Annotated in this window: 96 protein-coding genes (1 of these 96 running past the window's edge); 51 read left to right on the plus strand and 45 right to left on the minus strand. The window is 59.1% G+C overall.

Translation table 11 applies throughout. The annotated features are described in order from the left end of the window. The first annotated feature begins 162 nt into the window (after nucleotides 1-162). The 3 genes from AC13QY_RS27765 (at nucleotide 163) to AC13QY_RS27775 (ending at nucleotide 3,018) form a co-directional block, all read left to right on the plus strand. A complete protein-coding gene (locus AC13QY_RS27765) occupies nucleotides 163-525 on the plus strand; it encodes a PsiF family protein (protein ID WP_113352487.1) in 363 nt (120 codons plus the stop codon). Nucleotides 526-694: 169 nt separating this feature from the next. Then, nucleotides 695-1,603, plus strand: a complete 909-nt coding sequence (locus AC13QY_RS27770; protein WP_113352397.1) for a TIGR03571 family LLM class oxidoreductase — start codon at nucleotides 695-697, stop codon at nucleotides 1,601-1,603. A 110-nt stretch (nucleotides 1,604-1,713) separates the two neighbouring features. Continuing rightward, nucleotides 1,714-3,018 (plus strand): hemolysin family protein, encoded by a 1,305-nt coding sequence (locus tag AC13QY_RS27775; RefSeq protein WP_113352398.1) that lies wholly within the window; start codon nucleotides 1,714-1,716, stop codon nucleotides 3,016-3,018. A 96-nt stretch (nucleotides 3,019-3,114) separates the two neighbouring features. On the opposite strand, the gene AC13QY_RS27780 is transcribed toward AC13QY_RS27775, so the two are convergent. Then, on the minus strand, nucleotides 3,115-3,831 hold the full coding sequence (locus AC13QY_RS27780; protein WP_113352399.1) for a hypothetical protein: 717 nt from the start codon (nucleotides 3,829-3,831) through the stop codon (nucleotides 3,115-3,117). Nucleotides 3,832-4,192: 361 nt separating this feature from the next. Then, nucleotides 4,193-5,107 (minus strand): DMT family transporter, encoded by a 915-nt coding sequence (locus AC13QY_RS27785; protein WP_113352400.1) that lies wholly within the window; start codon nucleotides 5,105-5,107, stop codon nucleotides 4,193-4,195. A 299-nt stretch (nucleotides 5,108-5,406) separates the two neighbouring features. On the opposite strand from AC13QY_RS27785, the gene AC13QY_RS27790 reads away from it, so the two are divergent. After that, nucleotides 5,407-7,503 carry a putative bifunctional diguanylate cyclase/phosphodiesterase gene (locus tag AC13QY_RS27790; RefSeq protein ID WP_488494341.1) on the plus strand — a complete coding sequence of 699 codons (2,097 nt, stop codon included), beginning with the start codon at nucleotides 5,407-5,409 and terminating at the stop codon, nucleotides 7,501-7,503. Nucleotides 7,504-7,549: 46 nt separating this feature from the next. Here AC13QY_RS27790 and AC13QY_RS27795 read toward each other — a convergent pair whose 3' ends face one another. The 3 genes from AC13QY_RS27795 to AC13QY_RS27805 form a co-directional block, all read right to left on the minus strand. Then, on the minus strand, nucleotides 7,550-8,647 hold the full coding sequence (locus AC13QY_RS27795) for a lactonase family protein (protein ID WP_488494342.1): 1,098 nt from the start codon (nucleotides 8,645-8,647) through the stop codon (nucleotides 7,550-7,552). A 108-nt stretch (nucleotides 8,648-8,755) separates the two neighbouring features. Next, entirely contained in the window at nucleotides 8,756-9,472 is a 717-nt protein-coding gene (locus AC13QY_RS27800) for a FadR/GntR family transcriptional regulator (RefSeq protein WP_145323736.1), read from the minus strand. A 116-nt stretch (nucleotides 9,473-9,588) separates the two neighbouring features. After that, nucleotides 9,589-10,173 carry an NADPH-dependent FMN reductase gene (locus AC13QY_RS27805; RefSeq protein ID WP_488494343.1) on the minus strand — a complete coding sequence of 195 codons (585 nt, stop codon included), beginning with the start codon at nucleotides 10,171-10,173 and terminating at the stop codon, nucleotides 9,589-9,591. Nucleotides 10,174-10,572: 399 nt separating this feature from the next. Here AC13QY_RS27805 and AC13QY_RS27810 point away from each other — a divergent pair, with 399 nt between their 5' ends. The 8 genes from AC13QY_RS27810 to dhaL (AC13QY_RS27845) all read left to right on the plus strand — a co-directional run bounded on the left by AC13QY_RS27810 (nucleotide 10,573) and on the right by dhaL (AC13QY_RS27845) (nucleotide 19,646). Further along, nucleotides 10,573-12,051 (plus strand): sugar ABC transporter ATP-binding protein, encoded by a 1,479-nt coding sequence (locus tag AC13QY_RS27810; protein WP_488494344.1) that lies wholly within the window; start codon nucleotides 10,573-10,575, stop codon nucleotides 12,049-12,051. A 55-nt stretch (nucleotides 12,052-12,106) separates the two neighbouring features. Then, nucleotides 12,107-13,111: an ABC transporter permease gene (locus tag AC13QY_RS27815; RefSeq protein ID WP_488494345.1), complete on the plus strand. Its 1,005-nt coding sequence runs from the start codon at nucleotides 12,107-12,109 to the stop codon at nucleotides 13,109-13,111. 86 nt (nucleotides 13,112-13,197) lie between these two features. Next, on the plus strand, nucleotides 13,198-14,187 hold the full coding sequence (locus AC13QY_RS27820) for a substrate-binding domain-containing protein (protein WP_113332773.1): 990 nt from the start codon (nucleotides 13,198-13,200) through the stop codon (nucleotides 14,185-14,187). Nucleotides 14,188-14,248: 61 nt separating this feature from the next. After that, nucleotides 14,249-15,022 (plus strand): SDR family oxidoreductase, encoded by a 774-nt coding sequence (locus AC13QY_RS27825; protein WP_488494346.1) that lies wholly within the window; start codon nucleotides 14,249-14,251, stop codon nucleotides 15,020-15,022. 34 nt (nucleotides 15,023-15,056) lie between these two features. After that, nucleotides 15,057-16,049, plus strand: coding sequence for a dihydroxyacetone kinase subunit DhaK (locus tag AC13QY_RS27830; protein ID WP_488494347.1), 993 nt, complete (start codon nucleotides 15,057-15,059; stop codon nucleotides 16,047-16,049). A gap of 13 nt (nucleotides 16,050-16,062) precedes the next feature. Continuing rightward, a complete protein-coding gene (gene dhaL, locus AC13QY_RS27835; RefSeq protein WP_488494348.1) occupies nucleotides 16,063-16,704 on the plus strand; it encodes a dihydroxyacetone kinase subunit DhaL in 642 nt (213 codons plus the stop codon). Between the two features lie 133 nt (nucleotides 16,705-16,837). Next, a complete protein-coding gene (locus AC13QY_RS27840) occupies nucleotides 16,838-18,934 on the plus strand; it encodes a bifunctional sugar-binding transcriptional regulator/dihydroxyacetone kinase subunit DhaK (RefSeq protein WP_113352408.1) in 2,097 nt (698 codons plus the stop codon). Between the two features lie 55 nt (nucleotides 18,935-18,989). Next, nucleotides 18,990-19,646: a dihydroxyacetone kinase subunit DhaL gene (gene dhaL, locus AC13QY_RS27845; RefSeq protein WP_113352409.1), complete on the plus strand. Its 657-nt coding sequence runs from the start codon at nucleotides 18,990-18,992 to the stop codon at nucleotides 19,644-19,646. Between the two features lie 213 nt (nucleotides 19,647-19,859). Here the strand turns inward: dhaL (AC13QY_RS27845) and AC13QY_RS27850 are convergent, their stop codons facing one another. Continuing rightward, entirely contained in the window at nucleotides 19,860-20,846 is a 987-nt protein-coding gene (locus tag AC13QY_RS27850) for an AraC family transcriptional regulator (protein ID WP_162749434.1), read from the minus strand. A 386-nt stretch (nucleotides 20,847-21,232) separates the two neighbouring features. Between AC13QY_RS27850 and AC13QY_RS27855 the strand changes: the two genes are divergently transcribed. Genes AC13QY_RS27855 through AC13QY_RS27865 form a run of 3 tightly spaced genes read left to right on the plus strand, consistent with a single transcriptional unit; the run spans nucleotide 21,233 to nucleotide 24,951 of the window. After that, nucleotides 21,233-22,729 (plus strand): sugar ABC transporter ATP-binding protein, encoded by a 1,497-nt coding sequence (locus tag AC13QY_RS27855; protein ID WP_113352410.1) that lies wholly within the window; start codon nucleotides 21,233-21,235, stop codon nucleotides 22,727-22,729. A gap of 16 nt (nucleotides 22,730-22,745) precedes the next feature. Then, a complete protein-coding gene (locus AC13QY_RS27860; protein WP_069615586.1) occupies nucleotides 22,746-23,816 on the plus strand; it encodes an ABC transporter permease in 1,071 nt (356 codons plus the stop codon). Between the two features lie 40 nt (nucleotides 23,817-23,856). Continuing rightward, the gene (locus tag AC13QY_RS27865) at nucleotides 23,857-24,951 is read left to right on the plus strand and encodes an ABC transporter substrate-binding protein (protein WP_113352411.1); all 1,095 of its coding nucleotides are present in this window, start codon (nucleotides 23,857-23,859) and stop codon (nucleotides 24,949-24,951) included. 58 nt (nucleotides 24,952-25,009) lie between these two features. Here the strand turns inward: AC13QY_RS27865 and AC13QY_RS27870 are convergent, their stop codons facing one another. The 5 genes from AC13QY_RS27870 to AC13QY_RS27890 all read right to left on the minus strand — a co-directional run bounded on the left by AC13QY_RS27870 (nucleotide 25,010) and on the right by AC13QY_RS27890 (nucleotide 28,646). Beyond that, nucleotides 25,010-26,029 carry a LacI family DNA-binding transcriptional regulator gene (locus AC13QY_RS27870; RefSeq protein ID WP_113332780.1) on the minus strand — a complete coding sequence of 340 codons (1,020 nt, stop codon included), beginning with the start codon at nucleotides 26,027-26,029 and terminating at the stop codon, nucleotides 25,010-25,012. A 134-nt stretch (nucleotides 26,030-26,163) separates the two neighbouring features. Further along, nucleotides 26,164-26,496, minus strand: coding sequence for a hypothetical protein (locus AC13QY_RS27875; RefSeq protein ID WP_095436432.1), 333 nt, complete (start codon nucleotides 26,494-26,496; stop codon nucleotides 26,164-26,166). Continuing rightward, nucleotides 26,493-27,380, minus strand: coding sequence for an NAD(P)-dependent oxidoreductase (locus tag AC13QY_RS27880; RefSeq protein WP_113352412.1), 888 nt, complete (start codon nucleotides 27,378-27,380; stop codon nucleotides 26,493-26,495). Before AC13QY_RS27880 ends, AC13QY_RS27875 begins: the two co-directional genes overlap by 4 nt. Next, entirely contained in the window at nucleotides 27,377-27,919 is a 543-nt protein-coding gene (locus AC13QY_RS27885; protein ID WP_113352413.1) for a gluconokinase, read from the minus strand. The genes AC13QY_RS27880 and AC13QY_RS27885 overlap by 4 nt, the downstream gene beginning before the upstream one ends. Then, nucleotides 27,888-28,646 (minus strand): SDR family oxidoreductase, encoded by a 759-nt coding sequence (locus tag AC13QY_RS27890; protein ID WP_113352414.1) that lies wholly within the window; start codon nucleotides 28,644-28,646, stop codon nucleotides 27,888-27,890. The genes AC13QY_RS27885 and AC13QY_RS27890 overlap by 32 nt, the downstream gene beginning before the upstream one ends. An 86-nt stretch (nucleotides 28,647-28,732) precedes the next feature. Between AC13QY_RS27890 and AC13QY_RS27895 the strand changes: the two genes are divergently transcribed. Both AC13QY_RS27895 and AC13QY_RS27900 read left to right on the plus strand, forming a co-directional pair. Beyond that, nucleotides 28,733-29,680: a 2-hydroxyacid dehydrogenase gene (locus AC13QY_RS27895; protein ID WP_113352415.1), complete on the plus strand. Its 948-nt coding sequence runs from the start codon at nucleotides 28,733-28,735 to the stop codon at nucleotides 29,678-29,680. A gap of 11 nt (nucleotides 29,681-29,691) precedes the next feature. Next, on the plus strand, nucleotides 29,692-30,723 hold the full coding sequence (locus tag AC13QY_RS27900; RefSeq protein ID WP_488494349.1) for an L-idonate 5-dehydrogenase: 1,032 nt from the start codon (nucleotides 29,692-29,694) through the stop codon (nucleotides 30,721-30,723). Nucleotides 30,724-30,784: 61 nt separating this feature from the next. Here the strand turns inward: AC13QY_RS27900 and AC13QY_RS27905 are convergent, their stop codons facing one another. Continuing rightward, the gene (locus tag AC13QY_RS27905; protein ID WP_113352417.1) at nucleotides 30,785-31,204 is read right to left on the minus strand and encodes a GlcG/HbpS family heme-binding protein; all 420 of its coding nucleotides are present in this window, start codon (nucleotides 31,202-31,204) and stop codon (nucleotides 30,785-30,787) included. A 90-nt stretch (nucleotides 31,205-31,294) separates the two neighbouring features. Here AC13QY_RS27905 and AC13QY_RS27910 point away from each other — a divergent pair, with 90 nt between their 5' ends. Continuing rightward, nucleotides 31,295-32,185, plus strand: a complete 891-nt coding sequence (locus tag AC13QY_RS27910) for an SMP-30/gluconolactonase/LRE family protein (RefSeq protein WP_113352418.1) — start codon at nucleotides 31,295-31,297, stop codon at nucleotides 32,183-32,185. A 189-nt stretch (nucleotides 32,186-32,374) separates the two neighbouring features. Here AC13QY_RS27910 and AC13QY_RS27915 read toward each other — a convergent pair whose 3' ends face one another. Further along, nucleotides 32,375-32,578 carry a hypothetical protein gene (locus AC13QY_RS27915; protein ID WP_113352419.1) on the minus strand — a complete coding sequence of 68 codons (204 nt, stop codon included), beginning with the start codon at nucleotides 32,576-32,578 and terminating at the stop codon, nucleotides 32,375-32,377. Nucleotides 32,579-32,905: 327 nt separating this feature from the next. Between AC13QY_RS27915 and nrcR the strand changes: the two genes are divergently transcribed. Then, nucleotides 32,906-33,262 carry a transcriptional regulator NrcR gene (gene nrcR / locus AC13QY_RS27920; RefSeq protein ID WP_113332789.1) on the plus strand — a complete coding sequence of 119 codons (357 nt, stop codon included), beginning with the start codon at nucleotides 32,906-32,908 and terminating at the stop codon, nucleotides 33,260-33,262. Between the two features lie 95 nt (nucleotides 33,263-33,357). Here nrcR and queE read toward each other — a convergent pair whose 3' ends face one another. From queE to AC13QY_RS27940, 4 genes are all read right to left on the minus strand, one after another. Further along, nucleotides 33,358-34,086, minus strand: coding sequence for a 7-carboxy-7-deazaguanine synthase QueE (queE, locus tag AC13QY_RS27925; protein ID WP_113352420.1), 729 nt, complete (start codon nucleotides 34,084-34,086; stop codon nucleotides 33,358-33,360). Next, a complete protein-coding gene (gene queD, locus AC13QY_RS27930; RefSeq protein ID WP_113332791.1) occupies nucleotides 34,083-34,439 on the minus strand; it encodes a 6-carboxytetrahydropterin synthase QueD in 357 nt (118 codons plus the stop codon). The genes queE and queD overlap by 4 nt, the downstream gene beginning before the upstream one ends. Beyond that, a complete protein-coding gene (gene queC, locus AC13QY_RS27935; RefSeq protein WP_113352421.1) occupies nucleotides 34,439-35,149 on the minus strand; it encodes a 7-cyano-7-deazaguanine synthase QueC in 711 nt (236 codons plus the stop codon). The genes queD and queC overlap by 1 nt, the downstream gene beginning before the upstream one ends. A 167-nt stretch (nucleotides 35,150-35,316) precedes the next feature. Beyond that, a complete protein-coding gene (locus tag AC13QY_RS27940; RefSeq protein ID WP_113352422.1) occupies nucleotides 35,317-36,423 on the minus strand; it encodes an aldo/keto reductase in 1,107 nt (368 codons plus the stop codon). A gap of 133 nt (nucleotides 36,424-36,556) precedes the next feature. Between AC13QY_RS27940 and AC13QY_RS27945 the strand changes: the two genes are divergently transcribed. Both AC13QY_RS27945 and AC13QY_RS27950 read left to right on the plus strand, forming a co-directional pair. After that, nucleotides 36,557-37,453: a LysR family transcriptional regulator gene (locus AC13QY_RS27945; RefSeq protein WP_113352423.1), complete on the plus strand. Its 897-nt coding sequence runs from the start codon at nucleotides 36,557-36,559 to the stop codon at nucleotides 37,451-37,453. A gap of 260 nt (nucleotides 37,454-37,713) precedes the next feature. Then, nucleotides 37,714-38,121, plus strand: a complete 408-nt coding sequence (locus AC13QY_RS27950; RefSeq protein ID WP_113352489.1) for a helix-turn-helix domain-containing protein — start codon at nucleotides 37,714-37,716, stop codon at nucleotides 38,119-38,121. 132 nt (nucleotides 38,122-38,253) lie between these two features. Here the strand turns inward: AC13QY_RS27950 and AC13QY_RS27955 are convergent, their stop codons facing one another. Further along, nucleotides 38,254-39,528, minus strand: coding sequence for a TadE/TadG family type IV pilus assembly protein (locus AC13QY_RS27955; RefSeq protein WP_113352424.1), 1,275 nt, complete (start codon nucleotides 39,526-39,528; stop codon nucleotides 38,254-38,256). A 519-nt stretch (nucleotides 39,529-40,047) separates the two neighbouring features. Here AC13QY_RS27955 and AC13QY_RS27960 point away from each other — a divergent pair. Beyond that, nucleotides 40,048-42,126, plus strand: a complete 2,079-nt coding sequence (locus AC13QY_RS27960; RefSeq protein WP_145634159.1) for a putative bifunctional diguanylate cyclase/phosphodiesterase — start codon at nucleotides 40,048-40,050, stop codon at nucleotides 42,124-42,126. A 102-nt stretch (nucleotides 42,127-42,228) separates the two neighbouring features. On the opposite strand, the gene AC13QY_RS27965 is transcribed toward AC13QY_RS27960, so the two are convergent. After that, complete coding sequence (locus AC13QY_RS27965) at nucleotides 42,229-44,700, minus strand: glycoside hydrolase family 3 C-terminal domain-containing protein (protein WP_145634161.1); 2,472 nt, start codon at nucleotides 44,698-44,700, stop codon at nucleotides 42,229-42,231. 328 nt (nucleotides 44,701-45,028) lie between these two features. Here AC13QY_RS27965 and AC13QY_RS27970 point away from each other — a divergent pair, with 328 nt between their 5' ends. Continuing rightward, a complete protein-coding gene (locus AC13QY_RS27970; RefSeq protein ID WP_233788663.1) occupies nucleotides 45,029-45,640 on the plus strand; it encodes a transglutaminase-like cysteine peptidase in 612 nt (203 codons plus the stop codon). 50 nt (nucleotides 45,641-45,690) lie between these two features. On the opposite strand, the gene AC13QY_RS27975 is transcribed toward AC13QY_RS27970, so the two are convergent. Further along, nucleotides 45,691-46,026, minus strand: a complete 336-nt coding sequence (locus AC13QY_RS27975) for a hypothetical protein (protein ID WP_113352490.1) — start codon at nucleotides 46,024-46,026, stop codon at nucleotides 45,691-45,693. A 202-nt stretch (nucleotides 46,027-46,228) separates the two neighbouring features. On the opposite strand from AC13QY_RS27975, the gene AC13QY_RS27980 reads away from it, so the two are divergent. Beyond that, nucleotides 46,229-47,206, plus strand: a complete 978-nt coding sequence (locus AC13QY_RS27980; protein WP_113352428.1) for a DUF1402 family protein — start codon at nucleotides 46,229-46,231, stop codon at nucleotides 47,204-47,206. A gap of 37 nt (nucleotides 47,207-47,243) precedes the next feature. On the opposite strand, the gene AC13QY_RS27985 is transcribed toward AC13QY_RS27980, so the two are convergent. After that, nucleotides 47,244-47,861 (minus strand): glycosyltransferase family 29 protein, encoded by a 618-nt coding sequence (locus tag AC13QY_RS27985; RefSeq protein WP_113390115.1) that lies wholly within the window; start codon nucleotides 47,859-47,861, stop codon nucleotides 47,244-47,246. 175 nt (nucleotides 47,862-48,036) lie between these two features. Beyond that, nucleotides 48,037-48,654: an FMN-dependent NADH-azoreductase gene (locus AC13QY_RS27990; protein WP_113332801.1), complete on the minus strand. Its 618-nt coding sequence runs from the start codon at nucleotides 48,652-48,654 to the stop codon at nucleotides 48,037-48,039. Nucleotides 48,655-48,738: 84 nt separating this feature from the next. Here AC13QY_RS27990 and AC13QY_RS27995 point away from each other — a divergent pair, with 84 nt between their 5' ends. Then, nucleotides 48,739-49,113 (plus strand): winged helix-turn-helix transcriptional regulator, encoded by a 375-nt coding sequence (locus tag AC13QY_RS27995; RefSeq protein WP_113332802.1) that lies wholly within the window; start codon nucleotides 48,739-48,741, stop codon nucleotides 49,111-49,113. 35 nt (nucleotides 49,114-49,148) lie between these two features. Here AC13QY_RS27995 and AC13QY_RS28000 read toward each other — a convergent pair whose 3' ends face one another. Beyond that, nucleotides 49,149-50,276: an ROK family transcriptional regulator gene (locus AC13QY_RS28000; protein WP_113332803.1), complete on the minus strand. Its 1,128-nt coding sequence runs from the start codon at nucleotides 50,274-50,276 to the stop codon at nucleotides 49,149-49,151. Between the two features lie 235 nt (nucleotides 50,277-50,511). Between AC13QY_RS28000 and AC13QY_RS28005 the strand changes: the two genes are divergently transcribed. The 3 genes from AC13QY_RS28005 to AC13QY_RS28015 all read left to right on the plus strand — a co-directional run bounded on the left by AC13QY_RS28005 (nucleotide 50,512) and on the right by AC13QY_RS28015 (nucleotide 54,350). Further along, nucleotides 50,512-51,384 (plus strand): glycerophosphodiester phosphodiesterase family protein, encoded by an 873-nt coding sequence (locus AC13QY_RS28005; protein ID WP_113332804.1) that lies wholly within the window; start codon nucleotides 50,512-50,514, stop codon nucleotides 51,382-51,384. A gap of 411 nt (nucleotides 51,385-51,795) precedes the next feature. Further along, nucleotides 51,796-53,280 (plus strand): lipopolysaccharide biosynthesis protein, encoded by a 1,485-nt coding sequence (locus AC13QY_RS28010; protein WP_113332805.1) that lies wholly within the window; start codon nucleotides 51,796-51,798, stop codon nucleotides 53,278-53,280. Nucleotides 53,281-53,339: 59 nt separating this feature from the next. Beyond that, nucleotides 53,340-54,350 (plus strand): polysaccharide pyruvyl transferase family protein, encoded by a 1,011-nt coding sequence (locus tag AC13QY_RS28015; RefSeq protein WP_069615611.1) that lies wholly within the window; start codon nucleotides 53,340-53,342, stop codon nucleotides 54,348-54,350. Nucleotides 54,351-54,481: 131 nt separating this feature from the next. Here AC13QY_RS28015 and AC13QY_RS28020 read toward each other — a convergent pair whose 3' ends face one another. Further along, nucleotides 54,482-55,297, minus strand: coding sequence for a DUF4946 domain-containing protein (locus AC13QY_RS28020; RefSeq protein WP_113352431.1), 816 nt, complete (start codon nucleotides 55,295-55,297; stop codon nucleotides 54,482-54,484). A gap of 212 nt (nucleotides 55,298-55,509) precedes the next feature. Between AC13QY_RS28020 and AC13QY_RS28025 the strand changes: the two genes are divergently transcribed. Further along, the gene (locus AC13QY_RS28025; RefSeq protein ID WP_145634164.1) at nucleotides 55,510-56,211 is read left to right on the plus strand and encodes a cell envelope integrity TolA family protein; all 702 of its coding nucleotides are present in this window, start codon (nucleotides 55,510-55,512) and stop codon (nucleotides 56,209-56,211) included. A 382-nt stretch (nucleotides 56,212-56,593) separates the two neighbouring features. Here the strand turns inward: AC13QY_RS28025 and derI are convergent, their stop codons facing one another. The 7 genes from derI to AC13QY_RS28060 all read right to left on the minus strand — a co-directional run bounded on the left by derI (nucleotide 56,594) and on the right by AC13QY_RS28060 (nucleotide 63,887). Continuing rightward, nucleotides 56,594-57,049 carry a D-erythrulose-4-phosphate isomerase gene (gene derI / locus AC13QY_RS28030; RefSeq protein ID WP_069615612.1) on the minus strand — a complete coding sequence of 152 codons (456 nt, stop codon included), beginning with the start codon at nucleotides 57,047-57,049 and terminating at the stop codon, nucleotides 56,594-56,596. Nucleotides 57,050-57,059: 10 nt separating this feature from the next. Then, complete coding sequence (locus AC13QY_RS28035) at nucleotides 57,060-57,830, minus strand: triose-phosphate isomerase (protein ID WP_113352433.1); 771 nt, start codon at nucleotides 57,828-57,830, stop codon at nucleotides 57,060-57,062. After that, a complete protein-coding gene (locus AC13QY_RS28040; RefSeq protein ID WP_113352434.1) occupies nucleotides 57,827-58,603 on the minus strand; it encodes a DeoR/GlpR family DNA-binding transcription regulator in 777 nt (258 codons plus the stop codon). The genes AC13QY_RS28035 and AC13QY_RS28040 overlap by 4 nt, the downstream gene beginning before the upstream one ends. Before the next feature lie 119 nt (nucleotides 58,604-58,722). Next, a complete protein-coding gene (locus AC13QY_RS28045) occupies nucleotides 58,723-59,661 on the minus strand; it encodes a sugar-binding transcriptional regulator (RefSeq protein ID WP_113352435.1) in 939 nt (312 codons plus the stop codon). A 125-nt stretch (nucleotides 59,662-59,786) separates the two neighbouring features. Further along, nucleotides 59,787-60,719: a sugar phosphate isomerase/epimerase family protein gene (locus tag AC13QY_RS28050; protein WP_113352436.1), complete on the minus strand. Its 933-nt coding sequence runs from the start codon at nucleotides 60,717-60,719 to the stop codon at nucleotides 59,787-59,789. Between the two features lie 28 nt (nucleotides 60,720-60,747). After that, a complete protein-coding gene (locus AC13QY_RS28055; RefSeq protein WP_113332812.1) occupies nucleotides 60,748-62,259 on the minus strand; it encodes a glycerol-3-phosphate dehydrogenase in 1,512 nt (503 codons plus the stop codon). A gap of 77 nt (nucleotides 62,260-62,336) precedes the next feature. After that, entirely contained in the window at nucleotides 62,337-63,887 is a 1,551-nt protein-coding gene (locus AC13QY_RS28060) for an FGGY-family carbohydrate kinase (RefSeq protein WP_113352491.1), read from the minus strand. A 904-nt stretch (nucleotides 63,888-64,791) separates the two neighbouring features. Here AC13QY_RS28060 and AC13QY_RS28065 point away from each other — a divergent pair. The 7 genes from AC13QY_RS28065 to AC13QY_RS28095 all read left to right on the plus strand — a co-directional run bounded on the left by AC13QY_RS28065 (nucleotide 64,792) and on the right by AC13QY_RS28095 (nucleotide 73,521). Further along, entirely contained in the window at nucleotides 64,792-65,448 is a 657-nt protein-coding gene (locus tag AC13QY_RS28065; RefSeq protein ID WP_113352437.1) for a DUF2291 domain-containing protein, read from the plus strand. Continuing rightward, nucleotides 65,445-66,989, plus strand: coding sequence for a sugar ABC transporter ATP-binding protein (locus AC13QY_RS28070; protein ID WP_488494350.1), 1,545 nt, complete (start codon nucleotides 65,445-65,447; stop codon nucleotides 66,987-66,989). Before AC13QY_RS28065 ends, AC13QY_RS28070 begins: the two co-directional genes overlap by 4 nt. 22 nt (nucleotides 66,990-67,011) lie before the next feature. Continuing rightward, complete coding sequence (locus AC13QY_RS28075; RefSeq protein ID WP_069615620.1) at nucleotides 67,012-68,064, plus strand: ABC transporter permease; 1,053 nt, start codon at nucleotides 67,012-67,014, stop codon at nucleotides 68,062-68,064. 99 nt (nucleotides 68,065-68,163) lie between these two features. Continuing rightward, nucleotides 68,164-69,111: a D-ribose ABC transporter substrate-binding protein gene (locus AC13QY_RS28080; RefSeq protein ID WP_069615621.1), complete on the plus strand. Its 948-nt coding sequence runs from the start codon at nucleotides 68,164-68,166 to the stop codon at nucleotides 69,109-69,111. 269 nt (nucleotides 69,112-69,380) lie between these two features. Then, nucleotides 69,381-70,136, plus strand: coding sequence for a DeoR/GlpR family DNA-binding transcription regulator (locus AC13QY_RS28085; RefSeq protein WP_350223831.1), 756 nt, complete (start codon nucleotides 69,381-69,383; stop codon nucleotides 70,134-70,136). 53 nt (nucleotides 70,137-70,189) lie between these two features. Next, nucleotides 70,190-71,719 (plus strand): FGGY-family carbohydrate kinase, encoded by a 1,530-nt coding sequence (locus AC13QY_RS28090; RefSeq protein WP_488494351.1) that lies wholly within the window; start codon nucleotides 70,190-70,192, stop codon nucleotides 71,717-71,719. Nucleotides 71,720-71,778: 59 nt separating this feature from the next. Beyond that, the gene (locus AC13QY_RS28095) at nucleotides 71,779-73,521 is read left to right on the plus strand and encodes a glycerol-3-phosphate dehydrogenase/oxidase (protein ID WP_488494352.1); all 1,743 of its coding nucleotides are present in this window, start codon (nucleotides 71,779-71,781) and stop codon (nucleotides 73,519-73,521) included. Between the two features lie 9 nt (nucleotides 73,522-73,530). On the opposite strand, the gene fba is transcribed toward AC13QY_RS28095, so the two are convergent. Beyond that, the gene (fba, locus tag AC13QY_RS28100; protein ID WP_488494353.1) at nucleotides 73,531-74,595 is read right to left on the minus strand and encodes a class II fructose-bisphosphate aldolase; all 1,065 of its coding nucleotides are present in this window, start codon (nucleotides 74,593-74,595) and stop codon (nucleotides 73,531-73,533) included. A 546-nt stretch (nucleotides 74,596-75,141) separates the two neighbouring features. Between fba and AC13QY_RS28105 the strand changes: the two genes are divergently transcribed. Further along, nucleotides 75,142-76,260 (plus strand): mannitol dehydrogenase family protein, encoded by a 1,119-nt coding sequence (locus AC13QY_RS28105; protein WP_488494354.1) that lies wholly within the window; start codon nucleotides 75,142-75,144, stop codon nucleotides 76,258-76,260. Between the two features lie 246 nt (nucleotides 76,261-76,506). Here the strand turns inward: AC13QY_RS28105 and AC13QY_RS28110 are convergent, their stop codons facing one another. From AC13QY_RS28110 to AC13QY_RS28135, 6 genes are all read right to left on the minus strand, one after another. After that, complete coding sequence (locus AC13QY_RS28110; protein WP_233788662.1) at nucleotides 76,507-77,406, minus strand: lysophospholipid acyltransferase family protein; 900 nt, start codon at nucleotides 77,404-77,406, stop codon at nucleotides 76,507-76,509. An 86-nt stretch (nucleotides 77,407-77,492) separates the two neighbouring features. Continuing rightward, on the minus strand, nucleotides 77,493-78,974 hold the full coding sequence (locus AC13QY_RS28115) for a cytochrome P450 (RefSeq protein WP_246661200.1): 1,482 nt from the start codon (nucleotides 78,972-78,974) through the stop codon (nucleotides 77,493-77,495). A gap of 98 nt (nucleotides 78,975-79,072) precedes the next feature. Next, a complete protein-coding gene (lysA, locus tag AC13QY_RS28120) occupies nucleotides 79,073-80,317 on the minus strand; it encodes a diaminopimelate decarboxylase (RefSeq protein ID WP_113333892.1) in 1,245 nt (414 codons plus the stop codon). A gap of 107 nt (nucleotides 80,318-80,424) precedes the next feature. Next, nucleotides 80,425-81,606: a PLP-dependent transferase gene (locus AC13QY_RS28125; protein WP_113333893.1), complete on the minus strand. Its 1,182-nt coding sequence runs from the start codon at nucleotides 81,604-81,606 to the stop codon at nucleotides 80,425-80,427. Between the two features lie 15 nt (nucleotides 81,607-81,621). Next, entirely contained in the window at nucleotides 81,622-82,992 is a 1,371-nt protein-coding gene (locus AC13QY_RS28130) for an MATE family efflux transporter (RefSeq protein WP_113352445.1), read from the minus strand. Then, nucleotides 82,992-84,143: a GNAT family N-acetyltransferase gene (locus tag AC13QY_RS28135; RefSeq protein WP_145635611.1), complete on the minus strand. Its 1,152-nt coding sequence runs from the start codon at nucleotides 84,141-84,143 to the stop codon at nucleotides 82,992-82,994. Before AC13QY_RS28135 ends, AC13QY_RS28130 begins: the two co-directional genes overlap by 1 nt. 325 nt (nucleotides 84,144-84,468) lie before the next feature. Between AC13QY_RS28135 and AC13QY_RS28140 the strand changes: the two genes are divergently transcribed. The 8 genes from AC13QY_RS28140 to fhuB all read left to right on the plus strand — a co-directional run bounded on the left by AC13QY_RS28140 (nucleotide 84,469) and on the right by fhuB (nucleotide 95,568). After that, nucleotides 84,469-88,446: a non-ribosomal peptide synthetase gene (locus AC13QY_RS28140; RefSeq protein ID WP_186450354.1), complete on the plus strand. Its 3,978-nt coding sequence runs from the start codon at nucleotides 84,469-84,471 to the stop codon at nucleotides 88,444-88,446. 32 nt (nucleotides 88,447-88,478) lie between these two features. Further along, entirely contained in the window at nucleotides 88,479-89,798 is a 1,320-nt protein-coding gene (locus AC13QY_RS28145) for a lysine N(6)-hydroxylase/L-ornithine N(5)-oxygenase family protein (RefSeq protein WP_145635607.1), read from the plus strand. Further along, on the plus strand, nucleotides 89,799-90,518 hold the full coding sequence (locus AC13QY_RS28150) for a 4'-phosphopantetheinyl transferase family protein (RefSeq protein WP_145635605.1): 720 nt from the start codon (nucleotides 89,799-89,801) through the stop codon (nucleotides 90,516-90,518). It begins immediately after the preceding gene. 164 nt (nucleotides 90,519-90,682) lie between these two features. Next, nucleotides 90,683-91,273 carry a sigma-70 family RNA polymerase sigma factor gene (locus AC13QY_RS28155; RefSeq protein WP_145635602.1) on the plus strand — a complete coding sequence of 197 codons (591 nt, stop codon included), beginning with the start codon at nucleotides 90,683-90,685 and terminating at the stop codon, nucleotides 91,271-91,273. A 59-nt stretch (nucleotides 91,274-91,332) separates the two neighbouring features. Beyond that, nucleotides 91,333-91,806 (plus strand): GNAT family N-acetyltransferase, encoded by a 474-nt coding sequence (locus AC13QY_RS28160; RefSeq protein ID WP_113352450.1) that lies wholly within the window; start codon nucleotides 91,333-91,335, stop codon nucleotides 91,804-91,806. A 66-nt stretch (nucleotides 91,807-91,872) separates the two neighbouring features. Next, the gene (locus AC13QY_RS28165) at nucleotides 91,873-92,685 is read left to right on the plus strand and encodes an ATP-binding cassette domain-containing protein (protein ID WP_186449575.1); all 813 of its coding nucleotides are present in this window, start codon (nucleotides 91,873-91,875) and stop codon (nucleotides 92,683-92,685) included. Between the two features lie 19 nt (nucleotides 92,686-92,704). After that, nucleotides 92,705-93,580: an iron-siderophore ABC transporter substrate-binding protein gene (locus AC13QY_RS28170; protein ID WP_186450356.1), complete on the plus strand. Its 876-nt coding sequence runs from the start codon at nucleotides 92,705-92,707 to the stop codon at nucleotides 93,578-93,580. Beyond that, nucleotides 93,577-95,568, plus strand: a complete 1,992-nt coding sequence (fhuB, locus tag AC13QY_RS28175; RefSeq protein WP_269245638.1) for a Fe(3+)-hydroxamate ABC transporter permease FhuB — start codon at nucleotides 93,577-93,579, stop codon at nucleotides 95,566-95,568. Before AC13QY_RS28170 ends, fhuB begins: the two co-directional genes overlap by 4 nt. A gap of 97 nt (nucleotides 95,569-95,665) precedes the next feature. On the opposite strand, the gene AC13QY_RS28180 is transcribed toward fhuB, so the two are convergent. Both AC13QY_RS28180 and AC13QY_RS28185 read right to left on the minus strand, forming a co-directional pair. Then, nucleotides 95,666-96,247, minus strand: a complete 582-nt coding sequence (locus tag AC13QY_RS28180) for a dienelactone hydrolase family protein (RefSeq protein ID WP_113352451.1) — start codon at nucleotides 96,245-96,247, stop codon at nucleotides 95,666-95,668. 198 nt (nucleotides 96,248-96,445) lie between these two features. Further along, the gene (locus AC13QY_RS28185; protein WP_113352452.1) at nucleotides 96,446-98,635 is read right to left on the minus strand and encodes a TonB-dependent siderophore receptor; all 2,190 of its coding nucleotides are present in this window, start codon (nucleotides 98,633-98,635) and stop codon (nucleotides 96,446-96,448) included. Nucleotides 98,636-98,933: 298 nt separating this feature from the next. On the opposite strand from AC13QY_RS28185, the gene AC13QY_RS28190 reads away from it, so the two are divergent. From AC13QY_RS28190 to AC13QY_RS28215, 6 genes are all read left to right on the plus strand, one after another. Next, a complete protein-coding gene (locus AC13QY_RS28190; RefSeq protein WP_113352453.1) occupies nucleotides 98,934-99,842 on the plus strand; it encodes an alpha/beta hydrolase in 909 nt (302 codons plus the stop codon). 276 nt (nucleotides 99,843-100,118) lie between these two features. After that, nucleotides 100,119-101,075 (plus strand): cellulose biosynthesis protein BcsN, encoded by a 957-nt coding sequence (bcsN, locus tag AC13QY_RS28195; protein WP_246661199.1) that lies wholly within the window; start codon nucleotides 100,119-100,121, stop codon nucleotides 101,073-101,075. A gap of 60 nt (nucleotides 101,076-101,135) precedes the next feature. After that, the gene (gene bcsA / locus AC13QY_RS28200) at nucleotides 101,136-103,325 is read left to right on the plus strand and encodes a UDP-forming cellulose synthase catalytic subunit (protein WP_113352455.1); all 2,190 of its coding nucleotides are present in this window, start codon (nucleotides 101,136-101,138) and stop codon (nucleotides 103,323-103,325) included. After that, nucleotides 103,325-105,835 (plus strand): cellulose biosynthesis cyclic di-GMP-binding regulatory protein BcsB, encoded by a 2,511-nt coding sequence (locus AC13QY_RS28205; RefSeq protein WP_113352456.1) that lies wholly within the window; start codon nucleotides 103,325-103,327, stop codon nucleotides 105,833-105,835. Before bcsA ends, AC13QY_RS28205 begins: the two co-directional genes overlap by 1 nt. Then, nucleotides 105,832-106,881, plus strand: coding sequence for a family 8 glycosyl hydrolase (locus AC13QY_RS28210; RefSeq protein ID WP_145635596.1), 1,050 nt, complete (start codon nucleotides 105,832-105,834; stop codon nucleotides 106,879-106,881). The genes AC13QY_RS28205 and AC13QY_RS28210 overlap by 4 nt, the downstream gene beginning before the upstream one ends. After that, a complete protein-coding gene (locus AC13QY_RS28215; RefSeq protein WP_442966513.1) occupies nucleotides 106,872-109,274 on the plus strand; it encodes a cellulose synthase in 2,403 nt (800 codons plus the stop codon). Before AC13QY_RS28210 ends, AC13QY_RS28215 begins: the two co-directional genes overlap by 10 nt. Before the next feature lie 10 nt (nucleotides 109,275-109,284). Here the strand turns inward: AC13QY_RS28215 and AC13QY_RS28220 are convergent, their stop codons facing one another. The 5 genes from AC13QY_RS28220 to AC13QY_RS28240 all read right to left on the minus strand — a co-directional run. Further along, nucleotides 109,285-111,162: a hypothetical protein gene (locus tag AC13QY_RS28220; protein ID WP_488494355.1), complete on the minus strand. Its 1,878-nt coding sequence runs from the start codon at nucleotides 111,160-111,162 to the stop codon at nucleotides 109,285-109,287. A 354-nt stretch (nucleotides 111,163-111,516) separates the two neighbouring features. Then, a complete protein-coding gene (locus AC13QY_RS28225; protein ID WP_113333612.1) occupies nucleotides 111,517-112,437 on the minus strand; it encodes an SMP-30/gluconolactonase/LRE family protein in 921 nt (306 codons plus the stop codon). 32 nt (nucleotides 112,438-112,469) lie between these two features. Next, nucleotides 112,470-113,420 (minus strand): ABC transporter permease, encoded by a 951-nt coding sequence (locus tag AC13QY_RS28230; protein ID WP_069615646.1) that lies wholly within the window; start codon nucleotides 113,418-113,420, stop codon nucleotides 112,470-112,472. Next, complete coding sequence (locus AC13QY_RS28235; RefSeq protein WP_145635592.1) at nucleotides 113,417-114,361, minus strand: ABC transporter permease; 945 nt, start codon at nucleotides 114,359-114,361, stop codon at nucleotides 113,417-113,419. Before AC13QY_RS28235 ends, AC13QY_RS28230 begins: the two co-directional genes overlap by 4 nt. Further along, nucleotides 114,358-115,343, minus strand: partial view of an ATP-binding cassette domain-containing protein gene (locus AC13QY_RS28240; protein ID WP_145635590.1) — the 3' portion only. Its footprint extends 505 nt past the window's final position; only the last 986 of its 1,491 coding nucleotides appear in the window; the start codon falls outside the window, past its right edge; it ends in the stop codon at nucleotides 114,358-114,360. Before AC13QY_RS28240 ends, AC13QY_RS28235 begins: the two co-directional genes overlap by 4 nt.

Below are 115,343 nucleotides of genomic sequence, written 5' to 3' on the forward strand. Positions count from 1 at the left end.
TCGTAGCGTCGTGCTGTATTGAGGCTGCAAGCGACCTCGCTGGAAGTTTTTTGGCAGTCCGAACGACGGATAAGCCGATGACCACCGTTCAAGAAGGACGCCGGCCTCGTGATGGGGTCGGCGGCTTGAACACGAATGGCCTTCAGGCAAAAGGATATGCCCATGACCAGCAAGCTGCTCAGTGCGACCGCCGCTGCTCTTTTCGCCCTATCTTCCGCAACCATCGTCTTCGCTCAAACGACGACACCCGCAACGCCAGCTCCCGCCACGACCTCTTCCACCTCGACGCCGTCTTCGGCCATGCCGTCGAAGGATGAGATCAAGACGGCGCGGCAAGCCTGCCGGCAGGATGCAACGGGGCAGGGCCTCAAGGGCGACGCACGCAAGGACGCAGTCAAAAGCTGCCTGCAGCAGAAGTATCCGGTCCTGGCGAAACGCAAGACCTGTCATGACGAAGGCACCGCCAAAGGTCTGGAAAAGAAAGCATTGCGCGATTACGTCAAGCAGTGCATCACCGCGAGCTGAGCATCGGCCCGCGATCATGGATCCGAACCGGACCCATCACACAACGACAGTCCGCTCCACGGGGCGGACTACGTGCCTTGCACAATCGCCGTACGTCTTGCGCGGCCCCTTTTCCTCAAGCGCAAGCCTCCTTATCTCCTTGGCAAGGATATAAATTTCAGGGTGCGGCGTGCTTTTCCATCCAGACAGGCTTTCATTCGGCATAGTCCTGCCGGCGCAAACCAGAACTGCCGCCGACATAGAGTTCGATGCTCAGCTCGGCATTGCGGGCCAAGCCGATAAATTGGGCTTCGATGCGCTGTGGGTGAGGGATGTTCCCCTTAACAGCGACAGCTATCCTGATCCGATCGGACATGCCGATCCCTGGGTCTTCCTCGGAGCTCTAGCCGCTTCCACATCCAGGATCACCCTGGCGACGGGCGCAATCGTGCTGCCTTTGCGGCATCCGCTCCATATCGCCAAGGCAGTGCTGTCCATCGCCTCTCTGTCGAAAGGCCGGTTCGTCCTCGGTCTCGGCTCGGGAGACCGGCCGAGCGAATATGATGTTTTCGGAGAGGATATTGGAAACCGTAAAGCGCTCTTTCAATCGCATTGGGAGCGCCTCGCCGTTGCGCTTGGCCCGGATCAGAAGGTCGTCGATGAAGGCGGTCGCGTGCGGAAAGAGTTCGCCATAAGACCTGTGCTGCAACAACCGTCCATTCCCATGGTGGCTGTGGGTTCATCGTCGCAATCGCTCGAATGGATCGCCCGCCGCGCGTCAGCCTGGATGACCTACTACCGACCGCTATCCATTCAGAAAGACCGGTTGGCGCTTTGGCACAATGCCCGGGCTAAGATCACCGCCGATTTTCGCGGCTTTGGTCAGTCCATGGTCCTGGATCTGCTCGATAACCCTCAGGCCTCTTATGAGGAAATCAATCTCGGCGGCAGAACCGGCAGGCGAGGGTTGATCGAAGCCTTGTCGGCGATGCGTGAAGCGGGCATTCATCATGTCGCCTTCAATCTGATCGCGCAGGGACGGCCGCTAGGGGAAACCATGGAAGAGATCGCCGCGGATATTCTGCCGGCCATGCGATAGCTTCAACAAATTGCCCTCGGTGACAGCACCGCGGAAATCATATTCCGCGGAACCCTGGCTTTTGCAGCCTTTGCTACCTATCTTTCCGCTGCAACCAAAAAGGGCTGATTTTGCTTCTCGAAATTTCTATCGTCATTGTCCTCACCCTCCTGAACGGCGTGCTTGCCATGTCGGAATTGGCAATCGTCTCATCCCGTCCTGCCCGCCTGAAAGTGCTTTCCGACCAAGGCAGCAGAGGCGCGACTATGGCGATGAGGCTCGCGGAAGAACCGGGCCGCTTCCTTTCAACAGTGCAGATCGGCATCACGCTCGTCGGCGTCCTGTCCGGCGCGTTCTCAGGCGCCACACTCGGCGCTCGGCTGTCGGGCTGGCTTGCCGAGCAGGGTCTTTCTGTTGCAGCCGCCGACGCCATCGGCGTCGGTTCCGTCGTGGTCGCCATTACCTATCTGTCACTGATCATCGGTGAACTCGTGCCGAAGCAGGTCGCTCTGCGGGCGCCGGAAGCGGTCGCCAGCAAGGTTGCGCCGGCCATGGTGTTTCTTTCCCGGGCCGCAGCGCCGCTCGTCTGGTTGCTCGACATCTCAGGAAGGCTGGTTCTGAGTGCGCTCGGCCAATCCGGTAAGGCCGCGGATGGTGTCAGCGATGAGGAAATCAAGACGGTTCTGGCGGAAGCCCAAAGCGCCGGCGTCATTGCGACGGAAGAGCAGGCGATGATCTCGGGCGTCATGCGATTGGCCGACCGCACCGCAAGAGCATTGATGACACCGCGTCGCGACGTGGAGGTCATCGATATCGAGGACGGTTTCGACGAGGTCCGCGAACAGCTTCGCCGCACCGAAAAGGCACGGCTGCCGCTGCGCAAGGACAGCTCCGATGAAATCGTCGGCGTGCTGACAACCAGGGACTTCTTCGATGCCCTGGTTTCCGGCGGGCAAGCCGACATTCTCAAGCTTGCCAAACAGGTCCCGATCGTTTCGGACCTTTCCAGCGCCCTTGACGTGGTCAAGGCGCTGCGTCGCTCTTCCTCGCATATGGTGCTCGTCTACGACGAATACGGCCACTTCGAAGGTGTCATCACATCGGGCGATATCCTCGAAGCCATCCTCGGAGCCGTTCAGGAGGAAACCGATGTCGGCGGCGAGCAGGCTCTCGTCCGCCGTCACGATGGCAGCTATCTCGTATCCGGCTGGATGCCCATCGACGAGTTTGCCGATTTCATGAACCTGCAGATCGAGGATGATCGTGACTACCAAACAGTTGCAGGTTTCGTGCTGCAGGAGCTGCGCCATCTTCCGGATGTGGGCGAAAGCTTCTCGAAGGGCGGCTGGCGCTTCGAGGTCGTGGATCTTGACGGCCGCAGGATCGACAAGCTGCTGGTAAGCGCGGACGCCGCCGCTCGCGAAGCCGATCACTGAAACTCATCTGAAAGACGGCCCATCGTTTCGTAGCGGATATGCCGGCATCGGATCGGTTTCAAAATTGCCCGCACTCAAGTGTTGAAGCAGCCTTGGTTAGCAGTAACCGAGTATGGCAAGGATCGACTTGGGAGACGCTACCGTGAAGTGTGCGGTATCGCGGCAGTGACGGCAGAGCGCATGTGAATCCGTGCCATAGACTTGCTTTGCGAGCTTTCCGCTCTGCCGCTCCATGGCGTCGGTAACTTGGACCGCCGCTTCGGCATATGTCAAAGGATCCTTCTCCAGACGCTGGTCCTGCCAAGCCGTTTCAACGAGGTTCATATCGACTGCTTGCCTCGCACGGATATGGTCGTCAGCGCATTTGGGCGGGACTGTATCACCTCTGCTAAAGCCCATCATTTCCGAAGCAATGCGACAGGCAAGGTCCTCGACAGCGACCAGCTTGGTCGTCAGGTCGCCGATCAGCGCAGGTCTGGTCCGCGCTAGCGTATCACCGCACGCGGTAAACACGTCGACGCGCACACGCTGGTTTGGCTCCACAAGCTGGATGGCCAGCTTGCCTGTTGGACGATCTGGGTGCGCATGGCTAATCATGAATGCTGAGGCGAGGGTCGACGGCAATGCCTCGAACGCCGACACGACAATATCGATATCGTTGAAAGCGCGCCGACGGCCGAGGCCAGAGCCAAGACTTGGCTCCAATGCTATTCCTCCGGTGATGGCGTAATCCAGACCGCAGGTGTTCAATTTCTGGAGCACAGCAATGACCCGTTGGGCATCAGCCGCCTCCAAGAACTGATCAAGTTGCATTGTCATTTCCGAATCACTTCGCGGCGCAACACGCCATTCGCTGAGGGCGGAATGCGAGGCTCCCATATCTCGAAGCAAACGCAATGGGCAAAAGCTACGCTTTATCCCGAAGAACCGCAGTTTGATGAAATACCTTTCGCCCCAGCAGACAGGTCACATGGCTTATGTTCCATAATATAGATTATCTGATACTTGCATGTAGCCGGGCAGATTCCATTTTCAAATGCAACGAAGACAATAATGGCCATGATTTGAGGAGGATGGAATGGCCCGCTCTTTTGTGCAGTTGAGTATTCGTCGAGCGCAAGGTTCAGATCAAGGAGTCCGCCAGTCCGCACGTCGCGGCGGCCGCTATACTGCCTCAATGTCCATCCCGAGCAACGTCGTCTTTGGGGACCGTATCCACCAAGTTCTTTCGATGGAAGATGAAGAGCCCGGCAACGACGATAATCGCAGAACCGATAACAATCTGCGTGTCGGGAATATCGCCGAAGAAAACGAAGCCCAGCACGATTGCCCAGACCAGCAGGCTGTATTGGAGCGGAGCAAGCAGCGAAGCTGGAGCAAGCTTCAGGGATCGGGTTATCAGCATATGGGCGCTGCCGGCGACGATGCCGAGGGCAAGCATGGCGCCGAAATCGAGCGCGGATGCGGGACGCCAGTCGCCAATGCTGAGCACCAATCCCGCAATGAGCGCACCGACCGTCTGCCATGCGACGAGGGTCGCATCCCGCGTCTGCCGCAGCCGTCGCCCGAGCACGAGCGTCAAAGCGAATGCGAGGCTGCCGCCAAGGCCGAAAAGCGATGGCCAGGAAAACATTGCCGCAGAAGGTCGCAGCGCGATCAACACGCCGATAAAGCCGACGAAAACCGCCAGCCAGCGCCGCCAGCCGATCTTTTCATTGAGAAAGAAATGCGAGATCGCCGCCACATAAATGGGGCCAGCCATATAGAAGGTCATGACATCGGCCAGCGGCAGATAGGCGACAGCGGCGTAAAAGAGAGCAACATCGAGCGTTGTCATGCCGACACGCAGAAGCTGCAGCGGCGGCCGTTCGAGGCGAAAAAGCGCGTCGCTGCCCTGCCGCGCGATCATCGGCGCCAGAATAATGAACGAACCGAACGAGCGGATCACCAGAATCTGGCCGACGGAGAAGCTCGCAACCAGCCACTTGCCCATGGCATCGTTCAGCGAAAACAGGAAGTCGCCGAGAAGCATCATCAGCATGCCGGCAAGCACAAGATTGCCGCTTGTTACGGCTTTGCCCACGCGCATACTATTTTATCCTTGCGAATCCAGCGTTTCCACCACCTGCGCTTTAGCCGGTTTTGCCCCCTACCCGCAATGGCATTCATCGCCGACGGATCACCCCGCAAAATCCAGCACCTGAGCACTCATTGGGGCGCGCTCTTCCTGTAAAACTTGAGCGGATGTTTATAAATTCGGTTATATGATAACGTTTACGTGAACAGGTGAACCAAACTCGCCAGCGAGGACGGTCGATATGCCTATATGCTTTTATTCTTGCAGAATTACCTGCCGATATAGTCCGCTTGCCGGGTGAGAGAACATACATGATGCAGCCGCCCGATGGATCGTCAGAGCCTACGCACCGAGATCAAGACGTTGAGGATGGGCAGGTCCGCGAGCCGTTTGAATTGCTTCAGGCTCAATATCTGTCGCTCGCCGAGCGTTACGAATGGCTCGAGGCGATGATCAACTACGTGCCGGACTATATCTATGCCAAGGACAGGAACGGCCGGTTCCTTTTTGCCAACATGGCGATCGTCCTCAACAACGGCTTCACGCATGTCGACGAACTGATCGGCCTTACCGACGCCGAAATTCACCCGATGGCCGATGCCCACAAGATCGAAGAAGTCGAACAGCAGGTGATGGAGAGCGGCAAGGCCGATCTCGGCGTCGAAGAGCGGCGCCTCAAGGGCGAAGGCTGGCTCATGATGTCGCGGGTGCCGCTGCGCGATAGAAACGGCAATATCATCGGCGTCGTCGGAGCATCCCGCGATATTTCCGCCCGAAAACGGGCGGAAAAATTGATGAGCGCTCAGACGAAACTTCTGCAGGATGTGGCGCGCGGCGTTGATCTTGATGTGTTTCTCGATGATGCCCGGACCCTTCTTGAGGGCTTGCTGAATGGCAGACAGGTCCGTTTCGTTCTCGACGGCGAGCAGACCAAGCCTCTTGCCGGCGACACCCTGGAGTTTCCTATTTTCTCTCGGGATGGTGGCCGGCATGGAGCCCTGGTGACGGTGCAAACCGATGGCGACGAGGCTGGACTTATGGAATTCTTCGCCGGCATAGCGCAGACCGTTGGAATAGCCATCGATCGCCATCGGGACATCGCTCACATCGCCTATCTGGCCGAACATGATGCGCTCACCGGCCTGCCCAACCGCATGTTGCTCGACCGCAAGCTCAGCGCCCTGCTGGAAACGGCGTCACGAAAAAGAAAGTCTCTGGCCGTTGCCTTTGTCGACCTGGACAATTTCAAGCTGGTGAACGACACCCTCGGCCACGCCGCCGGCGACGAATTGCTGACGGTGGTTGCGCAGCGCATATCGACCCATGTCGGCGCCCGCGGCATCGTTTCTCGGATTGGTGGCGATGAATTCATCATCGTTCTCGAAGAGAACTCTGAACCGATATGCGAGAGGCTTGCGGCGGTTCTGGCAGACATATCCAAGCCGATGACCGTACAAGGGGTCGAAATCCGCGTGGGCTGCAGCATTGGCGTGGCTTGCGCCGTGGAGCATGGCAAGACGGCTTCGGAACTCTTCGCGAATGCCGATATGGCGCTTTATCGTGCCAAGGAAGCGGGGCGCAATGCCATTCGCCTGTTCACGCCAGCGATGGCGGAGGAGGCCTGCAACAAGCTGACCCGTATCGAAGAATTGCGGCGCGCCGTGGAGCGGGACGAATTCGTGCTCCACTATCAGCCGCAAAAGGAAGTACGCAGCGGCAAGATCATTGGCGTCGAGGCCCTCGTCCGGTGGCAGCACCCTGCCGAAGGCTTGCTGCTTCCAGGCGCCTTCATTCCGCTCGCCGAGGAGACGGGACTTATCGTCGCGCTCGGCGAAATCGTTCTGCGCAGAGCCTGTCAGCAAGCGCGGCTGTGGCAGGATCGCGGCCTGCCCGCATTGCGTATGGGCGTCAACGTGTCAGCCCGGCAATTCCTGGAAAGTTCGCTGACGAACCAGGTCGCATCGGCATTGCAATCAGCTGATCTCGACCCGCAATGGCTCGAGCTCGAACTGACGGAAAGCTTGATCATGCGTGACATCGAAGGCGCCATCGAGCGGATGGAAGAACTAAAGAAGCTGGGAGTCAGCCTCGCGATGGACGATTTCGGCACAGGATATTCAAGCCTGAGCACCCTCAGGCGCTTTCCACTTTCCCGCTTGAAGATCGATAGATCGTTCATCGCCGATATTCCGGAAAAGCCCGGCGATATGGCCATTACCTCCGCCATCGTATCGCTTGGCAGAACACTCGATCTGGAAGTCGTAGCGGAAGGCGTCGAGACCGAGGAGCAGGCCCGTTTTCTGGAAGGCGCCGGATGCGAACTGCTTCAGGGTTATCTGTTCGCCCGGCCCCTTCCCTCCTCCGAAATCGAAAGCCTGATTGCCGGAACCGCTGCGAAAGCAGTGTAGATATTCGCCCGAGAAGGGCTTGATGCTTGCCGCATGCGGACGCGTCTCAAGGAAATGTCACGATCTCTATCCAGTTCGCACCGGCATCGACCGGATATCGCCCCACCAGGCCGAGACCGCCATCGGCCTGGTCGATAGCATAGACCGACAGCCTGTCGGACTTCTCGCCGGATGCGACAAGAAACCGGCCCGATGGATCGATGCGGATACCGCGCGGCTGCTGCTCGGTCGGATAGTTTGTGATGTAGGTCAGTCTTCCATTGCCTGCGTCGACGCGGAAGAGGGCAATCCGGCTGGTGGTTCTCTCCGTCGTATAAAGAAATTTGCCGTTCGGTGTGATGCCGATATCTGCGGCCCATACCTTCGGCTTGCCGTTGTCGGCGAAAGCCACGGCCGGCGCAGGCGCACCGGATATCGCCGGACCAGGCGGCGCGATGCCCGGTGACAGTCCGGCAATCTCAGGAACGGAAGCAACACTTTCGATCTCGCTCAAGGTGCCGGTATCGGTATCGAGCGCATAGTGGATGACATGACCGGTCAGTTCGGTCAGGACGTACACCGCCGTGTTATCGGGGGAGATAGCGATGTGCCGCGGACCAAAGCCAGCGCCAGTCTCAACCTGCATCGGATCGTTCGGCTTCAGTATCCCGGTCTCGGCGTCGAGAGTGAATTGCTGCACAGCATCGGAGCCGAGATTGGTGACAAAGACATATTTGCCTGTCCGGTCACTGACGATCGAATGGGCATTGCGCCCGGTTGCGATCACTTGCTGTGCCTGCGCAGTGACCAGCCCGTTCTTGTCAATCAGCAGCACGGCGATTTTGCTGCCGCCATAGGAAGCAGCGAATAGAAGTCCACCTGTCGGATCGAGGGAGATGTAGGCCATGCTGTCGGGCAGAGCGGCGACGGCCTCCTGCCTTAGCCTGCCGCTTTCGGGGTCAATCGTCAGCGTCAGTACCCGGTAAGGCTGCTCGCGAATGACGGCATAGAGATGCCGCCGGTCCGGGCTGACGGCCATCGGCATGGCCATCGGGCCGACATCAATGCCGGATATTGGGGTGAGCGTGCCCGTCGCCCCATCCATCCTGTACGCATCGATCGTTCCGGCAACTGCCGCCGAGACATAGACGAATGTGCGAGACACACTGGAAGACGTCTGAACCACTAATCACCTCGCCCGAGCATCGAGCGTAACCGCCGATGATCGCTTAATATCATATGACATAATATGACCATGGCAATGCGTCGAGCATTATTGCGCCTGCAGTTCGGCCAAAAGGCGATAGCGCCGCTGGCTCGCCAGCATGTGTGCTCGCATCGCCTGACGCGCTCGCTCCGGGTCTTGATCGGCAATCGCCGTCAGGATTTCCGCATGCTCGGCATGGACCTTCTCCAAATAGGCACGATCATTCGCTTCAGGCAATGTCGGAAACTGTCCGCGCGGAATGGTTCGGGCGCCGAAATGCCGAAGCACATCGACATAGAAGCGGTTGTTCGTGGCAGCCGCTATCGCCATGTGGAATTCATAATCCGCTTCGACGGTCGATAGCCCCTGCTCCATCAGCAGTGCCATCTTGCGGTTGGCGGCTGCAATTGCTGCCTCCTGTTCGGCCGTTCTGCGATAGGCGGCGATTGCCGCCGCCTCGCCTTCCGCAGCCATGCGGAATTCCAGCAGTTCCAGCGTCTCGGGGATGCTTTTGACCTCGACAGGCGTCAGTAGCAGGCCGGATCGCGCCGACGTTTCGGAAACGAATACCCCCTTGCCCTGAACGGGCTTGACGAGGCCTGCGGCACGAAGATCGGCAATCGCCTCACGCACCACGGTACGGCTGACATCGAAGGCCGCTTCCAGCTGCGGTTCCGTCGGAAGCTGGTCGCCTGCCTGAAGCTTGCCGGACTCGATCTGCGTGCGCAATTCATCGATGACCCTTTGGGCCAGCCTTTGCCTTGCCCGGGCATTTGTCGTCATTCCCGATCCCCGATTCCGGCTGCTCATCCGCAGTCGCTTCATATAATCAGCGTTAGGTCATAATACGAATAGTCTTAACATGAGACGCATCGAATGCAATCGGGGCAGGCAGGCAACTAGATTTCCCAGTCGGAGGTATATGCTCTGGCTCTCAAGCCCGATGACAACTCCAGCTTGACCTCGATCGTTTTCTTCAGCCGCGCCGCAAGCGCATCGGAAAGGGTGGCGCCATCGATCCAATCCCTCTCCGTGGCATAGACGACATAGGGATTGATCACGCATTTGAAATCGAGCATCAGCGACATGGCGAGACTGCCATATGCCATATAGCTATGCGGGAGCCCACCGGAACAGACGAAGGTGACGATTTGGTCGAACCAGGCCGATTTTCGTCCACCCTCGCCCGTCGCACCGGTAAGCTCGATCAGGCTCTTGGCAGCGCTGCCGACCGACCAATTGTAAATGGGCACAGCAAGCAGCACACCATCTGCATCGCGAATTGCACGATACAGCCTGTCGTAGGAAGGATGCTGATAGCAGTTCAAGTTGTCGAATACGGGCAGCTCGAGATCCTGAAGATCGATAAATTCAACCTCGGCCCCTCTCTTCCGCAATAGATTTTCTGCCTCACGGCCCATGCGGCGGCTCCGGCTTTCTGGATCCATGCTGCAGGAGAGAATGGTGATTTTCGATGAAGGCATCTCTGTCTTGCTCCGTCGCCGGCGGCACCGGATGAAACCGCACTACACCTTAGGATTAGGCGGATTCTCCCCGTCCACAACGAACTTTTTCTGCGCAATCACGGCATTCCATCGATGCCATCTACGCCGCGTCCTGCCAAAACGGCATTCTCCAAGCCGGCTATTTGCCGCCTCCGCGCCGAATAAATTCCTTTTATCAGCAATAATTACAAATGCTTATCGATGCATCCTCAAACGAATTCTCTCCGTGATGGCAACGCGCCATGCCGCAATCACATGATTTCTACACAAGCATATTGACATTTGTCGAAAGCGCTTCGAATATTGTCAAATTGGTGCTGGGCAATGATCGGCGGTGTCGTCGGGAGTAGCTCCAGCATCCGGAGTGCGGAGGGGAAAGTGGAATTCCTGCTTGAAGTAGAGGGGCTGAAAAAGTCCTTTGGCGGCGTTGCTGCATTGCGCGACGGGCGCTTTCAGCTGCGCTCCGGTTCCGTTCATGCCTTGTGCGGTGGCAACGGTGCGGGCAAATCGACGTTCCTCAAGATCCTGATGGGCATTCACAAGCGCGATGCTGGCTCTATTCGTCGCCGCGGCAAGGATGTGGATTATGCAAGCCCCGCCGAGGCGCTCGCAGCCGGCATTGCCATCATCGAGCAGGAGCTCAGCCCCATCCCGCATATGACCGTGGCGGAAAACATCTATCTCGGTCGCGAGCCATCTGCCCGCTTCGGCGGCATCGATTTCAAGACGATGAACCGCAATGCGCAGGCGCTGCTTGACCGGCTGCAGTTCAACATCCGCGCCACGCAATTCATGATGAACCTTTCGGTCGCGCAGGTTCAGCTGGTCGAGATCGCCAAGGCGCTGAGCCACGATGCCGAAGTGATTTTCATGGACGAGCCCACCTCGGCGATCGGCGAGAAGGAAGCGCAGCAGCTGTTTGCGACCATCGAGCGACTGAAGGCGGAGGGCAAGGGCGTCGTCTATGTCTCGCATCGCCTGTCCGAAATCTTCCAGATCGCCGATTCCTACACGGCCTTTCGCGATGGATCCTATGTCGGCAGCGGCGCGCTTGCCGATATCGACCGGCCGGGCCTCATCCGCCTGATCGTCGGCCGCGAACTTGGCGAGGAATACATCAAGACCAATGTGCCGACGGCAACGCCGGGGCTGGAAGTCGCCGGCCTCACCGCGGAAGGCAAGGTCAGCGACATCTCGTTTACCGCTCGCAAGGGGGAGATTTTCGGCATTTATGGCCTTATGGGATCCGGCCGTACCGAGATCTTCAACTGCATCTTCGGCGTCGATGCCGTCAGCAGCGGCCAGATCAAGCTTGCTGGCGAGCCGATAACCGTGCGCAAACCGGCCGAAGCCATGCAGCATGGCATCGCCTTCGTCACCGAAGATCGCAAGCTGACCGGCCTCAACCTGATCGATAGCGTTCGCAACAACATCTGTCTTGCGAGCCTGCCCGAAATGAGCCCCAATTTTTCGATGGATCACCGGGCCGAGGCCAGCGCCAGCCGGGACATGATCCAGCGCTTCGGCATCAAGGCTGCACGCGACAGCATGCCGGTCTCCGGCCTTTCGGGCGGCAATCAGCAGAAGGTCGTTCTCGGCAAATGGTTCCTGCGCAGGCCGAAAGTGCTGCTGCTCGACGAGCCGACGCGCGGTGTCGATGTCGGCGCCAAGCGTGAGATCTATCGCATCATCTGCGATTTCGCCGCCGAAGGCGGTACGGTGATCATGATCTCATCCGAAATAGACGAGGTTCTCGGCATGTCGGACCGCATCCTGGTGATGCGCCAGGGGCGCTCCGCCGGAATTCTCAAGAGGGAGGAGGCCGACGCGCAATCGCTCGTGCATCTGTCGACCTGAATGCGGCAGACCACGAAGCGCAAAAGAACGCGTCCGGCAACAAGAGGTATTTGCAATGTCCGCCACTGACAACAATCCGTCCAATTCCTGGTTCGGCTCGGACCGGCGCCGATTGATCATTCAGGAATACGGGATCTTTCTCGCTTTCCTGCTGCTCGCTGCTGTCCTCTCATTCTCGAATGAGTATTTTCTGACGGCCGGCAATATTTCCAACGTGCTGCTGCAGACTTCGATCAACGGCGTGCTGGCGATCGGCATGACATTTGTCATCCTGACCCGCGGTATCGATCTCTCCGTCGGCTCCGTGGTTGCACTGACCGGCATCGTCAGCGCGAGCTTCGCAACGACGTCGGCGACGGCCGGCATCGTCGGCGCACCTTATCCGCCCTATGTCGCGCTCGCCGTCGGCCTGCTCGTCGGTGTCGCCTGCGGCGCCGTGGTCGGCATCATCGTCTCGCGCTTTGCCGTTCCCGCTTTCGTCGCGACGCTCGGCATGCTCTCTGCCGCGCGCGGCCTGACGCTGATCTATGGCGGCGGCAAGCCGGTTCCGGCTCTCACCCCTGATTTTCGCTGGATCGGTACCGGCAGCGTGCTCTCCGTCCCGATGCCGGTTATCCTGCTTGCCATTGTCTTCATCATCGCGTGGTGGGTCCTGAACCGTACCCGCTTCGGCCGCTATATCTATGCTGTCGGCGGCAATCCGCATGCCGCCGTTACCTCCGGTATCAACGTCAGCAAACTGCGCTTCCTCGTTTACGTCATTTCCGGCGGCCTCTCCGGTCTGGCAGGCATGATCCTTGCCGCCCGCACCGGCTCCGCCCTGCCACAGGCCGGCATCGCCTACGAGTTGGACGCGATTGCAGCCGTCGTCATTGGCGGCACTAGCCTTTCCGGCGGCGTCGGCCGCATCACGGGCACACTGATCGGCGCGCTGATCATCGGCGTTATGAACAACGGCCTCGATCTCATGGGCATCCAGTCCTACTACCAGCAGGTCCTCAAGGGCGCGCTCATCGTCGGCGCCGTGATGCTCGACCAAAAGAGAAACCTGGGCGGCTGAGCCCGAAGAACATTCCAGTGTTCGCACTCGGAAAACCAAACGGCGCGTCAGGGCGACGGCCGGACTTTCAACGGAGGAGACTTATAATGAAGAAATTATTGATTGCTCTTGTTGCAGCGACGGCAATTCTGGCGTCACCTGCCCTCGCCCAGGACAAGAAGCTGAAAATCGGCGCGGCGCCCTACGGCCTGAATGCCGAATTCATGCAGATCTGGTCGGCGGCGCTGAAGGAACACCCTGCCGTCAAGAATGGCGATGTCGATCTGACCATCTTCGACGGCCGCTATGACGCGCTCGTGCAGCAGGAGCAGGTCAACACGATGATCACGCAGAAGTTCGACGCGATCATCTTCGTGCCGATCGATATCGAAGCTGCAGCAACCGCCGTACAGGCCGCCCATGACGCCGGCATCCCCGTCGTCGGCTCGAACACCCGCGTCAATTCCGACCTGCTGACCGCCTACGTCGGTTCCGACGACACGATCTCCGGCTACATGGAAGCCAAGACCGTCCTCGACAAGATCGGCTGCAAGGGCAACGTCGTCATCCTCGAAGGCCCGATCGGTCAGTCCGCTCAGATCTCGCGCCTCGAAGGCAACAAGAAGGCGCTTGCCGAGTGCCCGAATGTGAAGGTGCTGGAAGACCAGACCGCTAACTGGTCGCGTGCCGAAGCTCAGACCCTGATGGAAAACTGGCTGACGTCTCATCCCGGCCAGATCAACGGCGTCATCGGCCAGAACGACGAGATGGCGCTCGGCGCGATCGAGGCGATCAAGGCTGCCAAACTTAACGTCAAGGACTTCGCCATTGCCGGCATTGACGGCATCACCGATGCGCTCCATGCCGTCAAGGCCGGGACGATGACCTCGATCCTGCAGGACGCCAGCGCGCAGGCCCAGGGCGCCCTCGATCTCGCAATCTTTGCCGCCAAGAAGGGCAACTACAAACCGGAATCCAAGATCTGGGAACAGTATCCGGCCATGCCGTTCAACGATGGCAAGGACAAGAACTACAATGTTCCGTGGACCCCGGTAACGGCTGAGAACGTCGACAAGCTGCTCGAAACCCGCAAGTAAGACCAATGTGGCGGGGCGAACCGTCGCCTCGCCGCACCCCGAAAACAGAGGCTTGAAAAAGATGACCGAGACATCCCCAGACATTGATTTGAACTTCCCGCTTTCAGGCAAGACGGCGCTTGTCACAGGCGGTGGCTCCGGCATCGGGGCTGCGGTCGCTGCTGCATTCGCCGCCAAGGGCGCGAAAGTCGCGGTTCTCGATATCAATGTCGACATGGCGAAGGCAAAGGCATCGGAAATCGGCGGCGGCGCTGAAGCATTCGTCTGTGACGTGTCCGATCCGGCCTCGGTCAACAAGGCCATCAGCGATGTCGTATCGCATTTCGGCAGCATCGATATCGCCGTCAACAGTGCCGGCGTCGTCTTCCTTGCTCCCGCCGAGGATCTGCCGCTCGATTATTGGGACAAGACGATCAACATCAATCTCAAGGGCACCTTCCTGGTCACACAGGCTGTCGGTCGCGCGATGATCGCCGCCGGCAAGGGCGGCAAGATCGTCAACCTCGCCTCGCAGGCCGGCACGGTCGCCATTGAAGAGCATGTCGCATACTGCGCCTCCAAGTTCGGCGTGATCGGCATGTCCAAGACCTTTGCCGCCGAATGGGGCAAACACGGCATCAACGTCAACACCATCTCGCCCACCATCGTGCTGACCGAGCTCGGCAAGAAGGCCTGGGCCGGCGAGAAAGGCGAGGCCGCCAAGAAGCGCATCCCGACGGGTCGTTTCGCCTTCCCGCAGGAGATTGCAGCCGCGGCTGTTTTCCTCTCCTCGTCCGGCGCGGACATGATCAACGGCGCCGATCTGCTGATCGACGGCGGCTACACCATTCTTTGAGCGCAAGCGCTCGACAATTTCGACAGGAGAGACCATGCAGCGGTTCATCAACAATCCCGATGAAGTCGTTGAAGATACTGTAAAAGGCTTCATCAAGGCGCATTCGGACATCGTCCGTCTGGCAGACAATCCGCGCGTCGTCGTCGCCAAGGATGCCCCGCATGCCGGAAAGGTCGGCGTGGTCACCGGCGGTGGCTCCGGCCATGAGCCGGCCTTCATCGGCTATACCGGCAAGAACATGCTGGATGCGGTCGCAGTCGGCGAGCTCTTTTCGTCGCCGACTGCCAAGAGCTTCCACGACGCCATCCGCGAGGCCGATGGCGGCCGTGGTGTTATCTGCCTCTACGGCAACTATGCCGGCGACAACATGAACGTGAAGATGGCAACGAAGCTTGCCGCCAAGGACGGCATCGAAGTCGCGACCGTCGTCGCCAACGACGATGTCTGCTCGGCACCACCGGAGGAGCGCGAGAAGCGCCGTGGTGTGGCCGGCGAAATCTTCATGTGGAAGATCGGTGGTGCCAAGGCTTCCAAGGGTGCAAGCCTTGAGGAAGTCCGTATGACCGCGCAAAGGGCGATCGACAATTGCCGCTCCGTCGGTATCGGTCTCGGTCCCTGCACCCTGCCCGCCGTCGGTCACCCGAATTTCCGGATCGAGCCCGGCACGATGGAAGTCGGCATTGGCCATCACGGCGAACCCGGCGTTCGCGTCGAGCCGCTGAAGACGGCAGCAGAGATAGCCGAGGATATGTGCCAGATCGTGCTCGACGATCATAATCTGGCGGCTGGAACGGAGGTGGCCGTCCTCGTGTCAGGCCTCGGTGCGACACCGGTCAACGAGCTCTACATCCTCAACGACACGATCGAGACGAAGATCTCCGAACGGGGATTGAAGATCTACAAGACCTATATCGGCAACTACTTCACGTCGCTCGAAATGGTCGGCGCGACGCTGACCGTGATGGCACTCGACGAGGAGCTGAAAGAGCTTCTGGACGTCGAGGTCGAGTGCACGACGCTACTCTGAGGGGGACATACGCATGCAGACATTCAACAATGCAACATCGGGCGATATCGTCTTGGCGCTGGCTGACCGCGTCGTCGAGAACCGCGCCTATCTCAGCGAGATCGACGGCAAGATCGGCGACGGCGACCATGGCGTCAACATGGCCAAGGGCTTCGGCATGGCCGCGGAACGCCTGAAGGGCAAGAGCCAGTCGCTGTCAGCCTCGCTCGATACGCTGGGCACGGTGCTGATGACCGAGATCGGCGGCTCCATGGGCCCGCTCTACGGCGTCATGTTCACCGAGATTGCCGAAAAGCTCGACGGGATCGATGCGATCGATAGCGCAGCCTATGGCAAAGCACTGCATGCCGGGCTCGAAGGTATCCAGTCGATCGGCTCGGCCAAGGTCGGCGACAAGACGCTTCTGGACACGCTGGTTCCGGCGATCGAGGCCTTCGATGCTGCGAACGTAGCTGGCAAGTCCTTTGCCGAGGCGCTCGAGGCATTGGTCGCCGCCGCCGAGGCTGGCCGAGATTCGACGCTCAATCTTGTGGCCAAGATCGGCCGCGCTAGCCGGCTGGGCGAGCGCTCGCTCGGCGTTCTCGACGCTGGTGCGACCTCCTGCGCCATCATCCTGAAGGAACTTTCCCTCGGCGCTCGCGCACGACTGCAATAACAGGGCTCTCCCAAGGCTGCGCGATCCCGTGCTCCACCACGGGGTCGCACGCCGCCCCTCCTCAAGAAGAAGCATTTGCAAACATGCGTCATTGCTTTCATCTTCAGGCGAAAACGGGAAACAGTGAATCATCATGACAGGCAAGGCATCTTCGGTCGGCAAGAATAGTGCAAGCAAGGCGGGCGTGCCGGATGCGACCGATAGCATGCCCTTGCGCTATGGTGACGACCCCTATGTCTGGGCCTGCTGGCTCTATTATGAAGATGGCAAGACCCAAGGCGACATCGCCGAGATCATGGGCATTTCGCGGGCGACCGTGAATAGCTATCTCGCCGATGCCCGCAGCCGCGGCATCGTCAATATCTCGCTCGAGCCATCCCGCCTGAGCTCGCTCTCAATCGCACAGGAACTCAAGCGCCATTTCGGCCTGCACGACTGTCTCGTGGTGCCCAGCGACGATGGTTCGCGGCCGCTGATCGACCGCCTTGGGACCGCTGGCGCGCAGGCCATCGCCCGCTTGCTGAAATCCGGCGACACGCTTGCCGTCGCCTGGGGCCGAACGGTTCTCGCGGTCGCGGAGCAGGCCAATGTGCCGAACCTGCAGGATGTTACCATCGTCCAGGCAACCGGTGGCACCCGTGCACTCTTTGCCTACACGCCGGAACTCTGTGCCAGTGCCTTTGCCGATGTGACAGGCGGCAGGTTGATCAACATCACGGCCCCTGCGATCGTTTCGGCGCCTGAGGTTCGGGAGATCTTGTTGCGCGAACCATTGGTCGAGGATCAGTTTGCCACGCTTTCTAAAGCCAACAAGGCCATCTTCGGCGTGGCGTCGCTGCGACCGAACTCGACGGTTCACAGCAGCGGTTTCTTCGAGTCCGTCTCCCTCCAGGATTATCTGGCCAAGAATGCCGTCGGTGTTCTTGCCGGCCGTTTCATCGACGCCAAGGGGCTGCCGGTTGCAGGGCCGCTCGACGAGCGCACCATCGGCATATCCCTCGACATGCTGAAATCCATCGGGCTACGCATCGCCGTCGCCGGCGGCTTCGACAAGGTGCCCGCAATTCTCGCCGCCCTGCGCGGCGGCTATATCAACGTGCTGATTACCGATGCAGCCACCGGGCGCGGCATTCTGAATGCCGATGGCGTCACCGAATTCGATCAGAAAGCCCAGCAGCGTCCGAGAACGGACAACAGCATTGCCCTGCCCAGCAGCTATCGAACGCATATCAAGAAATTCCTCAACAATCCCGACGATGTCGTCGACGAGATGCTCGAAGGCATCGTCAAGGCACATGCCTCGCATATCGTGCCGATCAAGGGATCGAACCGCGCGCTGATGGCGCGAACCGGCCCGAGGCCGGGCAAGGTCGGCCTGGTGATCGGCGGCGGCACCGGCCACGAGCCTTGCTTTCTTGGCTATGTCGGCAAGGGGCTTGCCGATGCCGTCGCCATCGGCAACATCTTTTCCTCGCCTCCGCCAACCCCGATCCTCGAATGCGCCAAGGCCTCCTCCGGCGGCGAAGGCGTGCTCTTTGTCTATGGCAATTATGCCGGCGACGTCATGAACTTCGAGATGGCCGCCGAAATGGCGCAGGAGCACCAGATCGACGTTCGCACGGTGCTGACCACAGACGATATCTCCTCCTCTCCGATCGAGGATCGCGAGGGACGACGCGGCGTTGCCGGCAATTTCTTCATCTTCAAGATCGCAGGCGCTGCCTGCGACAAGGGCCTGTCACTCGATGCTTGCGAATCAGTGACACGCAAGGCCAATGACCGGACGTTCACCATGGGCGTTGCGCTCGAGCCCTGTTCCCTGCCGCAAACCCGACGCCATAACTTCGAAATCGGGCCTGACGATATCGAATTCGGCATGGGCATTCACGGCGAACGCGGCGTGACCCGCGAGAAGATGATGAGCGCCGACGAGATCACCGACCGGGTGATGGACCGGATATTCTCCGAAATGAAGCCGGTTGCAGGCGATCGGGTGGCCGTGCTCATCAACTCCTTCGGCGCGACGCCGCTGATGGAACTCTACATCCTGTTCCGCCGCGTCGAACAGAGGCTGAGCGCCAAGGACATCAAGATCGAGGCAAACTGGGTGGGACATTATTGCACGTCGCTGGACATGGTCGGTGCATCCATATCCATCCTGCATCTCGATCAGGAATTGACCGAAATGCTGAACCATCCGTGCGACACCTTCGCGCTGAAGGTCGGATAAAGCTATAAAAATGTGCCCGGCGACAACAGACATGGCCGGGATCGGGAGGAAGACGATGCCGGAAAAAGCCGCCCGCTGCCTGGGCACCATGTTTCAGCGCATATCGATCGCGATCAATGCCGAAAAAGACCGCCTCTCCGAGTTGGATGGCGCAATCGGCGACGCCGATCACGGCATCACCATGTCTCTCGGCTTCATGGCCGTGAATGCGGAGCTCGCAAAGCTCGATCTTGCGCAAGCATCGCCCTCGGAGATCTTCTCCACCGCAGCCTCCGCCTTCCTGGATGCCGTCGGCGCCTCGACCGGCCCGCTCTATGCCACCGCCTTCCGGCGGGCCTCGCAAGCGCTGAAGGCGGATGAATCCCTCTCTCCGGCCTGCCAGGCCATGATCATCGACGAGATGCGGGCCGGCATCCAGCAGCGTGGCAAGGGCCAGCGCGGCGACAAGACCATGCTCGACGCATGGATCCCCGCCGCCGAAGCCGCCATCGATGCAAAGGCAGCTTCACGCGATGTTGCCGCCATGTGGAGCGCCGTAATCGACGCTGCCGAAGCTGGAGCGAATTCCACAAGCTCCATGGTGGCCGCCCGCGGCCGCGCGGCGCGGCTGGGGGAAAGGTCGCTCGGGCATATCGACCCGGGGGCGGCTTCGGCGGTGATTATTCTGCGGGCGATGCGGGATACGTTTGTGGAGGATAAGGCCGGCGGTTAAGCGATTAGGAGCCTACTAACATGTGATGTTGCTAAATTGTTCTCACCAATGCCCGCTCGATATTGGTTAGCCAGCTCTCGTCGTTCCGATTTTCAAGCTTGTCGATGCAATAACTACATGTCCGGATGCTCAATCCGCTCCATTCGTTGTAACGCAGTCGGCGAATAGATCCGCTCCGGCAAAGCAACTTCCTCGCGCAAGCAGATCGCAGCACTATTCATTCCCGCGCCGCGGTTGCCTGACGGTCTCGGACGGCATCTCGCCGAAGGATTGATAGTAAAGTGCAGCGAAGCGGCCCATATGAGAAAATCCCCAATCGCGCGCAATGTCGGCAACCAACCGTGAATGGCCCGAATCCATAAGGGTTTTGCGCGCACCCTGCAGTCGTATGTTCCGCAAGTAGCCAAGAGGCGTTGTGTTCTTGAACTGCTGAAACGCCGCCTGCAAGGACCGCACGCTCGTTCCGGCTTCCCGGGCAATATCGGCCATCCTGATGTCTGCACCGGCATTGGCGTGCATATATTCCATCGCGCGTTTCAACTGCCTCGGGATGGCCGGTGACGCCGGTCGCAGCAATTGCACCGAGTAGTTGTGCGGGACGGTTTCAAGCAAAGCGATCATCATCGCCTGCAGGAGCCTTTCGATGAATGCGGCCGAAGATCGTTCTGCGCCGCCTGTCGCGAGATCCTGCCACAGGAGATTTGCAAGCGTTGCGACCTGCATGCCTCGCCCCGACATCAGATCGACCGGACCGGTAAATTTCAGATCATCTCGAACCGGTGCGTCCAGCAACTCGCTCAGCTGCCGGACCATAGCCGGCTTCTCGAACGCCATACCCATATGACCGCGCTGTTCGAACAATGTCAGATGTTCAAAACATGACATATCGGCCAGCAGACCCCTGCCCGGCAGCGACTCCAGCTGCCGCCCTTCCGTCTCGATCAGCATCCTGCCAGCGGTCGGCAGATAAAGGCCGTAGGCATCGGGACCGCCGGACAATTTGACGCTCATGCCGGAATGACATTTGCCGCGCCAGATGCTGCAGGAACCGATCGTGTAGTGACGATCCACCACCGAAATCGTGCCGCGGCCATTGAGAGGCTCGACAATGGCGGGAAACAGGGTTCTCGCATAATGCGCCGTCATCTCCTCGGCATCGGCCTTATCGACTTTGAACACCGAGAGCGTCGCGTAGGTCAAATAATCCTCTCTTGTGCCGCATCGGCGGATTATCTTTCAGGCTTCAATTATATCCCTGAAAGTAAATCCTCACTCACATCTCCATTTGAGATAAATCTAGATGATAAACAAAATCAATTCGATAAACAATAAATATTACAATTGCAACCATATGGATATATCAGCATCTCCTCACTGCATGCATTTTGATTATACTTATATTATTTCATAATATGATCCGACCTTCAGGAATATATTTTATACCTAAACCAAAACCTCGGCTAATACGCCGACTTCCGTGTGCGCCGACGCTAAGTGCCTGAGTATTCCTCGGATGCCTTTGAGCCACTTGACGGAATGTTATCGATAACATAGCCTCCTCCCATCGAAGCTTTGGGAGGAGCAGGATGGACAACGGAAAGCTGCTCGAATTTTCCGATATCACCAAGGAATTTGGCGGAACGCGCGCGCTGTCGAACGTATCTCTCGACCTGCAGCGGGGCGAAATTCTCGCGCTTCTCGGAGAGAATGGCGCGGGCAAATCGACGCTCATCAAGACCTTGGCAGGCATCTACAAGCCGGATGGCGGGCAGATCCTGTTTGGCGGCAAGCCCTATCATCATCGCCCGCCGCAACCCAATCAGCGCCAGCCGGTCGCCTTTATCCATCAAGATCTCGGACTGATCGAATGGATGACGGTGGGCGAGAATGTCGGGCTCGCCCAGGGCTATTCCCTGCGCGGACGGCTGATTGATTGGCGGGCGACGGAGCGGCGCACCGCGGAAGCGCTAAAACTCGTCGGCTGCGATTTCGATCCGTCGACCCGCGTTCAGGAGCTGACCCGTACGGAAAAGTCGCTCGTGGCAATCGCCCGCGCACTCGCTGTCGAAGCCGACGTGCTTGTGCTTGACGAGCCCACAGCCAGCCTGCCCGCCGATGAGGTCGAAAAGCTCTTTGCTGCCATCCGCCCGCTGAAAGAGCGCGGCGTGGCCATGATCTACGTCTCGCACCGGCTCGACGAAATCTTCCGTATCGCCGACCGCGTCGCCGTGCTGCGCGATGGTCAGCTGGTGGGCCAAAAGCCAGTCTCCGAGACGACGCCGGATGAGCTCATCCGCATGATCGTCGGGCGCAAGGCGGACCAGCTCTTCGTTAAGGCGGAAAGAAGCGCCGGGCCTGCCATCGTTTCCGTAAAAGAGCTCACCTGCCGCGGCGCAGGACCTGTGTCCTTCGATATCCGACAGGGCGAATTGCTCGGTCTCGTCGGCCTGCGCGGCGCCGGTCAGGAATTGATCGGACGGGCGCTGTTCGGTTGCGAGCCATCGCAGGGCAGCGTTCGCTTGAATGGGGCCGCACCCGACCTTTCCAGCACCGTCGCCGCGATGGCTTCGGGCATCGGCCTGATCGCCAGGGATCGGACGGAAGAATCCGTCGCCATGTCGCTCAGCCTGCGTGAAAATACCTTCCTCAATCCCGGCGCCTCCGGACGAAGCCTGTTTTCGTTCCTGTCTCCACGCCGCGAAGCAGAAGCTGCCTATTCACTTGGAAGCCGTGTCGGCCTTAGGCCTAACGATCAGAGCCTTGCCATCGAAGCCCTATCCGGCGGCAATCAGCAGAAGGTCGTCGTGGGACGATGGCTGGCGACGGGACGCAAATTGCTGATCGCCGAGGATCCGACCGCCGGCGTCGATGTCGGCGCCAAGGCAGACATCTATCGGCTGATTGCCGAGGCGGTCGAGGCTGGCCTTGCCGTTCTCGTCGTCTCCACCGATTTCGAGGAAATCGCTCACATCTGCCATCGTGCCCTGGTGTTTTCGCGCGGGAGGATCGTGCGCGAACTCAGCGATGCCGACCTTACAACACCGGCGGTCATCGCTGCCGCGTCTGCATCCGAAGCGGCCTGAACCGGAGGAGAACACCATGCAATCGATCGAATCCAACGCGCTTGAGCCGACCCGCGCCGAGCTCTCAGCCATGAGCCTCGGCCAGAAGATCCAGCGCTTGCTGCCCGTCTATGGCCTCGTCATCCTGACGGTCTTCCTGATCCTGCTTTTCTCGATTCTGCTACCGCAGACATTCCCGACGATGCTCAATCTGCGTTCGATCATTTCGGACAAAACGATCATCGCCATCCTGTCGCTGGCCGCGATGATCCCGATGGCGGCGGGGCGCATCGATCTGACCATCGGCTACGGCATCGTGCTCTGGCATGTGCTGGCGATCAGCCTTCAGACGATGTTCGGCCTGCCCTGGCCGGTTGCGGTCCTGATCGTCATCGCGCTTGGCGCACTGACCGGCTTTCTGAACGGCCTGCTGGTGGAGATTGCCAAGATCGATAGCTTCATCGCAACGCTCGGCACGGGCACTGTTCTTTATGCAATCGCACTCTGGCATACCGGCGGCCGGCAGGTCGTGGGCATGCTGCCGCAAGGATTTTATGCGCTGAACGGCACGATGGTCTTCGGCCTGCCGATCACCGGCATCTATGTCCTGGCGCTTGCCTTCGTCATGTGGATCGTCCTCGAATATCTGCCGATCGGCCGCTATATCTACGCGATCGGCGCCAATCCAAAGGCTGCCGCGCTCAACGGCATTCCCGTCCGCCGCTTCGTCATCGGCGCCTTCGTTACCTCGGGAACACTTGCCGCCATTGCCGGCGTCCTCCTTGCCTCCAAGCTGCGCATTGGCCAGGCAAGCGTCGGGCTCGAATATCTTCTGCCTGCATTGGTCGGCGCATTCCTCGGATCGACCACCATCAAGCCCGGTCGCGTCAACGTCTGGGGCACGATGATCGGCGTCATCATTCTGGCAGTTGGTATTGCCGGCATCCAGCAGTTCGGCGGCTCCTTCTATGTCGAGCCTCTATTCAATGGCGTCACCCTGCTCGTCGCGATCGGTATTGCCGGTTACGCCCAGCGCCGCCGCAGCCATGCAGGACGCATGGCCCCCGCCCAGGCGCCGCAACTTTCCGCCAAGCCGGCGGAGAAATGAAGATCATCTGAAGTTCGAATGTTCAAAGGGAGGAGAAGACATGAACCGTAGAAAATTCCTGCAGGCCACGACAGCGATCCTGGTGCTATGCGCCGGCCAGGCCTATGCCGATCCGTTGGCGGATGCGAAGGCCGTCGTCGATAAATACGCAACCCCGGTCACCAAATGGGACGGCCCGACGACAGGTCCGAAAGCGCAGACCGGCAAGACCATCGTCGTGCTCGCGGGCGATCTCAAGAATGGCGGCATTCTCGGCGTGAGCAACGGTGTCGAGGAAGCGGCGAAGGCGATCGGCTGGGAGGTGAAGGTTCTCGATGGCGCGGGCTCCATCGGCGGCCGTACAGCGGCCTTCGGTCAGGCGATAGCGCTGCAGCCCGCCGGCATCATCATCGACGGCTTCGATGCCGTCGAACAGGCCCCTGCGCTGGAACAGGCGAAGGCCGCCAAAATCCCTCTGGTCGCCTGGCATGCCGGCCCGGTGATCGGCCCCGACGACAAGAACGGCCTCTTCGCCAATGTCAGCACCGACGCTATGGAAGTCTCGAAAGCAGCCGCCGACTGGGCATTCGTCGATGCCAAGGGCAAGCCGGGCGTCATCATCTTCACCGACTCCACCTATGCGATCGCTATCGCCAAGGCCGACAAAATGAAGCAGGAGATCGAGCGTCTGGGCGGCAAGGTTCTCGAATATGTCGATACGCCGATTGCCGAGACATCGCAGCGCATGCCGCAGCTCACGACATCCCTCCTTCAGAAATACGGTGACAGCTGGACGCATTCGCTTGCGATCAACGACCTTTATTTCGATTTCATGGGTCCATCGCTCGCCTCCGCCGGCAAGAGCGGCACCGATGCGCCGATCAATGTCGCTGCCGGCGATGGCTCGCAATCGGCCTATGAACGCATCCGCGCTGGTCAATTCCAGAAGGTTACGGTTGCCGAACCCCTTAATCTCCAGGGCTGGCAATTGGTCGATGAACTCAATCGTGCCTTCGCCGGTGAAAAATGGTCCGGCTATCTCTCACCGCTACACGTCGTGACGGCAGACAATATCCAATCCGATGGCGGCCCGAAGAACACCTTCGATCCGGACAACGGTTACAAGGACGAGTATAAGAAGATCTGGGGTAAATGATCCCAGGGACGGGACGTGGCCTGGCTTAATGGCCGGGCCACATCATTCGACAACAACACTAAGCTTGGCGGCTGCTATCGCGTGCAATCAGTTGCGGCAAGATCCTGACATCAGGAATCGACTGCGTGCCATCGAGAATATCCAGGATCAATTGTGCAGTCCGCTCGCCGATCTCACGCGCGAAGGCATTGATCGTCGTCAAAGTCGGCACGCAGACCTCGCCGATTTCATAATTGCCGAAACCACCGATGGAAAAGCGTTCCGGCACCGGAATCCCGAGCCGCCGACATTCGGTAAGTGCACCGTAGGCGGCAAGATCCGAGACGCAGACGACGGCTTCCGTATCGGGATAGAGCTCGATCAGTTTAGCCATGGCATTGGCACCCTCCCGCATCGAGATCGGCGGCGATCCGGCTGCAATCAGCCTGGAAGCATCGAGACCATACGCCTGCATCGCGGCGATGAAGCCAAGCCGGCGTTCGCTACCGCGTGAATCGCGCTGGACATCACCACCGATGAAGGCGATGCGGCGACAGCCGAGTGCGACGAAATGATCGACCATATCGCGCATGACGGCTCGGTTGGAAAAGCCGACATAATGGCCGATCGGATCGGTCGGGATATCCCAAGTCTCGATCACGGGGATTGCAACTGTCTGCAGAAGTTTACGCGCTCGCTGCGTATGCGTGCCGCCGGTCACGACGATCGCCTGCGGTCTGCGGCGGAGCAGCTGCTCAATCAGCCGCTCCTCCTCTTCGACATCGTAGTTCGTATAGCCAAGTAGGATCTGCATGTCCCGCTTGGATAAGGTGTCCGAGAGGCCGCCGACCGTATCCGCGAAGTTGGCATTGTTGATGGATGGAATGGTAACGGCGACAAAGCCGGACTTTTGCGAACGCAGGTTGGATGCTGTGCTGTCGAAGACATAGCCCAGCTCTTCCGCCGTTCGCAGGATCGCCTCGCGCGTCTCCGGACTGACCAGGCTATCGGCCTTGAAGGCACGCGACACGGTCATGGGAGAAACTCCCATGACGCGGGCTATGTCTGCCATAGTCGGCGTTTTGCGATCGTTACTCATCAATGGCCTATGTTATCGTTACCATCAGAGTAGTATGCCTCTTCCTAGAATAGCAAGAGGCGCTCTCAGCTATGCCGCCATGCGCGCAAGACAGTATGGGCGCCGTGCATCGGAAAGCGCCCGCGGATGGCGGTCTAGAGCTCAAACTCATGGGCGAGCGTCACATGATGATGGATGCGCCCCTCGAAAAAGCGCGAGAGAACCGCTTCCGTCGCAGCACGTGCCTCCGTGCGCACCGGACTTGCAAGCGCCTTCTCCACGGCGGCCATATCCGGATAGTTCACGGCCAAAATCATCGGGAACTCCGGGGCACCTTCATCTCGGGCCTCGGCAAAGGTAACCCGCACGTCGAGGGCACCCGGAAACTGCTTCCACTTCGGCAGAATGGTTTCCATGACAGCCGTTCGAAACGCCTCTGCCTCTCCGTCTTTGACCTTGCCTTCGAATAATGCGTATCGGGTAATCATCCGGCGATCTCCTTGTTCGGCCCTTTGAAGAATTCCATCAGCGCGGCCTGATCCTCACCGCCAAGCCCGGAAGCCGTCAGCATGCGGTGTATCTCGGCACAGACCGCCGTCAGCGGCATGGCGGTATTGGTCCTGCGAGCGAGATCCTGAGCGCCGTTCAGATCCTTGACCATGTTGTCGATGCGGCCGGTGCGGCGATAATCCTTGCTGACGTAGCGCGGCATATATTCCTGCAGGATGGCGCTGTCGGCCCGTCCGCCCTTCAGCGCCTGCGGGATTTTCGCAGCATCGACGCCGGCATCGAGCGCCAGTTGCGTTGCTTCGGCGACGGCGAGGAAATTCAATGCGCAAAGAACCTGATTGATGAGCTTCGTGGTCTGGCCCGCACCGACGGGACCCATATGCGTGTAGTTCGAGGCCACATGGCGCAGAACCTTATGTGCATCGGTGACATCCTGCTCGCTGCCGCCGGCCATCAGCGTCAATTGTCCGATCAGGGCCTTTGGCGCCCCACCGGATAGCGGGCTATCCACCCAGCGCAGCCTCTTTTCCGCAGCCTCTGCGGCTAGGGCCTTTGTCGCATCGGGGTCGATCGACGACATATCGATGATCAGCGTGCCCGGTTTAGCACCTGCGGCAACACCTTCAGGTCCGAAAACGGCGGCATGGACGATCTTCGGCGAATTGAGGCTGAGGATGACGAAATCGGAAACGGCAGCAGCGGTCGCCGCACTGGCGGCAGCCGTGGCGCCTTTTGCAGTCAGTGCCGCGACCTTCTCCTTGTCGAGATCGAAGACAGTGAGTTGGTTGCCCGTCTCCACCAGGCGAGCGCCGATCGCTCCGCCCATTGCACCGGCGCCGATCAGCGCCACCTTGCTGCTCATGATTGCGTCTCCTCCAAGGCAATTAAGATGGCCGCCACAACTTGATCCAGCGGCTGATCGATATCGACGGTGATCGCCTGCTCGTCGGCCCCCGGCGGCTCGAGCGCGGCAAATTGACTGGCGAGCAAAGCCGGCGGCATGAAGTGATCGCGCCTTGCCTGCATGCGTTTCAGAATGGTTTCCCTCGTACCGGCGAGATGAATGAAGGAGACCGGCGCGCCGACGACCTCGCGGATCCGGTCACGATAAATGCGCTTCAGCGCCGAACACCCAATCAGCGCGATCTCATTCGCCAAAGTCAGGCGCTGACCGATCTTGTCGAGCCAGGGCCATCGATCGGCATCCGTCAGAGGAATGCCGGCGCTCATCTTGGCGATGTTGGCCACGGGATGAAGATCATCACCATCGACATAAATGCCGCCAACGCGCGCTGCGAGTGCCGAGCCAACGGACGACTTGCCGCAGCCGCTGACGCCCATGATGACGAAGTGGCGCGGCAAAACGCCATCAGAGCGAAGCCGTGATGCCGCCGTCGACATAGAGCACATGACCGTTGACGAAAGAGGAGGCATCGGAAGCAAGGAAGATACAGGCGCCAACCAATTCTTCGACGCGACCCCACCGGCCGGCCGGCGTGCGCTTTTCGAGCCACGCGGAGAAATCGGCATCTGCAACGAGAGCTGCGTTCAACGGCGTATCGAAATAACCGGGCGCGATGGCGTTGCATTGCAGCCCATGCTTCGCCCAATCCGTCGCCATACCCTTCGTCAGATTGCCGACGGCGCCCTTGGTTGCCGTGTATGGCGCAATCGAGGGCCGCGCCAGCGCCGTCTGCACGCTTGCGATGTTGATGATCTTTCCGGCGCCGCGCTTGATCATATGACGGGCGACCGCCTGGCCAACATTGAAAACGCTCGAGATGTTCGTCCGCAGAAGCCGCTCGAAGGCGTCGGCGGGAAAATCCTCCAGCGGCGTGCGAAACTGCATGCCGGCATTGTTGACGAGAATATCGATCGCCCCCGTCTCGGCTTCGAACGCATCCACGGCTCGACGCGCGGCCTCGTGATCGGTGGCATCGAATGGCAGCACATGCACCTTGCCTGCAAAGTCTTCAGCCGCCTTGGCAAGCTTTTCCTTGTCGCGGCCGTTGAGCACCGGGTCGGCGCCAGCAGCCGCCAGGCCCTTGGCGAGCGCAAGCCCGATACCTTGGGAAGAACCCGTCACCAGGGCACGACGCCCTTTCAGATCGAAAAGACCAAGAGACATCGTTTCCTCCGTTTTTTATCTCGACATTGGTCGCCTCCCTTGTTTATGTTATCGATAACATTTGATGTCAAGGGAGGATGCGTGAGATGAACAAACCACCGATCCTGCAGATTGGCCCCTACCCGCAATGGGATCAAGAGCCGCTCGACGCAGCGTTCCAGGTTCATCGCTATTTCGAGGCTGCCGACAAGGACAAGTTGCTCGCCGAGGTCGGACCGTCGATCAGGGGTATTGCGACACGCGGCGAACTCGGTGCCAACCGCGCCATGATCGAGGCCTGTCCCAAACTGGAAGTCATTTCGGTCTATGGCGTTGGCTTCGATGCCGTCGACCTGCAGGCCTGCCGCGAGCGTGGCATTCGCGTCACCAACACCCCCGACGTCCTGACCAACGATGTCGCGGATTTGGGAATTGCGATGATGCTCTGCCTGTCGCGCGGCATGATCGGTGCGGAGACATGGGTGCGTGACGGCAGCTGGGCACAAAAGGGGCTTTATCCCCTCAAGCGCCGCGTCTGGGGGCGGCGTGCCGGCGTGCTCGGTCTTGGCCGCATCGGCTTCGAAGTCGCCAAACGCCTGAAGGGCTTCGACATGCAGATTGCCTATTCGGACGTCGAGGCGAAATCCTACGCCTCCGACATGACCTTCGTGGCCGATCCCGTCGAGCTCGCGACACAATCGGATTTCCTGTTCGTCACGCTCGCCGCTTCAGCGGCGACGCGGCATATTGTCGGTCATAAGGTGATCGAGGCGCTCGGCCCGGAAGGGATGTTGATCAACATCTCCCGCGCGTCCAATATAGACGAAGAGGCACTCCTTGACGCACTGGAGGCCGGCAAGCTCGGATCGGCAGCGCTCGACGTCTTCGAAGGCGAGCCGAAACTCAATCCGCGCTTCCTGGCGCTGAACAATGTGCTGCTGCAGCCTCACCATGCCTCCGGCACGGTCGAGACGCGCAAGGCCATGGGTAAGCTCGTGCGCGACAATCTCGCCGCTCATTTCGCCGGCCAGGCGCTGCCGACACCCGTTCTTTGAGGGAGAAAGACATGAAGGCCATCATCGCCCACGCCGCCAAGGATGTGCGTATCGAGGATTATCCGGAGGAAGAACCGGGTGCGGGAGAGGTCAAGCTGAAGCTCGCAACCGGCGGCGTCTGCGGCAGCGACCTGCACTACTACCATCACGGCGGCTTCGGCACCGTGCGCCTGAAGGAGCCGATGATCCTTGGGCACGAGGTCAGCGCGACCGTCACCGCGCTCGGCCCGGGCGTGCAAGGGCTCGAGATCGGTCAGCTCGTTGCCGTCTCCCCATCGCGCCCATGCCGGACTTGCCGCTACTGTCTGCAGGGATTGCCCAATCAATGCCTCAACATGCGCTTTTATGGCAGCGCCATGCCCTTCCCGCACATCCAGGGTGCGTTCCGCGAGACGCTGGTGGCCGATGCCATCCAATGCGTGCCGGCCGATGGTCTGACAGCGGGTGAAGCGGCCATGGCGGAACCTTTGGCCGTGACCTTGCATGCCACGCGGCGAGCGGGCGAGATGCTCGGCAAGCGCGTCCTCGTGACCGGCTGCGGTCCGATCGGCGTTCTCTCGATCCTGGCCGTACGCCGTGCCGGTGCCGTCGAGATCGTCGCAACCGATCTTTCGGATTTCACCTTGTCGCTTGCTAGGCAAGCGGGTGCCGACAGGGTCATCAATACAAAGAACGAGCCCGAAGCGCTTGCCGCCTATTCCGCGGACAAGGGCACTTTCGACGTGCTCTACGAATGCTCGGGCGCTGCCGCTGCCCTTGCCGGCGGCATTACCGCATTGAGGCCGCGGGGGATTATCGTACAGCTTGGTATCGGCGGCGACATGAGCTTGCCGATGCTGGCGATCACGGCCAAGGAACTGGAACTACGCGGCTCTTTCCGCTTTCATGAGGAGTTTGCCATTGGCGTCGATCTGATGCGCAAGCGTCTCATCGATGTGCGGCCGCTCATCACCCATACGGTACCGCTTGCCGACGCGATCAGCGCCTTCGAGATCGCTTCGGATCGAAGCCAAGCGATGAAGGCACAGATCGCCTTTACCTGAACCGAAACGGCGCGAAATCCACCGATCGAAAGCGAAAATGGATTTCGCGCTCACGTCCGGCCTAGTCGAGATCGGCGCCGATCGCTTTGAGCGCAGCGCGCGCAACCTGCTCGTCCTGCTCGCCTGACCCGGAACCAACGCCGATACCGCCGACAAGCGTGCCGCCGACACGGATGGGTAAGCCCCCGCGCAAACCCGTCATGCCGCCATGGGTCGCGATCGCCAGCGGCACTCGCGCATGCTCCGGCAGCGAATGGCTCGGCCCGCCGATGGAAGCAGCCGTCTGTGCCTTGGCAGTGGCGCTTTTCAGCGACTGAAAACGTGAACCGTGCATGCGGAAGGACCCCAGCGTCACGCCGGATTGATCGACGATGACGATGCATTGCGGCTGCCCCATCTGCGAAGCAGCCGAGATCGCAGCGGTCAACAACGTCATCACTCCTTCGTCGCTCAAGACACTCGACGTCAGAACATGGCTCATGCACTATCCTCCCGACTTGCGGACTCTATTGAATATGTTATCGATAACACATCGATCTCTCGATGTAACCTTATGGGAGGTATTGTTACAATGTCGTTCTTCGAGATCATGGACCCGGCCTTCGGGAAATTTGTTCTTGGCAATGCTCCCGTCAAGCAGATCGCCACCGGTTTCGACTGGGTGGAAGGGCCTGTCTGGTTCGGAGATCTGAACTGCCTGCTCTTCTCGGATATCCCGAATAACCGCATCATGCGCTGGATACCGGGGCTGGGCACCAGCATCTTTCGCGAACCCTCGAATTTTTCGAACGGCCATACGCGTGACCGGCAGGGCCGGCTCGTCAGCTGCGAGCATGGCGGCAGGCGTGTCACGCGAACGGAATATGACGGCTCCATCACGGTCATCGCCGATCGGTTCCAGGGCAAGCGCCTGAATTCACCCAACGATGTCATCGTCGCCTCTGACGGCGCCATCTGGTTCACCGATCCACACTACGGCATTGCGACGGACTACGAAGGATATAGGAGCGAGCAGGAGCTGCCCTGCAATGTTTATCGCGTCGATCCCGATGGCTCCATGCAGGCCGTCTTGACGGATTTCAACTGCCCGAACGGCCTCGCCTTCAGCCCTGACGAGAAGAAGCTTTATGTCGCCGATACCGGTCGTATGCATGGCAGCGATCCGCAGCATATCCGGGTCTTCAATGTCGGTGAAAACTGGCGGCTATCCGGCGGCGAAGTATTTCATGCGATTTCACCGGGCTGCGCCGACGGCATGCGCCTCGACAGCGATGGCAATCTCTGGTCGTCGGCCGCCGACGGTGTGCATTGCATCGCCCCCGACGGCCATCTCATGGGCAAGATCCTGGTGCCGGAAACGGTCTCCAACCTCTGCTTCGGCGGCCGCGGCAAGCACAAGCTGTTCATCACAGCGACGACCAGCGTTTATTCGATCTCGCTCAACCGAAGCGGCGCACTTTAACACCAGGGCTGGGACCGCATTACGAAACGATCCGTAAAGCGGCGCAGCAACAAGGACAGCCCTATCGAGGCTTCGGAAAAGCCAGCGATCCTGGATTGCTTGGAGACCGGTAGAGACGTTCAATACGGAAATGCTGCAGCGACAATCGCCGGGATCATCTGGCGATCGTCGCTGTCGGATGACGGAATATCAGCGCAGGTCGGCTTGCGATACGGAACGTATCGCCGCATGCGCAATCGACGCGAGATTGGCGGACAAGGCGCGTTCTTGCCTGCGTGCAGCATCCTGTAGCAAATCCGCCATCCGGGTTACGGATATGCGATCTGCGCGCATGACCTGGCGGATCAGCGGATCTTTAAGAACTTCGGCGATCGTCAAGTCCCTTTGGGTCATGGTTACCTCCTGTTCGTTAGCGCAGAAGATAGACCGCTTAATTAGCACTGCGATGTCAAAAGCCGGACAAAAACAAGGCAGTTCGTTCAATTTTGTTACAGATTAATCGCAAATCGAATGAAGGGACATATTCCCAAAATACAATAGGACCCTAGTTGTCGGCTAAGGAAGGGGTGATCAATTGCGATCAGCCTTAAGTGGGAGGGCCGTTTGCTCCGCGAACGCGCAACGTTTTTGCAATAAATTAGACCATAATTTTGCAACTTTTGCGTTTATAATCTCGCGGTGCTGCGGCTCTGTAGTGTAACACCAACGATCGGCCACGCGATGTACTCAGATCAGTCCACAGAAGACGAGCGTCTCATCTATCATGCAGATCTTCTCAGCCAGCTCTCCAATCCCAAGCGCCTGGAGGTCTGTATTCATCTTTCCGGCCATGAGGAAGATGTGAACAGCCTGGCCAAGAAGCTGGGAATATCGCAATCGGCGCTCAGCCAGCACCTGACCCGCCTGCATCATTCCGGTATCGTGAAAGTGCGCCGCCAGGCGCAGTTCAGATATTATACCTGCGATCATCCAGGCGTCCTGCAGATCCTGAAGACGCTTGCCGGGATTTTCGACGCCGAACTCAAACCGGCGAGACCGAAGACCGGCGACAATGACGATCACGACAAAAAACCATGACAAAGAGCCGATGCGGCTTTGCCGCCATCGGCCACCGAATGCAAATTTCGGATGCCGATGGATCGCGCAGGCATGCTATGGCCAATCGCAATTGCTCACACGCCGCGCCTGTTTCCCCAGATAATCACATGCAATTGCGGCAGCACCCTCGCTTCGAACCATCGGTCATCGCCGACCTTTTCCACGAGCCAGCGCATCCTTTCGACGATGCCGTCGATATCGACAAGCGCATCTTCTGCATCGGCTGGCGGCGGCGTGTGATTGCCGGGTTGCAGATAGACGGACAATTGGGGATAGCGAGCGGCCGCGTCCCGCGCATATTCATAGTCGAGATCGTCGAATATGACGATCTTCAAAGCGATTTGCGGTCCGTCGCCTGCCATGCGCAGACAGTCGTCGAAGGCGATCCAGTCCGTCGTCATGCCACTCGAAGGTGGCTTCGGGCTGAGCACCAGCACATCGAGTTCGGCAAACCACTCCTTGGCCAGGCTCCCTTGAGTCTCCAGCGCGAAGCGATATCCCTCCGCATGACCGCGTGCAATCAGCGGGCCGAGCGGCTGGATCGCGGGATTGCCGCCGGAAAGCGAGATCGTCAGCGGCTTGCCGCCGGAAAGCCTCTTCACCTCTTGCCAGATCTCATCGACCGGCATCGGCCGCCATTGGTCGCGATAGTCGCTGTCGACGGCATGCAGCGTATCGCACCAGGAGCAGCGATAATCGCAGCCACCGGTGCGCACGAAAATCGTCGGAAGACCGATCAGGATCCCCTCGCCCTGAATCGTCGGCCCGAAGATCTCGCTGACGCGGATGAGCGCGCCGCTCATGGCCGGTATTCCGCCCAGGTCTTCGGCGTCTCGCTGACCCGCACAGCGGATGCTTCCGGCAATCGTTCCTTGCACCAGTCGTAGAAATGCTTGGCGAGATATTCGGACGTGACGCGATCGTGTCCGAAGACATCGTTCAGATGACGATGATCGAAGGTTTCATCGATATAGCGCTTTAACGGCTGTAGCTCATGATAGTCTCGCACGAAGCCGTTCTGATCGAGTTCTGTTGCCGAAAGCTCCACCACGACGATGTAATTGTGCCCGTGCATGCGCGCGCACTGGTGATCATCGGGCAGATGCGAAAGCTGATGCGAGGCGGAGAAGTGGAATTCCTTGGTGATGCGGTACATCACTTCACCTCTTCGGCCGAAAAGCCCGATGTCGCAGCAATCCAGAAATCGGCATCCTCATATTCGGTCGGATCCTCAATGCCGGCGAGATGAAAGGCCTCGCGCCGCTCAACGCAGGTGCCGCAGCGGCCGCAATGACGTTTCCCGCCTTTGTAGCAGGACCAGGTTTCGGCAAAGGGGGTCTTGTGCCGGGCACCGTCGGCAACGATATCCGCCTTGGAAATCGTCACATAGGGCGCATAGAGCGAAACGCTGGCATAGCCGTCGAGCGCATGGTGCTGCATCTGCTGGAAGGCGTCTATGAAACCCGGGCGACAGTCGGGATAGATGAAATGATCGCCGCCATGAACCGCGACGGCAACAGCGTCCGCTTTTTGTGCAGCCGCAAGCCCGAAGGCGATCGCCAGCATGATCGCATTGCGGTTCGGCACGACCGTCGCCTTCATGGTTTCCTCGGCATAGTGCCCATCCGGCACCGCGACATCATCTGTCAGAGCCGATCCGGTCAAATGCTTGCCGATGGCGGTGATGTCGATGATCTCATGCGGCACGCCGAGACGCTTGGCGCAGGCTCTTGCGAATTCCAGCTCCTTGCGGTGCCTTTGACCGTAATCGAAGGAGACGAGGCCGATAAGCTGATATTCGGCTGCGACCTTATGGGCGAGCGAAACGGAGTCCAATCCGCCGGAGCAGATCACGATAGTCTTCATAATTCAGGATCCCTTGTTTTGACCGGGTGGGCTGCGACCGGATTTCATGGGCTCTTCAAAGCCACGGCCGGCTCACTAGCAGCAGAACCGGGAGGAAACAAGGCATTCCGCAACATTTCATGGCAACGCGCCGGCACCTGCCGGCGCGTCGAGGTTTTGTAAGGCCGTCAGCTGACCCCAGCAAACTTCCCGGAAATATTCAGATCTGGATAGTAACCCGCCGGCTTGCCACCGACCGTTTGGCCGCCCGTCAAGCTGCCCTGGATCTCCGATCCGAAGAAGGAATAGGGGAAAGTCGCCTGCAGGGCGCTGACCTCATCCAGGCGCCGCCGCAGTTCGTTCGGTATCGTAAACTCAAGGGCGCCGAGATTGTCCCTCAGTTGTTCCAGTTTCGTGGCACCGATGATGATCGAGGCGAGGCCAGGCTGGGTCATCGCCCAATTGACGGCCACCTGCGCCATGCTGCGGCCGAGCTCGGTCGCCACCTTCTCCAGCTCGGCAACAACAGCCCAGTTGCGCTCGTTGAATTTCTGGAAGCCTGGATTGGTCGTACCATGCACGGTTTCCAGCCGGCCGGCGGTCTGCCTCTCGCTGCTCGGCCGATATTTGCCGCTCAGCAGACCGCTCGCAAGCGGGCTCCAGGCCATGATACCGGCGCCGTAACGCGTTCCGAACGGCACAAATTCATTTTCGATGTTGCGTTCGACCAGCGAATATTCGAGCTGAAGTGCGGAGATCGGCTCGTAGCCGCGATGTTCGGCGACCGCCTGGGCTCTGCTGGCGTACCATGCCGGAACATCGGACAAACCAACATGCCGCACCTTGCCGGAGCGGACCAGGTCATCGAAGGTGCGCATCACCTCCTCTGGCGGCGTCAGGCGATCCCAGCAATGCATGAGATAGAGATCGATATAATCCGCGTTGAGCCGTTTCAACGACCCTTCGACGGCCCGCAGGATATTCTTGCGGCCATTGCCGGCCGCATTCGGCGTTTGTGCGGTAAGGTTCATGGTGAACTTGGTTGCGATGACGGCGTCGTCGCGCAAGCCGCGCTCGGCGATGAATTCACCGAGCCAAGCCTCAGACGTACCGCCCGTATAGGCATCGGCAGTGTCGAAGAAATTGCCGCCGGCGTCGACATAAGTATTGAAGATCGCCCGTGCCGTTTCCTTGTCTGCTCCCCAACCCCATTCCGTGCCGAAGGTCATGGTGCCAAGGGCGAGCCGTGTTACCTTCAAGCCGCTATTGCCCAGCGTATAAAATTCCATGCTCATCGCTCTGCTCCTCTTTGGCTAACCGGGCGTATCCACGACCGACCCGGCGATGCGTGATGCACCTAGAGTCGCTGTTTTCGAGCTATTCGATAAGATCATTTAATTTGCATGCATTATGCGATATCGTGCAGCAATGGATCGCGATCTGCTGCCACATCTGCCCATCGTCGCCGCCGTGGCCCGCCGCGGAGGGTTTGCCGCCGCCGCCAGCGAACTGGGCATGAGCGCATCGGCCGTTAGCCATGCCGTTCGGCTCGTGGAAGAACGGCTCGGCCAGCCCCTCTTTGCCCGCACGACGCGGAGTGTGGCGCTGACCGAGGCCGGCAAGAGCCTGATCGCCACCATCACCCCGGCGCTGCAGGACATTCACGACCGCATCGAGCGTATCAGGGCCGTCAAGGGCAGGCCAAGCGGACTGTTACGCATCAATGCATCCCGCATCAGCCTGCCGCTGGCAGTCACACGCGTGATCGCAGCGATGGCCGAACGCTATCCCGAAGTCGAAGTGGAAATCTTCTCCGATGAAAGGCTGACCGATATCGTCTCCGAGGGTTTCGACGCCGGCATCCGCGTCGGCGAAATGATCGCGCAGGACATGGTCGCCGTTCGCCTCACCCCTCCTTTCCGATCCATCGTCGTCGCTTCGCCTGGATATATCGGGCGTTTCGGGCGTCCAAACACGCTTGCGGAGCTCTCCAACCATAATTGTATCGGTTACCGCCTGATCCGCTCCGGCGGCCTTTATCAATGGGAATTCGTCGAGGATGGGCGGGATGTCGCGGTGACGGTGAATGGCCAGGCGATCGTCACCGAAGCACATTCGGCCATAGAGCTGGCCGTTGCAGGCGTGGGATTGGCCTATGTCTTCGAACCGCTGGTCAAGGCGGAGATCACATCCGGCAGGCTTGTCCACCTTCTAGGTGACTATGCGGTGACGGAAGCAGGCCTTTTTCTCTACTTTCCGCGTCGTGCCGAGCTGGCCCCGAAACTTAGGGCTTTCATCGACACGGTACGACAGATCAATCGTTGAGTCGCTCCTCGGCGGGCAAAAAGCGCCATTTGCTTCCCATCGACATGCTAACGAATGGTCAAATCGCGCAGCCATTGTACGAAATACGCACGAAATGCAGCGCTGGATCGCGATCCAGCTGAATCGCGATTGCCGTCTCTCACGGCACTCGGCAGTCATAGTTGGAAAGCTCCGCCAATGAGGGCATGCATGGGTTCGGGGCATTCGCCCTCGCCTCCTGTCGGTCGGATTGGCAGCCTCCCGGTCTGAAAGAGGAACTCGTGCAAGATATTTCGAAGAGAAAGCCGCCCAGCCCGATCGATATCGAAGTCGGCAAACGCATCCGCGCGCAACGGCGCCTGCTGGGTATGAGCCAATCGGCGCTTGCCGAAAAACTGGGCCTGACCTTTCAGCAGGTTCAGAAATACGAAAAAGGCGCCAACCGTGTCGGCGCAAGTCGCCTGCAACATGTTGCCGACTGTCTTGGCGTCCCGATCTCGCACTTCTTCGATAACGCAGCCTTCGACAACCCTGTTTCGACCGAGGAAGCAAGAGTGATCCGCAACGACCTCGTCGGTTTCATTTCGTCCGAAGAAGGTATTGAGCTCAACCGAGCCTTTGCAAAGATCAAGGATGTGAGGACCCGACAGAAGATCGTCGGCCTGCTCAAGTCGCTGGCGTTGACTTAAAGCAATTCCGGAATAAGTGCGCGGCGGCTTTCCGTCCGAATTTACGAAACAAAGTGATGGAGCGGTTTGATGATTCCGTGAAGCCCCAAACCGCTTCAGCCTTCATTGCCCCGACAATTCAATGCTTCGCCGTCAGCTTGTGATACGTGGCGTACGAATGACCTTCAGGAACAGGGCGTTCATAGCGTCCGAGATGCCTTGCGTCGGACTCACCTCGAAATAGAGGCCGGGTGAGGCGCAAGTCTGCAAATTGGTGCCGATCTGCGATTGAAAGGGTGCGATCCACTGGTTGTACCAAGGGTTTGTCGGCAGGGGAAAATAGGTCGTATAGAGGATAGCGATCTTGATGTTCTGGTTCTTCAAGGGCTGACAGAAGGTGGTGTCGAGCGGCTCCTGGCAACGCCCGCCCGTCGTCGGCTTGGTGCAGGTGTTTGGCTTCTTGCTGTCACCGACGCCGTCAGTGACAAGGAAGAGGACCTTCTGACGATCGGAAGTGGTTTTTCCGCTGCCGCCTGTTCCGATGATCGGCGCGAGCTGCGTCAGCATCGTATCGAAGCTCGTATCCTGGTCGTTGTTGTCGCCCTGTCCGTGAACGGTCATCAGGTCCACGTTCTTGCTGATGGTATCGCTGACCTGCTTCATATCGGATGACAGCGCCGATACGTTGGTCAAGCCAATTGTTGTAGTGTCAGCACCGAATGTATAGACCGCCATTCTGTACTGATCGGGTGTTACCCGGTTCGTCTTAGCAGTATCCGTAAGCGACTGTGTCGCCTGCCCGACAACAGCAATGCGGGTCTGGACGCCAAGGCTCTTTGCAAGATTGTAGTAATTGTTTGTATCGTTCTTGTCGTGGCACGCAAACGCGCAACTATCTCGCGTATGCGCCACCATCGTGTTGATATCGTTCAGCGTAGCACCGATCCCCATGGATGGCGTGTTGTCCAGCAACATGTAGAAATCCATGAAGTTCGCCGTCTGATACTGTGCGGATGCCGAACCGCTGACGGGAATGGATGTCTTGCCGATGACCTGACTGAGCGTCGTCGGTACGTTCGCCGAAAAATTGACCGTGGAAGAGACGATATTGCCGGTGCGGGTTACCCCGGCGCTGACACTGACCGGTATATTCTGAAGATCGCTGGACGCCTGGCCGTAGAAGAGCTTGTTGGCGTCGCCTTGACCGATCGTGACGGTGCCGTCGCTTGTCATCGCCATGGCAGCCGCAACCGCAGGAGATGAATCCGCGATTGCACCCACAGCAGCGGCGTCGGCGGCATTTTGCAATTCCGTTCTGACGAGCATCGCATTGGTAACATCGAGCGCCAGACCACCCACCGCGATCAACGGAACGGCAACCAGCGCCGTCGTGATTGCGAAATTCCCCGAACAGTCCGCAAACAGCATCCCTGATAGTTTGCGCAATGCGACAAACGATTGTGGATAGATCCTGAATCTCTTCACGAGCAAGCTCTCTGTAGCATAAGTTGTATTTTCAAAACATTCGCGAATCGAAAGTATTATTACTTTCAAATATACTTATTTATATTATCGAACGAAAATATTTAGATTCTCATAAGAGCAAACTTCTTATTTATACTGCAAAAATTGAGAGGAAATTTACCAAGAATACAGGATATAGTCGTCGATCCCGTGGTCGAATTGAATGAAGTTCGATACGGTACTCACACTCCGACGGCCTTAAATCGGGCATAAACCGAACATTTCATGAAGAAAGACGCATGATCCGCAATATATACGCGAGACAGGCACCATAAAAATAACGCAAAAATTGCAAATCTACCCGAAGTGTCTTTACCCGATTTTTAGTGTTTACCCGCGAAAGCAATCGCCATCGATTTCAGGTGCGGCAGCCGTCGTTGCAACTGTCTTCTTCGCCCTGATGGCTATGGTTGGGATCTTTACGTGCGCGTTCTTTCCTGCATCTTCACGGAACACAATCTGTGGCTCGTTCTTCTCGCCGCGTTCGTCTGCGTCAGTGGCGGCTGGATCACGCTCAATTTGCTCAAGCGAGCCGAAAGGACGCTCGAACTTCAGCGTGGCGGCTGGATCTTTCTGACGGCCGTGGCGGCTGGATCTTCGATCTGGTGCACGCATTTCATTGCCATGCTGGCCTACGAGGTCGGTGCGCCGGTCACCTTCGATCCGATCCTGACGATGGCCTCCTTTCTTTTGGCTGCCATCGGCTGTGCCGGCGGTTTTGCGATCGCCTTGTCGCGCGTGCCGCGCGTTGCACCGGAATTCGGCGGAGCCGTCGTCGGCCTTGCCATCACCACCATGCACTATACAGGCATGCTGGCCTATCACGTCGACGGGATCGTTGAGTGGAACCAGGGCTATGTTGTCGCCTCGGTCGCACTTTCGGTGATTTTTGCGGCGCTTGCGCTCAATCAGGCGGTGCGCCGGCCTTGGCAGCTCTCCCCGATCGCCGGCCTCGCTCTTTTCGTCATCGCCGTGGTTTCGCTTCACTTTACGGCAATGACCGCCGTATCGGTCACCCCGCTTGTAACCGGCGCAGCCATCGCTGACGCCTACGCACTGAAGGCCATGGCCGTTGCCGTGGCGGGCGGTGGGTTGCTTATCATCGGCACCGGCGTGGCAAGCTATATGATCGACGAGCGAGCCTCGCGCGAATCCATCGAAAAACTTCAGCATATGGCCCTCAACGACCTGCTGACGGGCCTGCCCAATCGCAGCAGCTTTGCCGACCATCTTCAACGCGAGATGGGACATGCCAGCGAAGACGGCGTGAAGCTTGCAGTCATCGGCATTGACCTCGATCGCTTCAAGGAAATCAACGACCTGCGGGGACACAAGGCTGGCGATCAGGCACTTAAGGCGATTGGACGCCGGCTGCTCCGCCTCGTCAGGGACGGCGAGTTCGTCGCACGCGTCGGTGGTGACGAGTTTGCCGCGGCCAAGCGCTTCCGGGAGCAGAGCGAACTGCTGGATTTCGTTGCCCGACTGGAGAAGGTCCTGTTCGAGCCCATCCGGATCGACGATTTCGAGACGGCGACAGGGGCCAGCATCGGCGTTGCCGTCTATCCGGACGATGGCGTCGACCAGGAGCGCCTCGTCAGCAATGCCGATCTCGCAATGTATCGCGCCAAGGCCGATATCGGCCGCGCAGTCTGCTTTTATGAATCCAAGATGGATGAAGCTGCCCGCGCCCGTCATACGCTGGCCCAGGACCTGCGCCGTGCTGTCGAACTGGATCAGCTCGATCTGCACTATCAGGTGCAGACCTCGGTTCGCACAGGGCAGATCTGCGGCTACGAGGTCCTCGTCCGCTGGCATCATCCCGAGCATGGTGCTGTGCCGCCTTCGGAATTCATTCCGATCGCCGAAGAAAGCGGCACGATCCTTATCATCGGCGAATGGGTTTTGCGCACGGCCTGCAAGGAGGCAGCGTCATGGGAGCAGCCCTACAAGATCGCCGTCAACCTATCACCCGTACAATTTGCTCATGCCGATCTCGCAAAACTCGTTCATGCGATCCTTATCGAAACCGGCCTTGCTCCGTCGCGGCTGGAGCTTGAGATTACCGAATCCACAATCATTGCCGACAAAACTCGTACTTTACATGTCCTGCGACAGATCCGGGCTCTTGGCGTGACCGTTGCCATCGACGATTTCGGAACAGGATATTCGTCGCTCGATACGCTTCGCTCCTTCCCCTTCGACAAAATCAAGCTCGATCGCTCCTTCATGAACGAAGTGGATCACAGCATTCAGGCAAAAGCGATCGTCCGCGCCGTGCTCACGCTCGGCAAGAGCCTGGATATCCCTGTTCTCGCGGAAGGCGTCGAGACCAACCATCAGCTTGAAATCCTCCGTGTCGAGGGTTGCGACGAGGCGCAAGGCTTCTTCCTCGGACGGCCGAAGCCCGTCGGGCAAATCTTTCAAGAGGAGACGTCCGTGGAGGACGATGAAGCATTGGCATTTTCCGGCCGGTTGCCGCCCTATCGCATGCGGCGTCGCTAGGACGTTCCTCACGCGTCAATGCAATATCTGCAGCAATTGCAGGGCGCAAACCGGTGCCCTCCTTTCATTCTTCGATTTTGTCAGCCGCATCCGTTCGCGATATCAGATCGAGCGATCCGAAACCTCGCCGATCCATTCGCTCGCGAGCTCGATTGCAACTGTGGAGCGGATATCGAGAGCATTGGCGCCCACGAGAAGCTCATAGCGACCGGCGATAGCTCGAAATGTTCCGGTCTGCTCGTCGAAATAGCTCAGATCGCGTGGGCGCACGACAAGCGAAGCCGTCCCCTGTTCACCGGGCTCAAGCCGAAGCTTGGCAAAGGCACGTAACTCCTTGTCCGGCCGCTCGACTGCCGAAGCAGGCGCGCGCACATAAAGCTGCACGAGTTCGGAACCGGTTCTGTCGCCGATATTGGTGACATCGACCATGATGGTGATGCCCTCCGCGCCCATCGTCGTTGCCGAAGCTTGCGCCTCGCCCCAGGAAAATCGCGTATAGCCAAGACCGAAGCCGAAGGGGAACAGGGGCTCGATATCGCGCGTATCGTGATGACGATATCCGACGAAAACGCCCTCAGCATAGCGCACATGCCCATCCTTGCCAGGATAGATCGACGCATCACCAACCATGGCGGAGTTATCCGACAAGCGCTTCGGGAAGGTCTGTGGCAGGCGCCCGCCGGGCTCGACATCGCCGAAGAGCACATCGGCAACGGCGTGGCCGAGTTCCTGGCCGGGATACCACATCTGCAACACGGCCCGAACCTTGTCGAGCCACGGCATCTCGATGGGGCCACCGGTCTGCAGCACGACAATCGTATTGGCATTAGCGGCCGCCACGCGGTCGATCAATTCCTCTTGCCGGCCCGGCAGATGCATGTCAGGCAGATCGAGTCCTTCCGTATCCCATTCGCCGTCGCGGCCGACAAAGAGCAGAACGACATCCGCATTCCTTGCCTTCTCAACGGCATCCAGCATGGCCTCTTCACCGAGCGGCTTCTCCACACCGAAGCGTACCGCCGTCAGATTGATCCCCTCCTCGGTCGTCGCGGAAGAGCAATACTCCACCGCCACCTTGTAGCTCTGTCCGGCTTCCAGATGGATGCCTTGCCGCTGCTCGACATTGGCCGTGCCGAAATAATTGTCGCCTCGGGCCCAGCCGTCATAGCCATTCACGACGAGCTTGTCGTCGACAAAGAGCCTGGCAAGGCCTGCATTCGTCATGCCGAATACATGCTCGCCGCTATCCGTCGGCACATAGGAGGCCGTCATGCGGGCGGAGAACTCATTGGGATCGAGTTCCGAGGACGGCAGGTCGAACCAGAAGAATTCGCCCTTGCTTGCCGTTTCGGTGGCGATCACCGGTCCTGCAAGATCGCGGCCCTTAAAATACTCTACCCGCATCTCACCGGAGAAGACATTGATAAGGCGATTGTTGCGGCAGCCGGGGGCATGGTGAATGCTGTTGGCATTCGATAGTGCCTGCCGGATGCCTTCCAATGGGCTGACCCTGTAGTGGGCGGCAATCTGGGCGCTGCCGCCGCCCATGACACGCGCTTCGGCAGCATTCGGCCCGATAACCGCCACATGCCCAAGCCCTGCCTTCTGCAGCGGCAGAATGCCGTCGTTCTTCAAGAGCACGGCACCCTCGGCTCCGAGCTCGCGGATCAACGCGCGGTCCCCAGGCAGATCGAGCGCGTGTTCGCTCAAATCGGGCACCTTCTCGAAGGCGCCGACACGCTCCAGCAACGTCAGAATGCGGCGGGCGGCTTCGCGCACCGTCTTCGGCTCAACCTCGCCATTGCGGACCGTCGCCACCAGCTTTTCGCCACGGTCGCGCGTCGGACCGGGCATTTCGAGATCGAGCCCGGCATTGATGGTCGCCGCCGTCGAATGCGAACCGAACCAGTCCGACATGACGATGCCGTCGAAACCCCACTCCTGTCGCAAAACTTTGGTCAGCAGCCAGGGATGCTCGCTCGTATAGGTGCCGTTCAGCCGGTTGTAGGAGGACATGACGGCCATGACGCCAGCCTTCTTCACAGCCTGCTCGAACGGCGGCAGATAGATTTCGCGAAGAGCGCGCTCGTCGATATCCGACGACATCGTCTGGCGCTCGATCTCGGATTCGTTGCCGGCGAAATGCTTGATCGTGGCCGCAATGCCCTGGCTTTGTACGCCCTGGATATAGGCGATGGCAAGCGCGGCCGTCAGCATCGGATCTTCAGAATAGCATTCGAAATTGCGGCCGTTGAGACCGGAGCGGTGAATATTGACCGTCGGCGCCAACAGCACCGAGGCGCCCTTGCTCTTGGCCTGACCGGCAAGTGCCACACCCATGCGCTCGACAAGAGCCGGATTCCATGTCGCGCCAAGGGCGATGGCGACGGGAAAGCAGGCGGCATTGACGCCCGCAACCAGCGAGCCGGCACCGCGGGCTCCGTTCGGCCCATCCGTAACCTTGATCTTCGGAACACCAAGGCGCTCGACCGGCACCGTGGTCCAGAAATCGGCGCCGGACAGCAGCGAAACCTGCTCTTCAAGCGTCATCCGGTCGAGAATATCGTCGATCATAAAGGCCTCCCGAGCAATTCGCTGGCTGTTCCATCGTCCATCCGCGATGGAGATTCGCATTTAAGACCAACAAATCATAAACACGCCAGATGTTCTTCCGATAGTGCGATATGTGAATGAAATTCCATATCTTTTTTTGCCGACATTCAGGTCGCAGCCGCTACGGAGCACGCTTCGCAACCGATCGGAAATCATAAGTTCGGCACAGGAATGGACGTCCCTGATTGCCGTACCGGTCAAAAGCGCCGGTTCGATAAAATGCGAATAATCTTTTTCCGAATAAATTTGACCGCGTCGGATTTCATGAGCCCAACTCATGGAGCCGAGTATGCGTTCACTTCTAGTCGCTGCAAGCTTTCTCTTCGTCGCCGGCCTGCTGTTTTCGACAGCGACAACGGCAAAACCCGTGGCCAATACCGCCGCGGCACACGCACATCAGTTTGCGCGTGAGGTGACGGAAGCGAGCGTGCCCGTCGGCTGGACGAGCTTCTGCAAAGCGCAGCCAGCCGAATGCGTGGCTGGCCAAAAAAGCGTGGAGTTCGCCGATCTCGATCATGATCGCTGGGAGCAGCTGCAGCAGATCAACAGCCTCGTCAATCATGAGATCGAGGGTGTCGGCGACAACGATCATTACGGCATCTACAAGCTCGGCATCATCAACTGGTGGACCTATCCCGACGATGGTGCCGGCAACTGCAATGACTATGTTCTCTTAAAGAAGAAATTGCTCGTGGAAGCAGGCTGGCCGCGATCTGCTCTGCTGCTGACGGTCGTCCTCGATACCCATAACGAAGGACATCTTGTCTTGATGGCGCGCACCAATAATGGCGATCTCATCCTCGACAATCTCACCGATACGGTGAAAAACTGGAGCGGAACGGGCTACACTTTCATCAAGCGCCAGACGGCCGACAATCCGAACAATTGGGTTCGGCTGTAATCCGGTCGCACACCCGAAGAGCTTGCCATGATCAGCAAGGCACTGGCGTCTCACTCGCAGTGATTGGCGGCCCAATAGCTGTCGACCAGGCCTTTCCCATCCTGGTCCAGAATGGCAAAATTGCCGGGGATGACGACGAAGAAGCGTTCTGCACCTTCCGCACCGGCGCCGTCATTTGTAGTTCCCGTATCGACACGACCGCAAACGACGAAGCCCGGCATTCGTTCGCTCGGCTTGGCTTCCAGAATATGGATAGCTGAGGGCGGCACCTCTATTCGCCGCGCGACCGCCGCCTTGGCCAGCGCCGGAACATCCGCCATCGTCGGCAAAGCTTCGCCGGGGGCGGCTGCAAGCAAGATGCTCCCTGCGATCACGAGATGTTGCATCGACATCCTTTCGAAAGCCCGGACCACGGGAACGCAACCCTGGACGGCCATATCCCCTATGCCTGTGCAGCCGAGAGCTGCTTTGATCGAAGTTTATTGTGATTCGTGAGACGGAAGAAGCTTACGCTCTTGCCTTCGGATAGCGATCGCGTATCAAGATCGTCCCCGCGCCGGGGAATATTTTTGGAAAGCCACTTTGCGAATGCGAACACGCCTGTCGATACTCCCGGCACTCGGTCTTCTTTTTATCCTTGCATTCACGAACGCGGTTTCTGCGCGTGAGCTCGTGCGCGTGCCGCCAGGCAATCGCAACAGCGTTCAGCCGCCCATCCCCAATACTTCGGTACTGCGGGCCAAGGCCTTCAACACCACCTACGACGAAAAATACCAGAAGATCATCGGCGTGCTTCGCGACGACAAGGAGCTGATGGCCTCGATCAGGAAGGCCGGGCAGGCCTATGGGATCGACCCCATCCACATTGTTGGCGCCCTGGTCGGCGAACACACCTACAACATCACGATCGTCAACAGGGTGAAGTCCTACTACGTCAAGGCGCTCGCCTATTCGCAGTCCGATTTCAAATTCGCCTATAAGGACGTGACGGTCCAAACCTTCCTGAAGAAGCCGGAATTCGCCCATTGCAACGCCTTCACCGGCAGCGCCGAACTTTGGGAATGCCGCGACGAGACCTGGGACAAGAGTTTTCGAGGCAAGGTCATCGATGGTGTCACTTATGAAAACATGACGTTCCAGCGCGCGTTCTTTCAGCCCTTCTTTGCGGGCCAGACCTTCGGTCTTGGCCAGATCAGCCCTTTGACCGCCCTTGAAGTCACCGATCTCGTCCACGCGACAAGCGGCCTGCCGAAGCTATCGGTCGATGATCCGCAGGCGATCTACCGCGACATCATGGATCCCGATCGCAGCGTGATCTATATTGCCGCCATCGTAAAGGATGCCATTGACGCCTATCGCGCGGAGGGTTTCGACATCACCGACAATCCCGGCCTGACGGCAACGCTTTACAATGTCGGCCAGCCGCGCCGCCGTGCGGCTGCCCTGCGGCAGGCGGCGGATGCTTCGGGCGGGAAGAAATTGCCGGAAGAAAATTATTATGGCTGGCTGGTGAACGACAAACTGCCGGAGCTTCGTGGGTTGCTCGGCAGCGACAATAGCCAGTAAGCCGCCAGAACTTTATCCATGAAGAACACCGGTTTGATCAGGCGATCAGGCTGACGCGATCATTGGCAATCTTGTTTTCGACCCAGGCTCTTTCATTCTGCCAATCATGCCGCTTCCATCCCTCCCAGCCAAAGCCGCACAGCTTGATGTCCCATTCCGAGGCGGGAAACCTTGAAAGCGCATAACAGATGCCGAGGAAGCCTGTGCTAGGAAAGACCTTGTGCATGCGACGCCCGGAAATACCGAGCTCGCCGCAGCCGTCAATGTAGGTCTGAGGCGGCATGATGCGGATCTCCTTGCCGGCCCTGCCCAGCAACTCGATTGCCTGCATCGTCCAGTCAGCCTTTCGACCCTGCAGACGCTGGAAGATGTTCGGTCGGGGGTGATATTTGCGAATGATATCGGGGTGATAGGCCAGCATGAAGACCTTTGCGGCCTTGAGCGCGGCATTATCCATGAAGCTCGGATCGAGAAGCCGCCGATACAAGATCTTGCTTGATGCGGCCAGCATGATCATGTCGGTGCGCTCGCCGCTCATGCCTTCGGAAAGGACCGGTTCGTTGAAACGCATGACGAATTGCGCCTCGTCTACGATACCGGCGATATCGCGTTCCAGCTTTCCATTGCCGACAATGATTGCAGTCTTACGCGCCAATGCGGTCGTCCAGAAAATACGGGCCGTGCATTAACAAGCCGTTCTGACAAAGCGCTGAACCGCTGATGATGCGGAAATGAAATGCGGCCCCTCCGGGATCGGCTGTGCGCTGAAGGAAAAATGGGCTCGGCCCATAAGGCACGAGCCCATTTTGTAAGGACCGTGTTGCGACCAATCACGCTGCCTGTTCGAGCGCAGAACGTATCTGCATTTCGGCTTTGGCAATGGCCGCATTTGTCGCCTCGGCGCCGTGAGCCGTGCCTTCGAGGCGGACAGTTTCGATGTCGGTTATGCCCATGAAGCCGAGCAGATGCTCCAGATAGTTCGTCTGAAAATCGAAGGCTGCATGGACACCCTCGGAGAAGACGCCACCACTGGCCGTCACCACATAGGCTTTCTTGCCGCTCAGAAGGCCGTTAACGCCGCTCGCATCATAGCTGAAGGTGACGCCGGGCCAGATGATATGATCCATCCAGGCTTTGAGTTGGGAAGACAGACTGAAGTTGATCATTCCGGAACCGATAACGATCACCTCGGCGGCCTTGACCTCGTTCACCAATGTCTCTGCAAGTGCTACGGCTTCAGTCTGTTCCGGCGTCCGCGCCTGCGAGGGTGCCATACGGCCTTCGATATAGGCCAGCGTGATATGCGGCAGCGGTTGAGCTGCCAAGTCGCGTATCACGAGCGTTCCGCCCAAGCGATCTTTGAGCCCTTCCGCGATCTCGGTTGCGAAGCGTGTGGACAGGCCTTCGGCCCCTCGCGGGCTCGAGGTTACGACGAGAATGTTGGTCATTTGCTGACTCCTAATATGAGTGGTAAATAATTGTGACCAACGCTATTAATGTAACTAATTCATTCTCCGCAAGAAGGCACATTCATGACACTGAATGACATTGATTTTCCCATCCCCCATTTCGACGATTGCCGGATGGTGCGGGAAATTCTCGATCGCATCGGCGATAAATGGAGCTTGTACGTCATCGCCATTCTCAAAGATGGCCCTGTACGGTTCAACGAGTTGCGGCGGCGGATCGATGGCATTTCTCAGCGAATGCTGACGTTGACGCTGCGCGGGCTGGAGCGCGACGGCCTGGTGACGCGCACGCTATTCCCCACCATTCCGCCCCGAGTGGACTATGAACTCACCAAATCCGGTCGGGAACTGCTTGGTCCGGTGATGGCGCTTGTGGGATGGGCAACCGCCAATCAGGATGTCATTCAGGAGGCACGCGCCCAATACGACAAACGGTAGGGTGAGGCATTTCGGTCGGTAGTTCTTTGAAGTGCTCACAAGAAATACCGGAACTTCAACGGAAGCAGGGCCGCGCCGATCGCGCTGGCGTCACCTTTGGTTTCGCTGAGAACCAGCCGAGGCCCCGGCGGGGCGGCACCATAGCGATGCGGACGCTGCGACGGCAGGCGGGCGCGCGCGATCATCATTCGCCCAAGTTCGGGCGGGAGTTGGCCGCCGAAGACGATGGCTTGCGGATCGATCACCCCGGCAAGCGTGGCAATCAGACGGTCGAGCATCGGCATGGTCTCGGAGAGCCAGCTCTCGACGCCGGGCCAGGAAGGGTCGAAATTCTGCTTGAGTTCCTCAAGGGAGCCTATGTCGACACCGCTCTCCCGCAATGTGGCGATGAGATATTGCAAAGCCGGCCGGCGCTGCACTTCGTCGGGATTATATATGACGCTGAACTCCCCGGCATTCCCATGAAAGCCCAGATAAGGCCTGCCTTCCAGAACCAGGCCGCCGCCAAATCCATAGTTGAAGGACAAGTATGCAAAGGTCTTGCACCAGTGCCCGACACCGCGCAAGCTCTCACCGATCGCGCCCGTCGTTGCGTTGTTTTCCAACCAGGCCGGCAATGCAAAGACATGCTCAAGTTCCGGCTGCAGATCGACCAGAGACCAGTCGCGCAGCGGCTCCGGGGCATTGAAACGACGATCATCGCCGACGAAAAAGCCCGACATGGCAAAGCCAAGTCCGATGAGACTTGCGCGCGATATTTCGTGGCGCGTCAGGATCGAACTCAGTTTCTCGGCAAGGATTGCCAGCGTTGCCTTGCGGTCGGCGGGCACGCCGCTGAGCACCTCCTGATCGACGATGTCGCAGCCGAAATCAGCAAGCGACAGTGTCACGGCATCGGTATTGACGGAAATACCAACCGAATAAACCGCCTTCCGTTCCAGTTCGATAGTAGGGCTCGGCTGCCCGCGCGCGCCCTTGAATGGCGCACCGGCGCGAAGCAAGCCGCGAGCTGTCAGTGTCTCGACGAGCCGATGCACCGATTGCTGCGTCAAATTGGTGTGAGCCGTAATGGTCGCGCGCGGGATTGGCTCGCGGCTGCGAACAATATCGAGGATGAGGCGCTCGTTCTCGCTTGCCAGTGGGGATTTTTCAAGCGCTGCCATGAGTGCAATCCTGCTTCCTGTCATGCCGACTTAGCCCGCGCCTGTCAGCGTACAATCCGAACCCCATATTCGCGGCTCTCGTCATAAATATTACACTTTATGTGTATTAATAGCCATAACAGCGATCGGTGCCAATACATCGCGTCGGCCACACCCATTGGTGCTCACATTCGACATCGAACCTCGCATCCGCTCATTCCCGCCTGAAAACCGACAGCTCACGAAAGCTTTTCCCATGCATAGCCAGACCGCCACATCGCCCTCATCCCGCAATGCCGATATCTACGACCTCCTCTCCCGGGCCAATCCAAACATTCTGACGATTGCCCATCGCGGGCTTTGGTCGGCAGCTCCCGAAAATTCATTGGCGGCAATCCGTGCGGCAGCCGAGCTTGGGGTGGAATTCGTCGAAATCGACACGCAGGCGACCGCCGACGGCCATCTCGTCGTCATTCACGACAAGACGCTGGACCGCACCACCTCCGCCAAGGGTGTCGTCGGAGCGAGCAGTTTCGCCACAGTCCGCGATGCACGATTGCTTGCCGGTGCCGGCGGAGAGCTGGCTGTAATGACGGATGAACGCGTTCCCACGCTCGAAGAAGCGCTGGAAGAGGCACGCGGGCGCGTCTTCGTCAATATCGACACGAAATTCCCCCGCGAACTGCCGCAGGTCATTGCTGCAGTGCGGCGGCTGGGTGCCGAAGATCACGTCATCATCAAGTCGGATGTCGAACCGCAAAGCGGCTGCTTTCCGGTACTGGACGCCGATTGGTTCGGCTCGATCCCGCATATGCCGATGTTTCCCGTCCGACCTGGAAAATTCACCGAGGATCTCAGGATGATCGAATCGCTCGAGGCGCCGATGATCGAGGTGAAATTTACCGACATTGCCGATCTTGCCGCCGGGCGCGAGGAACTGGAGCGTCAAAATATCCGGCTCTGGATCAATACACTCGACGTCTCCCATAATCTCGACTTCAACGACAGCCGCGCACTCGGCGACCCCGAAGGCGTCTGGGGAGCGCTCGTTGACGCCGGCGTCGGTGCCATCCAGACCGACACGAATGTCGAATTCAAGCGGTGGCTCGCTATCAGAAGCGCCACCTGACAGGATCTTCGGCAACGGCAAGACAGAAAAGCCCGGGCGGTCTTCCGATCGTCCGGGCTTCTGCGTCCTGCCGCAGCAGTTATCCGCATCGAAACATATTTTCCCTGCGAAAGGGCTTGCCTCCCATAAGCGGAGCCGGTCGAGATCGTCCCCCTATGGGGACAAATGCTGCACCCGCGAAAAAAATGATGCGGAGATGAATTAAAACTGACGCGAAAATGAACTGGAAATGTTGACTTAAGGATTCACTGAACTAGTTCCCGCTGAGACGCCGGGGTCCGCCCCATCCACAGCGACCATATGAATCTGCATAATTCTGCGCAGCCGTTCCAGCCGTAAGACGTTGGTACGGCACGGGATATCTGTGCGGTTAAGAGGTCGCATCACAGCGCAGTGGGACTTCAGTATCGCATGAGCAGCATCACGGGACGGCTCGTCAAGGGAAGCATGTGGTTAAGCCTATCTCGAACCATCGTGAACGGGCTTGCAACACTCAGCACCTTCGTCTTGGCCCGCTATCTAGCGCCGGCTGATTTCGGCGTCGTCGCCCTCGGCATGACGATATTGATGATCGTCACGACCGTTACCGAGCTTTCCCTTTCCGAGGCGCTGATCCGCCATGATGCACCGGATGAATCCCATTTCAGTGCCGCCTGGACGCTGAATGCCGCACGCGGGCTGACGATCTGCATCCTGTTTGCGATCTTTGCCTATCCGGCGGCCGCCCTGTTCAATGAGCCGAGGCTGACGGGTGTCATGTTCGCTCTTGGCATTAGCATGCTGATGGGCGGCCTTACGAATCCGCGGCGCATTATGCTGCAGCGCGATCTGATCTTCTGGCAGGAGTTCGTGCTCGCCGTTTCGCAGAAATTCGCGGGCTTCGTCGTCTCGGTTGCGATCGCGATCATCTATCAAAGCTATTGGGCACTCGTCGTCGGCACGCTGATCAGCCAGGCGACGAACGTCATTGTCTCCTATCTCGTGCTGCCGTTCCGGCCCAGGATCACCTTCCAGCATATGCGGGAGTTCTTCTCCTTCTCCGCCTGGCTGACCGCAGGCCAGATCGTCAGCACGCTCAACTGGCGCTTCGACTATCTGCTTGTGGGCAAGATGCTCGGCGGCATCCAGCTCGGCTATTATTCGGTCGGCAGCAACCTCGCTATGATGCCGACGCGGGAGGCGACCGCGCCCCTCACCCAGACGATCTATCCGGCTTTCGCTGGCATTCACAACGATCCGGGCAGGCTCGCCGCCGCCTATCAGCGTGTTCAGGCACTGGTTGCTGCTGTAGCTCTTCCAGCCGGCATCGGCGTTGCCGTGACCGCCGACCCGTTGGTGAGGCTCGCGCTCGGCGACAAATGGGCGCCTGTCATCTTCATCATCCAGTCGCTTGCGTCTGTCTTTGCGCTGCAGACGCTGGGCTCGCTGGTGCAGCCGCTCGGCATGGCCAAAGGCGAGACGCGCGTGCTCTTCGTCCGAGACACGCAGATGTTCTGCCTGCGCGTGCCGATCATGATAGGCGGCCTGCTGCTCTATGGTCTTCCGGGGGTCATTGCCGGCCGCGTCTTCACCGGCCTCTTCAGTACCGCCGTCAACATGATGCTCGTACGGCGCTTCACCGGCATCAGCGTCGCCAGGCAATTGTCGGTGAACCTTCGGGCACTCGTGAGCGTCGCCATCATGGCGGCAGGCGTCTCGCTCGCCTCGAGCCATCTTGCCTACACGGACGACAAGCTCGTGCTCGTGACGCATCTGGCCATCCTGATCCTGCTTGGCGGCCTGCTCTATTGCGGTTCGACGCTCCTGCTGTGGACGTTGATGAGGCGGCCGGCCGGCCCGGAAACGGAGGTACGAAACATACTCGGCAAAGTGCTGCCGAGGCTTCGTCCTGCCTGAAAACGCGCGGCCGATATCGGCCGGAGACTGACCTGTCATCTAAACGGGGGAATGGGGAAATGACGTTACAATCAAATCAACAGCTGATCGCGAAACTGGACAACATGATCCACGATTGCCTGAAGGATTACATCAGCAAAGATGAGCCGCTGGCGATCCTCGATTTTCCTGACATCCGCAATTGCGGCGACTCCGCCATTTGGCTCGGCGAAATGGCCTATCTCAACCGGCGATATGGCAAGCGGCCGACCTATGTCTCGCGGATCGACGACTTCTCGCCCGAGCAACTCGAGCGCACCATGCCGACCGGTCCGATCTTCATTCATGGCGGCGGCAATTTCGGCGACATCTGGGATGCGCATCAGGACTTTCGCGAACGGGTTCTGGAACGATTTCCCAATCGGCAGGTGATCCAGTTCCCGCAATCCATCCATTACAAGTCGCAGGCACGCATAGAGGAAAGCGCCCGCGTCATCGGACGCCACAAGCATTTCGTATTGCTGGTGCGCGACGAAGAATCGAAAGAGTTCGCCCATAAGCACTTCGACTGCGAAGTGCGTCTTTGCCCGGACATGGCCTTCAGCATCGGAACGATCCGGCCGGATGAACCGGAATTTGACGTCCTTGCCATGTTGAGATCGGATCTCGAGAAGGTCGGAGACGCCAACCTTTCTGCCTATCCCGACATTCCGAAAGAAGACTGGACGACTGAATCCGCCAAGCGTGTACGTATCTCCAAAGCCTTCGGTGCGGCAACGGCATTGCTCGCCCTCAAGCCGGCCGAGATACGGCTGCGCAAGCTCGACGCGGCGGCGCATAACCGGTTGCGGCGCGGCATCCGCCAGATTTCCCGCGGCCGCGCGATCGTCACAGACCGGTTGCATGTCCACATCTGCTCGATCCTGCTTGGACGACCGCATGCCGTGCTGGACAATAGCTACGGCAAGATACGTCGGTTCATGGCGGCATTTTCCGGCGGCACCGATCTCGCCTACCGCGCGACCTCTCTCGAAGACGGTATCGCCTGGGCGCGTAATCAGGCTACACAACCATTGGCACCGGCCGCCTGACGTATTTCCGGTCGCATCATGCGACCGGGCTGCGTCCGCAAGACATCATTTTAGGGATACCAGTGAAGAACAACGACCCATGGGCTTGTCTTGTGGGCTTCGCTTTAATTGAAGCCAGCGGCTGCGGCGGCTCATTGGAAATGTAGACTATCGCGTACCATCGTGAATTCAGCCTCATGTTCGACAAAATCTGCCGGCCGCGCAGTGAAGCTCAGGGAATAAACTTGTCTCTTGTCAATCGCGACGAGAATAACTTGTTTGACGGAAGGAACTTCATTCACGGCTCCTGTACAGGTCGTTTGCAGTGCGGGAATCCCTCCAAGCATCTGCCCCACAGGCGTGTCGCAGACCGCTTTCATGCCTTGGGCTTCGTATGAATTGCGCACGGTTGCAAGCAAAGTGCGTGTCTGATCATCGAGCTTTAATTCTTCACTCTCTCTATGCGGCAAGCTGGTCAGAACTATAGCGGTGAGCGGTGAGCCGTCTGGGTTCGATTTAATCGCGGTTTGTGACAGTCCCGGCAATGGTCCGCCAAAATTCTCGACGGGAATTGAGGTATTGGTTACATTATATCCTGCTGGCCAGGTAATAGGCATATTGCTGGCATTTGCTCCCTCCGAATTCGCAGCGGTAGACGTCTTCGTCAATTGGCCGATTTGCGCTGCCAATACAAGCAACGCCAGCCCCCACAAGCTCAAAAGGAAAGCAGTTCGCGATCGCCGAGCCAAACGTCCCACAAGATAGGCGAGGCCGTAGGGGATTATGATCGCGCCAATAAAGGTACCTAGCAAAGCGCCGCCTTGTTGCGCGGCGAGCTCCGGCGACGTGGCGTCCACAACCGATAGGCTGTGCAACACCGTGCTGACGATGGCCATGAGAGCCAGTAGAAGCCACTGCCACCAACTCAATTTCTTAAAGCCTGGTCGCTCCTTGTCGACGATATCCATATTTCGGCAAGCCCAAATGCATAAGGTGGAAGTCTGGCATATAAAACGATTCACATGCGGCTACCATTGAGGCGGTAATGAATCAACAAAGCCACGATGTCATGAACCACTTAAGCTCCTTCGGATGACAGGATCTGGCAGTAATGATCGCCGCGTGACATATAATTTTGGCCATCGACTGCTTTACCAAGCGATGCTAAGAGCTGCCACTTGTGATCGTTCGTACCCATTCCAGTGGTTGGATATTACCGATGCGGGGTCCTTTCGCACAGGCGTTCGTTTGTGCCGGCATAGCATTCACGCTCTTCTTGGCAGGCCTCCTGGCTGTTTTCGGGTTAGCCGGACCTTACGCCGGTGAAGCACTTGGCCGACTGCTTTTTACGGTCGCTGTACCTGCACTTTGCACCGGCTTTTGGGCAAGCAAGTCTGCGACAACCTGGCCATTTTTGCGCATTGCAATCACGTTCACGACGATCCTTTTGATTGTACTTGCCTTGCAGGCTATCGGCGCGAGATCCTGGATCGGTCTCGCGGAGCGAAACATGCAGAGCGATCAATTAGCTTTCGGGCCAATGACGGGTACCAAGGAGGCTGAGAAACAGCAAAGATCGCCTGCTTCACCCGACATCCAGACCGTCATCCGGAAAGATCTGATGGCCAATATCGCGAGTTGCTGGATTCGACCCGATGCCGTTCCCTCCGAAAAGCCGAGGTTGAAACTCGTCCTCGGCCGCGACGGTTCGCTCCTGTTGAATCCCGTTGTCATCAATTCTTCCGACGATCCCCGTTTCGCCCCCTTTGCAACAAGTGCTGTCAAGGCAGTTCAACGCTGTGCGCCGTTCAAGGATTTAGCCGCCTATCAGGATCTTTACGATCAGTGGCGCGAAGTATTGATCGATTTTCAGGCCGGGTGAGGCAAACATAAGAAACTGTGTCTCTTCAGAAATATCTGTGACCGGTCTCATGAGTCGGTTCTATGCCAGGAACACCATCCACAATGGCTTCCAAACATTGGTGAAGCCTCGAAGGTAACGTCCTTGAGCGAGCTTTACGGACAGGCGTCGACGAAATGTGCATCGGCCCGACAATAACCGTTGCCTGAGCAAGGCTGCGCGCTCGTCGTCGATCCCTAATCCAGCGGCAAGACCACGATACGATATCGAGCGGAATCACCTTAGGCGATCCCACCCGTTTTTTGGAGGCTGATGCCATTTGAGAGGCAGCTAGCTGCCAAGAGGCGCGAGGCAGCCAACGCTCGCTACCCACTCGGTTTCAGCCTTCAGACCAAAGCTGTTCTTAACGGGCGTTGTACTTCGCATCGACCTCGTTGATGGCCTTGACGTTGCCGGCCGAGCGGCCGTTCTCGTCGAAGGTCTGGGCGAGGAAGGCGTCTGCAATTGCCTTGGCGAGTTCGGTACCGATGACCCGAGCGCCCATGGTGATGATCTGGGCGTTGTTCGACAGAGCGGCGCGCTCCGCCGAATAGGTGTCATGCGTCAGTGCCGCACGGATGCCCGGAACCTTGTTGGCCGAGATGCAGACGCCGATACCGGTGCCGCAGACAAGGATCGCCTTGTCATAGGTGCCGTCGATGACGCCGGAGGCCACGCGGTCCGCAAGATTGGCATAAAACGCATCGGGGCCTTCATCAGTGCGCGAGACTTCGCTCACCTCGAAACGGTCCTTCAGGTGGTCGGCAAGAACCTTGGCGAGGCCTTCGCCGGCGCTGTCTCCAGCAATAGCAAGCTTCATTGTATGCTCCTCAGAGTTTGGCGGCGCACTTGGCGAGGATGTCGAGATAGCCTTCGACGTTCCAGGCCGAGCGGCCAATGAAAAGCCCGTCTACGTTCGGGCAGGATATGAGTTCTTCACAGTTTTGCGGATTGACCGATCCGCCGTAGAGGCACGGAATCTTTCGGCCGAGCACGTCTTGCGCGACCGCAATGATCTCGGCCTGGCGTGCATCGGCATAGGAGGGCTCGGCGGGAATCCCCTTTTCGCCGATCGCCCAGACCGGCTCGTAGGCCAGCAGGATTTCAGCCCGCTTCTGGGCGTCGGAGAGCTTCGATAGCGCACCGATGACCTGCTCGCTCAGAATCTCGGTTGCACGGCCGCTCTCGCGATCTTGCAGCGTTTCGCCGATGCAGATAAGCGGGATCAAACCATGACGGACGGCTGCCTCGGTCTTCAATCCGACGGTTTCGTTGGTCTCGCCAAAGTGTTCGCGACGCTCCGAATGGCCAAGCTCGACGATGTCGAGATTGCAATCCTTCAGCATCAACGGGGAGATTTCCCCTGTCCAGGCACCCTGGTCGGCCCAATGCATGTTCTGGGCACCGACCCTGACGGAGCTTTCCGACAGGATCGACTTGACCTCGCGCACGGCCGTGAACGGCGGAATGATGAACCGCTGAATACGGTCGTCACGCAGGGTATCGGCGGCGCGCAGGGCCTCGGCGAAAGCGCGCGCCTCCGCGAGCGTCTTGTTCATCTTCCAGCTCGTGCCGATCCAATAGCGAGGCTTTTCAGTCATGTCATATCCTGGTTCGAGGCGATGGTAAGGGCGATGCCGTCGCGACGAAATTGCTTGACAATGGCGGCATCAGGCGCGTGATCGGTAATCACGGCATCAAAATCGGTAAGATCGGCCATCACATGCAGAGCCGTATGGCCGATGCGCTGATGGCTGACGAGCAGGCAGCTCCTGGCCGCCGACGCAATCATCGCCCGCTTCGTGCGCACGACGTTATCGTCCATATGATAGGCGAGCCTGCCGGAAACAGCCGGCGTCGACAGGAAGGCAATATCAGCCCGCAGGCGCGATAGTGCTTCCTCGGTAACGACGCCCAGAAAGGCGTTGAACTTGGCGGAATAGACGCCACCGAGCGCGATCAGTGTAATGCCGCTTTCGTTCCTCATGCGGTCTATGATTGCGGCATTGTTGGTGATCAGCGTCAGCGGCCGCTTCTGCAGCAGCATCTCGCCTAAAACGGCGGCCATGGATCCGTCATTAATCATGACGGTCATGCCGGGCTCGACCAGATCGAGTGCTGCGCGCGCCATCGCCAGCTTCTCGTCATGGCCCTGACGCTCGCGGAAACGAAAATCGCTTTCAAACTGGGTGCCGGCATCGATGGTCGCGCCGCCGCGAACCTTGCGCAGCACGCCGGCCTGCTCGAGATCATCGAGATCGCGGTGGATCGTCATCTTGGACACAACGAAACGATCCGCCAGATCGTCGAGATCGACGGTCTTATGCTCGATGAGCAGATTGATGATCGATTGCTGGCGCTCTTCCCGTTTCACCTTTTACTCCGGCCATCGGCCCGAAATGGAACTCCGAGAAATATAACATTAAAATCTCACAATTCAACATTTCTGTTGTTACATTGAGATAAATTCGTGTTTAGAAGCCAGCATCATTCTTAGATCTTCAACAGTGCCTGCGCTGTTTTCTCATCCGTGATTAGCCCATAGAGACAGCGGCTCTTAAGGACCGCGCGGATGGCTTCGACCTTTGGCAACCCGCCTGACAGTGCCACCAGCCGCTCGCCCTTCATGCGCGGCAGGGAGGCAGACAATGTGCGAGAGGTCAGCGTGGTCTCAAGGATATTGCCGTCGGCATCAAAGAAATGGCCGAGAATTTCGCCGACGCCACCGGCCGCGGTGATTTCCCTGATCTCCTTAGGCTCCACCATCCCCGACAAGACGAGCTGCGCGTCGGTATCGACCGTGCCGAGACCGACCAGCTTGAGATCGGCGCCGTTTGCAAGATCGAAGACTTCTTTCACGCCGCGCTGGGCAAGCAGCACGTCGCGGTCTTCGCGCGTATTGGCGAAGAACGGCACCGGCATCACATGCGACTGCATGCCGGTCTTTTCGGCAATGCGATGCATGACGTCATAGGGATTGGCAGCATAATTTCTCGTCAGGCCACCGAGCAGCGACACAAAGCGCAAATCCTTGGCGCTGACGCGCGACAGGTGATGGACGGCGGAAGAAAGCGTTCGCCCGTGGCCGAGACCGATGACCTTATTGTTGCCGCTCTCGATTTCTCGCCTCAGGAAACCCGCGCCCGCCTGGCCGAGCGCGCGAAACTCGAAGCCGTCTTCGCCGAGATCGGGCGCGACCTCACAATATTGCAGGCCGAAGCGTGCCGAAAGCTGCATCTCAAGCTCGACGCATTCGACGATATCGCCGTCGATCGTCACCTTGACGACGCCTTCGGCGACCGCGCGCGCAATCAGGCGATGCGCCTTCACCGAGGGAACGCCGAGACGTTTTGCCACTTCGGATTGCGTCAACCCGCCGGCATAGTGCAACCAGGCCGCCCGCACGGCGAGCGAAGCATCTGCATCCGTCATCGTCCGTTCCCTTTCATTTTGCTCTGCATCGTCCTCGCCTGTTCTCTCCGGCCATAGCGCCCCGATCCGGCTACCTCCTCGAAAGGATTGGCGTTCAGGGAATCGGGACTCGTCCGCCCCACCGGCTAGATATGCAAGTCGCCAGCGCCCGTGTCGATATGGGGCGCCCAGAAGGCGATGCTTTCGGCAATCTGCGCGATGACCTGACGATCGTTCGGTTCGCGCTCCTTGAACGACAGTTCCAGGCAGATTTCGTTGTCCTTGGCGCCTCCTTCGGCAAAAGCCTTGAGCAAAGGTTCGGGCTGGATACGGCCCTTGGCATTGAACTCCACCGTGAAGGGGCGATGCCCACCCTTATCCATCAGGCTCTGCTTGATGTGAATGATCGGAGACACCTTCGGCACGGCACGCGCCCACGCATATGGATCATAATCGTCGGGATTGGACGAGGTGACATCGCCATGATCGATATCGGCCATCATCCACATCGGAATGGCGAAGGGCGCCTTCGTCAGTCTGTCCTGCAGGGAAAGGCAGGCATCGATCGTCTCGCCGAATTCGCGGCCGATGCTCATCGGCTCCCAGAAGATGTAGGAGAGGCCGGCAGCCCGAGCATGTTCGGCCACCTCGCCCCAGCAATCGATCGCAATCTCAATCAATTCCTCGCGCCGGGCCGGATCGTCATAGTCCTTGTAAGTGAAGATTGCGAACTGCGTTCCTACGGAATGACCACCGAGATCCGCGGTGATATCGGCAAAGGTCTTGAACCAGTCGACGTAATAGCGGCGGACATCCTTGTCGGGATGTCCGAAATGGTTGAGACGGCCATAGGGACCGGTCATTCCTGAGGTTACGCGAACGCCGGTGCGCTTCAATGCCTCCTGCATGTCGCGCGTCAGGCGGCGAATGACCGGCGCCTGCCAGCTCGGATTGATGAATTCGTGCGTCAGCTGCAGATCGCGGATACGCAGATCGCGCGCCACCGTTTCGATCAGGTCGGCCGGCTCGGCAAAGCGATTGACAAGCGGATTGGTGTTGAGTGAAAGCGTCAAGGGCATTTTAGGTCTCCCGGCAAGGTCTGTTGGTTCAGGCGGCGAGCGCCAGCTCGGCGTCGAACCAGGCCGCGAAATCCGCCTTCTCTTCAGCGGTCATACGCAGACCTTCCTTGGTGCGTCGCATCAGCACGTCTTCGGCCGCCTGCGCCCATTCGGAAGCCACGAGATAGCGAACCTCGGCCTCATAGAGATTGCCGCCGAAATGGCGGCCGAGTTCAGCAAGCGACATCGCATTGCCGACGATCTGTCTGGTGCGGGCGCCATAGAGATGGCCGTAGTGATTGACGAGCGCACGCGGCATCCAGGGATAGGCCGCTCGCAGGGTATCGGCAAAGGCAACGTAGTCGGCATTCGGAATCTCGCCGCCCGGAAGCGTGGCGCCCCGCGTCCAGTCGCCGCCCATCTTCGGGAAGAATTTTGCAAGCCGCTGCATGGCGTGTTCGGAAAGCTTGCGGAAGGTCGTGATCTTGCCACCGAAGACGCTCAGGAGCGGCACACCACCGGTCTCGTCGAGATCGAAGACATAGTCGCGCGTGACGGCCGAGGGATTGCCCTTGCCGTCGTCGAACAGCGGGCGGACGCCGGAGAAACTCTCGAGCACGTCGGATCTGCGCAGCTTCTCCTTGAAGTAGCGATTGACCGCCGTGATCAGATAATCGATTTCCTTCTCGTCGGCCTTCACCTCCTCCGGCTTGCCCTCGTAGGGAATGTCGGTCGTGCCGATCAGCGCCTTGTCGCCTTCATAAGGGTTGATGAAGATCACGCGCTTGTCGTGGTTCTGGACGAGATAGGCCTGCTGGCCTGCCCAGAATTTCGGAACGATGATATGGCTACCTTTGACGAGCCGGACGCTGCGCTGGCTGTTCGAGCCGACGACACGGCCGATAATGTCGTTGACCCAGGGGCCGGCGGCATTGACCAGCACGCGGGCGCGCACGGTCCGCACCTCGCCGGAACGCTCGTCGCGCATCTGGACAACCCAGCTCCCCTGATCGCGGCGCGCGCTGACACAGGCCGTGCGCGTCAGGATCTGCGCGCCCTTGGCGGAAGCATCGAGAGCGTTGAGGACAACGAGCCGGGCGTCGTCAACCCAACAGTCGGAATATTCGAAACCTTTCGAATATTGGTCGAGGATCGGCGCCCCTTCCGGATCGCGATGAAGATCAAGCGAGCGCGTGCCCGGCAGCTTCTTGCGGCCACCGAGATGATCGTAGAGGAAGAGGCCGAGACGCACCAACCATGCGGGACGATCGGTCGGACTGTGCGGCAGTACGAAGCGCATAGGCCAGATGATGTGGCTTGCCGAATTCAGCAGCACTTCACGCTCGATCAGGGCTTCACGTACCAGGCGGAACTCGTAGTATTCAAGATAGCGCAGGCCGCCATGCACCAGCTTGCCGGAGCGCGAGGACGTACCCTCCGCGAGATCGCCCTTCTCGCACATGATAACCGAAAGGCCGCGGCCGGCTGCATCGCGCGCAATGCCGGCACCATTGATGCCTCCGCCGATCACGAAAAGATCATAGATTTCCGGTTCCATCATGTCATGCTCCTAAGGATGCCCGTGGCATCATCAATTCAATCTTCTAAGGCCAAGCTCCTCGCCGGCTTCGTCATTGGCTAGTGCTGGGCCAATTTGTCCCAAGCCGGCGCAATCGCCTGACGCACGTCCTTGTAGGCATCGAACAGACGATCATAGCGCTCGATATTTGCCGGATCGGGCGCCTCGGCCTCGCCAAGCAAGGGCGTCACCCAGTCGGCAATGCAGCTGTCCATGTCCTGATAGGCGCCGATCGCGACGGCAGCCATCATCGCGACACCGGCAGCCCCCGCCTCTTCGCGATCCGAAATCCGCACCGGCGCCTTGACGGCGGCAGATAGCGAACCTCGTAGAGCGCGCGAACGGGCGGCCCCTCCGGTGATGCGCAGCTCCGAAGGCATGTCGCCCATGGCCGCGTAGCAATCCCGCGTTGCCATGCCCAGCCCTTCGACCACGGCCCTCAGCATGTCGGCAAAGCCATGCCGCGTCGAAAGTCCGGTAAAGCCGGCACGCGCATGTGCGTTGACGAAGGGACCGCGCTCGCCGGCCTCGGAAATATAGGGGTGATAGAGAAGGTTCGTCGGACGCGCTTCGGCAAACCACGCATCGATGCGCGGAATAAGGTCGGAATAGGAAATCTCGCTACCGCCAGCTGACATCAGATCCGCCGCAACCTCGAGAATCCAATCAATATTGATGGTCGCGCCCATATTGGTCTGGACCTGCGTGACGATACCGGGGATCGGCAGTGCGATAACATATCCCGTCCCCTCTTCGTTGAGCTGGACATCGGGCACGGCCTTGGCTCGCATATGCACGCCCGTCGATCCGATCGTCGAGCAGGCGGCGTTCCGACCGCCAGTGCGGACGCCTGCACCAAGCGCGGTCATGACCATATCGACGTAACCCAGGCAGACTGGCGTTCCCGCACGTAAGCCGGCGGCCTTGGCGGCGGCCTCCGTCAGGGGATGGCTGATCTCCGTTCCGTCGACAATCTCGGGCAGAAGCGAGCGCCGGCGGGCAAGGCCGAGCGCATCGATGACAACCGGATCATATTGGCGGTTGCGGAAATTGCCGAAGGTGAAGCTCGCCTCCGATGGATCGGTCGCCCGTATGCCGGTGAGGTTCAGGTAGAGCCAGTCCTTGCAATGCAGCGCTGTCTCCGCCCGATCGAGAATCTCGGGCATGAAGCGGTCCATATGGGCGAGCTGAGCACCCTGCTGGCAGGTGTTGAGCCCTGTACCCGTCGCCTCGAACCGGGCGCGGTTGTCGGCCGAGGCGCTCAGGCGCGTGACGGTGGATGCCGCGCGGGCGTCAAGCCACAGCCAGGCATCACCGACCGGAGCATTACCGGAGCCGACAAGCCAGGTGCCGTCGCCTTGTCCGGTAATCGCGATCGCAGCCGTTCGGGCGGCAAGGTTGCCCACCTTCTCACTAAGGCCGCGCAATGCGCTGAGACAATCCGACCACGTCTGGCCGAGTGATTGGGTGACCGACCCATCCTCTCCCGTCTCATAGCGATTGCGCGCTGAAGCCGAAGCGATCTGCCGTCCGGATAGCTCGAAGGCAACTGCCTTCAAAACCGAGGTACCCGCATCGATCCCGATGATGATCCCGTCGCTTTTAGACATTGCAAGCCAGCTCCACCACGCGACACCCTCCGGCAAGAGCATCGGTAACCATCACAAACATTTTCATTCCTCCCCACGCGGCCAAGGGCATAATCTACGCCAGGTCGCATCTATCGTCGCCATCGTACTCTCCGCCCCAAAGGGAGGATCGCGAACGAAGCACCAGCGCGCACCCGACACCAGCCACGCAATGGATCCGACGCACAGCCGCGCCCCATCAAGCAGCTCGCGGCTTTATAACATAATCATATCGTTGTTACAGTAATATTTTTCTGGCATTGTAATTTTTTTCATATAAAATGGATGTGGTTGATAGGCAAGCCGCAGCAGGGAAAGACTGCGGCAACGCCTTGGAGGAACACGGATCAACGACCTGAATCTCTCGGATCGAATCGGGAAGACTATTGAAAAGCGTCGGGCGATCACCTTATAATTTTGAGGTATATCAAGTTATTATCAGGAAGCTTTGATATCATGTCGGCCAAAACGACGCCGATCGGCGAACCTCGGAAGAAGGCCGACAAAGCGAAAGCTTCGACTGTGAAAAGGCGGGAAGCACTGAGATCCAAAGATACCGACCGGATACAGGACCTGTTAAATCGCGGTTGACACGCCCAAAGATTTATAACATATGAAATGCAGAAGTTAACATACTTATATCGCAATTGTCGCATAGATGCGGCGATTGCGAAACCAAGGTGGGCGACTGGAGGAGACAGCCGTCCGCACGCTGAGGAGGCTTCCTGATGTTGAATTTCCTTTCCGGTGACGGCGCCGCCCGAAGCCAAGCGGAGCGCTCCACGGTGCGAACGCGCGAGCCGTGCTTCCGTTAAGCCGGAACCATCGGACTTTTCTCCCTTTCTCCATCAGGTAATCCGGCTGACATGCCCAAGGTCGTTCGAACATGAATACGCAAGCTCAATATGCAACTGCCAAGCCGACTGGCTCCAAGCTCAAGATCGTCGCCGGCATCGCCGCGGTGGTGATCGTAATCGGCGCCATCGCTGCCGATACCAAGGTGGTCAAGATCGGCTCGGAACACGACGTGCGCGAGCAGGGCTTCCAGCCGGAGACCTTTGGCGCTACCGAATTCCCGAAAGTCCAAGCCGATGTCGAAAAGCGCGCCGTCGATGCAGTAACGCTCGCCAGTGCGGTTCTGGCCGACAAGAAGGCGGCGGGCGAGAAATATGGCGTCGCCACCACAACCGGCCCCGTCCTCCCTGTCTCTTTGACGGGCACGTTCGGCGAGCGCAAGGCCAACCTCAACGAATTCAAGGTCGACGGCGTGCCCGAAGGCATCACCGTCCGCGTCCAAACAGGTCCAGCAATCAACGGTACAGATCTTCGCGATGCCACGGGTAAGATCGAATTCGGCCAGTTCACCAACCAGATCGAATATCAGGACGCGGGCTCCGCCATCAACAATGAGATGAAGAAGGCGACGCTTGGCAGTCTGGATCCGGAGAAGCTGACGGGCAAGACGGCGACGGTCGTCGGCGTTTTCAAGCTCATTAATCCGAAGAACTGGCTCGTCACCCCGGTAAAGGTCGATGTGAAATGAGCCAGGTTCAGCACAATGGCGCCACCACGGGCGAAGTTGTTCTCGCCGCGCGCAATGTTGCCAAATCCTATGGCAGCGTCCATGCGCTGAAGGGCGTCAATTTCGATATTCGTCGCGGCGAAGTCACTACCCTCTTCGGCGAGAACGGTGCCGGCAAATCGACGCTGATGAAGATCCTCTCCGGCGTCATCCAGCCGACATCGGGTGAGATCATTCTCGATGGCGCTCCGATCTCCTTTGCCTCCTCCACGCATGCACGCGCCTGCGGCATTTCCATCATCCACCAGGAATTGAGCCTGGCACCGAATCTCAGCGTCCGCGACAACATCTTCATGGGTCGCGAGATCATGAAGGGTGGCGTAGTCGATTTCGCCGAGGAAGAGCGCCAGACCCGTGCGCTGATGGAAGAGCTCGAGGAAAATATCGATCCGCTCACACCCGTCGAGGATCTGCGCCTCGGCCAGCAGCAGATCGTTGAGATCGCTCGCGCGCTTTCCGTTAATTCCCGCATCCTGATCATGGACGAGCCGACTTCGGCGCTCAGCGCCAGCGAAGTCGAAGTTCTCTTCAAGGTCATTCGCGATCTGACGAACCGCGGCGTGTCGATCGTCTATATCTCGCATCATCTGGAAGAGGCGCTGCAGATCACCCATCACGCCGTCGTTCTGCGCGACGGCAACATGACCGCCTATGCCGAACGCAAGGACATCGATCTCGAATGGATCGTGCGCAACATGGTCGGCGACAATTTCGACCTCGGCAGCCCGCCGGCAGGCCATAAAATGGGCGATGTGGCGTTGACGATCGATAATCTCACCGTCCCCGGCCCGTCGGGCGCCGCCTATAACGCCGTCGACCGCCTGTCGCTTGCGGTTCGCGCCGGCGAGATCGTCTGCATCTACGGTCTGATGGGCGCCGGCCGTACCGAGCTGCTCGAATGTGTGGCGGGGCGGCTTCGGTCGAGCGGCGGCCGCGTGCTCCTCGGCAACACCGATGTCGGCGGTATTTCCATTGCCGGCCGGATCGCGCAGGGGCTGGTGCTGGTGCCGGAAGATCGTCAGCGCGACGGTCTCGTTCAGACGATGACCGTCGGCTCGAACCTGTCGCTTGCGAGCATCGGTGCCTTTACCAAGGGTCTTTTCACCTCGAGCGGTCGCGAGCGGTCGCTGGTGAACGACTCAATTCGCAAGGTTCATATCAAGACCGACGGCGGCGAAGCGGCAATCGGCTCGCTGTCCGGCGGCAACCAACAGAAGGTCGTTATCGGCAAGATGCTGGCAACGGCGCCTCGCGTGATCCTGCTCGATGAACCGAGCCGCGGTATCGACATCGGCGCGAAGGCAGAGGTCTTCAAGCTGCTTGCCGAGCGCGCCAAAGAAGGTCTGGCGGTGATCTATTCGACCTCGGAAGTCGCCGAGTGCCTGAGCATCGCCCATCGCATCATCGTCATGCACCGCGGCAAGATTTCTGCCGAATTCGGTCCTGATGTCACCAAGGAAAAGATCATGGCCGCCTCGGGCGAAGCAGTGGTCGCGCACTAGCCGCATTCATGGAGCACTGATTATGTCAGTCACGAACATTACAGATAAGAAACCAGTATCCAACGGACAGCGGCGGAATTTCAGTCTCGTGCGGCTGATCCTGGAAGGACGCGCCTTCTTTGCGCTGATCGTCATCATCGCGGTCTTCTCCTTCCTGTCGCCCTACTATTTCTCGCTCAGCAACTTCCTGACCATGGCCTCGCATGTCGCGATCTTCGGCATCCTCGCCATCGGCATGTTGCTCGTCATCTTGAATGGCGGCATTGACCTGTCGGTCGGCTCGACGCTTGGCCTTGCCGGCTGTATCGCCGGCTTCCTGATGCAGGGCGTCACGCTGTCGAGCTTCGGCGTCATCCTCTATCCGCCGGTCTGGGCTGTCGTCGTGCTGACCTGCATCCTCGGTGGCATCGTCGGTGCGGTCAACGGCGTGCTCATCGCCTATCTGCGCGTTCCCGCCTTCGTCGCTTCGTTGGGCGTCCTCTATGTTGCCCGGGGTATCGCCTTGCTGATGACGAACGGGCTTACCTACAACAATCTCGGTGGCCGCCCCGAACTCGGCAATACCGGCTTCAACTGGCTGGGCTTCAACCGTCTCGCCGGCGTCCCGATCGGCGTCATCGTCCTTGCCGTGCTTGCGATCATCTGCGGTATCGTTCTCAGCCGCACCGCCTTCGGCCGCTGGCTCTATGCGTCCGGCGGCAACGAGCGCGCCGCCGATCTTTCCGGCGTTCCGGTCAAGCAGGTCAAGATCGCTGTCTACGTGCTTTCAGGCATTTGCGCCGCCATTGCCGGCCTTGTCCTGTCCTCGCAGCTGACCTCGGCCGGTCCGAATGCCGGAACCAGCTATGAGCTGACCGCAATTGCCGCCGTCGTCATTGGCGGCGCCGCATTGACGGGCGGCCGCGGTACGGTGCGCGGCACCATGCTGGGCGCCTTCGTCATCGGCTTCCTGGCGGACGGCCTCGTCATCATCGGTGTCTCGGCCTATTGGCAGACGGTTTTTACCGGCGCGGTCATCGTGCTCGCCGTGCTCATGAACAGCATCCAGTACGGGCGCCGGACCAAATCCGGCTGACACTGCATCAAGACTTGTCCCCGGTCGGTGAGATGCCGATCGGAGAAAGGACCGCCGGTTCGCCGGCATTACCAGAGCTCATCAAAGGGAGAGAGACTAATGTTCAAAAAAGGTTTGCGCATCGTCATGGCAGCAGTTGCTGTGGCACCGCTTCTAACGGGGGCCGCCTGGGCCGCCGGTCAGATCACCGTCATTGTCAACGATCCGTCCAACCCCTATTGGCTGACGGAAGGCAATATCGCCAAGGCAACCGCCGAGAAGCTCGGCTATACCGCCACGGTCGGTGCGCACAAGGGCGATACCAACACCGAAAGCAACCTGATCGATACGGCGATCACCAACAAGTCGGTCGCCATCATCCTCGATCCGGCCAATGCTGACGGCTCTGTTGGTGCAGTCAAGAAGGCCGTTGCAGCCGGCATCCCGGTTTTCCTCGTCAATGCTGAAATCAACCAGGAAGGCCTTGCCAAGGCTCAGCTCGTTTCCAACAACGCCCAGGGTGCGGCGATCGGCGCTCAGCAGTGGGTCGAAGCCGTTGGCGACAAGGGCAATTATGCCGAACTCTTCGGCTCGCCTTCCGATAACAATGCCGCTACCCGCTCGAACGGCTACGAAACCGTGCTGACGCAATATCCCGACCTGAAGAAGGTTGCCAAGGAAGTTGCCAACTGGGACCGCACCCAGGGCCACAACAAGATGCAGTCGATCCTGCAGGCGCATCCGGACATCACTGGCGTGATCTCCGGCAATGACGAAATGGCGCTTGGCGCGATTGCCGCTCTCAAGGAAGCCGGCAAGCTCGCCAACGTCAAGGTCGGCGGCTTCGACGGTTCGCCGGACGCTGTTGCCGCCATCAAGGCCGGTGAGCTTCAGTACACCGTCCTGCAGCCGGTTGCCGTCTTCTCCGAAGAAGCCGTCAAGCAGGCCGACAGCTTCATCAAGACCGGCAAGACCGGTGCCAAGAGCGAAAAGCAGCTTTTCGATTGCATCCTGATCACAAAGGATAATGTCGACAAGTACACGGCACCTTTCGTTCTGTCCGAGTAATGATATCGGGGGCGCCGGAACTCGGCGCCCCTATCCCTAGACCGCGGCGGGCGGCACCCTGGCTCAACATTAGACAGAACTTGCAGAAACTCTGATAGCGAACTGTTCTTTATATCTTTTTCTATAACGTGACGTTCGCTGCAGCAAGTTAATCTCCGCAAGGTTCAGCGTCAGAGGCCAAAGTGACAGACAAGACAAGCCCCGTATCATTCCTGCAAGACGAGCTGCCGAGCGACAGCCGGCATTCGCGCCAGATTGCCAGGCGCCAGATGATCGCCGAAGCCGTCATGGCGGAAGGCTCGATGCGCATCGAGGATCTGACCGAGCGCTTCGGCATCAGCCTGATGACGGCCCATCGCGATGTCGACGAACTGGTCAGCCGAGGCCTGTTCCGCAAGACGCGCGGCATCGTATCGGCCGCAGCGACCAGCCTGATCGAATCGAGCGACGTCTATCGCGCCAACCGGCAGGCAAGCGAAAAGAAGATGATCGCCGCGGCTGCCATGCAGTTCATCGAGCCTGGCCAGGCAATTTTCCTCGACGATTCCACCACCGTCCTGCAGATGGCTTCGCAGCTGCCGGCCAAGGTTCCTCTGACGGCGATCACCAATTCGCTGACGCTGATGAATGCGCTGAAGGATATGCATGACGTGACGCTTCTGGCGCTCGGCGGGCAATATTATAACTGGTGCAACGCTTTCATGGGGCGGATGACGATCAACGAAATCAATCGTTTACGGGCAGATGTCACCTTCATCTCGATGTCGGCCATCATCGACGACGTCGTTTTCCATCAGTCGCCCGAGATCGTCGATATCAAGCGCGCGATGTTCGATAGTGCCGCCAAGCGCATCTTGCTGATGGATCATACGAAGTTCGAACGGCGGGCGCTGCATAGTTTCGCGCATCTCAGTGAATTCGATGTCGTCATCGTCGACGAGAAGACACCCGCCGCCCATCTGGAGCGTATGCGCAACAAGAACATCAACGTGGTCGTCGCCAAAGGCGACAAGGAACGATCGTGAGGCTGAAGCCCGCAACGGCCACCTCTTTTCGTTCATGATCAGGAGTCACGGGAATGCCGAGTCTGCTCGGAATTGACAGCGGTTTGACCGTCACCAAAGCCGTCATCTTCGACATTGACGGAACGCCGCTTGCCGTTGCGCGCCGTCGGGTGACCCAGTTCATGCCGAAGGCACGCCATGTCGAGCGGGACATGGACGAACTCTGGAACCAGACGGCCGACGCCATTACCGAGGCGATCAAGCTCAGCAACCGCCCGGCAAGCGACATCCAGGCGATTGCCGCAACCGCGCACGGCGACGGCATCTATCTGCTCGACAAGGCAAAGAAGCCGCTCGGACGCGCCATTCTTTCGCTCGACAGCCGCGCCGGATCGATCGTCGAACAATGGTTGAAGACTCCTGTTGCCCAAGCGTCTTTGAAGCTGACCGGTCAATTCCCGCATGTCTCGGCCCCATCGGCGCTCCTTGCCTGGATCAAGGTCAATGAGTCCGAGCGCTTTGCTGAAATCGGCCACATTTTGAGCTGCAAGGACTGGCTGCGCTTCTGCCTGACTGGCGTTGCCGGTACCGACCGTACCGAAGCAAGCACCTCCTTCACCGATGTTTCGACGCAGGATTATTCTGCAGATGCCCTGGAGCTTTTCGGCATTGCCGAGGTGACGGGTGCCTTGCCACCTGTCTCGCGATCCGACGAAATCGTAGGATACGTGACAGAAGCCGTCGCGAAGCGAACCGGCCTTGCCGAAGATACGCCCGTCGTTGCCGGCCTGCACGACGTGACCGCCTCGGCCCTCGGAGCCGGCGGCTATGCGTCCGGTGTCGTCGCCGTCATTGCCGGCACCTATTCGATCAACGAGACGCTCTCCTCGGAACCGCACGTCGACGGCCGCTGGTTCTGCCGCAATGCCATTGCACCGGGCCAATGGAACAACATGTCAATCTCGCCGGCGTCGTCGGCGAATTACGAATGGTTCCTCGACAAGCTCTGCGCCAGAGAAATTGCAAGCGCGGAAGCAGCGGGCCAGTCGATCCATGCCGTGCTCGGCCCCGAGATCGAGGCGGCGTTCAACCGGCCATCGAGCGCGCTCTTCCACCCCTATCTCTTCGGCTCCCCCTATGGCGCTGAGGCAAGCGCCAGCTTTTTCGGGCTTGGCGGCTGGCATGATCGCGGCGATATGCTGCGCGCCGTCCTCGAAGGCATCGCCTTCAACCATAAGATTCACGTCGATGCCCTAAGCGATGGTTTTTCCTTCGATCAGGCAAGGCTGGCAGGCGGCGTCTCGCGCAGTCCGATCGTCGTGCAGATGTTTGCCGACGTGCTCGGCATGCCGGTCACCGTCACCGAAACCGACGAAGCCGCGGCCTGGGGGGCCGCGCTTTGCGCCGGTGTCGGGATCGGTGTCTATGCCAGTCCGCAAAGCGATCCGCGCGATGTCGGCAAGATCGCCAGAACCTATCATCCGGATTCCACCCGCAGCGCCGATTATCGCGTCCGCTACGACCTCTTCCGCGACATCGCTGAAGCAATGACGCCGCTCTGGCCGCGGATCGGCAATCTCGCGACCCAGCACTCCCAAGGCTAAACCAAAATTGCGCCGCGCGAGAAGGCTCTGTCGCGGCAGTTCACCAGGACAATGATGTTATGACCGATAGGACCGCCGATCTGAAACAACGCTTCTCGCAGCTTCAAGACGGAGATGTCGATGTTGTCATCCTCGGCGCAGGCGTCAACGGCGCGGGGCTGTTTCGCGATCTGTCGCTGCAGGGCATCAACTGCCTGATCGTCGATAAATCAGATTTCGGCTCGGGAACGAGTGCTGCGCCGTCCAGGCTGATCCATGGTGGCCTGAAATATCTGGAAACAGGCGAATTCGGCCTGGTCGCACAATCGGCGCTTGAGCGAAACCTTCTGCTCAGAAACGCGCCGCATTGCGTCGAAGCGCTGCCGACCTTCGTGCCGATCTTCTCATGGACACGCGGCATCTGGGCAGCCCTACGCACGCTGACGGGCTCGACCACCGCCCCGCGCAGCCGTGGCGCCTTGCTTATCAAGATCGGGCTTGCGCTCTATGACTTCTTCGGTTCGCGAAACCGTGTCATGCCGCGCCACCGGTTCCTTTTGAAGCGCCGGGCGCTGAAGGAAATGCCGCATGTCACGCCTGAGATCGTCGCCGGCGGTATCTATTACGATGCCAAGATCAGCCGGCCGGAGCGACTGGTCTACGAGCTCGTCAATGACGGGCTAGAGGCGAACAAGGGCTCGCTTGCCGCAAATGCGACAAGGCTTGTTTCGTCAGCCGACGGCCTGCTGACCTTCCAGCGCGCGGACGGCTATGCCTTTTCGGCCAGGCCGAAGCTCGTGATCAATGCCGCCGGTCCATGGATCGATCATGTCAACGCGGCTCTTGGAGCACCCGCCCATCTCATCGGCGGCACCAAGGGATCGCATATCTTGCTCGATCATCCCGAACTGGTGCGCAGCCTCAACGGCCACATGATCTATTTCGAAGCCGATGACGGCCGCATTTGTCTGGTCTACGGCTATCTCGGCCAGGCGCTTGTGGGGTCGACCGATATCCCCTGCGACGATCCAGACAATGTTCGCTGCGAGGAGCGGGAGATCGACTATTTTCTCGACAGCGTCAGGTCGCTCCTTCCGAGCTTGCGCTTCGACCGCGATCAGGTGACCTACAGCTATAGCGGCATCCGCCCCCTGCCCGCCTCGGACGCCTCGTCACCGGGCCTGATCAGCCGCGATCACTCCGCACCCGTCTTCGAGCCGCAGGCGGGGCGACCCTTTCCGATCATTTCTCTGGTCGGCGGCAAATGGACCACGTTCCGCGGCTTTGCCGAAGAGGTTGCCGATACCGTGCTGGCGCGCCTTCAACGCGGCCGCAAGACGTCCACGGAGCGGCTTGCGATCGGCGGCGGCCGGGATTTCCCGGTCAATTTCGATGAGCGGGCGAGCTGGAGCAAGTCAGTGGCGGCAAAGGCCGGCGTCGAAGCCAGCAGAGCGGACGAGCTGCTCAGCCGATACGGTACGACTGCCGCAGCTATTCTCACTCGCCCTTCGGACTATAAAGACGGCCAACGCATCAGCGGCGCACCCCGCCACAGCGCGCTCGAGATCGATTGGATCGCGCGGCAGGAGATGGTCGTACATCTCTCCGACATCGTCTTCCGGCGTACGACCATGGCGATCGAGGGCCTACTGACGATCCAGGGATTACGCGAAATCGGTGCAATCGCCGCAGCAGCCCTGCAGTGGGATGCGCAGCGACTCGCCAAGGAGATCGACGATGTCGTTGTATCGCTATCGAAATTTCACGGCCAGACGCTGAGCGAAGAAAGCGTGCGCCAGGCGGCAGGCCCGGCTGCACGCTGATCATCTGGCTCAGGAGAAAACCGGGTCGAGCGAACCGGATGTGTAACGCCTGGCCATTTCGGCAACTGAAAGCGGCTGGAGACGCGAAGCGTGGCCGGCCGTGCCGAACTGTTCGAAGCGCTCCTTGCAGAGCTTGGTGAGCGCAGCCATAGCGGGCTTCATATATTTACGAGGATCGAATTCGCTCGGATCCTCCTGCAGTACGCGGCGGATCTGGCCCGTCATCGCCATGCGGCCATCGGTATCGATGTTGATCTTGCGCACGCCGTTCTTGATGCCGCGCTGGATCTCTTCGACCGGCACGCCCCAGGTCGGCTTCATCCGGCCGCCATATTTGTTGATGATCTCCTGCAACTCCTCGGGCACCGAGGAGGAGCCGTGCATGACAAGGTGGGTGTTGGGCAGCTTGCGATGGATCTCCTCGATCACGCTCATCGCCAGCACCGAACCATCCGGCCTGCGCGTGAACTTATAGGCGCCATGCGAGGTGCCCATGGCAATTGCCAGCGCGTCGACCTTGGTCTCGCGCACGAAACTCACCGCCTCGTCCGGATTGGTGAGCAACTGATCATGAGACAGCTTGCCTTCCGCCCCATGACCATCCTCAGCTTCGCCCATGCCGGTTTCCAGCGAGCCGAGCACGCCAAGCTCACCCTCGACGGAAATGCCGCCGAGATGCGCCATGTCGGTCACCGTCTTGGTCACGTCGACATTGTAGTCCCAATCTGCCGGCGTCTTGGCATCCGCCTTCAGAGATCCATCCATCATGACCGAGGTGAAGCCGGCCTGGATCGCCGTCATGCAGCTCGAGGGATCGTTGCCATGATCCAGATGCACGCAGACGGGAATATGCGGGTAGATTTCCACGACTGCGTCCATCATATGTTTCAGCATGATGTCGTTGGCATAAGCCCTGGCACCCCTCGACGCCTGCATGATCACGGGCGCGTTGACCGCATCGGCCGCTTCCATGATGGCGAGCGCCTGTTCCATATTGTTGATATTGAAAGCTGGAACGCCGTAGCCGTTTTCAGCGGCGTGATCGAGCAATTGCCTTAAGGTGATACGTGCCATTCAACTCTCCCCTGGGCCATGATGGGCGGCTAAGATCGCGTGGATGTTGCTATTTGCCCGACCTCTTTATGGAGATGTGCGCCGTCGATATGTGACTACGCTAAAATCCGGCAAACAGGGCATGCAGACAGCAAGGCATCCTTAATGCGCAAACATAACAGCAAAATATGACAAAATCACAATTTTTATGATATTTTCTTCGGTTTTCACAAGGAGATCAGTCTCGAACGCGGGGAATAAAGGTTACTTTAGCGGCGGGAGAGATCCGATTGCCCCGCGTCTTCATTATTGATCGTCATTTTGCCGGCAACGGCGGAGGCATGACGGGTCACTGAATAAACAATCGAAGAATACGCGATCGAGTCCGTGCTCCTCGAGCTGCTGCGGCAGCCCAACCTGCATTCACTTCCATAAAAACATTGACTGCTCACGGTTTCGCTGTTTTCTATAGATAAAAAACAGAAACTGGACGGACTGCATGAAGGTTGCATGTTGCCTCAGCCGGACGATCCTATTCATCAACATCGAATATGGGAGGAAAGTGGCGTGAGCTCACGCATCATCCAGTTCGGCACCAGCCGGTTCTTGCAGGCGCATGCGGCATTCTTCGTGCACGAGGCACGACAATCCGGCCAGGATGCTGGTCCCATTGCTGTCGTTCAGATTTCAGGCGCCAGCAGCCGCAGCGGGCGCGTCGCTGCCTTCGGCAATCCGGCTGGCTATCCCGTCATCATACGCGGCATGTCGGATGGGCTTCCCGTCGATCGCACCGTCCAGGTCATGAGCGTCGATCGCGGTCTCTCTGCAGTCGAACACTGGGGAGAGCTGTCAAGGCTCTTTGCCGAGGATGCGGAATTCGTCATCTCCAACACCGGCGAAACCGGCTACCAGACATGGCCGGAGGAAGACCGCTTCGGCACAAACGGCCAGGTTCCGCGATCTTTCCCCGCCAAGCTTGCCGCGCTCCTCGTCAGACGCTGGCAGGCCTCCGGTCGCCCCTTGGTCATCCTTCCTTGCGAACTGATGACGGGCAACGGCCGCGTTCTGAAACAGACGGTCATCGATTGCGCCCGGCTCAACGATGTGCCGGCTGAATTCTATACCTGGCTCGACGGCCACGCTGCCTTCGCCGACACCCTGGTCGATCGCATCGTTTCCGAGCCGATCGAGCCGATCGGCGCTGTTGCCGAACCCTATGCCCTGTGGGCGATCAAACGCGCGCCCGGTGTCCGCGCGCCATGTCAGCACCCAAGCATCGTGCTGACCGACGATCTCGCCCCTTATGAGCGCCTGAAACTGCATATCCTCAATCTCGGCCACACCTTCCTTGCCGAAATCTGGCAGCGCGAAAGTCGTCCGGCGGACGAAACCGTGCGCGCCATACTGGCCGACAAGGGCGTAAGGGCGAGACTCGATACTCTCTACGAAAGCGAAGTGCTGCCCGGATTTGCCGCAAACGGCATGGGCGACGAGGCGAAGGCCTATGTCGCTACGACACTCGACCGCTTCCTCAATCCTTTTCTAGACCATCGCATCGCCGACATCAGCCAGCACCACCCCGAAAAGGTCGCCCGCCGCATCCATGCTTTTCTGGATTGGGCGGATAAGGCCGGCAGTAAATCGGGAATGCCCGAGCTGCGACAGATCGCGGCGCGCTATTCTTGAGTGCGCCGATGAGAGGTCTGCTTGAGCCTAAACGAAGATCTGGGGGTGAAGTGGTAATAGGGTTGGACAAGTTAAGCCTTCCATCGGCCCTTAAGGCAGCGCAGGCCTGATCTGGGCCGCTTTCCAATTCAATTGCTCAGCCAAAAGTTTCGGAGTTCACTAAAGTGTCAGCGGGTGGAGGCGCGTTCCCGATCCACCGGCGCGTAGGCTACCTGCGAAATATGGAGATTGATTCACTACTCTCAGTTACAGCCGATTATCGACAAAATACCATTGCTCCATGTGCGAGCGCACTATGGGTTCTACTACCGTATTCAAATGTGCGACATCATGAACAAGATATTTCCTAACGTCTGATCCTTCAGGGAGCACGAAAGGCTTCAGGGCCGTCAGCGCAAATCGCACCCCCGTCTCCCGGACGATATAAATCGGATAGATTAAGGCATTCGTCCTTCGAGCCATTCGCGCGATGAGCGCATAATTGCCCTCAAGATGCACGGGCCTTCCGAAGAACGGCGCTCGGATATGCCCGTTGAAGCCCTCGTCACAGAACATCAGCAGATTGCCGCCGTTCTCCAGGATTCTCAGGGCCGGGCGCACGAAGCTGCGGCCGGGTTTCAAGATTCCAAGTCCCGCCCTCTTGCGCAAGCGGTTGACGATATAGTGGCGTGAGCGGCGTTTGGGCGGGTCGTAATTCATGGTGACGTCGAGTCCCATGTCGAGAAGGCAATGCCAGAGTACCTCCCAATTGCTGATATGGGGCGCGATGAAGATCACCGGCCCTTTACTGCAACGCTCGACCAGTCCTTCGGTGCCAATCATGCGAACGTGCCGTCGTGCCAGTCTCGGCACGACTGAATATTCCGCCATCTGCCGCCCTTGAGAATCGGCATAAGCCCTGAAGAGCTTATCGAGCTCTGCATCGCCAAGCTCGGGCCTGATCATCTTGAGATTAGCTGCGGCGCGCGCATAAGCGCTTTTATGAAAGCGCGGAGCCAGAACTCGTCCGAGCCAACCGCCAAGGTCGGAGCAGACGCTCGCCGGCAATAGCATGAAGGCAAAATAGAGGAAGAGATCGATAGCGTTGTCGATATTCTCATAAAGCCAATAGCGCAGAAATGCCTTGCGCCGGTCGCCGCCAGCCACGAAATCGGCAAGGGGCGGAGCTTTCGGCGGCTCATAGGTCCACGCCTTGCGCTTACCGGCGGTGACTTCTTTATCGGTCTTGGTCGTCATCCCCGGCGCCTATGCAGTGTCACGGGCATGCCGTCACGCGGACGCAATGTCAGGCGGCATTGTGGCTGAACCTTATGTCCATCTCTGACCCGAACGCGAAAACGTTGAGCCAAGATCGCCAGGCAGAGGATCGCCTCGGTGAGGCCGAATTGCAGGCCCGGACATACACGCGGGCCGGCCGCGAAGGGAATATAGCTGTAAGGCGCTGGCCGCGCCTCGCCGAGGAAACGCTCCGGATAAAAGCGATGCGGCTCGGGAAAGAGAGAATCCGTGCGATGCAGGATCCATGGCACGATCAGCACCAGTGCCGCCTTGCGTATCTTCACGTCGCCGATCTGGTCGGGCTCGGCCGCCTGCCGTGCCAGGATCGGTACCGGGGGATAGAGGCGCAGCGTCTCCTCGATCACCGCGCGGCACCAGTCGAGCTTCGCGACATCGTCGATCGAGGGGACCCGATCACCGCAGACAGCCTCGATTTCCGCATGAACCGCCTCCTCCACCCAGGGTGCCCCTGCGAGCAGATACCAGGCCCAGGTCAGGGTTGCCGCCGTGGTTTCGTGGCCTGCCATGAAGATGGTGGCGGCCTCGTTGCGAAGCGCCACGACATCGAGTTTCAGCTCGGGATTGCGCTGCTGCCGGCGGATCAGCAGTTCGACCATGGAACTATTGTCGCCCTTGCCAGCCAGATGATCTTCAATCACCTGATCGATGATCCGGTGAATGCGTTTCACCGACCGGCTCAAGCTCGGCGTCCTGATGATCGGCAGCCCCTCATCGAAGCCGAGAAAATAGCCGAAATTGACGGAATCGACCAGCGACTGGTAGTTCGCAAAGCCTTCGGTGACCGCATTGGCGCTCTCCTCGCCGAGATCATTGCCGAAGACGCTGCGCGAGATGATCTCCGCCGTCAGCCCGGCCATCTCGAACAAGGCATTGACCTCCGCGCCCTCGCCCAAGCTTTGCCAGCGGTCGGCAAGCTCGCTTGCGGTACTTTGCATGATCGAACCGAAGGCCGGGACGCGGTTTTTATGCACGATATCGGAGACCAGCGGCCGGCGCTGCTTCCAGGTCTCTTTGTCGGAAATGAACAAGCCGTCACCCAGCAGATATTCCAGCGCGCGTCGCATCTGCGGCGTCTTGCGCTCGAAGTTCTCATGGCGCTTGGCAACCACATAGCGGATAGCCTCGGGCGAATTGACGATGACGAGCTGCCGGCCCAGAAGCTTGAACTCCGCCACATGCTCGCGATAATCCGCGCGACGCCAGATCGACAGAAAGTCGCTGCGCGCCTGCAGCATAAGCTTCAGCGGCTGGCCGGGCTTGCCGCCATAATAGGCGGCGTGGGCCGGCTCGAAATATTGCGCGGATTGATCGGCGTGTTCGACGATTTCGGTTTTCTGATCGAGCCAGGCCAGCATAGCGGTGCAGAACTTTCGCGCCTTGCGGCCGGTAACGATGTGAGAACGGCCGAGCGCCACGACGCACGGTCGTGGTCACTATATTCATTTCGCAACCGCAGAAAAGCCCTCGCTTGGCCAAAGTAGAGGCTCTTCTTTCGCCTTGCGATCGACCGTGCCTAAAGCGCCTCCAGCATAAGCAGCTCATCCAAAGTCTGGCGCCTGCGGATCAAGCGATGGGTTTCGCCGTCGATCAGGACCTCCGGTGCATAAAGACGGCTGTTATAATTCGACGACATGGTTGCCCCGTAAGCGCCGGCGCCATGAAACACGAGATAATCGCCGACATGGGTCTCGGGCAAATCGCGCGTTTCTACGGTGCCATTGTCCGTCTGCGTGAAAACATCACCCGATTCGCAAAGGGGGCCTGCCACGACTGACGGGAAGGTAGTTCCGGCGGTATCGCGAGGCGCTGTGCCTGGAATGACTGAGATATGGTGATAACTGCCGTACATAGCCGGTCTGGCAAGATCGCTGAAGCCGGCATCGACGAGCACGAAGCGGTTGCGGCCCATCATCTTGACGGCTCTGACTTCAGCAAGCAATACGCCGGAATCGGCAGTCAGGAAGCGCCCCGGTTCGATCTCCAGCCGGATTGTATGGCCAAAGTGCGCCTCGATCTCGCGCCGGGCCTTGTCCCAGAGCGAAAAGTAATGGGCAGGATCGATCTCTTCTTCACCCTCCCTATAGGGCACAGACAGGCCGCCGCCAGCCGAGATGGCCTCGATATCGGCATCCAGCGCGCGGCAGAATCCGATCATCGCTCCGCAGACGCGCTGCAGATGCCCATAATCGACGCCGGAGCCGATATGCATGTGCAGTCCTACGAGCTTCAAAGAATATTGACGCGTCAGCGCCACGGCCTCCTGTAACTGCTCGAACCAGATGCCATGCTTGCTGGTCTCGCCGCCGGTATTGGTCTTTTTGCTATGGCCATGCCCGAAACCGGGATTGATGCGCAGCCAGACCCGATGACCCGGCGAGCGCTCACCCAATTGATGCAGCATATCGATGGAACCGATATTCACCTCGATCTTGTCGGCAATGACACGTTCCAATGTCGGCCGGTCGAAGACGTCGGCAGTGAACACGATCTCCGCAGCTCCCGACGGATTCCCAGCGGAAAAACCTGCCCGCATCGCCCGCTCGATCTCGCCGAGCGAGACGGCATCGACCCGCACGCCCGCTTTGCGCATCTCTTTCAGAATATGAATGTTCGATGAGGCCTTCTGCGCATAGCGAATGACGTCGAAGGCGGAGAGTTGCGCGATGCGGCGGCGGATCGCAGCGACATCATAGATCCAGAGCGGCGTTCCATATTCGGCGGCAAGCGCGCTCAACGTTTCATTGGAAGGGATGGTCATCTTGTCTCGATCGGGTCAGGGCGGGAATGGATCAACAATGAATAATAATATGGGCGGAGCGACCGTGTCACTCCGCCCCTTTGTGGATACAAGAGTGCTGCAGCCGGTTAGCGCCTGGCGGCGGCAAGTGCCTGCTCGAGATCGGCAATGATCTCCTTGGCAGCGTGCAGCCCGACGTTCAGGCGGATCGTGCGGTCACTGACACCAAAGCGCGCGAAGACGTTGGTCTCCGGCGAAATGCTGAGTGCTGCCTTTGCCGGCACCACCAGGCTTTCCGGCCCGCCCCAGCTCACTCCGATGCGAATGAGGCGCAATGCATCGACGAAATCGGCCACATCGATGCGGTCCGAAACCTCGAAGGAAAACAGCCCGCCAAAGCCGCTGAAGGTGCTCTTTCCGGCATGGTCGCCAAGTGCGGGATGCATGACGTTGGTCACATCCGCATGGGCATCGAGCCAGGACGCCACTTCGAGCCCGGCTTCGTGATGATGGCGCATGCGAAATGGCAGTGTCTCTAAATTACGCAGGACGAGCCATGCTTCGAACGGCGCGAGCTTTGCACCCGTATAGGGGTAGATTTCGCTGTTGATCCGGTCGATATGCGCCTTCGAGCCGGTAACAAGTCCCGCCACCGTGTCGCTCTGTCCACCAAGATATTTCGAGGCGGCGTGAATGACGATATCGATACCGGCGGAGAGCGGCTTCTGAAAGAGCGGCGTTGCCCAGGAATTGTCGACCATTGTTACGACGCCATGGCGGCGAGCTGCCTCAGCGATCGCAGTCAGGTCCTGCAGCTCGAAAACCATCGAGGTCGGGTTTTCGAGATAGGCAAGCTTGGCACCCGGAAGCGCGGCAAGCATGGCTTGCGTATCGGTGCCGTCGATATAGTCGACGACGACGCCGAAGCGCTTCAGGACTTTTTCGAAGAAGCGGAAGGCATCGCTATAGACGTGCCGGACGGTGACGATACGATCGCCGGGTCCGACGAAGGCGAGAACTGCAGCAGCAATCGCGCCCATGCCGCTCGAAAAGGCACGTGCCTCTTCCGCGCCTTCCATTTCGGCGATCTTGCGCTCCAGAAGCCGCACGGTCGGGTTGTCGCCGCGCGAATAGATCGGCTTCTTCGAGCGGCCGGCGAAGACGTCCTCCAGTTCCTTGTAGCTATCGAACAGGAAGAGCGATGTCTGGTAGATCGGCGGCACGGCCGCGTCGAACGGATCGTCGCGCGGCGGCATCAGCGCATCTGGAATAGCGTGGCGGTAGGCATCGAATCTCGGCGTCTCGTTCATGGCGTTCCTCTTGGGTCAGGAGTGAAGTGTCGATTGGCCAACAAGGCGGCCCGGTGCATCGGTCGGCAGAATGGCGAGCCATTCCCTCCATCCGACAAAGCCGCCGAGGACGGCAGCGAGAATGGCTGCGGCAGCGGCAGCAGCAGAGATGCCGGCAAAGCCCATCCAAAGCGGCAGCAGGAGCAGAAGCGGGATCAGCAGATATCCCTGCGGTGCAAGCCCCACGAGCGCGGACAAGCCGGCCCGGCCCCGCGATTGCAGCATGACAAGCAGGACGGATTGAAAAGCTGCAAGCGGAAAGATCGGAAAGAGGTGCCGCAACCAGGCGACTGCCTCATCCACGACGTCCTGGTTATCCGTGAACAGGCGTGTGATCGGCTCGGCAGCCAGGAACAGCAAGATGGAATAGAGCAATGCGACCGGCATCGTCACAGCGAGCATGAACCGGATCACGGCTTTCAGACGCTCGGCATCGCCAGCGCCGAAGGCATGACTGACGACGCTCTGGGCGCCGAGGCAAAAACCGAACAACGGAAGCTGTCCCAAAGTCATCAGCCGGATGGCAATCGCCGTTGCGGCGACGCCGGTATCGCCGCCATGGACAGCGGCCTCCCGCATCAGGACCAGAAAGCCGAGACCCGTGACTATGCTTGTTGCGGCAGCGGGAAGGCCGATCCGCGCGATCGGCCAAAGCAGTTGCCAGCAAATCGCCCCGCCGGTCACGCTCACTGTTCCCCATCGGCGCAGGAAGTAGACGGCATAGCATGCAAGGGCTGCAAGGGACGACACAATGGTCGCCAGTGCCGCGCCGGACGCACCGAGCTTGAAGAGAAAGATGAAGGCAGGGTCGAGAACCGCGTTCAATGCGAAGCTCGCGATCAGCACGATCATCGAGAAACGTGAATTGCCTTCGGCGATCGCGATAAAATCGCAGATAGCCTGCAAAAGCCCGAGCGTCACCCCGAAAGCAAGCAGCCGCCCATAATCGAGCCCTGGGGCAAGGAGATTGTCGCTGGCGTCAAGCGCGCCGACAAAATCCGGCAGGCCGAGATAGATCAGGATTGACAAGAGGATGCCGAGCGGGATCGTCGCCGCGAGCGCTGTCGTGGCGACCGACGCTGCGGCTTTGATATCCCCTTCGCCAAGGTAGCGCGCAAGCAGTGTCGCAAGCCCGATACCCAGCCCCTGACCGGCGGCCGCGACAAGCAGAAATAGCGGCATGACCAGGCTGATGCCCGCCAGCACGTCCGGACCGAGCGTTCCCAGGAAGATCGCGTTGATCGCATGATGGCCGGCACTGGCGGCCAATCCTGCCACGGCCGGAAGCGCGACCGCCAGAACGAGCCGCTTGACGCGCGGATCGTTCATATCGACGGCTGCTTTCATCAGGCGCCTCGCGCCAGCGAGCCAAGGACAGGCTGCCCATCCTCTGTAGGTAAGCCGGTGAGATCCGGCAGCAGCAGCCGGTCCATGAAGAAGCGCTCGCGCAGAAGCATGACCAGCAGCGCCTTTTTGTGCGGGAACTGAATATGCTTGACCTTGGCGAAGCCGGAACGATCGAGATTGCGGATTTGCTGGGCGTGATGATGGATCGGCTCGCCGACGATACGGCGGGTGCGCGGATCAGCCAGGAACATGTAGTGCATCAGCGATGGCAGCCAGGCGCTGACGAAGGCTTTTCCGCGGAAATCATCCTCACCGATCGCCACATGCCAGCCGCGGTCGTAGCCGTCGGCGTCGTAATGCGGGCCGATCCTATCTTCCTTTGCCCAATAGAGTTCGAAGTAACCGAAGGGCACACCGCCGAAGGTTCCGATCAGCGGCAGCGTGCGCGAATCGGCAAGGCGGCCTGCGATGAAATCACGATGATAGGAAAGATCGCCGCTGTCTTCCCATATGGCGGCAACCCTCGGATCGTTCATCCAGCGATGGAAATGCGCAAGATCGGCCTCGATATCGGCGACATGGAAGCCAAGCTGAGTATTCAGCCAGGGAATGAAGCGGCTGTAGACGCGGCCGGTAGGCTTCGGAGGCCGCTGCGGATGAAGGGCGCCATTCGTCAGGATCGGCAATTCCGGATAGGCCTTGGGCGCACTTCCGAGCCAGGATCCCGCCTGCTGGAAAAAGGATTCGGGCCGCACGATGAGGCGCTCGCCGCTACGTTCAATCGCGCCGGTCTCCAGCAGTCGCCTTGCAAGATCATCATCCGCAAGCGCGATCTCGAAGCAAATCAGATGCGGATTGCATGCCAGAATGGCTTCTGACACGGCGTTGACGATATCCGCGCCGGAAGGCAGCGGAACCGCCGCCGAGATTGTATCGAAGACCAGAACATTGGTGGCCGGCCCCGATAGATGACCTGAGGCCACTTTCACTTCATGATGCTCGACGCGGAAACTTCCTGGTGTAGACCCTGCCGATATGATGAGCGGCTGGCCGCAGGCAAGCGCACTGCTCTCAAAGCCCGAAGCCGGCAGTCGCAGATCAAAGGATCTCTCCGCCGCCCTATCGCTCCTGATCGCCAGGGAAGCATCCATATTTCATCTCCATATCTTCAGAAACACGCCGGCTGAGATCGGCAGGCCAAGCACAGCGCTAATTCTGCGGTGACGAACGACATCGGCAGAAATTCAAAATATTTTCCGAAAATATTTTTTGAAAATCTCCTGAATTTTCCAAAACTCCATTCGTCATGCAGCTGCATCGATGTAATTTTCGGAGTAACCGAGTTTATCGACGCCAGAAGTCAGAGATATCAATCGATTAAACTTAATATCTACAATAGATATTGAGATGTATACGCTATTTTATTTCGATTGATTAGATATGTATTTCAGTACACCCGGGGAGAATGGCGAAGAAATGACTGTCCACGATCGGAACGCCAAGGCAGCAAACGATACGGATTACCTCGCCAAATGCTCGCTATCGCCAGCACAGTCACGTATCTGGCTCCTATCGGAGACGGGTAACGAAGTCGTCTACGGGCGACAAATACTCGGGATCGTCTTCTCTTCGATCTCTCTTGACCTCGCGCGCGAGGGCCTATCAGAACTTTCTCGACAACATCCCCTCATCACCTCGGAATTCGAGACGCGGGCGGGCGGCGCCGTCCAGCAGATCCTGAAGAACGACCGTTTCGTCGAGATCATCGAGACGACGCTGACTGCAGGCGAAAACCCGGACGAGGCGTTGACCGCGGCGGCTACGGCGGAACAGGCCCGCCCGATCGACCTTACCGATGGCAATCCGGCCCGTTTCATTCTCCTGGCGCAAGAAGGGCGGGCGGTGGGTGCCCTATTTTCCCTCCACGCCATCCTCGCCGACGCTGCGGCGCTCGACCTGCTTGCAACGGATTTCCTTCGCAACATCGACGGTCATGACCCAGCGGATATCGTAGAGACGGCGTTGCCCGACGCCGCTTCGTGGATGATTGCCAATGGTGCACCACGCCTTGCGGCACCGGAGCTAATCGACTTCTGGTTCCAGCGGCTGACGGGTCAGGAGAATATTGCGTCGCTCCTGCCGCAAACATCGGCAGGAAAGAACACGGCCGACGAGGCATGGTTCGAGCATACGCTCGACGTGCCGATACAATCGTCCGCTGACATCTCCGAGGACATGCTTGCCTCCCTCGGGATCGCCCTGCGGCGCCATACCGGATACGGCACTCAGAGGATCGGCCTGGTCACGCGTTCGAAAAGGCAAAGAGTTGCCGCCCGCAACGAGGACGTGTTGATCCTGACGCCGGAACTCGACGGTGCCATGACGCTCAAGGACGTTCGCAATGCATTCGTCAAGGAAATCGAGACCGTAAATCGGCAATTCCTGCCCTTCGAGGCCCTTGCCGACGCGTTGATAAGACGGGAAGAATCCTTCGACACCACCGGCCTCGTCAAGACGCTCCTCGATGTGCGTCCGCCCCTGCGTCTCCTGGAAGCAACCTCGAGCGACGTCGCGTTGCGCAGCCCCATCGAACCGCAGCCGCGCCGCGATGCCGATCTGGTCGTTACCGTTTCCCCGGCATCCGCAGGCAAACTGCGCATCAGCATCGGCTTCGACCCGCAGAAGCATGATCGAAAGCAGATCATCCGCTTCGCCGATGATCTTGCCATTGCGCTTGCGCAATTGAATGCCAATCCCGTTGCACAGGTCAAACACATCCCCTTCGTGTCGCCAGAGGAATTGGAGAGACTTTCCGCACCCTATCCCGACGCACCGGAAGCGGACGACGGCACACCGATCCACGAGGTCATCTCCGCGCAGGCGAAAAGGCGGCCGAACGCCTTTGCCGTCGCACAGGGCGAGAAATCCGTGACACATGGCGAACTCGAAGCTGCCGCCAACCGGCTGGCCCATCGGCTGATCGCGATGGGGATCGGCCCGGAAAAACGCGTGGCTATCGCCCTTGAGAAATCGATCGACGCGATCATCGCCATTCTTGCTGTATTGAAGGCCGGCGGCGCATTCACGCCGGTGGAACCGGATCATCCTGAGGCCCGCAATCGTCACATCCTGACCGCTCCGGGCCTCTCGCTCGTCATCTCCCGGGCAAAGCATATCGCCAACCTGCCGAGCAATATCGCAACACCCTATCTTAATCTCGATGCCATCGACCTGTCCGCGGAGAGCGTCGACGCACCGGCAACGATCATTGCCCCGCAGCAACTTGCCTATGTGATCTACACGTCAGGCTCGACGGGCGTGCCGAAAGGCGTCGCCGTCGAGCACGGCCCGCTCGCCCACCATTGCAAGGCGACCCTGCGCATCTATGAAATGAGCGAGGAGTCCTGCGAATATCCGGTACTGCCCTTCACTTCGGACGGCGGCCATGAGCGCTGGATGGTGCCACTGATGGCAGGCGGCGGTGTGGTGCTGACGCAAGACAAGCTTGCCACGCCTGAAGATGCCTTTGCAGCCATGAAGCGGCACGGCGTCAACAATGCCAGCCTGCCCACAAGCTATGTGCGCGGCCTTGCCGAATATGCGGGCGAGAACAACGAAATCCCGCGGCTGCGGCTCTATTCCTTCGGCGGCGAGGCGCTGTCGCAGGCGGTGTTTGACATGATCACCGAGAACCTGAAGGCGCAGCTGCTGATCAACGGCTATGGTCCGACCGAAACGATCATGACGCCGATGATCTGGAAGATCCCGGCGGGAACTCGCTTCGAAGGGACCGTCGCGCCGATCGGCCGCGGAGTTGGCGATCGACGCATCTATGTGCTCGATGCCGACCTCGCGCCCGTCCCGGTCGGTGTAATCGGCGAAATCTATATCGGCGGCAGCGGCCTGGCCCGCGGCTATCTCGGCCAGCCGGAGCTGACGGCTGATCGCTTCATTCCGGATCCCTTCACACCGGGCGGACGACTGTACAAGTCGGGCGATCTCGGCCGCTGGCGTGAAGACGGCATTGTCGAATTCGCCGGCCGCGTCGATCACCAGATCAAATTGCGCGGCTTCCGCATCGAGCCGGGCGAAATCGAAGCTGTGCTGCGCTCGGACCAACGTGTCGCGGAGGCTGTCATCCTCCTGCACAATGACGGCGGACGTAGTTCTCTGGTCGCCTATGTGGTGCCGCGCGAGGGCGAAAGCTTGAGCGTGACAGAACTGCGCCGCACCGCCATGACCGCCCTGCCCGATTACATGGTGCCACAAACGATCATGCTGATCGACAGGCTGCCGATGGGGCCGAACAGCAAACTGGACCGCGCCGCCCTGCCGGCACCGCGCATCGAACGGGAAATGGCGGCGCCCGTCAATGACAAGGAAAAAGCAATCTTGGATGTCTGGAAAGACATCCTCGACATCGGCGATATCGGTGTCACGGAGAATTTCTTCGATATTGGCGGGCAATCGCTGATGGCCGTGCGCATCGTCTCGCGCCTGAAGATGCGCCATCCCGAATGGCCGCTGTCGATCGCCGACATGTTCAACCATCCGACAGTGCGCGATCTGGCACTGGCGATAGACGGCAGTCGCGATGAAACCGGCGTCGACGTCGTCTACCTCAGACGCAATGGCGACCGGCCGGTGCTCTATTGCTTCCCGGGCCTGCTCGTCAGCACGCGCGAATATATGCGGCTTGTCGACTATCTCGGGCCGGAACAGCCGGCGACCGGCTTCATCTGCTATTCACTGACCGAGACCAAGACGCTGAGTACCCGCGTCGAAGATATCACGGCGCGCTATGCGGAAGCCGTGCGCAGACAAGCCAAGGGCCGGCCATGCGCCTTCCTCGGCTGGTCGTGGGGCGGGCTGCTCGCCTATGAAGCCGCCCGTCAGCTCGGCAATGACATCGATCTGCGCATGATCGGCATGGTCGATGTCTGCGACATGGACGAGGAATTTACCGTCGGCATCATGCCGCGCTTCGAAGACGGCATCCGAGATCGTACCCATGCTGCCGTGCAGAGCTGGCTTGCCACCACGCCGATGCGCGAGGATTGGAAAAGGCTGTTCGCAGCTATGAACGAGGAGGTTTACGAACAGTTCCTCCACCATGTCGTCAAGCATAATGTCAAACTGCCGACGGATGGCCCCGATATCGGCTCGGAAGAGCACACGTTCTGGATTCTCATCGACAACGCGATGATCTTCCGTAACTACCGCCTGGAACAATCCGATTTCCGCATCCATGCCTTTGCGGCCGAGGATTCCCTCACGCGCGCCCTCAACGTCATCGACTGGCGGCGCTATTCGCCAAATGCCACGGCATCGGAGATCGTCACCGGCACCAACCATTTGACGATCATCGGCAAGACGCCCTTCCATCAGCGTTTCGCCCGGCGGCTCGATCATGCCTTTGCGCCGGCGCCGCTGTCCAAAGACGCCGTCAAGTAACCCCCTCTTCGACATAATTCTGGAGCTGCATCATGACATCGCACGTGCTCGACCTCGCCGGGGCCGGTATCGGTCCCTTCAACCTCAGCCTTGCCGCTCAGCTCGATTCCATACCGCAACTTTCCGTCCGCTTCTTCGAGCGGCGCCCATCCTTCGCATGGCATCCAGGAATGATGCTGCCGGGCGCAGAGATGCAGACCTCCATTCTAAAAGATCTGGTAACCGCCACCAACCCGACAAGTCCGTGGAGCTTCCTCTCCTATCTTGTTGCGCATAAACGCTTTTATCAATTTCTCAATGCGGAATATGAAGCCGTTCCGCGCAAAGAATTCGCCGACTATCTCGGATGGGTCGCGCGCGGCCTGACGTCGCTGCGCTTCGGCGCCAGCGTCCGGGAGGTCCACGCCAACGACGGCTTCTTCTCCATTGCCACCGAGGATGGCGCGATCAGCGCCCGCAATCTCTCCGTCGGCGTCGGCAAGATCGCGTCTCGTCCAGCCTGGGCCGAACAACTACCCAAATCCATGACCTTCCACAGCAGCGAAGCGACGCAGCGTATGGGTGATGTCAAAGCGCCCCGTGTTGCCGTCATCGGCGGCGGCCAAAGCGGGGCGGAGATCGTCGATGCGCTTATGGATCTGAACAGGGTTTCGTCCATCCATTGGATCAGCCGCCGGCCGAATTTCGAGCCGCTCGACGCGACGCCATTCACCAACGAGCTCTTCACGCCAGGCTATATGGAGCGTTTCCACGGACTTCCCGAAGAGCTGCGGCTCACGCACACACGCCGGCAGGTGCTGGCGAGCGACGGCGTTTCCGCCTCCACCTTGAAAAAGCTCTATCGCCGCCTCTACGAACGAAAGCTCGATGCAGGCGGCCACCCCGATCACGGCATATCGCTGCGCCCGTTCCGCAATGTCATCGCAGCCGAGCAGGATGGTCCCGAAATCACGCTGACCATGCGCAACGGTTTCGATGACAGCGTCGAGACGCTTGTTGTCGACATGGTCGTCTTTGCAACCGGCTATCGCTTTGTCCTTCCGCAATTCCTGCATTCGCTTGAAAATCGCATCGAACTCAACTCCATCGGTGAACCGGTGCTGGAAAGCGACTTCTCGCTGGCATGGGACGGGCCGCGCGAAAACCGCATCTTCGTTCTCAATGCCGGGCGCCATAGCCACGGCATCGCCGAACCGCAGCTCAGCCTCGCCGCATGGCGCAGCGCCGTGATTGCCAATGCATTGCTCGGTCGCCCGCATTTCGATCTCGATCAGCTCGATCCCATCGTACAGTGGGAAACGCACGGGCAGCCGTCGAACCTTCCCTCTCACATGGGACAGGCAGCGGAATAGGTGAAGACGGCCCAACCGGGGGAAGAGACAGCGCAGGTAGAGCTTCATAGCCTGTACCTGTCTGACGAGCTTCCCGTACCGGACTCGATTTTGAGCGAGGCAGAAAAAAGCCGTGCCGCAGCATTCAGATCATGCCCGGCGCGGCGCCTTTTCGTTGCCGGACGGGTGCTGTGCCGAAGCATTATCGCCAATCTGCTTGGCTGCGCCCCGCAAGCACTTTGTCTCGCGATTACCCCTTCCGGCAGGCCCTACCTGCGTGATTACCCCGACATTGACTTCAATCTCTCGCACACCAAAGACCACATAGCGCTCGCGATCTGTCGCGGCGGCCGCATCGGTATCGATATCGAGCGCCTCGACGCATTTTCGGAGAAGGAAGCCTTCGAGATCATGCCGATGATCCTTTCCGAACAAGAGCTCAATCAGGTGCATCAATTGGATGAGCGATATCGCCACGATGTTTTTCTCGCCTGCTGGGTTCAGAAAGAGGCTGCGTTGAAATGCTTCGGCCAGGGTTTTCTGGCCGACCCGCAAGGCGTGATGCTGGCGCCGGGAAATACAACCTTTGAAAGCAAAAGCCAGATATCGGACGAAGCGATTTTCATCCATTCCGGCAGGATCAGCAATGGAGAAAGCGGGGATTTTCAATGGGCTATCGCGACCTCAAGAGCTGTGGCACGGCCGCAATGGCAGCATCACAAAAGCGGGATTTTCTTCTAGATTGCTAAAAAAATTAAAATAAAATCAGGTGGATAAACCTTGATTTAGGAGATGCTTCACTTTTCGACTCCGCTATCTTGACTATCATTGTCATGTTTTATAGGTTCCCTCTCAAAAAGAGGGGCACACAGAAATGCAACTTTGGATTTCAGCGAGAGCCCGACATGATTGCCAACCATTCGCAGTCGACTTCCAATGAGCAACTCCAAACAGCACTTCACGCCTATCCGAAGCTCCTCTCCGTCGCACGCAGGATCACAGGCTGCATGAGCTTGGCCGAGGATGTCGTGCAGGAAGTTCTCCTGCAACTGGTCTCCAAGCCACTGAAGGAGGATATAGCGGCTCCGACGCCCTATGTGATGCGCATGGTGCGCAATCTGGCAACCGATCATATGCGGCGCCGGCAATATGAGCGCGGCCTGTTCGTCGAAGAGGAAGTCGGCGGCAATACCTCGGCCTATGGAAGCCCCGAGGAGCATCTTCACGAGGCCGAGGCCTACAAGGCCTTCCGCTGCACGGTCGAATCCATGCCCGCCAGAACCCGGAAGTTCTACGAAGAGCACTATTTCGACGATATCCCCCAAAACATCATTGCCAAAGAGGCGGGCGTATCCTGCGCCCTTGTTTGCGGCCTTCTGCGGGAGGCGCATTCGCGATGCCTCGCCGCCATCTCGCTCGAGGCCGACCATGCTTGCGCTGCCGGCGGCAATCACAAACGAAACCGAACAACACGGGTGCGCGAGATGCGGGCCTGATGGTGGTTCGCCACCATCGCCTGCGAACCGCGCTCCACCGCCAGGAAAGGGAAGAACAGATGCAGGAAGCCATCGAGATAACCAAATCTAAAGGCGCCATCTGTCGTGACATCATGTCGGAATTGACCGACTGGTTTACCGACCCCGATGTCATCGAAGCCTGTGCGGGTGCCGTGGAGACCCTGCCGATGTTCGGCTGCGTCGAGGCGGATACCGTTGCCGGCTTCGTTGCGCTGCGCGCCCATCCGCCAGCCGCCATGGAGATTCTCGTGATAGCAACCAGGCGCCGACACCATCGCAGCGGCGTCGGCAAGCGATTGCTGGCCGCAGCCGAGACCTTCGCCCGCTCTTCCGATTGCAAGCTCCTGACGGTCAAGACGCTCGCGCCGCGCGGCAGGGACGAACCGCAATATGAAAAGACCCGCGCCTTCTACGATAGAAACGGCTTCATCCGCGCCGAGATATTCCCGACCCTCTGGCGTGAAAGCGATCCGTGCCTCTTCTTCGTCAAGCCATTGACCTCGATAAACTAAGCCGGCCACCCGCCGGCCATCGGAATTTCACGAAGCCAGCACGCTTCAGCAGGAATGATAATGACCATGAACGACAAAACGATCACCGGATACGATCAGAATCACGCAACCGTCTTCACGACGGAGGGCCTGCGTTTCGAGGTCGACGGCAAGACCATTCTTCACCCGCTCGATATCAGCTTCAAGGCGGGCGAGATTTCCGGTCTGATCGGCCATAACGGCTCCGGCAAATCCACGCTGATCAAACTGCTGGCTCGACAGATTCAGCCGACCGGCGGGCGCATCCTGTTCGATGGCGTAGCCGCCAGCTCCTATGACATGCGCGCCTTTGCCCGCGCCGTCGCCTATCTGCCGCAGGATACCAGTTCGGCCGCTGGCATGACCGTCGAGGAGCTTGTCGCCTGCGGGCGTTATCCCTGGCATGGCGCGCTCGGGCGGTTCACCGATATCGATCGGGAAAAAGTCGAGACCGCGATGAAGCTCACGCATGTCGATACGCTGGCAGGCCGGATGGTGGATACGCTCTCCGGCGGCGAACGCCAGCGTGTCTGGATCGCGATGCTGGTTGCCCAGGACAGCCGCTGCCTGTTGCTCGACGAGCCGACATCGGCACTCGACATCGCCCACCAGATGGAAATCCTCGGGCTCGTGCGCGAGCTTTGCCGGACGAAGGATCTGAGCGTCATTCTCGTCCTGCACGATATCAATGTCGCGGCACATTTCTGCGATCATCTGCATGCGCTGAAGCAAGGGCGCCTCATTGCAGCAGGCCCGTCGCCAAGCCTCATGAAGGCCGAAACGCTCAATACGATCTACGGCACCAACATGGGCGTCACCGCCCATCCCGTGCATGGAACGCCGCTTGCCTATGTCATTTGAAAGCAGCTTCGAGAACCTGATGCTCTCCCGCCGCACGCTGCTTGCTGCTGCGGCACTTTTTGCCGTTCCGCAAGCGGATGTGGCTGCAGAAACCATGTCCGGCCCGATCGTTTCCCTCGATTACGGCCTGGCGTCGACACTGCTCGCGCTCGGCGTCACGCCCGCCGCCATCGCCTCGCTTGCTGATTGGGACACATGGGTCGTCGAACCGAAAATGCCTGGAGGTGTCATCGATCTCGGCACCACCAGCGAGATCAATTTCGAGGTCCTGGCAAGCGTCAAGCCGGCTCTGATCCTGACGACGCCTTATCTCACGCCTTTGAAGCCGCAACTGGAGGCAATTTCGCCGGTCCTGGAACTGACGATCTATGCCGAAGGCGGCGAAGCTTTGCCACGCTCCATCGAGGCGACGCGTCAGTTGGCCGACGCCATCGGCCGGCGGCAACAGGCGGAAGAATTCCTTGCCCGGTCGGAACAATTCTTCGACGACTGCGCAAACCGCGTCAAAAAGCTCAACCCTCCACCATTGGCGCTCATCAATTTTGTCGACCCGCGCCATGCCCGCATCTATTGCGGCGCTGGCCTCTACCAGAACGTCATGACCAGGATTGGGCTCAAAAACGCCTGGGCCAGACCGGGCGATTACTGGGGCTTCGAGACGATCGGGCTGGAGCAATTGGCGACGCTCGATCAAAGCCTGCGCCTCATCGCATTCGAACCATTGCTACCGCCGAACGTTCTCGACAATCTGCAGGATAGTCCGCTGTGGACCAGCCTCCCTTTCGTTAGAGACGGACGCGTCTCCGTGCTGCCGGGCACATTGATGTTCGGCATGGTGCAGGAAGCGGAGCGCTTCGCGCGCATATTGCTTGACCATTTGGAAACAGTCGCATGATCCGCACCGAAGCAAATAACGTCCTCGGTGCTCCAACCGTGGCGCTGACGCTGTTCGTGCTCGCCAGCCTGCTTGCCTGGCATCAACTGGCGCCTGACCTTTCACGCTTGTTCGAGCAGGAAGCAGGTTACGATCCGCAGCGCTTGCTGCTCGTCTATTCAACCCTGCCGAGGATCGTTACCGCATTGCTGGCCGGCGCCGCACTTTCGCTCTCTGGAAGCCTGCTGCAGCAAGCACTGCGCAATCCGCTCGCCTCGCCATCCACACTTGGTATTTCCGCAGGCGCCAATCTTGCGCTCGTCGCCGTCATGCTCGCCTTTCCGGCCCTTCAGGGCCTCAGCCGCGACGCCGTTGCCCTGTTCGGCAGCGCCGCCGCTGCGGCAGTCGTTTTCCTGATCGGTGCAAGGCGGGGCTTCTCGCCCTTGGCACTCGTGCTCGCCGGCCTGATCGTCGGCGTCTGGAGCGGAGCGCTTGCCGCCATTCTCGTCCTAATGAACGATCGCTATCTCTCCGGCCTCTTCATCTGGGGGGCTGGATCGCTGGCGCAGCAAAGCTGGACCATTCCGCTTTCCCTTCTTCCGAAAATCCTCATCCTGTCTTCCGCGGCCTTGCTCATGGCGCGGCCTTTGGGACTCATGGAGTTAGGCGATAACGGCGCGAGCGGACTTGGTCTGTCGGTCAAGCGCACGCGCATTGCTGCCGTTTGCATCGCGATTGCGCTTGCCGCGATCGTCACCAGCGCGGTCGGCGTCATCGGCTTCATCGGTCTCATCGCGCCACGCATCGCTCAGCTTGCCGGCGCCCGACAGATGAAAAGCCAGCTCGTCTGGTCGCCCCTCATCGGCGCAGGATTGCTGCTGCTGACCGATGAGGCCGTGATGCTGCTTTCTGGGGCCTCTTCGACCTTCCTGCCGACGGGTGCCATCACCGCTTTGCTGGGCGCGCCATTGCTGCTCCTGATGCTGCCGCGCCTGAAGGCCGTGCAACGCAGCACGCCGTCTCCCTCTCGGAATGCGAACAGCGCCTTACATACGCCGCGCGTACTCTTGCTTGCATCAGTTCCGGCACTCGTGCTTCTGCTGGCCGGCGCGGTCTTCTTCGGGCGCGCACCGGATGGAACATGGACGCTGCTTGCCTATCCCCATTGGCCCGACGTGCTGCCTTATCGCCTTCCACGCGTCGCCGGTGCCTTTGCTGCGGGCGCGATGCTTGGCGTCGTCGGCGCCATCCTGCAACGGCTCAGCGGCAACGAAATGGCAAGTCCGGAGGTTCTAGGCATTTCGGCAGGCGCTACCCTTGGCGTCACCGTCGCACTTTTCCTTCTGCCCGCTCCCGGCATGGCCGCCCAACTAAGCTTCGGTGGTATCGGTGCCTTCGCCGTCCTCATCGCCATCTTCCTGTTCGGCATCCGGTCCGGCTTCGCGCCGGAACGGGTACTTCTGACCGGCATTGCGCTCGGAGCCATGCTGGATGCCTTCATCAGCGTGCTGGCCGCGAGCGGCGATCCGCGTGCAATGATCGTGATGCAATGGATGAGCGGATCAGCCTATCTCGTTGATACAACGAAGGCAATCTCTGCAACGACAGCAGCAACGACAGGCCTTGCGCTTGCCTTTCTGACCCGTCGCTGGCTCGATCTGCTGCCGCTTGGGACCCAGGCGGCCCAGGCAATCGGCGTTCGCGTCAACTTTGCCCGGGCCTGCCTCTTTGCTCTTGCCGCAGCCATGACCGCAGCCGCCACCCTCGTTGTCGGCCCCTTAAGCTTCATCGGCCTCATGGGGCCGCATCTGGCACGCGAGCTCGGCCTGCGTCGCGCCGCACCCCAGCTTACTGGCGCGGCACTCGCCGGCGGCGGCCTCATGGTGCTCGCGGACTGGTTCGGCCGAATGATCGCCTTTCCCTACCAGATGCCCGCCGGCCTGGTTTCCGCCCTCGTCGGCGCTCCGCTGCTGCTGATATTGCTGATGAAGCGGCGCAGAGCGGCATAGTCTGACGTAGCAGACGCTCCCCGAGCGCGCATATATGCAAACGGGATGCCTGTAGCCGAAGACGGGCAGTGTGCGTGTGTTGCTACACTGGCTTCGATCAGACACGATCCAGGAACTCAAGCACTCGGCTCGTCAGTAGTGCGGTTGCATCCGCATCATACGACGGGAGGGAACTGTCGGCGAAATAGTGCTGATTGCCGGGATAAAGAAAAAGCTTCGCGTCCTCGGCCCTTGCCACGATCTCACGGGCGGCATCGATATCACCTTCGCTTACGAAGATTGGGTCGTTTTCCATCCCATGAATCTGGACCGGGACGCCATGCGGCCAAGGTCCGAAGGCCCATTCGCCACTGATCGGCAGGCAGGAATGGAAGAAGAGAGCTCCTCGGGCTCCGGGCCGTGTCTGGGCCAGATTCTGGGCAGGTAGCACACCGAACGAGAACCCGGCGTAGACAAGTGCAGCAGGCAGCTCGTCGGCGACGCGGGCACCGCGCTCCCGCATATGGTCGAATCCAATCCCCTCGATATAAGCGAGCCCGTCTTCGATGCTCTGGAAAGTGCGCCCGTCGAATAGGTCAGGCGTGTGCACGATGTGACCGGCGCCCCGCAACACATCAGCGAACGCGCACACACCCGGGGTCAATCCTTGTGCGTGGTGGAACAAAAGGACCTCCGCCATACGGAACCTCCCCCTGGAATGGTCGGGCACATTTTCTGCCAGGCTACAGCCTCATCGCCGCATCGGCAAGAATGCGGATATCTTGCGCGATAGACTCAGGCGGGAAGGTAGCCTTGCTTACAATAAGGTCGAGTTCGGCCGACGAGGAGACTATCAGGGCGGAGCGGGCGCCGCACAGAATACGGCGCCCCGATAAATTTACCAGCGATACTTCAATGAAGCCGTGACGTTGCGGCCCTGTCCGAGGTAGCAATAGCCCTCGTTGCAGACCGTCAGGCGGCGGTTGGCAATGTTGCGGACGTCAACAGAAGCGGTGAGGCCCTTGTATTTCTGGTCGATCGCGCCGAAGTCGTAAGAAAGCGCAGCGTCGAGATAGAAGCTCGCGTCGTTCTTGGCGGTATTGGCCGTGCTGGTGTAGGTCTCGCCAGTATAGCGAATGCCGGCGCCGACGGTCAGACCCTTGGCAGCCGAATCCTCCTGGAAGGTATAATTCGACCATAGGCTGACGATGTTCTTTGGCGTCACCGCAGGCGCGTTGCCTTGATCGTCGCCCCGCGTAATTTCGGAATGGTTGTAAGAGTAGGCGGCAATCACGTCCCAGCCATCGGTGATATTAGCCCTGGCTTCCAGCTCAATCCCCTTGTTGGTGACCTCACCCAGCGACTCATAGACGAGCGTCAGCGGGTCGACCAGGACCGGCTTGTTCTTCTCGACGAGGTGATAGGCAACGGCTGAGAGCAGGATGTCGGTGCCCGGCGGCTGATATTTCACGCCAAGCTCATACTGCTCGCCTTTAGCCGGATCGAGGATGCTGCCGGATGCAGACCGCTCCGTGACCGGATTGAAGGAGGTCGAATAGCTGGTGAAAGGCGCAATGCCATTGTCGAAAAGATAGACTGCACCGAGCTGGTAGGAAAACGCATTCTTGTTGAGGCTGTCGTTCGTGGTCGTATCGGTGGAGACAATGGTGGTGTCAGTCGACTGCTTCACCCAGGTCTGACGGCCGCCAAGCGTGAAGCGCCACTTGTCGAGTTCGATCTGATCCATGGCATAGGCGCCGAACTGCTGCAGGCGGCCATCAACCCGGCTGACATTATAGGCGGGCGTCGGACCCGATACTCCGTAGGTCGGGTTGTCGATATCGAAGTCATAAGCGGTGCTGGTCGTTGCATCCATCCCATAGGCGAATGAATCGCTCATACGGGTATAGTCGAGACCGAACAGCATGGTATGGGCTGCCGGGCCGGTATCAAATTTGGATTCTAGCTGGTTGTCGACCTGGAAGACATTCATCCTGTCGCCGATCGCAGTCGCACCGCGCTGGGCGACGTCTCCGACCCAGCTGTAGGTGCTAAGATAGCGTGCTTTCAGATCAAGATGCGAAAAGCGAAGGTTCTGACGGAAGGTGAAGCCGCCGTCGAACTCGTGTTCGAACTGATAGCCGACCTGCTGCTGCTTGGTCCTCTGATAATCGTAATCCGGGTCGCTGTCGCGATAATCGAGAACATTGCCATCGGGGCCGATCATTGCGCCGGGATTTGCGTCCGTCTCGGTGGATTGCGCCGAGCCATAGATGGTGATTTTCGTCGTGTCGTCCGGCTTCCAGGTGAAGGACGGCTGGATCAGATAACGATCGTCGGCGATATCGAAATTGGTGTCGCCCTTTCGCGCCAGACCGACGATGCGATACAGCATGCTGTCATCGTCTTGATTGACCCGACCGCCGAAGTCGAACATCGTCTGCGCGCGGTCCGATGTCCCGTAGAGAACACCGACCTCCCTGATCGTCTCGTCTGTCGGCAGCTTCGATATCTTGTTGACGATGCCGCCCGGAGAACCGGCACCGTAAAGAACGGAAACAGGCCCCTTGATGATCTCGACACGGTCGAGTGCATAGGGATCAGTCCGGAACATGGCGTAGTTCATATAGGGCTGACGCAACCCATCGCGATAGTCGCCGTCGGTGGTGATGTCATTACCGCGAACATAGATCTGGTCGAAGCGCGGATCGAAGCCATAGGAGCCGGTCTGGACGCCGGCAGAATAACGCACAGCCTCGACGATGTCCTGCGCGCCGCGCTCTTCCATTTCCTTCTTGGTGATGACCGAGACGGAGCGAGGGGTTTCGACCAGGGGCGTATTGATCTTAGTGGCACCCTGGCTCTTCTTTGCCGCTACGGTCGTATTATCGCTTGCGTCGCCCGACTGTCCGCTGACGACGATCGGCGCGAGTTGGGTGGCACCTCCATCATTCGCATTGACCGCAGCGTCCTGCGCAAAGGCATTTCCACTGAAAGCAAATAGTGTTGCAAGTGCGGTGGCGCTGCTCGCAAGCTGGAATCTCTTACGTGCCAAATTACTGATATAATTATGGGATTTCTGCCTCATAAGCCCTTTGCGCCTGCCCGTTTCTGAAAAAGATGGCGCAAATTAGTTCGCAGGCACCGCCGGCGTCAAGAATACATGAGTGCAAGAGTCATATTTTTTATTGGTTTCCACCCTCATGTTGCAGAATGGCTCCGGCGGCCGAATACCGGATTGCGGAAGACACCTAAAAATTACGCTTAGCGAAGCATTTGGCCCGCTTGCCAGATCGCACCACTCATAATATGAGAAATTTCATCATCTTTCAAACATCGGCGCCCGTTGCTCCTGCGCCTTACATGATCGGTCAGCCGGAGAGGCCATGTCCCATACCTCGTCACATACTGCCGCTGCCATTCTGGCGCCGGTCACCCTTCCCGGCTGCACATTCATTGACCTGAAGTTCGACAATGCCGATCATCCGCACAGGATCTTTTTTTATCGCCCGGACAAGCCGGCACCGCGGGAGGGTTGGCCGATCCTATACCTGACCGACGGGAACGCCTGTTTTGCGACCGCTGTCGACGCAGTCAAAGTACAGGCGAGCTATCCGAACGGAACCAATGTCGCGGAAGGTGTCATCGTTGCCATCGGCTATCCCACGGACGAGCCATATGACCCGTTGCGCCGCTCCTGGGATTTGAGCCCACCGCCCGGACGCGTCTATCCGCCATTCTTCCCCGATACGCCGGATGTGAAGACCGGCGGCGGCGAACGTTTTCTGGCGCTCATCGAGGATGAGCTTAAGCCTTGGATAGAGCAGCAGGTCCCGGTCGACCGTTCACGCCAGACACTTTTCGGCCATTCGTTCGGCGGCCTGTTCACGCTCTACGCGCTGTTTTGTAAACCCGATGCCTTCAGTCGCTGGATTTCCGCAAGCCCGGCGATCTACTGGGAAGATGCCGCTATTCTTTCGATGGAGAGAGAATTCCTCGACAGGCACAAAGAGCCGCTCGATATGGAACTGCATCTTTCCGCCGGTCAGTATGAAGGCGAGACCTTGGCGCCCTTCCATAAAGGCACCGCCGAGGAGCAAAAACGACAAGAACGGGCAAGAGAAACACGCACGATAGAACTCGCCCGCGACATGGCTGAGAGATGGGCCAAACTGGCGTCATCCACAGAAACGATTACCTTTGAGGAATATGCGGGAGAGAACCATATGTCGGTCCTCCCGGTCGCGCTGAACCGAGCCGTCCAGATCGCATTTCAAAGAAAGAAATCGACCTGAAATTCATAGGCTTGCGGCCTAAAGTTGTAGCTTAATCTCCGACTCTGCATCGCTCTTCGTGCATTCGGCGCGAGAGGGCGTATTCGGCGTGCATTTCAGGCCTCTTGCGGTACACCAATCGGCTAAAATTAACCCTTGGTTAACCATAATCACCTTTATTTGCTATAGTGAATACAAGCACTTGATTCCAAAGACCGTCGCGCAATTTGCCGATGAATGTGATCACACAGGATTGCCGCGATCTAAGAGATGCATTTTTCAAAGACGATAGTGTTGATGATACTGGCCTGCATCGGCGCTGGTTGCACCACAACCGGCCAGGTTCGTCAGTCGATCGGCGTGGAAACGGTCTCGAGTGACAAGGCACTGGCATTTCCGCCGCCAGGCGGACCGGCGATCATAAACGTGGTCGAGCGCAGGCATGGCAAGGATGTCGAGCAGACGATCGCGCTTTCCACCTCATCTTCCGTCTCAGGCCAGAATTTCCTGAAGGTTCAGTTTCTTGGGCTGACAGGCTCCAATCCGGGACTCGGAAGCCGGCCTTACAATACGATCAGCGACGGCGCGATTGCACGTGAGATGGCGGCTGCCGTGCCCGGCGTTCGGCTCGCCCGCTCAGCAACCTTCGTTCAAAACAACTATGGCCCCTTCGGTTACGCCTCCGGCCAGAGCCGCGCCGGCGATACCTGTCTTTATGCCTGGCAGCAGGTGAAGGCCGGCTTTGCGCCGCCCCAGGAGCAACGCAATTTCGGCATGGTACAGGTGCGCATCCGGCTCTGCGACGCCCATGCGAGCGAAGGCCAGCTGTTGAGCACGGTCTATGGTTATACGATCGCAGGCCATTTTGCCGGCGCCGCACTCAACCCTTTCGGCGCGCCCCGCGGCGCGGATGCCGTTCTGGGCAAGCCCGGCGAACCGGTCTATCCCGACGCCACCCCTTATCGCACGGCACCCATCAGCATCGGCTACCAGAACCGCCCCGCCGCACCGCGTCCTACGGTCGTGCGCCGACCGATCATGATGAAGCCCCAGCCGCAGGCGGCGCCAGCTCTGCCGCCGATGATCGGCCCGCGCGTACCGCTGCCGGATGGGCAGAACGATCAACCGCAGACGAATGGCGCGAATGGTGCAAGTTCGATGGCGGCGCCGCCACCTGCAAATACTGCAAGCAATATCGTCGTGCCTTTACCGGACTGTAACGGGGCAACTGGCATATCTCAGGGGTGCCGCTAGCAGGCGGCGCTGCTTGGGGGCGCCAGGATGGCGTCTGGCAATACCTTTGAAGGGACACCGATGCAGACTGCACGCAGCATCTTGATATGGGCCGTGATAGCACTATGCGGAATCGTGCTGATCACGTTGCCGGTCAACCTTCAAACGCAGCTGATTGCCAGCACCGTGGTTGTCACCCTGATGGCGATCATCAAGATCCTCAAGCGTCAGGGAACATGGCGGCTCGTGGCGCTCGCTTTCGGCACGGCCATCGTTCTGCGCTATGTCTATTGGCGCACGTCCTATACGATACCGCCCGTAAACCAGCTGGAAAACTTCATTCCCGGGCTGCTGCTCTATCTCGCCGAAATGTACAACGTGGCGATGCTGATGCTCAGCCTCTTCATCGTTGCTACTCCGCTGCCGCCACGAACCAAGCGCGCTTCCGAAACCAAGAATTTCCCGAGCGTCGATGTTTTCGTTCCGTCCTATAACGAAGATACCAATCTTCTGGCCAACACGCTCGCCTCCGCCAAGGCGATGGATTATCCGGCCGACAAGCTCAAAGTGTGGCTGCTCGACGATGGCGGCACATTGCAGAAGCGCAATTCGACCAAAATCCTGGAATCGCAGGCCGCAATCGCGCGCCATGACGAGCTCAAGCGGCTGTGCGCCGATCTGGATGTCGAATATCTGACGCGCGACCGCAACGAACATGCCAAAGCCGGCAACCTCAACAACGGGCTGGAGCATTCGAACGGCGACCTGATCGCCGTTTTCGATGCCGACCATGCTCCTGCGCGTGATTTCCTGCGCGAAACCGTCGGCTACTTCGAGGACGATCCGAAGCTTTTTCTCGTTCAGACCCCTCATTTCTTCATCAATCCGGACCCGCTGGAGCGCAATCTGCGCACCTTCGACAGCATGCCGAGCGAGAACGAGATGTTCTACGGCATCATCCAGCGCGGCCTCGATAAATGGAATGCCGCGTTCTTCTGCGGTTCGGCCGCCGTGCTCAGCCGCAAGGCGCTGCAATCGCAAAATGGCTTTAGCGGCATCAGCATCACGGAAGACTGCGAAACCGCGCTTGCGCTTCATGGCGCCGGCTGGAATAGCATCTATGTCGACAAACCGCTGATTGCCGGCCTGCAGCCGGCGACCTTCGCAAGCTTCATCGGTCAGCGTAGCCGCTGGGCGCAAGGCATGATGCAAATCCTGCGTTTCCGCTTCCCGCTCCTGAAGCGCGGCCTGACGCTGCCGCAACGGCTCTGCTACATGTCGTCGACGCTGTTCTGGCTGTTTCCGTTTCCGCGCGTCATCTTCCTGTTTGCGCCGCTCTTCTACCTCTTCTTCGATCTCGAGATCTTCACGGCATCGGGCAGCGAGTTCCTCGCCTATACCCTTGCCTATATGCTCGTGAACCTGATGATGCAGAACTATCTCTACGGGTCGTTCCGCTGGCCGTGGATTTCCGAACTCTATGAATATGTACAGACGGTGCACCTGTTGCCGGCCGTCGTCTCGGTCATGCTCAATCCCCGCAAGCCGACTTTCAAGGTCACGGCCAAGGACGAATCGATCGCCGTCAGCCGGCTTTCGGAAATCAGCCGCCCGTTCTTCGTTATTTTCGCCGTTCAGATCATCGCACTGGCGGTCACAATCTACCGCGTCTATGCGGAGCCCTATAAGGCCGACGTTACGCTTGTCGTCGGCGGCTGGAACATCATCAACCTCGTCCTTTCCGGCTGCGCTCTCGGCGTCGTCTCCGAACGTGGCGAGCGTGCATCTTCGCGGCGCGTCAGAGTCGACCGCCGCAGCGAGTTCGGGATCGACGGCCGCTGGAATTCCGCTTCCATCGAGGACGTCTCCGTCCATGGCGCCAGGTTGAACGTCTTCAACAAGGATCTGGAACCGGTCGCGGTCGGCTCGGAAGCCATCATCCGCTTCCAGCCCTATAGTGGCGCCGACATGGTGACCCTGTCGGTCGTCGTTCGTAATATCGAGCAGATGGGCGATATTACCGCCATCGGCTGCCAATATGTTCCGAGGGGTGCTGCCGACCATCGCCTGATTGCCGACCTCGTCTTTGCCAATTCCGATCAATGGACGAAGTTCCAGCAGGCGCGGCGGCGCAATCCGGGCATCATCCGCGGAACCTTCTGGTTTCTGAGCATGTCGCTCTATCAGACCAGCCGGGGTCTGATCTACCTGTTCAGGGGTGTTGGCTCGGATCGCACACAGCAGCGGCAGGATGCGAAGGCCAGAAGCTGATGAACCGCGCCCTCCCCGCTCTCTTGCTTATCCTTGGCGCCGTTACGGCGCAGGCCCAGACGATGCCTTTCGACATGTCCGGCGAGCGGCCGAAAGGCGAAGCGCCGACAGTGCCTCAGATCATAACTCCGCAAACTGCCGTGCCGCAGACAGAGCCACCGAAGGCAGCGGTGCCTCCGGTCACGGTTCCTCAGACCGTAGCACCGCAGACCGTAGCTCCTCAAGCTGTTCCGCCCCTGGTCATGACGCCGCCGACCGTTACTCCACAGACGGCAACGCCGCAGGTCACAACCCCTGTCACTCCCGCCCAGACGACACCGCAAGTGGCGCCAAAGGCGAAACAGGCAACCGCCAGCACCGACCCGTCGGCATTCCGCCGCTATGTCGTTCCCTACGCAAAGCTGCGATTGGAGGGTGAAGCCGACCGCAAATCCTGGTCGATCTATCTGACGCCGGAGCAGGCGGCGGCGCCCGCGAAACTTACCTTTGCCTACCAGAACGCGGTGGTCGTCGCCCCGGAGGCATCGCAGCTTACGGTCCTCGTGAATGACCGCGCCGTCCATCAGCAGCAGATCGGCTCCTCGGACAACGAGTCGGATATCAGCTTCGATATCCCGCGCGGGCTGCTGCAGCCCGGCGCCAATCTGTTGACCTTCGAGGCGACGCAGCGCCACCGCGTCGACTGCGACATTCCGTCGACGTACGAGCTCTGGTCCGATATCGATCCCGCAAGAACTTATCTCAGCTTCGCCAGTCGCGAAGCGGAGAAACTCACCACCACCGACGCCATCCGCGCGATCGGTGTCGACGGTACCGGCAAGACACAGTTCAATCTGGTCGTGCCGGCATTGGCTCAACCGGGAACGACCAAGCCGATCCTGCGTCTGGCACAGGGACTGGCGCTTTTGAGCGGAATGCCGAACGAAGCCTTTTCGTTCGGCACGGATGCCCTACCTCCAGCAGGCCCCGGCAAGATGACCGTCGTCGTCGGCACGCCGGCGGAGCTGCAGCCCGTCTTTGCCGTTCCAGCCGCGGCCCAAAATGGGGCCTTGGCGACCTTTGCGACGGACCCACGCAGCGGTCAGCAGCTTCTCCTTATCAGCGGCCCGTCCTGGCAGGCGATCGCATCCGCGATCGACATGGTTGTTTCGCCGACTGACCGCGACCCCAATACCCGCCGCGATCTGCTGTTAACGCAACGATGGTCCGCACCCGACGCCCCGCTCATCTACTCGGGCACTAGCCTTTCCTTCGAACAGCTGGGTGTCAGGACGACGGAATTTTCCGGACGGCGTTTCCATACAAGCTTCAACGTGGCGATCCCGTCCGACTTCTATGCGAATGCCTATGGCGAGGCCACCATCCTGCTCGATGCGGCCTATGCCAAGGATGTGCGTCCGGGCAGTCATATCGACGTGTACGTCAACGGCAGCATCGCCACGACCAAGCCGATCACGGCAACCGGGGGCGGCATTTTCCGGCAATTGCCCATCCGTATCACCATGCGCCATTTCAAGCCGGGTCTGAACACGATCACGCTAGAAGCCATGTTGCTGGCAGAAGAGGATACCGCCTGCGCGCCCGCAGCGACCTCAAGCACGACGCCCCGCTTCGCGTTGTTCGATACCAGCCAGTTCACCGTCCCGGATTTTGCAAGGATCGCTCAGCGGCCGAACCTTGCAGCCCTTGCCGGCACTGGCTATCCCTACAACCGCCAAACCGAGCCAACCGCGCTTTTCATCGACCGCGCAGACACCGACACGCTGTCTGCGACCGCGACGCTCCTCGGCCAGATGGCGCTTGTCGCCGGCCATCCCATCGCGCTCGAACCGACCGCCTCGCCGAGTACGGTCGGGAGCCGCAATGCGCTGTTCATCGGTTCCGTCTCGCAGCTGCCGTCGACGATCCTCACACAAATGAATATCTCCGCCTCGAGCCAGGTGGCCTGGCGCCCGCCTGCCCCGGGCCAAGGCAGCATACCTGAAGCGTCCGTGACGATCGCCGATTGGCGCTCCCGCATCAGCGGCGGGTTGCTGCAGGGGCAGATGCAGAGCTTCCAGCAATGGATGCACCGCAATTTCGATATCACCTTGAGCTCGCTTCGCTTCATCCCCAGTTCAGAGCAGGTGTTCACCCCATCGAATGCCAACAGCTTCCTGATCGCTCAGGAGGCCAATCCAACCAATGACGCGACCTGGACCGTTGTCACCGCGCCCAGTGCCGGAGACCTGCGAGCGGGTGCCGAGGCGATGAGTGCGCAGCATACCTGGTCGCAGATCAGCGGCCGCATCACCGTCTATTCCGGCAAGACGGGAAAGATCGATACCGTGCCGGTCAGCCGGTTCACCTTTGTCGTCTCCCAACCCTGGTCGCTGACGAATTATCGGCTGATCGCCGCAAATTGGCTTTCCAGCAACATATTGTCCTACGCCTTCCTGTTCGTGGTGGGTTCCTTCCTGCTCGGGGTGAGCACGGCAAGCGTTCTTTCCAAGATCGGCAGGCGCGAATGAAACTCCGGCACCTTGTTCTTGCCATCTGCAGCGCGGCCATGATGACAGCAGCGCAACCGGCTGCCGCCCAGCGGCCGGCAATCGATCCGCAGGCCTGGGCTGCCTATAAGGCGAAATTCCTCGATGTGAACGGGCGCATCATCGACAACGGCAATGGCGGCATCAGCCACAGCGAGGGCCAAGGCTACGGCATGCTGCTTGCCTATCTCGCCAACAATCCCGCCGATTTCGAACAGATCTGGTATTTTACCCGCACGGAGCTACTGCTGCGCGACGACGGCCTTGCCGTCTGGAAATGGGATCCGACTGCTGTTCCACATGTGGCGGACACGAACAACGCTTCGGATGGCGATCTGCTGATTGCCTACGCACTGGCCCTGGCGGGTTCGGCCTGGAACAACAGGGATTATCTGCAGGCGGCTGCGAGCATGGCCAAGTCCATCCTGTCCCATGTCGTCATCAGTTCCGCAGGGCGGACACTGCTCATTCCCGGTGTAGAGGGCTATCGCCCGCCCGGGCGCAAGGATGGACCCGTCATCAATCCATCCTATTGGGTCTTCGAGGCAATTCCCGTCATGGCACTGCTGGTGCCTTCCGATCGCTGGCAGAAGCTCAGCGATGATGGCCTTGCCCTGCTGCGCGCCCTGCAATTTGGTCCGCGCAAGCTTCCCGCCGATTGGGTTAGCGTGAAGGCGAAGCCGGAACCGGCAGACGGCTTCGAGGCGGAATTCGGTTATAATAGCGTCAGGATCCCGCTTTACCTGGCGCGCGCAGGCATCGGCGACAAGGCGCTGCTTTCGCGTCTGCAGCAGGGCATGACCGTCGAGGAGGACGAACCTGCAACGATCGATCTGACGACCGGGAAGCCGAAGGACCTGCTTCCAGATCCGGGTTATAGAATTGTTAACGATGTTGTGGCGTGTGTGGTGAGCGGAGCGAAACTGCCTGCTTCGGTTCGGCAGTTCACCCCATCGCTTTACTATCCAGCCACCTTGCAGCTGTTGAGCCTGGCTTTCGTCACGGAGAGACATCCGGAGTGTTTATAAAGTCCACCTTGATCATGGCTTTCCTGGCCGTCGCCGTGGCGGGATTTACGCTCGCGACGAAGGATCACGATTCGCCGGAAGACAAGATCAAGCTGGCAAAGTCGGCACGCCTCGAGCCGCAGGCGATACTCGTCGCTGATAGTAGCTCGGGAAAGCCGATCGACTTGCAAGCACTCGCCGACCATATACAAGCGGCTGCACCATCGGCGGTTCTCTCCGACCCACCCTCCAAGCCGGCAAACGGAACCGCCCCCGACGCAATCGCCCAAACTTCACAACAGCAGGCGCAGCCGCAATCAATGCAGCCGTCGGCTCAGCAGACCAATCCGGCACAAGCTGCCGATAATCAACCGAAGGTCGATGAAAGCGCATTGCGCTATTTTGCAAGCCGTGGCGACAAGGCGCGGCTCCAGGCAGAAATATCCCGATTGCAGACGCTCTACCCGAACTGGACGCCGCCTGCCGATCCGCTGGCCATTCCGCGAAACAGCGACAAGCAGCTCGAGGCCATGTGGCAGCTCTATTCAGAGGGCCGTTATGCCGAGGTGCGCAAGGCCATTGCCGACCGCCAGACAACCGAATCCGGATGGCAACCGCCCGCCGATCTGCTGGAGCGTCTGGATATCGCGGAAGCACGCACGCGGCTCGTCAACGCCTCCGATCTGAAGCAATATCAGACTGTGATCGACATCGGCGCCAGAACGCCGAGCCTCCTGACCTGCAGCGATATCGACGTTCTCTGGCGCGTCGCCGAAGCTTTCATCCGCACCGATCGTGCAGCCCGCGGCCAGGACGCCTACAAATATATTCTGAAGACCTGCACCAATCCGCAGGAGAGACTTGCGACCATCCAGAAGGCGGCGGCCCTGCTGCCCTATCAGCCGATGCAGGATCTCTTGTCTCTGGAAAAACCAGACGGCAACGGCGGGCGCGAATTCGATAGCATAAGGACCGATCTGGCTCGCCGCTTCGTTGCCCAGGGCAATGACGATCCCAAACTGACTGTATCGCAAGACTATCTGTCTCAAGTGGAGCGTGTCGCGCGCAGTCAGGGCCTTGCATCCGATGATGCGCTCCTCGGCTGGTACGATTTGCGCCGCGGCAATTATCCCGACGCCGAGCAATGGTTCAAAGCCGCGCATGAGAAGGAAGATTCTGCCACAATCTCGCAGGGGCTGGCTCTGGTGCTGATTGCCGACCGCAAGCCGCAGGAAGCCGAAGACGCCATGTATAAATGGCGCAATGAATCCAAGGACGCGATGGCGACCTACCTTGCGGCAACCGCCAATCTGATGGCGCTCCAACCGCCGGCCAGCCTTAGCGAAGATGTTCTGGGCCGTATCGCCGCGGAAGTCGTGAAGCAGAAATATGTCCCGACGGCTCAGCAGTTCGGATGGTTTGCTCGCTCGATGAACCAGCCGCAGGCCGCTGCTCGCTGGTTCGAGACGGCTTTGCGCTGGAAACCCGACGACGAGCCTTCCGCCTACGGCCTTGCGATTACGCGCAACCAGTTGAACGATCGTGTGGGCGTCGCCGAAGTCCAGAGACTGTGGGCCGATCGCTCCCAACGTATCGCCGTACTCGGCGAGCCGGCGCCGCGCACGCCGACGTCAGAACCGCTGCCGTCTCCCAATCAGACACTGCAGCCTGCCCCACAAACCTTGCCCCAGACAACGATGCAGCAAGGCGAACCGCAGAACCTGCAACCGATGGCCTCTCAGGTCGCGCCCCAGCCTCCTGTAACGCAGCCCTACGTCAACGCTGAGCCCCCGGTGCAACGAGTAGCCCCTGTGCGCCGTGCGCCGTCCCCGAATTATGCCGAACCGGAGACGCGTGCCCGGGTGGCGACCCGCTCGACACGGCACGCGGCGGGATGCAATACCACCGTCAATGCGCGGCTGCTGACGCCTGCTAGTGCTCTTTCTCGCGGCTGGTGCCTGATGAACCTCAATCGGCCAATGGAAGCGGTAGAAGCCTTTGATGTTGCCTTGAGCAACACGGATCCGAAATCGCGCGAAGAAGCAGCCTACGGACAGAGCCTTGCCTATCTGCGGGCCGGCCTTGCCAATAATGCCGCCGTCGCTGCGACCAAGGCGCCGATGAACCACCAGCGCGCTGCCGAATTGCAGGTCGCCATACTGGCCGACCGCGCACTCTCGGCCTTCGAGGGCAAGCGCTATCACGAGACATTGCTCTATCTCGACCAGCGCGCGCAGTTGCAGCAGGAGCGCGTCGATCTGATGGTGCTGCGCGGATACTGCTACCTCAATCTGAAAATGTACGACGACGCCGAACGCATCTTCACCGCCGTCGCCGCAACCGGCAGCCGCGACGGCAGCCGTGGCTTGCGCGACCTCCAGCTTACGCTACATCCGCCGCGGGGAGAGTATTGAGGTCGTCGCCTCAACTGTGGCCACTGGAGGATTGGTCGCCAACAACTTCAGCAAATACTTCGTAAACATGATCGTTGCCCGCATCGTTATAGTATGATGCAAAATCTTTGCTGCTCAACGAAGCTGCGAGAGGATTCTTTATCGCAAGATGCAGATCGTTAACGGAAATCGGCTTGCATAATTCATAGTGAAGCCTGTTTCCGGTATCGTACTGGATGCAACGGCGACCCAACACAGCACCGTCAAGCAACAAGGTCGAAAGAGAAGACACAACTGTTGCGATTCCGCCCAACAGCCTCGACACCGATAAATCGAGACAGCCCAGTAGGATGTCGTCCAGTACAAGTGTGTTATCTGCTCTCAATTCAGCATATTCAGAATGCCGTTCAGACGGATGAGGTTTTACGATGAATAACTTTTCCGGATTGCTTTGAATCATCCGGCGTATGCCCGCTAATATATGCAACCTCTCATCATGATGTTGCGCCCATTTCAAGTTCGTTCCTAGAAGGACGTGTTCGCTGTAGTTTGATATATCGATACCCAACCGCCATCGGAGGACATCCGAGTTCGTTTGCAGCAACGAGTCATGAAATTTTGGCGAGCCTGCCGCTTTAAAGCGACCATTGTTCAACGCGCTATAAGATCTGGAAATCCCGGCTGCAGAATGCTTACCGCTGCTAAACCGCTCATGTTCCGCGCCCCATGCTAAAATAGTGTCGGAGGCAAAATTGATTTCGCGATCTTGCATGGGTTCAATCCATATCCCATGCTGTAGCAACACCGTTTTGACGCCCCACAACTTTGCAGCTTCGATAACCTGCGCGTTTAATGCATGACTGACTGCCGCCGTTGATTCGGAGCCGGAAACAAGGGTGCGGACGGACAGTCCTCGCCAATCGATCTCGGCAACTGTCCGATAGATTATTATCGGAATCCCATTGCGCTCGAAGTGGCCCACGATCATTGACATTTCGTCGGATTGAAGCTCGTCGCCCCGAATTAGCGCGGAGCACTGCCCCCTTGGAATAATGTCTAACAGAGGACGAAGAGTTAGAAAGTCCTGAAAATGACCGATATTTAAAGCAATAGCTTGTAAACGTCGCTCATGAAAAGCAAGTCGTTTTTCCTTTCTATAGGCAATATCGAGCACTGCGTCTATTTTTATCAGGCGGCTTTCTTTGTCGGTTGGTCGCTTTGCTTTCCGCAATAGAAGATAGGTCGGCTCACCATCAAGCCGATCCTTGAAAATATCAGCCTGGGCCCAATGAGAGACAAGTCCTAGCAGCGGATCATTGCTAGTGGGCGGCAGAATTCTGCGACCTTCGGAACAAAAATGCGGATCGACAATCTCAAACCCCGAAAGCTCGAATAAATATTTCCACGTTGATAAAGGCAAAACTGTCGAGTGATACTTATTTCCGCGGCTGCTTGGTCGTGTGGACACGGATACGACAGCCAGGTTTCCTATTATCGTGTGCAGGTTCCAGAGAGCGTTACTGACATCCTCGATGTCAATATGCTCCAAAACGTCGAGACATGTAGTAATATACTCTGCTGAACCAACCCGATCGCCTATTTGATTATATAGTGTGGCTGCGGCTTCTGCATCTTCAAGCGAGAGATCAAAATGAAAAGCATCTTTATCTACGGGATCAAAATCACATGAGAAGACCGTCATCCCTGCTGATACGGCCGACTGCTTAAGCTTTCCACTTCCAGAGCCAACATCGACCAATGAATCAATATTATTGGCCTTGCAGAGATTGAAAAAAACGCGTTCAAAATCGCTGCCATTGTAGCTGGCACTCCCGGAGGACTTTCCAAAGTACTCAGGCGAGTAAAGTTTGGCATAGTCCGTTTTAGAAGCCCACATACTTTTATCCATCTGCTTGGCCGGAAATCAGCCCATCATTAATTATTTTAATAGAACCGTTCAAGCTTTAGAATATGCACAGGCAAACAGGTGAGCGGAACCTTAAGCTGCGCGATCTGTTCCGAAGTTTAGTTATTTCGGCAAGACGCGCCCCTGGTATCCAATAGTAGCAACCGCTTTCTGCCAAGCCAGGCATCTAAAGCCGCCTGCACTACATGGTCAAGAACCGTTGATCATGCACTGAGAGAGCCGGTTCCTTGGACATCTTTGCCTGCCCTCAATCCATTGTGCAGCATCAAACAGTGACAATAGTCCTCCACCTTGCGCAAGGCGCCGGCGTAACACAAGGCACCAGGAGTTAGAGTTTCAAGGCATCTGCGCCCCAGTTGCAGTAGTAAAGACCCGATAAAGCGACCGCGTTGCCGCAACAAAAAGCTGGTTCCGCTTCGGACCACCAAATGTAAGATTAGCGACCGTCTGTGGTATCTTAATCTTGCCAATCAAAGTCCCATCAGCTGCAAAACAATGAACGCCGTCGCCAGCGCTGGTCCAGATGTTGCCGTCGATGTCGGCACGGAATCCGTCCGGAATACCTGTGTCGATGTTGCAGAAGACTTGGCCGTTTGCGAGTCTCTTACCGTCCACGACATCGAAGACGCGAATGTGGCGGGGGGCGCTGATGTCGTGGCTTGCGGCGGAGTCGGCAACATACAGTTTCGTCTCGTCCGGTGAAAAAGCCAAGCCATTCGGCTGGCGGAAATCATCCGCCACGACATCCAATTCCCCTGTCGACGGATCGAGGCGGTAGACATTGCGGGTCGGCTGCTCCGGCTCCGCCTTATAACCCTCGTAATTCGAGAGAATGCCGTAGGTCGGGTCGGTAAACCAGACCGTTCCGTCTGAGCGGACGATCACGTCGTTAGGCGAGTTCAAGCGCTTGCCCTTATAGCTGTCGGCAAGCACGGTAATCGAGCCGTCGATCTCCGTGCGCGTCACACGGCGGCCGCCATGTTCGCAGGATATCAACCGCCCTTGGCGATCGCGCGTATTGCCGTTGGCGAAATTCGAGGGTGAGCGAAAGATCGAGACATTGCCGCCCGGCACCCAGCGCAGCATGCGCTCGTTGGGAATGTCGCTCCAGATCAGGCATCCGGCATCAGCAAACCAGACCGGCCCCTCCGCCCAGCGGCAATCGGAATAAAGCTCCTCCAGGCCGGCGCTCGGGACAATCAGATGGCGGAAGCGCGTGTCGTAGATTTCGTAAATGGAAGGAGCGTCGTTGGACATCACAGTTTTCCTGGGGTCTTTTGGGAGAGAATTCAGCGCCCGCCAATCGGACGGCCGCCAGCCACGAGAATGACGGCAATAATGATCAGGCCGGTGAGAACGAGCCTCGGGCCTGCGCCGAAGCCATAGGTGTTCAGCATCGAGACGACCAGAAACATGAACAGCGAGGCGCCCCAGATGCCCGGCACGTTGGAATCGCCGCCGGCAACCGCCGTCCCGCCGATGATGACGACGGCGATCGACATCAACAGATATTCCGCGCCCATGTTAAGGGCCGCGCCGCCGGAGAAGCTCGCCAGCAGATAGCCGCAGATCGAGGCGAGGATGGCGCAGAGCACATAGGTCGCAAGCCGCGTTCCGTCGACGGGGATGCCTGCCATGCGCGCCGCAAACATGCTTTGACCGATCGCCGAGATCCAGCGGCCATAGATCGTCTTTTCCAGAAGAATCCAGGCAAGCGCCGAGAGCAACAAGGCGACAATGGCGACATTTGGTATGCCGAATACCCCCGATGTCGTGAACTCGGCCAGATATTCGGGCGGCTTGATGCGAAGGCCGCGATTGCTCCAGATGGCGGTCGACTGAATGATGAAGCTCATGGAGAGCGTCGCGATGATCGGCGGAATGCGCAAGAGCTTGATCAGGGCGTAATTGCCGAGACCGATGCCGAGGCCGATGACGACCGACACCAGCAAACCCGGCACGATCATACTGTCCTCGACATTCATGAGTTTCAGCGCGATGGTGCCAGCAAGCGTCATGGTCGCCGGCACGGAGAGATCGATGTTTCCTGGCCCGAGCGTGATGACGAACATCTGGCCGATGCCGACGATGACAGAGAATGCCGCAAAGGTGAGTGCCGCCTGCGACAGGCCGATGGAACTCGCGCCGCCGGTGAAGAGAACGGTGATGATCCACACCGCGATTGCGGCGATGAAGGACCAAATCCAGGGTTTACGGCCGAGCGTGGCAAGCGCGATCATGATTGTTTCTCCCGCTTTTCGACGCGATTGAGCAAGAGCCTGAGGGCAAGCACGATGATCAGGATCGCGCCCTGCGCACCGATCTGCCAGTCGGGCGATATCCGCAGAAACGACAGGAAGGAGCCCGCCAGGGTCAATGTCAGGGCGCCGATGACGGCGCCCATAGGCGAGACGCGGCCGCCGGTAAACTCCCCGCCGCCGAGGATGACGCCTGCGATCGACAGCAAGGTATAGCGCAGCGCGATATTCGCATCAGCCGAGGTGGTAAGCCCAACCAGGGCAATGCCGGCCAATACGGCGAAGAAGCCCGCCAGCGCATAGGCGGCGGCACGCAGACCAACAACGGACCAGCCAGCCCGCTGCAGCGACCGCTGATTACCGCCCACACCGCGGATCAATACTCCAAAGGAAGAGCGCATGACGATCAGATGGGCAAGCAGCGCGATGACGATGCTGGCTATGATCGCAATCGGGATGAACGGCGGCTTCGAAGTCATCAGCCAGCGCGCCCAATCGGGCGCGGTGCCGCCCGGTGCCGGCAGCAGCAGAACTGCTAGGCCACCCCAGACGAAGCTCATGCCGAGCGTCACGACGATCGATGGCAGATCCCTGATATAGATGACGATGCCGATCGCGGCATAGACGGCAATTGCGGCCGTCAGAATGAGGATACCGATGAGCGGGGCAGATTGCAGATAGGTCGCCGCCACGCAGGCCGTGAAGCTGACGAAGGTGCCCATCGACAAATCGAGATCGTTGACCGCCATGATCATCATCTGCGCGATCGTGGCCAGCGCAATCGGCACGGCGAGATTGAAGAGCAGATTGAGGCCGATATAGCTCATGGCGCGTGGCTGCAGATAAAAGACCGCGGCGAGCAGGACGGCAAGCGACAGCGCCGGAATGAGCAGGCGCAGGGTAGCAGATGACGGGCGGCTCATGCGCCCTCCCCGGCAAAGGAAGCCGCCAACACATTTTCCTCCGTGATGTCCTCTCCAATCAGCTCCGACACGATGGCGCCGTCGCGAAAGACGTAGGCGCGATCGCAGAGGCGAATCTCGTCCATCTCGGTCGAATACCAGATGAACGTCCGACCGGACGAAGCCTCGTCGCTCAAGATCCTGTAGACCTCCTGCTTGGTACCAATATCGACACCGCGCATGGGATCGTCCATCAGCACGATCGGCGCAGTCGTGGCCAGAGCGCGAGCAAACAGAACCTTCTGCTGATTGCCGCCCGACAAGGACAAAATGCCGTTTGCCATCGTCGGCGTCCGGATTTCGATGCGACCCTTCCAGTCTGCACCGAGACGATCCTCGCGGCCGCGATCAACGACCGACAGACGCGATAAATCGCTGAGCGAGGCAATGCTGAGGTTTTTCAGTATGCTCCAAAGCGGAAACGTGCCGTTCAAGCTGCGGTCGCCGGCAACAAAAGCGATATTGTCTTGCCTGCCCGGCAGCCAGTTGTGAGAAAGCGAGCGATGGAGATCGAGCAACATGTCGGTCTGGCCATGGCCGGCGAGCCCGGCAAGCCCTATCACTTCGCCCCGGCGGGCGTTGAAGCCAAGGCCCCTTCCCCCTCGCGCCGACAGCGCAAGCAGAGGAGACGATGCGATGTTCCCTCCGCTCCTGCCCCTGCAATCCTGTTCCTTGACGACACTGCCCATCGCCTGGACCAGGCTGTGGACGGTGAAATCCTGAGCAATGCGATCGGCAACGACGCGACCGTCCTTCATGACCAGAATTCGGCTTGCGGTCGAAAGGATCTCACCGAGAATATGCGAGATCAGCATGACCGCTCCGCCGGCCTGCACAAAACTGCGCACATAGGCCATCAGCTGAGCGGCAAGCCCGGCGTCGAGCGATGAGGTCGGTTCATCCAGGATGACCAGCTTCGGCGTTTCACCGACCGCACAAAAGG

Source organism: Martinezella sp. CNPSo 3795 (assembly GCF_057784475.1).

Coding starts and splice junctions, on each gene's coding strand:
- AC13QY_RS28085 (WP_350223831.1), top strand. CDS start 69,381: ATGATCGCCGAAGCCGTCATGGCGGAAGGCTCGATGCGCATCGAGGAT.
- AC13QY_RS27780 (WP_113352399.1), bottom strand. CDS start 3,831: ATGCAACTTGATCAGTTCTTGGAGGCGGCTGATGCCCAACGGGTCATT.
- AC13QY_RS27910 (WP_113352418.1), top strand. CDS start 31,295: ATGTCGTTCTTCGAGATCATGGACCCGGCCTTCGGGAAATTTGTTCTT.
- AC13QY_RS28130 (WP_113352445.1), bottom strand. CDS start 82,992: ATGAAAGCAGCCGTCGATATGAACGATCCGCGCGTCAAGCGGCTCGTT.
- AC13QY_RS27875 (WP_095436432.1), bottom strand. CDS start 26,496: ATGATTACCCGATACGCATTATTCGAAGGCAAGGTCAAAGACGGAGAG.
- AC13QY_RS28140 (WP_186450354.1), top strand. CDS start 84,469: ATGACTGTCCACGATCGGAACGCCAAGGCAGCAAACGATACGGATTAC.
- AC13QY_RS27765 (WP_113352487.1), top strand. CDS start 163: ATGACCAGCAAGCTGCTCAGTGCGACCGCCGCTGCTCTTTTCGCCCTA.
- AC13QY_RS28010 (WP_113332805.1), top strand. CDS start 51,796: ATGAGCAGCATCACGGGACGGCTCGTCAAGGGAAGCATGTGGTTAAGC.
- AC13QY_RS27980 (WP_113352428.1), top strand. CDS start 46,229: ATGCGAACACGCCTGTCGATACTCCCGGCACTCGGTCTTCTTTTTATC.
- AC13QY_RS28230 (WP_069615646.1), bottom strand. CDS start 113,420: ATGATCGCGCTTGCCACGCTCGGCCGTAAACCCTGGATTTGGTCCTTC.
- bcsN (WP_246661199.1), top strand. CDS start 100,119: ATGATACTGGCCTGCATCGGCGCTGGTTGCACCACAACCGGCCAGGTT.
- AC13QY_RS27990 (WP_113332801.1), bottom strand. CDS start 48,654: ATGACCAACATTCTCGTCGTAACCTCGAGCCCGCGAGGGGCCGAAGGC.
- AC13QY_RS28045 (WP_113352435.1), bottom strand. CDS start 59,661: ATGACGGATGCAGATGCTTCGCTCGCCGTGCGGGCGGCCTGGTTGCAC.
- AC13QY_RS28080 (WP_069615621.1), top strand. CDS start 68,164: ATGTTCAAAAAAGGTTTGCGCATCGTCATGGCAGCAGTTGCTGTGGCA.
- AC13QY_RS28160 (WP_113352450.1), top strand. CDS start 91,333: ATGCAGGAAGCCATCGAGATAACCAAATCTAAAGGCGCCATCTGTCGT.
- fhuB (WP_269245638.1), top strand. CDS start 93,577: ATGATCCGCACCGAAGCAAATAACGTCCTCGGTGCTCCAACCGTGGCG.
- AC13QY_RS27900 (WP_488494349.1), top strand. CDS start 29,692: ATGAAGGCCATCATCGCCCACGCCGCCAAGGATGTGCGTATCGAGGAT.
- AC13QY_RS27905 (WP_113352417.1), bottom strand. CDS start 31,204: ATGAGCCATGTTCTGACGTCGAGTGTCTTGAGCGACGAAGGAGTGATG.
- AC13QY_RS28145 (WP_145635607.1), top strand. CDS start 88,479: ATGACATCGCACGTGCTCGACCTCGCCGGGGCCGGTATCGGTCCCTTC.
- AC13QY_RS27940 (WP_113352422.1), bottom strand. CDS start 36,423: ATGAGCATGGAATTTTATACGCTGGGCAATAGCGGCTTGAAGGTAACA.
- AC13QY_RS28190 (WP_113352453.1), top strand. CDS start 98,934: ATGTCCCATACCTCGTCACATACTGCCGCTGCCATTCTGGCGCCGGTC.
- bcsA (WP_113352455.1), top strand. CDS start 101,136: ATGCAGACTGCACGCAGCATCTTGATATGGGCCGTGATAGCACTATGC.
- AC13QY_RS28220 (WP_488494355.1), bottom strand. CDS start 111,162: ATGGATAAAAGTATGTGGGCTTCTAAAACGGACTATGCCAAACTTTAC.
- AC13QY_RS27815 (WP_488494345.1), top strand. CDS start 12,107: ATGTCCGCCACTGACAACAATCCGTCCAATTCCTGGTTCGGCTCGGAC.
- AC13QY_RS28095 (WP_488494352.1), top strand. CDS start 71,779: ATGACCGATAGGACCGCCGATCTGAAACAACGCTTCTCGCAGCTTCAA.
- AC13QY_RS28205 (WP_113352456.1), top strand. CDS start 103,325: ATGAACCGCGCCCTCCCCGCTCTCTTGCTTATCCTTGGCGCCGTTACG.
- nrcR (WP_113332789.1), top strand. CDS start 32,906: ATGTACTCAGATCAGTCCACAGAAGACGAGCGTCTCATCTATCATGCA.
- AC13QY_RS27820 (WP_113332773.1), top strand. CDS start 13,198: ATGAAGAAATTATTGATTGCTCTTGTTGCAGCGACGGCAATTCTGGCG.
- queC (WP_113352421.1), bottom strand. CDS start 35,149: ATGAAGACTATCGTGATCTGCTCCGGCGGATTGGACTCCGTTTCGCTC.
- AC13QY_RS28005 (WP_113332804.1), top strand. CDS start 50,512: ATGCATAGCCAGACCGCCACATCGCCCTCATCCCGCAATGCCGATATC.
- AC13QY_RS28210 (WP_145635596.1), top strand. CDS start 105,832: ATGAAACTCCGGCACCTTGTTCTTGCCATCTGCAGCGCGGCCATGATG.
- dhaL (WP_113352409.1), top strand. CDS start 18,990: ATGCCGGAAAAAGCCGCCCGCTGCCTGGGCACCATGTTTCAGCGCATA.
- AC13QY_RS27865 (WP_113352411.1), top strand. CDS start 23,857: ATGAACCGTAGAAAATTCCTGCAGGCCACGACAGCGATCCTGGTGCTA.
- dhaL (WP_488494348.1), top strand. CDS start 16,063: ATGCAGACATTCAACAATGCAACATCGGGCGATATCGTCTTGGCGCTG.
- AC13QY_RS27885 (WP_113352413.1), bottom strand. CDS start 27,919: ATGTCGACGGCGGCATCACGGCTTCGCTCTGATGGCGTTTTGCCGCGC.
- AC13QY_RS27890 (WP_113352414.1), bottom strand. CDS start 28,646: ATGTCTCTTGGTCTTTTCGATCTGAAAGGGCGTCGTGCCCTGGTGACG.
- lysA (WP_113333892.1), bottom strand. CDS start 80,317: ATGACCATCCCTTCCAATGAAACGTTGAGCGCGCTTGCCGCCGAATAT.
- AC13QY_RS28135 (WP_145635611.1), bottom strand. CDS start 84,143: ATGGATGCTTCCCTGGCGATCAGGAGCGATAGGGCGGCGGAGAGATCC.
- AC13QY_RS28125 (WP_113333893.1), bottom strand. CDS start 81,606: ATGAACGAGACGCCGAGATTCGATGCCTACCGCCACGCTATTCCAGAT.
- AC13QY_RS27785 (WP_113352400.1), bottom strand. CDS start 5,107: ATGCGCGTGGGCAAAGCCGTAACAAGCGGCAATCTTGTGCTTGCCGGC.
- AC13QY_RS28055 (WP_113332812.1), bottom strand. CDS start 62,259: ATGATGGAACCGGAAATCTATGATCTTTTCGTGATCGGCGGAGGCATC.
- AC13QY_RS27955 (WP_113352424.1), bottom strand. CDS start 39,528: ATGCTGTTTGCGGACTGTTCGGGGAATTTCGCAATCACGACGGCGCTG.
- derI (WP_069615612.1), bottom strand. CDS start 57,049: ATGAAGCTTGCTATTGCTGGAGACAGCGCCGGCGAAGGCCTCGCCAAG.
- AC13QY_RS28075 (WP_069615620.1), top strand. CDS start 67,012: ATGTCAGTCACGAACATTACAGATAAGAAACCAGTATCCAACGGACAG.
- AC13QY_RS27830 (WP_488494347.1), top strand. CDS start 15,057: ATGCAGCGGTTCATCAACAATCCCGATGAAGTCGTTGAAGATACTGTA.
- AC13QY_RS27945 (WP_113352423.1), top strand. CDS start 36,557: ATGGATCGCGATCTGCTGCCACATCTGCCCATCGTCGCCGCCGTGGCC.
- AC13QY_RS28035 (WP_113352433.1), bottom strand. CDS start 57,830: ATGACTGAAAAGCCTCGCTATTGGATCGGCACGAGCTGGAAGATGAAC.
- AC13QY_RS28155 (WP_145635602.1), top strand. CDS start 90,683: ATGATTGCCAACCATTCGCAGTCGACTTCCAATGAGCAACTCCAAACA.
- AC13QY_RS27895 (WP_113352415.1), top strand. CDS start 28,733: ATGAACAAACCACCGATCCTGCAGATTGGCCCCTACCCGCAATGGGAT.
- AC13QY_RS27915 (WP_113352419.1), bottom strand. CDS start 32,578: ATGACCCAAAGGGACTTGACGATCGCCGAAGTTCTTAAAGATCCGCTG.
- AC13QY_RS27825 (WP_488494346.1), top strand. CDS start 14,249: ATGACCGAGACATCCCCAGACATTGATTTGAACTTCCCGCTTTCAGGC.
- AC13QY_RS27805 (WP_488494343.1), bottom strand. CDS start 10,173: ATGCCTTCATCGAAAATCACCATTCTCTCCTGCAGCATGGATCCAGAA.
- AC13QY_RS27975 (WP_113352490.1), bottom strand. CDS start 46,026: ATGCAACATCTCGTGATCGCAGGGAGCATCTTGCTTGCAGCCGCCCCC.
- AC13QY_RS28235 (WP_145635592.1), bottom strand. CDS start 114,361: ATGAGCCGCCCGTCATCTGCTACCCTGCGCCTGCTCATTCCGGCGCTG.
- AC13QY_RS28050 (WP_113352436.1), bottom strand. CDS start 60,719: ATGCCCTTGACGCTTTCACTCAACACCAATCCGCTTGTCAATCGCTTT.
- AC13QY_RS28070 (WP_488494350.1), top strand. CDS start 65,445: ATGAGCCAGGTTCAGCACAATGGCGCCACCACGGGCGAAGTTGTTCTC.
- AC13QY_RS27840 (WP_113352408.1), top strand. CDS start 16,838: ATGACAGGCAAGGCATCTTCGGTCGGCAAGAATAGTGCAAGCAAGGCG.
- queE (WP_113352420.1), bottom strand. CDS start 34,086: ATGAGCGGCGCGCTCATCCGCGTCAGCGAGATCTTCGGGCCGACGATT.
- AC13QY_RS28090 (WP_488494351.1), top strand. CDS start 70,190: ATGCCGAGTCTGCTCGGAATTGACAGCGGTTTGACCGTCACCAAAGCC.
- queD (WP_113332791.1), bottom strand. CDS start 34,439: ATGTACCGCATCACCAAGGAATTCCACTTCTCCGCCTCGCATCAGCTT.
- AC13QY_RS28165 (WP_186449575.1), top strand. CDS start 91,873: ATGAACGACAAAACGATCACCGGATACGATCAGAATCACGCAACCGTC.
- AC13QY_RS27800 (WP_145323736.1), bottom strand. CDS start 9,472: ATGACGACAAATGCCCGGGCAAGGCAAAGGCTGGCCCAAAGGGTCATC.
- AC13QY_RS28000 (WP_113332803.1), bottom strand. CDS start 50,276: ATGGCAGCGCTTGAAAAATCCCCACTGGCAAGCGAGAACGAGCGCCTC.
- AC13QY_RS27860 (WP_069615586.1), top strand. CDS start 22,746: ATGCAATCGATCGAATCCAACGCGCTTGAGCCGACCCGCGCCGAGCTC.
- AC13QY_RS28185 (WP_113352452.1), bottom strand. CDS start 98,635: ATGAGGCAGAAATCCCATAATTATATCAGTAATTTGGCACGTAAGAGA.
- AC13QY_RS27995 (WP_113332802.1), top strand. CDS start 48,739: ATGACACTGAATGACATTGATTTTCCCATCCCCCATTTCGACGATTGC.
- AC13QY_RS27880 (WP_113352412.1), bottom strand. CDS start 27,380: ATGAGCAGCAAGGTGGCGCTGATCGGCGCCGGTGCAATGGGCGGAGCG.
- AC13QY_RS28015 (WP_069615611.1), top strand. CDS start 53,340: ATGACGTTACAATCAAATCAACAGCTGATCGCGAAACTGGACAACATG.
- AC13QY_RS27855 (WP_113352410.1), top strand. CDS start 21,233: ATGGACAACGGAAAGCTGCTCGAATTTTCCGATATCACCAAGGAATTT.
- fba (WP_488494353.1), bottom strand. CDS start 74,595: ATGGCACGTATCACCTTAAGGCAATTGCTCGATCACGCCGCTGAAAAC.
- AC13QY_RS28170 (WP_186450356.1), top strand. CDS start 92,705: ATGCTCTCCCGCCGCACGCTGCTTGCTGCTGCGGCACTTTTTGCCGTT.
- AC13QY_RS27790 (WP_488494341.1), top strand. CDS start 5,407: ATGATGCAGCCGCCCGATGGATCGTCAGAGCCTACGCACCGAGATCAA.
- AC13QY_RS27870 (WP_113332780.1), bottom strand. CDS start 26,029: ATGAGTAACGATCGCAAAACGCCGACTATGGCAGACATAGCCCGCGTC.
- AC13QY_RS27965 (WP_145634161.1), bottom strand. CDS start 44,700: ATGATCGACGATATTCTCGACCGGATGACGCTTGAAGAGCAGGTTTCG.
- AC13QY_RS28060 (WP_113352491.1), bottom strand. CDS start 63,887: ATGTCTAAAAGCGACGGGATCATCATCGGGATCGATGCGGGTACCTCG.
- AC13QY_RS28180 (WP_113352451.1), bottom strand. CDS start 96,247: ATGGCGGAGGTCCTTTTGTTCCACCACGCACAAGGATTGACCCCGGGT.
- AC13QY_RS28065 (WP_113352437.1), top strand. CDS start 64,792: ATGAATACGCAAGCTCAATATGCAACTGCCAAGCCGACTGGCTCCAAG.
- AC13QY_RS28225 (WP_113333612.1), bottom strand. CDS start 112,437: ATGTCCAACGACGCTCCTTCCATTTACGAAATCTACGACACGCGCTTC.
- AC13QY_RS27970 (WP_233788663.1), top strand. CDS start 45,029: ATGCGTTCACTTCTAGTCGCTGCAAGCTTTCTCTTCGTCGCCGGCCTG.
- AC13QY_RS28020 (WP_113352431.1), bottom strand. CDS start 55,297: ATGGATATCGTCGACAAGGAGCGACCAGGCTTTAAGAAATTGAGTTGG.